Source organism: Paenibacillus sp. ACRRY (assembly GCF_022346995.1).
Classification (GTDB): domain Bacteria; phylum Bacillota; class Bacilli; order Paenibacillales; family Paenibacillaceae; genus Paenibacillus.
This window is the reverse complement of record NZ_JAKRNM010000007.1, coordinates 114,816-230,158: the sequence shown is the minus strand read 5'-3', so window position 1 is coordinate 230,158 and position 115,343 is coordinate 114,816. Positions and strand designations below refer to the sequence as shown.

The following is a 115,343-nucleotide window of genomic DNA, read 5'->3' as shown; positions in this document are numbered from 1 at the left end:
TGCCTCCATTCGGACCTTTGTCAAATAATCAATAAAGTTCATGCCCGATACTTGCTTGAAGGCTTTGCTGAGCGCATAGGGTGTCATCTGTTCTGCATCTGCGCAGCCTTCCAGGGAGATTTCATTACGATAATGCTCGTCCATATACAGCATTGTCCGTTCCACCACCTGTTTCAGCGGCTCCTGCGCTCGCATCTCGATTTCCTGTATATAGGGCACCAGTACCTTACTCATCATCCACTGCTTCATCTGTGCAGGTTCGCGGATCGCTGACAATCGTTCGTACATATTGCAGCCTCCGAACAGCTTATACGGTGTTACCCCCGTCTGCAGCATCATATGCTGCACACTTCCGAGCAGCTGCAGCATCATCTGCTGTACCTGAAATTCGGTACTGCCCGTCCGGGCGATTTCGCCCATAAACTGTTCCAGCACCCGATCCGCTTCCTCCTGCTTGCCGAGTCTGATCGCCTGAATCATCTCGCGTTCCAAGCCCAGCGGATAAGCTGCTTCCTCCGCTCTCCGAAAACACTGCTCATCTTCCAGATCGAGTATCTGACTCCCTTCCTCTATGCTGCGATAAGCAACCGCCTGTTCCATCTCAACAAAGATGCCGGGCAGCTCATGCAGGGAATCAGCGGAGTGACTAATCATGACTGTGACATTCATTTTAAGCGTCCGCCCAATAACCTCAATCAGTTCCTGACCCCAGAGCAATGCTTGCGACTTGAGCTGTTCATCCTTCGGTGCAATGACAAGCATGGCTGAAGAGAGGTCATGAAAATTCATCATACTGACTTGGCTAAAATAGCTTTTGGCCACCTCTTCAATGATGTTTACGGCTGCAAAGGTCACCAGGCCGGTATCCTGACTTCCAAATCGTCCCTGCAGCCGGGCATAGCCCGTAAAATACATTTGCAGCAGCAAAAATTGCTGGCCCTCCACTTCGAATCCAAGATTCTTCATGCGCTTCTGGAGGTCTTCCTCGTTGTAGGCATATAAGTGTCCTTGAACCAGCTGCAGTACAAAGCTGTCACGCAAATGCGGAAGCTGCTCCTGCAATTGACGGTGTGCAGTAAGACTTCGGGAAGTCAGCTCATTCCACTGCTGTTCCAGCAGCTGGAATTCGTCCAGCCTCGGATTGGCCTGAGCCTCATGTTTGCCTGGTGTCAGAAGATGAAGCATTCTCGCCACAGGGGAATAAATCCGTCGTGAAGCAAGCCAGGATAACATGAGTCCCAGCAGCAGGCTGCCTGCGCTCGCAATGACAATAATTTTGGATACCAGCTTCACCGGTGATGTCACAGATGTCAGCGGTGCAGCGGAGACATAGGTCCAGTCGGAATCAATTCGGCTTAAGGAGCCGTATGATACGGAGTAGGTCTGATCTTCATATTTGAACAAAAAAGACGTACTGTCCGCATGCTGTGCAATCTCTTCCTTAAGCTGCTGTTCAAAGGCTGAATTCTGCTGGCCCCCTCCCGGATTACCGGTGACCAACGTATTGCCTTCCTGATCCATAAGAAAGGTCAAGCCTTCGTCATAAGGAGTAAGCGTTTTCAACAAACTGGCGACTTTCACATTGTCCAGGGTAATAATGAGTGCGCCGAACGGGTTATTATTCTCACCCGGGATTTTATGTACCAGAACCAGCGCGTTGCCTGCATCGGTATGCAGTAAGCTGCCCTTCATGGTAGCTGCTGGTTCAATGCTTGCGCTGGATACCCAGTCTGTCCAGTACACATGATTGCCCATGGATAGGTAACGGTCATAAGCTTTTATTTTCGCATCATCTAATAATTCGTTATACTCCCGGTTGAATAGGATTGGCTTCGGCTCCTGCAAATACAGCTGTGCAGACTTAATCAGGGGATGTGACCCTTCCAGTACATATAATGTGGTGACGATCTCCTGCGTTTCATTAAAATAATAGACAAAATCCAGGGTTCGCAGTGCATTGCCAAACCTTGGTTCAAAGGCCCAATGCGACAGGGTCATCTCCAGATAGGCCAGCTGGTCGTCCACATTGCGTGCCCGATTCTCGATCTGGTTTTGATGCATGCGATTGAATTCATTTTCCATTCTGCCAACAACCAGCTGGTACATCACGATACCTGTAATCAATCCGGGGATGCTGGCAATGAGCAAAATAATCATCAGACTATTCCGGTAAAAACGTCCTTTATGGCGTCCAGGAGTGAACCCGGGCAAACGCGCCAATCGACCTGGCGGCCTCTCTCTTTTAGTCGTTTCCATCATCATTCACCTGCCTGCTTGCATGTGGTCTGACTATCATGGGAACTCCCCCAACTCCTCTGCTGAGAAAATATGGATGAAATCCGTTTCCTGTATTATACTCACAATTTCCGGCGGAATGGAACGGTACGCAGCCGATCATTTTTTTAACCAATGTTTTATTAAGACGCTAAAATGGATTACAATAGGATAAAGCAAAACATGAAGGAGGCTTTTTTAATGAAAGAACAGACTTATTTTCAAGAGAATAGAGAAAAACATCTGGCAGAACTGAATGAATGGCTGTCCATTCCCAGCATTTCGGCCATTTCAGCTCATAAAGAGGATATTAACCGTGCAGCACAATGGGCAGCAGACGCACTGACACGTGCAGGCATGGAAAATGTAGAGGTTATTCAAACCGCTGGACATCCCATTGTTTATGCAGACCACCTGCATGCTCCTGGAAAACCAACAGCACTGATCTATGGGCACTATGACGTACAACCTGTCGATCCGCTTAACCTGTGGGAAACGCCTCCCTTCGAACCTACTGTTCGGGACGGAAAACTGTTCGCACGTGGGGCGACAGATGACAAAGGACAGATCTTCTTACATATCAAAGCAGTAGAAGCCCTGCTCGCTGAAAACAAGGAACTTCCAGTTAACGTGAAGTTCTGTATCGAAGGCGAAGAGGAAATCTCCAGCCCGAACCTGCCGATCTATCTGAATGACAATACGGACAAGCTTCGTGCAGACATGGTATTGATCTCCGATACTTCCCTGCTCGAAAAAGGAAAACCGGCAATCTCCACAGGCCTGCGCGGCCTTTGCTCGCTCGAGGTAGATCTGAATACGGCCAACACCGACCTGCACTCCGGCTCCTTCGGCGGTGGTGTACCTAACGCACTGCATGCGCTCGTATCCCTGCTCGCTTCGCTGCATGATGAGCAAGGCCGCGTGAGTGTGGATGGTTTCTATGATGGCGTTCTCCCCCTCTCTCCGGAAATGAGAGAAGAGTTCGTGAAGCAAGGCTTCAATGAAGAGCAGCTTCGCCAGGATCTTGGACTGGAGCAATTGTATGGTGAGGAAGGATACTCGTTCGTGGAACGTGTTGGCGCACGTCCAACGCTGGAACTGAACGGTGTATGGGGTGGCTTCCAGGGTGAAGGTACCAAAACCGTCATTCCAAAAGAGGCTCATGCCAAAATCACATGCCGCCTTGTTGCCAACCAAGACCCGCAACAGGTGCTGGACCGCATTGAAGCACATCTGCGTGCACACGTACAGCCAGGTGCCACGCTGCATGTGAAACAAATCGAGAAAGCCTTTGCGTTCAATACCGATCCGACCGATCCGATCCTGCAAAAAGCGGCTGACGCTTACGAGCAGGTGTATGGCGTTCGTGCCCTGTTTACCAAAGACGGCGGTTCCATCCCGATCGTTGAAAAGCTCTCCCGTGTACTCGGCGTACCTGCCGTGATGATGGGCTTTGGTTTGCCGGACGAGAACCTGCACGCACCGAATGAACACTTCAACCTGGAGAACTTTGATAAAGGGTTGTTGACGATCGTACAATTTTTGAAGAGCTTGTAAAGTTAAAAAACTCGTTACACGAGGACACTCCGCAGGGAGAACAAGCTTCCGATCGCTGTTATCCCCGGATTTCTTTGATCCTCTTTTTCAAAGGGAGAAATTCCGGTGATAAACGCGAACGCTCCGCTTCTTCAGCCTTTTTCTCCCCGCTCCGTTAATCGTGTAAATAGTTACCCAACTTAACTTAGATAGTTTCAGCATTTCCCAAAACTCATTTTACGATTGAGGCTATCTTTAGATGTGAATAGAGGTTAAGTGCAATCAAAAAGAGTGTTCCGTTTTATTTATGACGGGACACTCTTTTTGTCGTTAGACTGTTGCAATACAAAAGAGAGACTCCCCTCGGGGGAAGTCTCTCTTGGTTTACATCACTTATGTTCTAAACGTCGTAAATCTTAGCATGTGCACCATCTGCGTCAGATGGGTAATCTCCTGCTGAACATTGGATGTATCCGTACCCGCCATCGCCTGATTGGCCCGCAGCGTTCTACGGGTATTCAGCATGCCATCAATCAATTTCATGACGGTGTTTCGTCCACGATGGTCGACAATCATATATTTTTTGCGTGCATCCAGCTCTACCCATACGATATTGCGGAATGAGTTAAACAGGTGTCTGCGGTACTGCTCCATATCGGCTTCATTATAATGCTCACCATAAAAGGCATAATATCCGTGCACGTGCAGTTTTTCCGCCAGCTCTGTGAGGAATGGATCGAACTCGAGCATAGCGTTACGTTCCATGTTTCACGCCTCCGTTATGCGTGATCCGCAGATCCCGTCTTTTTTTGAGACTATTTTAACATATTACTCACCCGATTGCCTCCCCAGCGGAAAACAGTCATGCTCCCGATATTACTCCTGATGATAAAGCTCTGTTCCTTCTGCATCATAAAAGCTCAGCTCAAACTGCAGAGAAGGATTCCATATGCGTTCATCGGCGATGACCAGATACTTCTCACCACCATAATTATACTTGCGGGTCGTCCCGTCTATCGTAAGTGTATACAGGTTAGCCTGCTTCATAATCTCCGGATCGTTAATCACAAGCCCAACCGACCCCTTGATTATCCCACCAAACACGACGTCATCCTTATGATCATATCCCGATTTGGAAAAATGCTGTTTGCCTTTGAACGCATAAATGACATTCTCACCGAAGATATAATATAAGGATGTATCGACCTGTTGAATAAGGACATGATCCAGATTTTGATCCTGAATAAATGCCTCTACATCTGCATTATTAATCGATCTGTTGGCGTTGATCCAGTACCCGATGCTAACTATTAAAGCAGCAGCAACGGCAATAATTATCACGATGTCCGTCTTTCTGAATTTACGATTCATTGGTTAACCAAAACCTCTCCACCTGCTGCCTAACCGCCAATCATTCTGCCTTTAACCCATACACCCTCAATACCCAATTCCTGGTTAAGCAAAACGATATCTGCCTGTTTCCCTGCAGCCAGGGAACCTGTGCGATGGTCGATTCCGAGCAGGCGTGCCGGTGTGAGACTGGCTGCACGAGATGCAGCGTTCAGGCACATACCCACTTCCTGTACCAAATAGCGGAAGCCACGAATCATCGTCAGTGTGCTTCCAGCCAGGGCGCCGCCGTCCTTCAATCTGGCTACGCCCTCCTTCACAATCACGGGCAGGTCGCCGATTTTGTATTCCCCGTCTTCCAGTCCGGCAGCTGACATGGCATCTGTGATCAGCACGAACTGATCGGCAGACTGCTTGAGCTGGGCCAGGATGGAGATCGCCGCAGGGTGTACATGAATGCCATCAGCAATCACTTCAGCGCTGATTCTTGGATCACTCAGCACGGCTCCGGCAGCTCCTGGATTACGATGATGCAGCGGAGTCATTGCATTGTACGTATGTACTGCGTGATGAAGCCCAGCTTCAACGGCTCGCTCCACCTCTTCGTACGTCGCATCCGTGTGACCGAGCGCTGCTGTAATCCGCTGCTGACGCAGCCATGCAATGACTTCAAGCGCCCCTTCCCGTTCCGGTGCCAGTGTGACTTGACGAATCAGGCCGGGATACTCTTTTTCCCACTCTGCGAGCCATGATACATCGGGCAGTACAATATGCTCCGGATTCTGCGCACCAGGCCATTTTGGACTGAAGAACGGTCCTTCCAGATGCACACCCTCAAGCTGGGCGTATGGCATGGGTTCGGAACGATAACGTTCCACTTCAGCGAGCACCTGATCCAATCTGTCCTTCGGAGCAGTCATGGAAGTTGCAAGCATGGCAGTGGTACCCTGCGTACTGTGAAATGAAGTAATCTTGTCCAATACTTCTTGGCTTGCATCCATGAAATCCTCGCCATGGCCACCGTGGACATGGATATCAATGAACCCGGGGACGATAACGCCCCCATCGGGTACAGGCAGGGAGATCGCCTTATCACGAATAGATGCCGGGAGACCTTCAGCTGACCCGGCGTAGATGATCTTCCCTTCGGTCCAGGCGAGCAGACTATCCTGCGCCAGACCTTCAGGCAGTACCATTTTACCGCGAAGAAGATAAATGGGGCTGCCGCTCTCTTTTCTCAAATGGGCTATGCCTGTATCGTTCATTTTACCAACCTCCCAGCTGCACGATCCAACAGTACAACCACATTCGGATGGCATTGCAGCAAGGACGCAGGACACTGGGTCGTGATAGGCCCCATGAAGGCTTCGCGAATGATTTCAGCCTTTTCCTCACCGCGGGCGATCAGCAAAATTTGTTTGGCTTTCAGAATCGTACCTACGCCCATCGTTATGGCCTGAGCTGGGACTTCATCAATACTTGCAAAAAAACGGGCATTGGCCTTGCGGGTCTCTTCTTTCAGATCCACCACATGCGTGCGTCCGGTTAGTTCATCCCCCGGCTCGTTGAAGCCAATGTGACCATTGTGTCCGATACCCAGCAGTTGAAGGTCTACAGGTCCGCGATCATCCAGCCGCTGTTCATACATGGCACATTCCTGATCCAGGTCGGTTGCCTGACCATCCGGTACATGCGTTTTCGCCAGATCGATATCAATATGATGAAAGAGCTGCTCATTCATGAAGCTGCGATAGCTCTCCTGATGCTCCACCGGAAGCCCGACGTACTCATCCAGATTGAAGGAAGAAGCCTGCGCGAAGCTCACCAGACCCTTCCGGTACAAGCTAATGAGCTGTTTATAAATGCCCACCGGAGAACTTCCTGTTGCGAGTCCGAGCACAGCCCGTGGTTTCGTTTGCAGTAAGCTGGCAATCAGGCCAGCACCCGTAGCATTAAGATCTTCTTCATTTTCAAAAATACGAATGTTCATCTCACGCACCTCCATGTTGTTGAACTCGATAGGTCTGCACATTGTGATACGATTGTTCCAGTTTGGGGATAAAGCAGTCGAAATCGGCACTCATCATGCCTGTGAACAAAATATCAATGACATGCAGCAGCGCAATCCGGGAAGCCATATCTCCCCGTCTCATGCCTTCTTCCAGTGAAGACGTAAATAGCGGAATATCGGATACTCCGGCGAGCTTGTTGTTACCGTAAGAAGTAAGTGAGATCGTTGCAGCTCCCGCTTGTTTGGCGCAATGCAGGGCATCGATGGTCTCGGGTGTTTCTCCCGAATAGGACACGGCCATGGCCACATCTCCTTCACTTAGCGAGGAAGCTGACGTAATCTGCATATGTGAATCCGAAAAGGCCGTACAGCTTTTGCCGATTCGCACGAGTTTCTGATAGAAGTCCTGCGTCACGATAGATGAGGTCGCAACACCATACAGGTCAATGCGACGGGCATGGCATAATAGCTGAACCGCATGCTCCAATCTGCCCAAATCCAGCAGCCGGGTGGTATCCGCAATGGAGGCAAGGTGGTTGGCTTCTATGGCTTCCACAATCTTGGACAACGGATTGCCTGCCACGATATCCTGATAAGCCGTTTTGTTCGTTGAATGAGACAGCTCTGCGGCGAGCTTCATTTTGAAATCCGGAAAGCCCTTGAAGTGAAAGGACTTACAGAAACGGGTGACCGTTGCCGGACTGGTACCGCTTTGTTCAGCAAGATAATTAATCGTCCAGCCGGGGATATCCGACGGAGATTGCAAAATAACCTCTGCAATTCGCCGTTCCTGTGATGGAAGTCCATTCAGCTCTTGCTGTAAGGCATGTATGATGGCTGCCATGAGCATACTCCTCTGAAAATAATTTTTATATTTTTATAATAAATTAAGAAAATAATTTTTATAACTTCATTTTAATCAAGCTCGATCTGCAAATCAAGGGAATTTACTCCATGTTTAAAAAGAAGTTTACATAGACGCTTCTTGAAGCAGACAAGACGTAAGGCTTATAGTAAAGATGAAAGCAGTCTATGGATCAACGAAGGAGCACCTCCAAGTGAATCAACGACAACAACAAAAGATCATCCCTTCCTCCTGGGTTATTGCTGTCAAGCAAAGCGGTGGTCGGGACTATTATGCCCTGTATGCAATCGACTGGAAACGTGGCGGAAGAATGAGCTGGGAAGGCTGGGAGCGCCTGGAGGAATTGTTGCAGTTTCATATTCCGGTCAGGCGAAAAGCGGGAAGTCGGAAGTCTGCCTCGCAAGCAGCTGCCAAAATCGCCAAAAAGGCGCTCTATCTGCATCTGGATGAGGCCCGGTACGAGGCTTTGGAGCAGCTCTTTTATCAGCCTTTTTCGAGGAGGTCATGGAGATTGTTTATTCGAGAAAACAGCGTTATGTAGGGAGTTCATTTCTTTTCAGGATATAACAAAAAAAGCCTCTCCCTAATCCGATTCTGGAACAGGGAAAGACTTTGAAATGAACTCAATTATATTAAATTTCATTCCGTTAATAAACTACTCCAGACCATCATATCGCTTCAAAAACTCACTGGCCAGGCTGCCTTCTGTCATCAATACAACGGATTGATTTTCGAGTTCTTCTGCCTCATCATCATCGGTCATGGATATGAAGAACGTAATGTCTGCCTTGGATTGTCCGTAACGGGCAAAAACTTCATTCGGTGTTTCACTCACAACCTTGGCAATCATTTGTATCATCTCGTCCTTATAATTCTGAACATCTTCCGTTGCATACAACAATCGGCTGATATCATTAAAATGAGTATCTTCGCCGTACTGATATTCTGAGCAGCCCCATCGATAGTAGATTTCGTCCTGCTCACTGTCACACAGGCCTTCTTCTTTCATCCTGGCAATATGCCTCGCAAGCGATTCCTCCGTATTTGCCGCCATAAACAGGGTGATCCAATCACTGTCTGTTCCCAATGCACAAGCATATACTTTTTCATGCTGCATCCCTTGCAGCGTTTGCTCCAGATCGGGAAGAAAGCCGGCTCTAAACTTGTCCTCAAATTCCTTTAAAAAGTGGTTCATCTTTCTTTCCTCTCGTTTCCTATGTAATGTGTTCTATAAACTGATTATGGTTGATTTTAACTATGGGGGCAACCGCTATCACTTGATTTTGACTTGTCACTTTTATAATGGGCCACCCCGTCTAAAAAGCAAAAAAGCCTTGCCCCATTCTTCATCATTTAAAGAATAGAGAAAGGCTTTCATGCTGCTTCAACTTCCTAACTGTTATTCGCGTCAGATCTTCAGTTCTCCGAGCTTAATCAGCTCTACAACTGCTTGCGAACGACCCTTAACATTGAGTTTCTGCATCACATTCGAAATATGGTTACGCACCGTTTTCTCGCTGATGAATAACTGCCCTGCGATGTCACGCGTCGTTTTGTCCTGAACCAGCAATTCGAATACTTCGCGTTCACGGTGGGTCAACAAAAATTTGCTTTTATGATCGATACCCTTCAATGTTCACCCCTCCTTGCTCGGGTTGTGTTGGTGTAACAAGGTTAAGGGGATACAGTCAACTCATCTTATGTCAGGTCAAGGGCGATGGTTCAGTTTTATGAAAAAAATGGGCAGTCATTTGTTGCTCCTTCGTAATGGATGATACACACCGTTATGTAGTTCTGTATTTTCTTAGATTGATTACTATATAAAAATATGCCTTTGCCACTGATGTCCCCATCCGCGCAAAGGCATATTTGTTCAGCTGTATTCTACCGACGATTAGGATTCATAATGCCATCATTATTATTGTTGTTTCGGTTTAACACGCCATCACCGAGAATACCATCACGGCGCTGATTCATGGCATTGGTCGGGAAGATGCGCTCAACCATCGACTGGAACGTGTCGATCATGCCGCTAACCGGCTTGCCGTTCCGAATATCCTTCGCATAGGACTCCACATGCTCTACAAATTCCGGATTGGCTGATACATAGACATTCTCCACATTTGGTGCAAATTGCTTGATTTTCGCTGCAACTTTGCCTTTGATCTCTTCAGACGTGTTGTCATCCGAGCTATCTAAGCGCTGTCCTACACCTTGCCCTTCGCTTTTCATACCATAATGACCATCACTCATCGTACGTTCTCTGCCCGTGTTCGTGAGCCCACGCATCATGCCGAATGATCCGGTACCCATCGTTCCGTAAATGCTGCGGTCATTCCCCATATGACTGCGATCTGTAGCCGAACCGGTGTTCAACCCTGGTGCAATACCGCTGGTCGTGTACGGAGACATCGTTCCATCGCCCGCATGCACACGCATACCACCCAGATCCTGATCCATGCTCTCAGTCCGCATGGTTCCACTCGCATGATTCCGCAACGTACCGTTCATCGTGGTGTTGCGACCACCATTACCGTTAAGATTCGTTTGACTATCCATCTTGCCGGCATGACCATCTGTCAAACGGACAGCAACATAAGCGTTACGGTCGGTTAACAGCACATTGGCCGACTTGATCTCTTTCATTTCGGTAATACGTTTTGCCAGTTCGTCACTGGATTTCAGGTCAGTGACATTATGCATGCGATAACTCTTGGCACGAATGCCATCCATTCCATTGGTCTCCACACCATAACGGTTCAGCCCTCGAACTTCCTGGCCCGCATTATTGGTTTGCATATTGTTGTTATCCCGGCCATCACCACAACCTGTCAGTCCGGCCATTACAAAAATTGCAGTAGACAATGATAAGCTGATTGCTTTCGCCTTTTTGGCTGCTGGCATGTCTCATCCTCCAATGTGTATGGTTTAGGTCACAACGATAGGATGTGCTTCTGGTGTACCCGATATGCTGAAAGGATATGGAACCTGTCCTGTACAAAAAAACCAAAAGAGCGGCGCCAGCACGTTATGTGCGGCACCGCTCTTTTCCGAATCAACATATGGGTTTGGTTTATCTAACTGCGTATATCCACAATCCAGGACTACTCAGCGGAGGAGGTTGAATCTTCACTTGCAGCTTCCGTCGATGCATCAGCTGCCTTCACCGTATCGGGAAAATTCTCCGCATCCTGCAAGGCATCTGTCTGAAGGGAATATGCCCACTGACCATCCGGTGTAATCACGTAGATGATACCAGGTTCCGATGCAACGGTAAGCCCCCGGTATACGTCTGTTACATTCTCTTCATTTATTTTCTGCTCAACGGAAAGGGTGAATCGTGGTACAGCATCCTTGAGCTCGGAAGCTTTACGTACGTCGTCCGCTGTGGAGAGATTTTTAATTTTGCTGATGAGGGATACGGCATCCGTGGATTCAACCGTCTCACCATTTAATGTCCATGTCCGCTCGGCCGCACCCTCTTCCGAAGCCGATTTCAGTACCCAGGTCGCTGCTTCTCCTTCCCAGTCCAGGGAAGCCACATTCGTATCATCGAGATTAAAAGGTGTCGTATCGAGCAGATCTTGCCTTGTCAGCTCCATATTGCCGATCGACTCCGACTGTACAGCAACAACGGGCCCGGAATTCACCTGTACATAACGGGCGTCATCTGCCGGAAGCTGTCCACCGATTTTTAATGTGATGTCACGGCTGTCCTTGGTTTTGATATCCAGACGGGAAGCAGTCGAACCCAATCCATACTTCTCCAGATCGGTCGGCGTCTCTTCCACAACCAACGCCTGTTCTGCTCCGCTTAGCGCATCAAGCCAGCTGCTGATGGTATAACCGTTAAGCGGGTACGCCTTGGGTTCCACCATGCTCCATACGCCGTCTTTCAGCTCCAATTGGGCAGATGAAGAGGAGGAAGCCTCCGCATCCGTCTGGTCTGCACTAGGATCATAAATGGTGATCGACTGGATATCATCAGACTGAATGCCAAGCAACTGGACTTTAACCGCTTCTTCTTCGCGAAAATAATTCTGATTGGCAGCATAGATCCAGCCCACAATCAGTACCAACACGACCAGAATGGTCGGAATCCATTTTTTCATACGCGTCTGCGCCTCCACCATAAGAGTACTCCTATGATAACAAAGATAAGCGGGAAACCAACAATGGCAACGAAGAAAATCGTTCTGGCCTGCTCACCATTCAGGTAAGCCACTTCATAACCAGCCTGCACCCGCGGGCGAATGGTTAACCCGTCCTCTTTTTCACTTAGATAATTAACGGTATTCAAAATGAAGTCACGGTTGCCGCCATTCCCGATTTCCGAATCCTGCATGAAGATGGAAGATCCCAGGATCACGGCTTTAGGTTTGCCATCGGTCGTATCTGCTGCATATCCGAGCTCAACAGGTCCCTGGATATCCTGATCCGGATCATTTGCTGTTTCGTTTTGCAGCAAGCCCTCAATATTCGTCTCGCCGTAACTATCATCCGAAGATTGAATTAGAGGCGAGAGTGTATATTTCTCCTGTTCCTTGCTCGTCAGGGCAATCGACAGGGATAACATCGGATACAACTGACTAGCCGACAGTTTATCTGTAATGGCATGTGTACCGTATTCCGGTACAACCCATAACGGCCCCATCGTGCTGGCCTGCTGGTTGTCCACCATTACGGCATGCTCATCAACCACACCATAATCCGCCATGAGCGTGTCAATATTTTTCCAGCTCGATTTCATATCCTCGACAAAACCGAGGGACAACATTAATTTTCCACCATTGCTCAGATAGGTTCGAATGGCTTTTAATTCAGTGTCGCTGAGATCACGCTGCGGGCCAATGATCGCAAGTACGTCCGCATCTTCGGGAACCATTCCCGCCTGATTCAGCTGCAGTTCTTCTGTTGTAATGTTGTTTTGCTCCAGGGACGAACGAAGCGTGGTCAACTGATCCAGACCCAGTTCCTCATGCCCTGTCAGGAATACCATTTTCTTCATTTCGGTGGAGGACAGATTCATCAGAGCCTGTGTCAATTTTTCCTCCCCCGTGAACTGATATGACCCATCACTGCCATCCCCCACTGCTGTAAACAGACTGGCGATATCAATGACTTTATATTGATCCCCCTGCTCCAGGACGATGGAACTGCCTGTGATGCCGTATTTCGAAGCCAGCGTCGGTTCCTGTGTCAGATTATACTGTTCCATCTTCAGCTTGCTGTTCCGCTTGGTATACTCCTGAACCATGTCCGTCACTTCGCGATTCAAGACGGTATTATTGGCGTTCTCTACCGTTAATACCTTAATGCTGACGTCATCCTTTACATTGTTGATTGCGGTCAGAGACTGGTCCGATAAGGTGTATTGTTTATTTGCCGTCAGATCCAGCTGGAATCCGCCAAGCGAATTCAGAAAAAGCGTAAGCAAAATAAAAATGCCGATGACCGCTACAGACAGCACCGTACTATTCGTATGACTTAACCATTTTTTCATCTTCTCACCTCCACCGCTTCCGTTCCACGATTTGAATGCTCAGTAGCAGAAATACGCCTGAGAGCGTCACATAATACAAGATATCCGGTCCACTGAGCACACCCTTCGTGAAGCTGTCAAAACGATTCGTCAGCGCAAATGGATCAAGCCATTTCTGCAGGGCAGAACCGGTATTGCCTGCGAATGAATCAAGCATCCACAATACGAGCAAAATAATAAAACCGGCCACCGCAGACACCATCTGATGCTGGGATAACGTAGAGGCAAATAATCCGATCGCCATCATGCTGCCTCCCAAGAAGAAGAGTCCCAGCGCTGATAGCCAAACGGAAGTCAGATCCAACGTTCCAAAGAACGACATGATGAACGGATAGACCAGACTGCACAGAATAAGCACGATCAGAATGGCCAGAGAGGCCAGATACTTACCAAATATGACTTCCGTTACCCGAGCCGGGGAGGTCAGCAGCAGCTCATCTGTTCCCTGCCTGAATTCCTCAGCAACCAATCTCATGGTCAATAAAGGCACCACAAACAGCAGCATGGATAACGTATCACCGAGGACAAGACGATAATCCACAATACTGGGCTGGTAATATACGAAACTGGAGTAAAATAATAAACTTGTCATCAGCACATAAACCGCGAACGCGAAATAGGATGTGGGTGACAAAAAATATGCCTGAAGTTCCTTATTGCAAATAGCCATCATTCGTCTCATTTGGACTCCTCCTCTGTAGGAGAATCCGCAGATTCTTCTATCACCAGGTCATGTGTACCGTTATCAGGTAACTCATTGTCTAGTTCCGTTGTAGTCAGCTTCAGGAAGATCTGCTCCAGGCTGAGATTCTCCTTCTTCATTTCAAGGATCGGCAGTCCCGCTCCGGATAAAAGATAAAACAGCTCTTCCCGGAAATCTTCAGGTGACTCTCCGGTAAGCAGCATTTTGACCGTTTCCTGCTGCTCTGTGTCGCGGTTTACATCCGAAGGTTGAATGACTTCACTCCTCACCTTCTCCCAAGGTGTCAGCAAGTTATGTAGTTGCTGCTCCGTTGCCTTCACTTCAATGGATACCTTAAACTGATCCCCCATTGAAGAACCAAAGTGTTGTGGTGAACCGTCGAGTACGAGCTGTCCCTGGTTAATAATCAACATCCGATTACATAGCGTGCTGACTTCGGGCAAAATATGCGTACTGAGCAGCACCGTATGATTTTCGCCGAGTTCCCGGATGAGATCACGAATCTCAATAATCTGATTCGGGTCCAGCCCCGATGTAGGTTCATCAAGTACGAGCAGATCAGGCTTGTGGATAATGGCTCCTGCCAGTCCCAAGCGCTGTTTATAACCTTTGGATAGTCCACGCACCAGTTGTTTTTCCCGTTCCTGAAGACCCAGCCTGCTGACCATCTCACTGATCCGCAGCTTAATCTCGCGTGCCGGAACATCCCTCAGGTTCGCAACGAATTTCAAATAGGACTGCACCGTCATATCCGGATATAGCGGCGGTGTTTCCGGAAGATAACCGATCTTGGAACGAACAGCCCTGCCCTGATCATGCACAGATTGTCCATCTACCACAATCGAACCGGCGGTGGGTTGCAAGTAACCGGTGATCATACGCATCGTTGTGGTTTTGCCGGCACCATTGGGTCCCAGAAAACCAACAATCTCACCGCGCTCCATTGTGAAATCCAGTTGATGCACGCCGCGCCGTCCATCATATACTTTGCTGACCTGTTTCACTTCGAGCACATTATTCATCCTTTCCCGTTAAAATACCCGTGTGCCATCAAGCAATCCAGATGGTCTACACGGGAAGTTCCTTGTATCTTACGGGTTGTATCCTAAACCCAGCTTAATGACACTTAAAAGAAAGATTAAAAATATATGTCCAAAATGTGAACAACATAGGTTTCACCCACACGCTGTGCATTGGGGTAACGTACCATACAGTACAGGAGTCAGCATTTTGCATAATTCGATTCCACTCGCTCCAAGGGACAATATTATAGATCGAATAGGACCATTTCGATCTATAAATTGAGGATTGGAAGTCGCTTATTGGATTTATGCAAAATGCTCAGGAGTATGAGTTCCTGCACAAAAGTCAGAGGGTGAACCGTGTGAAAGTATTATTCACGTTTTTTGTACCAAGCGGTGGCGTGGATACCTTGAACCGATTGCGGACAGCCGTTCTGCAACGTCATGGCATTGAAGCGCATTTATTGTACCTTTATACAGGATCGGGTTTGCAGAACAGCACCGGCACTCCGGTCTTCACCGCGTCCAATGATGAAGAAATACGTTTTTTGATTCACAGCCAGCGTTATGACGCCATTATTGTGACTTCGGATATTTCCATGCCTGGTAGATTGAGAGGACTCGGCTATACTGGACGAATTATATTTGAAGCCCAGGGTCTCGGAACGAGAGATCAGGCACTGGAAACGATCCAGATGGCGATTCCTTACCTCCAGGCCCATTGTGACGCTGCTGTTCTGCCGCCTACCGATCACTTGCTAGATATGTTTATTCATATCTGTCCTTGGCTGCACCGGTTTGTTATCCCCAATATGCTGGACACCGATACATTTGCTCCAATTCCCGTAGACACTCCACCCTACCCCGTTCTGGCTTGGGTCGGGCGGCTGGAACATAACAAAAACTGGCGAGAATACTTGAGCATATCCAGCAAGATCATCAAAAAAATTCCCAAAGCCAGACTATGGCTGTTTCATGATCCCAGCTTGGCCAATCCCGAAGACGAAGTGATGTTCCGTCATATGCTGGCTGAATATGGTTTGGAGGATCGCATCGGAATCTTTGTCAATGTTCCTCACTCCCAGATGCCCACGTTCTATTCCATGATTGCAGCTTCTGGAGGAATCATGCTCTCGACGTCCCTTCTTGAAGGCTTTGGTTACGCGGTTGCTGAAGCCGTCAGCTGCGGCTGCCCGGTGCTCAGCACCGATTCGGATGGTGTACGTTCGTTCATTACTCATAACAAGACAGGCAAATTCTATCCTCTGGGCAATGTAAATGCAGCAGTAGATGAAGCGGTCGAACTCATGCGTAACCAAAATTTGCGTAAATCTATCCGTGAACAGGGCAGAGAGCATATGACTGCCTCTTTCTCTCCGGATCGGTACGCTATTTCCTTCCGGGAAATGATGACCGCCCTGAGCATCTTCTCATGAGCATCACAAAAAGGCAGTTCAGAACATATCTGAACTGCCTCAGATTAAAGAGATTAAGCACCTATCCATTAAATAGGATGATCCATTAGTGCCCCATCATCATGGCCGGATCCGGTTCATCCCCGGTCTGGAGCGTTTCTTCCTGCATTCGTTTTGGTTTACGCAGGATAAGACTTAGTAAACAACCGAACAATGCAATGCACGCGGCCAGGAAAAACGTGTCGTTGAAACCAGACACGAGACCCTTAATGACAGATGCAACGTCCGTACCACTTGTATTGGTCGCAATTCGGGAAGTCAGGAAACCGGTCAAACCAGCAACCGCAAAAGATACAACCACTTGTTGCGCAGCAGCGGTAAGCGGTGTGACCCGACCAACCAATTTGCGCGGAGCAGCGTTTAGCACATGCGTATTCAGTGGCATCATGGATAGACCCATACCGAGTCCCATCATCACAAGACTAAGAATAATTAGCCCCAGACCCGTCTCGGATGTAATGGAAGACAGGATAAAGAGTGCCCCCGAGATGATACCCAGACCCACGAATGCAAGGGGTCTCGCCCCGATTTTATCAAACAAACGGCCACCAAGCGGCATGCCTACACCGGATGCCAAAGCTTGTGGTAGTAGGATTAACCCTGTTTCCAAAGCTGTATAGCCTTTGATCTGCTGCAGGTAGAGCGGAATCAAGATCATGGCCCCAAACAAAGCAACTTGTGACACCCACGCAAGGATAATACCACGTGTAAAATCGGAGGATTTGAAGACCCGTAGTTCCAGCAATGGATTTTGGTGACGCAGCTCAACAATGATGAAAAGGATCAACGCTACTCCTCCAACGATTACACCTGTCAGTGTTGAAGTGGAGGTCCAGCTAGTGCCTCCCTCACTTACTCCATAGGCGAGCATAGAGAAGGCGATCGGCGCGAAAATCATGCCTAACAGGTCCAGCGCGGGTGTTCTTCCACGGTCCGTATCAGGCAGAAATTTGATACATAGAATAAAAGCAGCAATACCGATGGGCAGATTGATCAGAAAGATCCAGTGCCAGCTGAGGGACTGAATGAACCAGCCAGACAATACCGGTCCAAGTGCAGGAGCCAGCAGCATTGGAATCCCAAGCATGCCCATGATGGAGCCCCTTCTCTCAGGTGGAGCTAGACGAAAAACCATAGCCATCCCAATAGGAGCCACCATTCCTCCGCCAAGACCCTGGATAATCCGATACACAATCAATTGCTCGGGAGACTGTGCAATCGAGCATAATACCGATCCGAGGGTAAACATGGCTATGGTGAACAGAAATACTCTTTTGGCACCGAAACGATCCGTGAGCCATCCGGCTAATGGGATAACTGCCGATAAAGCCAAGGTATAGCCCGTTACGGTCCATTGGATTGTCTTCAGATCCGTCTCGAAATACTGTACCAGATTCGGAATGGCGACGTTCACGACCGTACTGTCCAGAATGACCATGATCATACCAACGATGATGGCCAAGAGCGGAAGAATAATCGTTTTGATCGAGAACTCCTCCGTATTCTGGTTAACTGCTGTTTGTTGTTTCATTGACCACGCTCTTTTCCGGCTTGGAGGAATTTCCCCTCAAGTACAGCCTTATAATCATGACTGATTCAAACATTTGTTTTAAACTGTCGTTTTAAACTTTTGTTTTAACCATGGTTTTATTTTAATGAAAATACCTTTGCTGTCAAGCTATTTTCTTATGTAAAATTCAGTATAAGCAAACACAAAAAAAGGAACAGGCTCTCTCCTGCTCCGCCAATTTGGCTAGATTTCCATCATGCGTTTTGCCTAACTAATCAGCCAGCTTAATCATCTGGTGTTCAGAGAGCACACCCAACGTCTGTCCACAAGCACTTCTGCAATACACCCTAATCTCCAGATGATAGGGCCTGCTCTTATTGCTGATAATTCGCAGTTGCCACATATGGGGTGAAACGTTCAGGTCATGAATGATGTGGTTACGGCTGCTACCCGTCGACTCTGCTCCAATATGAAAGATATGCCGATACACTTCTCCATTGGTTGGGCTGATCCCGCCGACATATAGATCCGCTCCGTCGTCCCCTGCGAATGCAACCTCCACGTCAATATACTTAATCGGAACAGCCGTTTGAAGCATGCCCTCATGGATTTCCATTATATATGCACCCACACTTGTGCCTCCTTCTGCTTTGTACGACCTGTTAATAGTTTATGCTGCCCTACATCCTATGCCAGTTGTATTCACCCATTTTTGACAGATGTACCTTCCTGCCCGGCCTTTGGCACAGCTTCTCTCATAGAATAGAAGGATAGCAGAACCGCCTGTGCAGGCCGTGACAAGGAGGTACTTATGAAAGTTCTGCTCGTTACCTACTGGGAGCTTACACAGATGGGAGGCATCTGGACCTATGTGAAACAGCTCGCTGACAGGTTGATGGCACTTGGCGTCGAGGTCGATATCATGGGAACGAACGGCGCCAAGAATGAAGTTTATATCCGCAACCTGAATCGGAACTTCTCCAAAGAGAACGTATGGCCTATGCTGCAAGCCAAGCTCAATCCGACAGATCTTCCGCAATTTACAGCCGATCCTCTCCTCGCGTATTACGAACTGAACCGATATGCATTTGAAATGGCTGCCGCCTGTCTGGGTGTAGAACACTATGACATGATTCATGCACAAGATCCCGTGGCAGCCGTGGCGATGAAGCGTATTTTGAAGAACAACACCCCCATGGTAACCAGTTATCACGGGGCACTTGCACGCGAAACCTTTTATGATGAGCAAAAATCCAAACCGCATCTTACGCTTCCAGCCTATTTGCAATCCAGACGCGGACGCTATTTCCTCTCATTGGAGCAGCGTAGCGCCGCTCAGTCCGAGCTGATTCTGGTCTCCAGCCGCTGGATCAAGAGTACACTGACATCACTGCAGGTTCCTGAAGATAAGTTCCGCCTTATTCCCTATGCGGTGGACCTTCCCGCTTACCATTCCCAGGCATCCGTCCGATTCCGTCAGCGGCCCCCTGCAGGCAAGAAGGTCATTGCCTTCACAGGCAGACTGGAATTTATCAAAGGCGTTCATGTCCTAATCAAGGCTCTAGCCAGCCTGAAGCAACTTCGCTCTGATTGGGTCTGCTGGATTGCTGGAGAAGGGAATTTGATGGAAGACCTGCGTTCCCAGGCTAATGATCTAGGTGTTGGAGGAGATATCGTATTTTGGGGCAAATTGGACAACATCCCTTCGTTCCTGCGCCGTGCCGATATTTACGTGCAGCCCAGCCTGCAGGACACACAGCCCTTCTCGGTTACGGAAGCCCAGCTTGCCGGACTTCCTGTCATCGTAAGCGGCACGGCAGGCATGCCGGAGATGGTTGAGCCTGCTCATACCGGTTGGGTCGTTCCTCCGCAGGATGTGGATTCCCTGAGCGCACTATTGAACGCCCTTTTACAGGATGACGCCACCCGTCTGCGGGTAGGGGAACAGGCTAAGGCCTGGGCGGAAAAATACCGCTCTCTGGAGGAAATGGGCATGCGCACACTACAGGTGTATCAAGAAGCGATTCAAAAAGGAGGGCACCCGATATGACCCTGCTCGTACCGAGTGATTTATATAATGGCTGGTTTTCCGTCCCTGTCTCTACACCCCACATTGAAGTCAATTATGAGATTATGAATGCCTTGGTAGAAATACTCCCCAAGGAGTATACCCTGCCTGATCCGGAAGCAATGGCTATTATGTGTTCTAATGATTAATCATATTGGGGATGCTGACCCTCTTGCTATAAGAGGGTTATTTTCATTGAACGACGATCTATATAATGAAAAAAAAAAGAGCATCCTCACTGGCCCCACAACTCAGGAGAACCAGAAGAATTGCCCTCTACTTTTACTTGTTTTATGTTTCACACGTCGGATTGTACGCATGGTTACTGCCAATAACCGCCGATCTGAAGCAAATTCAGCAAAATTGGTCGATGTTTGGCCTGAACCATTTCCATCTCGGCTTTTAATGCTTCAAAGTGTTTTTTGGTACCCATTGAATCATGAACTCGGTAACACATCAAAGGCTCGTTGAAATAGAACAGCTCGTAGACCGGAAATAATCTCAGCCACATCTCATAGTCATGGGTATAGCGGAACTCGGTGTCAAACATGCCGAACTTCCGAAATGCATCCATCTCCAGCATCACGGTACAGCCGTTAATGGGACAGCCTTCGAGCAGCACTTGCAGCATCTCCAAACGACTGCCGACCTCTGGCTGTACCGTATCCATCCATTCACTGTTTTCATTGACATAATGATAGGCTCCATGGCAGAAGGAAGCTTTTACCTTAAGCATGAATTCCAGTTGTTTCTCCACACGATCCAGCAGCATTACGTCATCCGAGCTGAGCCAGACGAAATAGTCCCCCGATGCACGCTTGATCCCTTCATTTAGGGCTGTTGCCGTCCCCCCATTCTCCTTTCGAACATAAGTAATTCGATCCATAAATGGTTTCAGCTTCTCCACATGATTCGTAGAGCCGTCATCCACCACGATAACCTCGATATGAGGATATGTCTGGTTCAGAGCACTGTGAACAGCCTGCTCAATATAAGCACAGTTGTAAAACGGGATGACAATTGAAACTTTGGGTTCCATTCGGGCCTCCCCTTTCCTCGCCTGTCTCTGTTAAACATCTATCCTTATCATATGATGGAACTGTCTTCGGTTCGCGGGCATCTGTATGGGAAAGATCAAGAATTACGCATGAGCGGATACATAGAAAAGAGGGTATTATGGCGCCTCGCTCCCATAACCCCTCAATCCCTTCATACGGTTCAACCACCCATGGCTGCAATTCGCTGCAGCAAAGGTTCACGATATCTGGACCAGACCATGGAGGCTTCCTTGCCAATCGTCTCCGCATGACGCACCGAACCCATCCCGCCGTGCCAACGATATGCCGTAAGGGGTTCATTCAGGTATGGAAAACGATATCCATTCAGCAGAATACGCAGCCAGAGATCCAGATCATGCGTATATGGAAGCAGCTCATCGAAGAGACCTACAGCTCCGAACAGATCCTTGCGGATCATGACGGTACAACCATTGACGGGATTGCCGCTCACGAAGCGGCGCAGCCAGTCAACGTCGGACATCGGTTCTGCTCCGCCATGCAGCTTGGTAACCGCCGAATGTTCATTGATGTAATGAAAGTTGGTATGTGAGGCAAGCACATGCTCCCGTTGCATGAACTCGACCTGATAACGTATTTTATCCGGATAGAGAACATCATCCGAGCTTAGCCAGACCACATAATCACCCGAAGCATGACGAATGCCGTGATTAAGAGCCGAGGCTGTGCCGCCGTTGCTTTTACCGAGAACATAGATCTGAGGCAGATAGGGCTGAAGAAGCTCCGCATGCCTTGTGGAGCCGTCGTCCACCACAATGATCTCCACGTTGGAATACGTCTGGTTTATCGCGCTTTGGACCGCCTGCGGCACGTAAGGGCAATTGTAAAATGGAATGACAACGGACACTTTTGGATTCATTTGGCCCCTCCCCCTTGCTTCCGAACATCGCTCAGAATATCCTGAAGGGATTGGGCAAATGGAATCTGAGGCTGCCATCCCAGTTTGCGCAGCAGCGATAACTCCTCCTCCTTGCCAGCCCCATCCGGTCCTGAAGAGGCTCCGTCCCAGCGGACAGGCACTTCTGCCTCTGACATGGAGAGCAGGGTATCCGCGATCTCGCCCAGACTGCGCTCCGTCCCGGAAACCACCGGATAGACAGTCCCCGTAGTTCCATGTACAAGAAGTGTGGCATAGGCTCTGACTGCATCCCGTACATCCAGGAAATCCCGTGTATTATCCCGCCCGGATAGACGAAAAGCTTCACGCTTGCCCTCTTGCTCACAGGCAACCACATGCCGTGCGAGCAGCGAACAGATACCTGTAGAGGGGCCGGCACCGATCAAATTGCCGGGCTCAGCCAGCATGATCTGCTGCCCAAACAGGGACATCCAAGACAGAGACACCATTTCTTCCAGCGCTTTGCTGAGACTGTACGGATGAGGAGGCTCTGGTTTACGGCCTGGTTCGACCGTGTATTTCAACCGGGATCCCACGATGACCGTCCGTGCTGATGGACAGCTGCGAAGAGCATCCAGTAAATACAGGACGGCCATAACATTCGTTTCCAGTACAAGCAGCGGGTCCGACCAGGAGTCGGGGACTGAGTTTTTCCCTGCGAGATGCAGCGCGTAATCCGGCTTCACCTCATCAATCAGTTGACGCACTTGCTGTTTATCATTAAGGTCACAGACATGTACAGCTACGCCTTCGCCAAACGAATGCACGCCTGCTCGCCGCACCACGGCGACAACCCTAGCACCGACGCTCTTAAAATATGCTACAGCATGCCGTCCGGTAAAACCGGAGGCACCCGTAATCAGTACGTTCTTGCCCGTTAGCTCTGCTCCATCCATAATGCCAGCTCCTTCAGCATCGTAGAATAATCCGGAAGGTCTGTCTTCACATCCTCGCGTGTGGAAACGAGGGTACGATCCTGCACAAGACTGTCATCAGGCACAATATTCACATCTTGCTTGTTCCAGGTCTGCTGGAAAAGAAGCAGCAGATCGTGCTTGCTAACAGGTTCAGGATGCGCCAGATGAATCAGGCCACTGACGGGTGACGCCAGATAATGATCCACCCATTTTGCCAGCTCAAGTGTAGTTACACCGTTCCAGAACACACGCGTATATCCACCCACTTCACCCGTGCGGGACATAAACCAATGCATCAGGCCAATTCCGCCCTTCCGGATTTCCGGTCCAATGATGGAGGTCCGAATCGTGAGGTGACCTGGATCGAGAACCTCACCCAGCGCCTTGGTAATGGCATAGGATGACGTCCCATCCGTGACATCATTCTCCGTATAGGAGCCACGGTCCCCGCTGAAGACACAATCCGTACTGATATGAATCAAACGGGCACCAATGGTGTCAGCCACCCTCCGCAAACGATGCGGAAGGAAGCCGTTAATGTGATAAGCGGTAATTTTATCTTCATCTGCGAAGCTGTTCAGCACGCCAACAGCATTAACGATAACGTCCGGGTGCACAGCCTCCACCAGACGATCCACCATATAGCTGTCATTTACATCTAGCAGCAGACCGTTCGGGTCAGACACGTCCCGGGTGGTGTAGAAGACACTGTGCAGACCTTGACGGCGGAAATAGTCGACCATAACATGGCCGGCCATTCCGTTTCCCCCAAGTATCAGGAGCTTCATGACAGGAATCCTCCGCGTTTCAGAATGTCGCGAATCTCCTCTTTCGTCATCAACTGATGTTCTGAACTGAAGCTGCTGAAGGAGACAGGAGGGCAGTTCGTGTAATGCTCACGCAATCCCGGTATGCCGAGTGTAGGGAGAATGACCAGATATTGTTCGTCGTAAACAACCGTTGTCATGCTCTCGAATTCACTCATCAGAATTTCATGAATTTTCTCACCAGGCCGGGTACCGCGCTCCACAATCGCCACGTTCTCCACGCCAGAATCCTCTATCAGCACTTCTGCAAGGTCCACAATTTTGCACGTAGGCATCGTCATGACGAAAATCTCACCGCCTACACTCTCCACGGAAGCCTTGAACAGCAACGTGATGGCATCCTTCAGTGTGAGGAAGAAACGGGTCATATTCATATCCGTGATGGACACTTGACCTTTCTGACGAATCTGGTTTTTGAAGAGATGCACAACGCTGCCGTTAGTACCAAGTACATTGCCCCCACGTACAGTCACAAATCGGGTATTGCTGTGCAGCAAATTCGCATATACGATTAATTTCTCGCCGATCGCCTTGGTCATCCCGTAGAAATTGGATGGGTTGGCCGCCTTGTCAGTCGAGATATAAATGACCTTTTCAACATGATTTTCGATGGCAGCCTCAATCACGTTTTGAGTACCAATGACGTTGGTTTTGAGCGCTTCATAAGGCTGATCTTCACATACCGGCACATGTTTGAGCGCTGCCAGATGGAATACATAGTCCACTTGCTGGCAAGCCGCCGTTAATGCTTCCTTGTCACGAATATCCCCAATTCGAAAGTGAAGACGTGGATCCTCGAACTCGCGGCTCATGGCCACCTGGCTTGATTCATTACGGGAATAAACGATTATTTCCTTTGGATTTTGGGGCAGCAGTTGGGCCACAAGCTCATACCCCCATGATCCAGTACCGCCTGTCACGAGTATACGTTTATTTTCAAACATGTATTTTCCCTCCAAGCAGAAATTTGACCACTTTACCGGATACATCTGTTGCCTTGTAGCCTTGCGGGCATTCCCAGTCACTTGCAATCTCCGTCATGACCTTCACACATCCCGCAATGCGGGCTGCATCCAGACCGGAGACTACGTTGCTGCCGCAGTCCACCGTTTCCGGACGTTCGGTTGTCCGTCGCATGGTTACTGTGGGCACACCCATGATGCAGCATTCTTCCTGAACGGTACCGCTATCCGTCAGCGCACAGCGCGCATGACGTTCCAGCATGACGAAGTCAAAAAATCCGAACGGTTCGTGAAATTCCACAAGCGGATTCATCTCCAGCTGCAAATGTTCTGCGATACGGATGGCCGTTCGGGGATGGATGCTGCAGATCACCCGCAGGCCGTGTTCTTCCGCAACCTGGTTCAGACCTTTCATAATCTCCAGCAGATGAGGCGGATGATCTACATTTTCTGCCCGGTGGGCGGTTACCAAAAAGTACTGCCCGGACTTCAGCTTTAGCTTTTTCAGTATTTTGCTGGCGTTCACCTGGGCGTCATAATGACGCATGACTTCATATATCGGATTACCCGTGAGCACAATTCGCCGACTGGGCACACCTTCATTAACCAAGTGCTTCTTGCTCTGTTCGGTATAAGGCATATTAATGGTCGATATGGCATCAATGACCTTTCGATTTTTCTCTTCAGGTACATCCAGATCGAAGCATCGATTGCCTGCCTCCATATGAACGACCGGAATCCCCATGCGTTCAGCCAGCACGGCACAGAGTGCACTGTTGGTATCACCCAGCAGCAGCACTTTATCCGGCTTTTCCTGAAGCAGCAGATCTTCCATTTGAGTAAACATGGAGGATAGCTGACGGCCCAGCGAGGCAGCTTCGTCCTGAAGGACGTAATCCGGCGCACGCAGGCCCATTTCCTTGAAAAACTGACCGCTGAGACTTTCCGTGAAGTTCTGTCCTGTGTGCACAAGAATATGCTTGGACGCGTACTGGTCCAGCTTGGAAATGATCAGGCTAAGCCGGATAATCTCTGGTCTCGTGCCCAGCACCGTCATGATCTTCATCGTTATCCCGCCTTCATCGTGTATTGGAACCTTTCCGGCGCGCCCGGCGTCTTGACCTGGCAGTCGTGCGCTTGCGAGCCGTTGGTTTCGCCCTGTACAGATGCTTTCTCTTTTGCTGAGTTGCCTTCCGGGTTCGCTTTTTTGCTCTCGTTTTTCGTTTGCTGACCTTGCTCGCGGGACGCTTTTCAACCACATCAGCGGGAACAGGATGACCTACGGCAATCGGCGGAAGTGGAGAAAGTGGCAATGCCTGAATAACCGACAGCGGGAACAGAAGTGCTCTGACTGCCCCCGGATCTATAGCAAGCACTGTACGCAACCCGCCTTCTCCCCAGGTGTACACCGGGCCGTTTGGCGCCTGAATGTAAGGGAACCAGCCGGGATACCTTAGCAACCACTGTGTCACCATCGTATGCATGCCGGCTCTGTAGGTTTCAATTCCATACAATCGTTCCGCTTCTGCCCGGCCTCGCCAGGCAATATCGGACGCCATCTCCGTGTCGTTCAGCAGGGTCGTTGCCAAGACGGCAAGTGCATTGCTGTCTCCCGGAGGAGCAAGAAATTGGCCGCTGCCCACCCCTTCCAGCAACTCCGATAAACCACCCTGGGCAAAAGCGATAACCGGTTTGGCAAAATAAACGCCCTCCAGCGCAGTCATGCCAAAGCCTTCCTTGACCATGCTTGGAATAACCACCATATCCATCGCTGTATAGGCAAGAGATACATTTTCTTCAAATGTCGTAAAGGTAAATCTTCGGGCATATCCAGACTTCTTCACCCGTGCTACGCATTCGTCATAGTACTTTTTGTCTGCTGGCGCACCAATGATCCAGTACCTGGCTTTCGAGTGGGTTTCGCAAAGCTGCAGAGCCATGTCAATAAAAGGCCTCAGCCCTTTGGCATCATATATAAAAGAAGAGATATATCCGATACAGACATGCGAGTTCCTGAAACCGAGCTCCTTGCGCTTGCGTTCACGCAAATGAAGCCAGCGGTCCGGGGCAGGCAGTGCCGGGTCCCAGGTTGGTGGAAGAACCGACAGCTTCCCGCTCATGCCCGCATGTTTGAACGGGGCCGAAGCTGTCTCGGATATGCCGATAATCCAGTCCGAATATCGGTCTATCATCTGCACGGCCTCGTCTGTATGAGCGTTGATCTGAATAATCTCCGTAATCTTCCAGATGACCGGAATCTGCAGCGATTTGGCTGCCACGGCAGGCAACACATTCACACAGGTATTCGTCAATACCAGCGCAGGAGAAGTTTCCCTGATGAGGGAAACCACGTCCTGATAAGCTGGTGTATGGCGAAGCTGTTCTGCATCATTTGCAATGCCCTGGTAGGGTGTGTACACACCGTGAAGCATGGGCAGCGAGCATATCTTGACCTGAATGTCGAACCTCCGCGCAAGTCCGGCGAGCTTGCCTTCCTGTGGGGCAACAAGCACGCAGTCGAAGATGGAGCCCATTTCCCTCATAAAATGGAGCAATAGTTTCTCTGCCCCCGTAATACTCCGGGTATTGCACACATGGGAAAACAACATGAGTTTCGGTTTAGTCGCCATGGCTGCACGGACTACTGCATGAATATCGCATGCAGGTCTGTGCACACCTCCTCCCGACCGGAAATTAAGGGAATATGATTGTCAGCATTTCATTAATCCTTCTGCCATACGTGTGTTCCTTGAGCGTCCGTTCCAATCCGCGGAGGGCGATTTCACGGCGCTCTTTCTCGTGAGTAAGATAGTATTCAACCTTGTCGAGCAGCTCTTGGGGAGAAGAATAGGTTTCGATCTCCACGCCTGGCTTATAGAACCGCGCCAGGTCATCACGCGCATCCGTCAGCTGCAGTGTCGCGGAAGCCGAGATCTCAAATGTTCTTGGATTCGGCGAAGCTGGTGGTATTTTGAGATGGTTGTTATTGACAGAATCGTCTTCGTGGGAACGGTGAAGGTTGATCACAATTTTGGTGCCGTTATACACGTCATTGGTTTCCTGCGGACTCATCCAGCGTCCATGCTCGATCTTCTCACCATAGGCTTCATAGTCAGGCAGTCGGTCCCACCAGATACCATTAAATACCGTATTGTGTGACATGATCTGTGCCATGATTGGATTGAAGAAGTAGACCCGGTTCCAGTAGGCAGATCCGATAAAACTGACGTCCCGGTGCAAGGCAGATGGCGTCGTGATCGGGAAGTAATGATTGGTGAATGCAGCAAACGGCAGGTAGTGTACAGACGCACAGCCGCTCTGACGGTACAGCTCTACGCAGTTCAATTCCAGTGTGAAGATATGATCGAAGTGATGGACACGTTCCATCGTCATATCCGTGTAGTACGGATCATCCGTCAGCCAGATTGCTGTTGGAATGCCAGCCTGGCGAATCGCATCAATATGCTCGAGCGGAATGTCCATGCCATCCAGGACAAGAACCAGATCGGGGCGATTTTGCAGTGCAATTTCAGAAACCGGCTGCCGCGGATCAGTCAGCGTCACCTGAGCAACCATGCCTTGCAGGGTGGCCATAATCGCCTCATCCAGCGGTGAATAGGGAAATCCTTTACCCGAAGAGACATACAGGACGTGGATCTGCCGAAAAGGCAGCGGTTCCTGTGCACAATTGACTATATAGTTGGCACGCCCGCGCAGATACCCTTCTTCCTTGCCTGCATCATAACCGGCATGCTGCCCGTTTTTGCGGGCCTGCTCAGCCAGGCTGAGCACTGGTGTATGAAAATTCCTCTTTTTACGGTGTTTGATAGACATACCGCCACTCCTTCTGTTTGAAATAACGTTCGTTGTATTGCGGGCTTGCTGTTCTACAGATGTTCCAGCAGCAGGGCGATTCGGCGGGCAAATGTATGCTGGTTCAACGTGGTCAACAGCCCCCGCCAAGCCATAGCCTGCCGTTCTTGCTCATGCTTCAGGTAATATTTGATTTTGCTCTCCAGTTCGGCTGCTGTCGTAAACGTCTCAATGTCATAACCCGGTTGGTAAAAGCGGGGCAAGTCACCGCGTGCATCCGTAATCTGCATCGTGCCGCAGGCACTGATCTCATACGTTCTTGGATTGATAGACCGCCCTTCCAGATGATGCGTATTGCGATTGTCCTCGCCATTCTCGCAAGTCCGGTGAACATTAATGACAATCTTGGCGCCGTTGTAATAATTAACAGTTGAGCTTGGATCGATCCATCCCTCATGAATAAAAGGACCGAGTACATCCGACCGTGTCAGCCGGTGCCACTGCCCGCCGGCAATGAATACTTTTTTGTTCGCCAGAAAAGGGGCCAGTTCATCGAACAAGGCGATCCGGTTCCAGAAGCCTGTGCCGATAAAACAAATATCGTATTGGTGTTGAGGCTCGATACGACGAGGCTGGAACATGCCGGGATTAACCGCGAGTGGCATGTAGATGACTCTGCTCGCTCCGTTTCCTCCGTAAAATGGAACCGCAGCTTCTTCATGCGTGAACACCACATCGTAATGCCTGCAGATGGTCGCCGTATCTTCGGTGAAATACGGATCATCTACAAACCATACCGCTGTCCGAATACCGAGGGCCCGTATCCCGTCTACCTGCTCCAGGTGATCCGCAGGAAATACGTGCAATCCGTTCATGACCAATACGACATCCGGCCTGTGCTGACTTGCATCCTGCAGCATGGTTGCCGGCGACCCAACAACACATTCACGCACAGACTGCTGCAGTGCTAAGATGACACCTTCATCGATGGCATCAAACCCTTGCGGAATGTACAGTACTTTCATATCCCGCATGGTCGGCTCAAACATCTGAACTCGCTCCATCATGGCCTGACAGCCGCCGAATCTGCGGCCTTCAGCATATCCGCTGCGGTAAGCTACCTTCGCTTCCGGAAGCGATCGGTGTCGTTTTTTTGCCACATCCTTCACCCTGTCTTCCTTTCAGGAGATCCCGTTTCAGTTTCTCCCCGAGATTGGTCTTCCCTCTAAAGGATATGCCCCGGGGTCAGATGCATCATGGACGGGTGTCCTGCAAGGCGCAAAATTGGCGTCTGCCCTCCACATTGGCCTGTACGGGCATGTCCGCTTCTGCGGCCATGCAAATCACCCGGAGGGAAATATCCCCCCGGGTGATCCTATATGCTGGAGCTGCAGCGATCCCTCTGCCGCTAACCAGGCCTATTCGGTTATTGTGCCTTGTATGCCAACTGATGTCCGTCCTCGAAACCCTTGGCGAAACCCGCGTTGAATCCCTCGTTGTACGCCTCGTTGTAGCCCTGACTGTACGCGTTGTCCGGGTTCGGATCGGTAGGGGTAGCCGGGACGACTGGTTGTACGGGCTTCGGACTCCGGTGCCGCCGTACCGAACGTTTCTTTTTTTTGAGCCACGCACTACGTCCTTTAAGCGTGCGTTTGTGCAGTACACGTTTGCCTTTGATGGCACGCAGCTTACGGATTTTGCGCAGACGGGCACCACGTGCAAGCAAAGCTCTTTTCGTTCTAAGCTTCAACTTTTTCTTTCTCAACATATCAACATTCCTCCTGTATGTCCCGAACGATACGCACCGCATATTCAGGTTCTTTGAGCCACGGCAAGCCGGGCTCCCCTTGCTGGATTCGAGCCAGCCTGATTCCCGTAACCATACGGGACATTTCTTCCTGATACCTGCTCAGCAGACGAATGTTCTCGGCGAGATTGCGGGCAGATACTTCCGAATGAGCGGTTACACTGGCTACACTGTCCAGGATGCGAGCCAGGGCCTGCTGGCTGTGTGCAATGGATTCAATGAGGGCCAGTTTAACTTCCTGCTCACGCTGCAGCAGACTCATTTTCCCAAGTCCCCAAGATCCATGCCGCCAAACATGCCTCCGTCCATCCCGCCTTCTTCAGCACTGTTATCAACCATGACAGCTTTCAAGTTGTTGCAGAGTCCTGTTTCCATCCGGGTTAATCCTTCCAGCATCTCAACCAGTTGATCATGCATTTTCAGCGGTTCTGCCACCTGGTCACCGTGGGTTAGAAATGATTCGCCGTTCAGATGATTCAGCGCCCAATTCCGAACTTTCTCAGCTTCAATCGCCTTGGCTTCCAAGATCAGTGCAATGTTCCATTGCATCTTGGCTGCAGCATCAAGCATCAGAATGAGACTTTGTTCTCTGCTCATGTTCTCTCACCCGCCTTCCGGGCTTATTCTTCCTCTTGACCCGCTATCTCCCGCATGACCTGGGTCAGCGTTTCGGCAACAGCTTCTTCCAGATCCGCAAGGCCACCCAAATAGGAGATAATGCTTTTGTTGATTTGTCCAGAGCTATCCAGCAGACCCTCTACGCCATCCAGCTCCGGTTCGATATCCGGCAAATGATTAATAATTTCAGACATCCGCACAGCGACTTGACGTTTGGCATCCAATACTCGTGCAAGCTGCTGGTGTGAGTGTGCAATATGTGTGAGTATTTCATCAACTTTGCTCTGCATGGTCCTCCTCCTTACCGTCACGGCCTGCTTCACCCATAGAAAAACCCGGCCTATCAGCATTTGCCTGCTACAGCATATGCCGGGCCGGGATCGTCAGTTACTCCAGCTTGCGCCTATATCGTCAAATAACATAACTCCAATCGGAGGAGTATCGGCTCAGGAATTGGCGGGTTCGTTCCTGTTTGGGCCGTAGAAAGATCTCCTCAGGTGTTCCTTGCTCCACGACATGCCCCCCATCCATGAAGATAACCCGATTCGCCACTTCACGGGCAAAACCCATTTCATGGGTAACAACGATCATGGTGATGCCCTCCTGGGCAATCGAACGAATGACCGATAATACCTCTCCGACAAGCTCTGGATCGAGGGCTGAAGTTGGTTCATCGAACAGAATGACCTCTGGATTCAGAGCCAGTGCGCGGGCAATGCCGACCCGCTGCTGCTGTCCGCCGGACAGCATGCTTGGATACTCGTTGATTTTGGCAGAAAGCCCTACTTGTTCAAGAACACGCAGGGCACGTGCACGGGCATCCGCCTTGGTCATCTTCTGTGCCACGATTAGCCCTTCCGTGACGTTATCCAGCACCGTTTTGTGTTTGAACAAATTGTAATGCTGGAAAACCATGGCCGTTTTCCGTCTGATCTGCACGATATCGTGTTTGCGCGCATGTTTGCAGTCCACTCCCAATCCGCTGATTTGGACCTTACCTTCATCCGCACGTTCCAGAAAATTCACACAGCGCAGCAATGTTGTTTTGCCCGACCCGCTGGGTCCAAGGATGGCGACCACATCCCCCTGCTCTACCGTAAGATCAATACCTTTCAGCACTTCCTGCTTGCCAAAAGACTTGTGTATATTGCTTAGTGTAATCATGAAACCCCTCCTTTGCTATACAAGGCAACCCGGCGTTCGAGCAGCGCAGTGATCCGTTCGGCGATGATTGTCAGACCCCAATAGATAACTGCCGCTGCAATGAAGGCCTCCAGAAACTTCAAACTGACTGATGCAACGACATCTGCCTTTCCGAGAATATCCATCTGTGAAACCGTGAAGGCCAGGGTCGATCCATGGAGAAATCCGACAAACATGCTGCACAGATTGGGCAATACAGCACCGATGGCCTGAGGGAGAATGATGCGCCGCAAAGCCTGTGAGGTACTCATGCCTACGGCATGCGCAGCCTCCATCTGTCCACGGTCCACAGCCAGAATACCTGAACGGATAATCTCGGACATATACGCTCCAGCTGTCAGCGAGAAGGCAATCAATACAAACACCAGAATAGGTATGGAAGCCGATTGAAAAGCCCATCCGTACCGTGCAGAGAGTTTATCAATAATCATCGGTATACCGTAATAGATCAGAAACAGATGCATGAGCATCGGCGTACCTCGCAGAAAGGAAACGTAGAAGGCGGCTACCCGGTGAATCCATGGCACCTGATAGATTCGAATCAGCGCAGTGGCAAGACCGATCCCAAAACCTGCAATCAGCGGCACAATCGTTATCACGAGTGTCAGTGGCAATGCCGTCAGAATTTTGAAGAAGGACGTATAAATAAACTGGAGATCAATGGACATATGCTCACCCCGCTATTCGTTTCAGGCGCTCAGCTCTGACCGCTGACTTAGGTATCGTGCTTTTGCGTTCATGACGCTGCAGTCTACGTTCAGCAAGAGCAAACCCTTTTTCAAGGACAATAACAATGACATAATAAACAACCGACAAGCTGATATACACCTCAAGCGCATGTGACGTTGCCGAGATCAGCGTCTGCCCTCTGCCCACCATATCCATGACACCGATGGAAAAAGCAAGGGACGTGTCCTTGAGCGAGCCGATCAGCGTATTCGCCATATTGGGGAAAGCCACAATAAGCGCTTGGGGGACTACGATCCGCCGAAAGGACTGAAACGTAGTCATCCCTGCTGCATATGCCGCCTCGGTCTGGCCCTTGTCAACACTGCGAACGGCTCCGCGGAAGATCTCCGCAAAGGATGCAGCATCGCTAAGTGCATAGGTCACGATGACAAATACCAGCGGATCGGTTCTCGACAGGTCAATGCCAATCGGCTTAAGCAGTTCGGGCAGACCGTAATAGACCAGAAACAGCTTGATGAGAATCGGTGTGCCGCGCATGAAAGATACATACAGGGTGGCGAGCTGACTCAGTACCGGAATTCGGTAGAGTCTAGGAACTGCCAGCAGCACACCGCCTACCAGACCAAGCACAATCGACCCGCCCAGTACGATCAAAGTTATATGCAGATACCTTAACAGTTCCGGGATGAAATCCAGAACCAAGGATATATCGAATGCTTTTCCCATTACCGCTTGCACACCTTTCTCAGGCTACTCTTCAACCGTATAATCCGCCCCAAGCCACTCTGTGCTCAGCTTGCTTAATGTTCCGTCTTCCTTGATTGATTTGAGAGCTTCATCCACCTTGGCTTTGAGTTCCTGCTCATCCTTGTTGAGGATAAAATATACTTTGGAATTTGATAAAGCTTCTCCCACCGTTTTTAATTGGGCATCCACAGCCTTATTCTGATAGTCGATGGCGAACGGTGTACTAATCGTTGCATCCACCCGGCCTGATTTAATCTGGGTAATCGTGTCTTCACCGGCTCCCGAGTATACGATATCAATGCTGTTGCCATTGTCCGCATTCCACTTCTCAGCCAGCACAGCTGCATTGCTCGTTGCACCCACAATCAGTTTTTTCCCTTTCAGATCGTCAATGGAATTCACATCCTGGTTTTTCTGGCTCACGACCACTTTGTTCGGGAAAATATTATAAGCTTCATCATTAAACAGGAACTTTGCCTGTCTCTCTTCATTCACTTCCATTTGGTGAGCGATCAGATCAATTTTTTTCGTCTCCAGGCTAAGCAGCAGGTTTTTGAACTCCATGGTGCTGAACTCAAACTCATACTCGGGCAGCCGTTTATCAATCTCGCGAATCAATTCCACATCGTATCCAGTCAATTTGCCATTCTCATCAATGAAGCACACATTCGGAAATTGCGTACCTGTACCTACGATAATCTTCTTCACTGTATCTTGACCGGACGCAGATGTGGTCTCCGCTTCATTTGAAGCATTGCCTGTGCTGCATCCTGCCAGCACCGCGAGCATAGTTACGAACAGCAGCGCTGTCCGAAATTGATGAATCCCCCATTTTTTAGCCATTCCCGATCTCCTCCACAGGCTGTGTTACACAGCCAATATAATGTGCACTCCCATTTCTCCGATTCTTAACTAACCATTCTTACTTGTATAGTCGGAATTAGGTTGATCAAAGAATATCACCCTGAGTTATCCTGAGGCAATAGAAGCCTAATAGGACATCCTGATAATGTTATAGAACTTCTCTATCCGGACATTTCTTATGAATTCATAAACCTAAAAAAGCCCTTCCCCGACCGGTCTGGTTGAGAAAAGGCTTCTTCGATTCATGATGTTATCTATCTGCGACTGGCCCATGTAATTTTACGTGCGACTTCCAGCCGCTGGGATTGCAGGAGGCCAATTCGTTCTTTACATTTGTCGCGTTCATCCTGGGTGTGTGCTGCATGCAACTGGTTGCACAGCCCCGTCAGCTTACTATTGATATAATCCAGCCGTGTCCATAATTCCTCTTCTGGTGTCCGCTGCTGCTCCGCTGCCGGCTGAAATATCTTGAGCTGGTGGATAAGGGACTGCTGCCATTCCTGATCCTGAATTTGGATGGCAAAATGCAAAAGATCCAGATAATCGTCGATTTGCAACGCTACGCCGCAATCAGGTTTAGTATTCATTGTCGTCTCTCTCCTTATTTCAGTGCTTGGCTGGAATCAGTTACTTCTATTTTACAGGAAAAGGACTGCTTTAGGCGAGGGTTGAAAGTACGAAATTTGGAAATTTTTTTGGTTTTTTTGTGCATAGAAGTTTTCTATCTACATATAGATCGTTTGAATTGGAGCGCACTATTCCTCAAGTCCGTTATACGATAAAATGACTCCAAAATAAGATCTCTCAAAAAAAATAATCAACCTTTACAACATAAAACCCGCTTCAAGGTGTAGTCCTTGGCGGGTCCTCGTCATTTAAATCTTCCGTATCTACCTTGCATCTGTTCAAGCCTTTTCCTGGTTTGGCTGCCTCGTTAGAAGCAGCATAACAAATGAGATGATAATGATGGAACCTGTCCATGCCCATGCCATGGTCTGATTACCGGAATCCACTGCAACATAGATGGCAGTAGGTACCGTTTGGGTTTTGCCAGGAATATTTCCCGCAATCATCAGTGTCGCCCCGAATTCCCCCAGTGCACGAGCGAATCCCAATATAAAAGCAGTCATCAATGCACGTCCTGCAAGCGGCAGCGAAATGTAGCGAAACACCTGCCACTCATTCGCCCCAATCGACCTGCCCGCATCCTCCAGATCCTTATCAATACCGCTGAAACCGGACTTCATGGTCTGATAAATCAGCGGGAAGGCTACAACCACCGAGGCAATCACTGCCGCCCACCAGGAGAAGATCACCGGCGCCGAGAAGATGGCTTCAATCCATTGTCCCAGCAAACTTTTGCGGCCCAGCAAAACGAGCAGCAGAAAGCCAACGACGGTCGGTGGAAGCACCAGCGGCAGCATAAACACGGTTTCTAGCACAATTTTGCCACGAAAAGAGCGGCGTGACATCTGCCAGGCTACCGCAATGCCGAGCAATGCTGCAATGATGCTGGACAACAGAGCAACCTGAAGTGACAGGCGGACAGGTGACCAGAACGCTGACCAGTCTATCTCCGTACCGATCATTCCGGAACTGAGAATCCGTATTTCGCAAATACATCCAGCACTTCAGGGGTTTGCAAATACGAGTAAAATTGTTCTGCTTCTGTCCGGTGTTTCGTGCCCTCAATAATGCCTACCGGATAATTGGCCGGTGTATAACTGTTCTTGTCCACCTCAAATGCAATTTTCACCTGATCCGAGGTCAGTGCATCCGTTTTGTACACAAATCCCGCGTCTGCGTTCCCAGTCTCCACATATTGGAGAACCTGTCTGACATCCTTGCCCTGTACAAGCTTGTTTTCGAGCTGATCCCACATTTTTGCATTCGTCAGTGCTTCCTTCGCATAGGTTCCGGCTGGGACACTTTCTGGAATCCCGATGGCTACAGTTTTAACGGAATCAGCTGTCAGATCCTGCTCGCTCGATACTGCATTTTCACTATCTGCTGGAATGATCGCAACAAGTGAGTTTTGCAGCAAATTTTTCTGATCAGCAGCTGCAATCAGGTTCTCGTCTACCAGAGTATTCATGTTTTTCGTTGCCGCTGATACAAAAATATCAGCAGGTGCACCCTGCTCAATCTGCTGCTGCAGTGCCCCCGATGCCCCGAAGTTAAAGTTGAGTTCAATAGAAGGATGAGCAAGCTCATAGTCTGTTTCAATTTCTTTCATCGCATCGGTCAGACTAGCTGCCGCGGAGATCGTTAATTCTACGGTTTCCTGCGGCTCTGTATTCTCTGCTGAATTGGCATCTCCCGATGTCGCAGGTGCCGAGGACACCGGCTCAACTGCCGTAGATGAATCCGCACTGTCCGCACCAGCACCACAACCCGCCAATACAAGTGCCATTCCGAGAGACATGCTCCCCAGTATGTATCCTATTCTTTTTCTCATTTCTTCTCCCCCTGATCCTTCTACATGTTATATTTAGTTATAACTAGTTATAATTAATTATATTTCATTATACATAAGATCGATCAAATGGGAAGGTCTAGTTTATACACTCCTGCAGTTAATGGTATAGTACAAGAGACTGTATCAAACCTTTTAGCAAACTACACATGATGTTGATGAACTTAATCATATATGCTTTTGCCACCTGAAGGAGGATCTTCACACATGACAGAGGAGCAATCCTATACGACCGAAGAAATATCCAAGCTGCTCAAAATATCCAAACTAACCGTGTATGACCTGATTAAAAAAGGAGACCTTGTCGCTTATCGCGTCGGCAAACAAATGAGAATTGATGCCACCGACCTGGAAGCATATAAGCGGCGTTCCAAGCAGCTGCAATCTCCAACCGGACAGCGCTCCACTTCGATTCATCCCTTGGGCTCAGTGCCTGTGACCGAAAGCATTGATTCGAGTAAACCTTTGACTGCACCTCTAGACGACCATTCTAATGCCTCATCCAGGCTAACATCCGATGCTCCCAGCCTGATACGGGGAGACTCTTCTGTCTCCCATGCTGCCCGGCATGTCGTCATTACCGGGCAGGACGTGAGCCTGGATATTCTTATGCGCCATATGGAGAAACACTCACGGGACATTCGGCCACTGCGTTCTTTCATGGGCAGCCTGGACGGGCTCATCTCCATGTACCGCGGTGAGTCTGACCTGGTCAGCACTCATCTGCTCGATGGGGATACGGGCGAATACAATTTGCCTTACATCCGAAAAATTCTGATTGGCTGGTCCTACGTCGTTGTAAACCTGCTCTCAAGACCAGCAGGATTGTATGTACATCGCGGTAACCCGTTCGGCTTACAGGGCTGGGCAGACCTGGATCAGCCTGACCTGCGGCTCGCTAACCGCGAGAAAGGCTCCGGAGCGCGTGTCTTGCTTGATGAGCAGCTGCGTTTGCACGGGATTCCTTCCTCCCGCCTGATCGGTTATAACCTGGAAGAGACCAGCCATATGGGTGTTGCCGCCAAAATCAGTTCCGGTGAAGCGGATGTCGGCATTGGCATTGAAAAGGCTGCACGTCTTGTCGGTCAGGTTGATTTCATTCCACTCACTCAGGAGCGCTATGATCTGGTTATGTTAAAGAAACCGGGCAATGAGATGTGGACCGATTCGGTCCTGCGCATTCTTCAATCTTCGGAGTTCAGACAGGAACTGCAGTCCTTCGAAGGCTATGACGTTTCCCGTACAGGTGAGATTTTGTACGAAGTATAGCTTGATTCAAACAAACCACAGCCAAACGCAAAAGACGCCGTGCATCTCGCGGCGTCTTTTCCTTTTTGCTTCATATATAAGGTTCTCCTCAAACATCATTTCAGGGAGTTCTGGACTTGTCATATACAATGCGTGCAACTGCATCGTGCTGATGAATGGATTCCTCATTTCGGCAATCGACCCGGAATTTGCGTATCCAGTGCTTCTCATACAGATCGGCTGCGACCAAACGAACCATATCTTCAACAAACCGCGGGTTCTCATAAGCATGTTCCGTTACCCTTTTCTCATCCGGCCTCTTGAGTACGGGGTACAGACAGCTGCTCGCATTGGACTCTGCTGCATTCAACAATTCTTCCTTCCAATAACCCGGAAGCAGTTCTCCTCGTTTCCCATCAATATGTATGCGCAGCATTCCACGCTGGTTGTGCGCACTATATTCACTAATTTCCTTGGAACACGGGCATAACGTAGTAATTTGTATATCCAAGCCCGCACCGATCACCGGAGACTTGCCTGCTTCCCAGCCCACGGTGATGGAGGCCAGTGAATGATTCAATCCGGGCAAACCCGTAACAGGTGCCGCACGTTCGTAAAACCAGGGATACGTCACCTTCAGCTCTGCTTTTGGCTGATTCATCTGCTCCGCAAGCTGCCGTGTCAAGACAACCAAGTCCGGCAATCGATCACTCAGACCCCCCTGGTAGCTGGAATGAAGCTGTTCCATCAACCGGCTCATGTTAACACCTTTGGACTCGCGATCCAAGGATGTGGTGAGCCGGAAGGTTCCCATGGTGGACCACTTTTCCGGGTCTTTGGCTGAAATAACATTCAGAGGATACTTCACATTACTGATTCCCACCTGCTGCAGCTCAAAGAGAAAATCATTTTTGCTATTCTGCAAATCCTGCATGTCTTCCTTACGAAGGGGCTTGTCTCCTTGCACGGGATCTACCGAGCCAAACAACCGCAGCCGCTCAGCCTTGCCTGGCAGCACCATCCTACTGGGCTTGACACTCACATCCGTGTTATTTTGCACCTTGTCAAACACTAACTTCAGCTCCCATCCCCTCTTGTGTTTCTTTCATCCGAAAATGCACATACCTGACAAAATTATTGCCTTATTTCATTACTCTTGCCAATTACTGCTTCAGCGCCAGAATATCCCTGTCTCATCCTGTTCAACCTGCTCAAGCAAATCCTCGAAATGAGGAGCGGGTTCAATGGTATTCACTACATTCCATCCGCTGCCATGCTCATCTTTTGCATAGACTTTCCATTGGTTCCCTTCCCAATGAAACTGGGCAATATCCATCTTGTCCCACTGATAGCGTTCCTGGGCTGGCCTTTCTTCTGTCAAAATCAGTCCGCTTGCATTCATCTGATATGTCAGTTTCACCATCGTACGCAGTGGAGCGGGCACTTTCTCATGGATATAACCGTTCATCACCGACTGAATTCTTCGGATCGTAAAAGAGTCCAGCATGGCATCTCACTCCTTTTTAGCATTTACATCAATAGATAGTCATTAGAATTCCCTGCCAAAACCAGGTCAACAGCAAGGCACTCCCAATCGAAGTTAAAAGCTGTTTGGATGCCATTGTTAAGGCAAAGAATGCTCCTAGTTCCTTGCGTACCGTCCACAGCGTAACCAAACAAGCCGTTAATGTGGAGGCAAGATATACCAGAATGAATAACTGTTCTCCGCTCAAACCTGTAATGAAAGAACCTTGATCCTGGTTTAACACCAGCAGGCCGTCTTTTCGCAAAATGGAAAATAAAATACCTCCTGCAGCCTCAGCTGGCAGATGAACAAGTGTAAGTGCGGGTGCCAATGCACGGGTCAGCACAGACAAGATACCCGTCTGTTCCAAAAGTGTGGCCACGATGCATATGCCGATAAATATAGGCATCGCCTGTGTAAGAAACTGCTTCATTATGGACTTCACACGCCAGCTTATGGAACGCCATGAGGGCTTTTGCAGAAATGTACGGTTAGCAAGCAAAGGCCCCGTCGGCTCCAACTGCTTTCGATTCCACAGCCGGGTATGAAGGGCACCAACAAGCACAAGTACAAGCATATAAGGGAAGAACAACCACGGTTTTCCACCCGAGCTGAATATCGACAGTGATGCACCGATCTGATAGCTGCATGCCGAACCAAAGGCGATCATGGAAACACAGGTTCTGCGCGTGCATGAACTACAAGTGCGGCTCTGAAACACAGCGACCACATTACATCCAAAACCGCTGAGTACCGGAATCAAGTCCTTTCCATTCAAGCCGATTTTTCGCATCCATCCGTCCAGTGAATCGGTAATTCGGTCTTTCAGTCCGCTTTCCTCTGTAACTGCCACACTAACTCCAATCAGAAACACCACTGGAAAGGCCCAAATAAACGAATATAATCCCAAACTGAATATGCCGTAATCTCCTAAAAATATGGATTGAAATGGACTCCATAAGCCGGATATGGCCCCGCGAAGAGGTTCAACAATCCAATCCTCCGCATAAGGTTGCATCCAGTTGGAGAACAGGTAAGCTACATAGACCGGTACAGCAAACAATAATACAAGTGCAGCCAGAGCCCAGAGTCTACCCCAAATTGAATGCTCAAAGACAGTCACTGCCGGTTCAATTACAGCAGATGGTGGCGGGGATTGAATTTCAGGAGTTCTCTTCATCGGCCTGGCAGCTGCAATCGCTCTGAATAATAGCTCGCGTGAGTCATCCTGTATAAGCTTTGCGTTCACCGGCAATACAGAAACGCCAAGACCTTTACGGTAATAGCTGACTTGATCCATTAATCCAGGACCGCATTTATCGACAAAAGTGAGCACCAAAACGACATTAATACCTGCAATGTCCAACATGTCGAGTAGTAAAGGTAGATCCGTCTTGACCGAAGGTGCACGTATAACCAGCACAATCGTATCTGCTTCTGCCAGTTGACGTAATGCAAGCATCGTGGTGACACTGTCATCCTTCAGCCGGATTCCCGGTGTATCAATCAGTTCATGCTCATATTCAGGCAATACTGTTCTCCGAACGGTAACAGTCGATCCGCGAAAATTGGCCTCTTCCCCGGTATCCCTACCTGAAAGTCCCCGAAAGAGCGCTGATTTCCCTGCGGATTCCAAGCCGACCAGTACTACTTTGCTGGGTTCATCAATTTGCTGCAAGACAGAATTCAACATGTGCAATCTTCACCACAGCAAGACAGGTCGTCGAGAAACATTCCTTCCTGCCGATAGATATCCAGAGGTGTCAGATCCAGGCCAAGCCGTTCTCCAATCGCCTTGGCCACAACGGCGAAGCGCTGTCTGAATTTATATATAAAACAAAATTGGAGGTGGTCATGCAGGACTTGCGGTCCGGTGACGAACAGTCCCGAAGTAATCGTCGACTCATCGGCTGCTCCCAATTGGAGCTGACCTTCCTTGTTACGCTCGATTAGATGCTCGATGAGGTGTAGACTGCCTTGGAATCCTGTCGCAAGAACCGGAGCCTGCGCTGTCTTAATTAAATGCGAATCACCGAATTCATTTTCACAGTATAAGGCATAACCTTCTGTTTCTTCTGGCTCTAGCCACTTAACCTCGTACCCCTGTATCAGGTGTATTCGCTCGTGCACCATTTCCGTTCGGAGGCGATCTTTGGTATAGGGACTGAGTTCCACACTTGGATCACTGCTCCCCTTGGACAAACCACGACTGTTTCGATCAATCACCGTTACTTTTTTTCCTAATTTGCTCAGGTGAATAGCTGCATCCACCCCGCTCTCATATCCACCAATGATGACACATTCATCTCCCTGGACTGCTGTCCAGCTCGAGAACAAGCTGCTATGTACACCATATTCGGCCCCTGAAAAGGAATCCAGCTTAGGATACTGGAATTCACCAGCCGCCCAGATCACATACCTTGAACGTAATTCTCCACCCGAGTGAATCAGACGAAAACCGTCATTCTCTGGGATTACCTCTGACACGTCCACTCCCGTTTGCACAGGTAATTTCCTATACTGGCTCACTACCTGCAGATACTGTGCATACTCCAATCCTGTTGGATGTTCTGTGCCCAGCGTATACGCAGGCGATGTCTTCAACGCGACCGCATTCAGATCCATCATGCCGTAGGCATTGCTTGTAAAGGAAGGCGTGATCAGTCGCATTTCCTCAGGTCATGCTAGAAAAGTCGCCCCAACTTCATGGCGTTCCAGAACAGTGAATCGAGTCATACCCAGATCCTGCAGAACAGAGGCCATACCGATACCGGCTGGCCCCCCTCCTACGATGACACAATCATAATCAAATGAATGGCTCATCCATTTTACCAGCTGGACTTGGTCACACCCGGAACCTGTCCCTGATGGGCCAGTTCGCGGAAGACAATACGTGAAACCTTGAATTTGCGCAAATATCCTCTTGGACGTCCCGTCAGTTCGCAGCGATTTTTCAATCTCGTTGGAGAGGCGTTACGCGGCAACTTCTGCAGTGCTTCGTAATCTCCTTTTTCCTTCAGCTCCCGGCGCAACTCTGCGTACTTGGCTACCGTTGCCTGACGCTGTTTTTCACGAACGACTTTTGATTTTTTGGCCATCATTTACAGCTCCTCTACGATTTTTTTGAACATGTTACACCTTACAATTCCGATTACAGAACCTTCTTCCGATCAGACAGTTTCAACAGGCCACGGCAGGGGATTATCAAACCCTCCCCAATCGGCTTGCATCTCCTCATCACTAAGCAGACACTGGTCCAGCTCATCCTCAATCATGTCACGCTCCATCTCGATCCCGATCATCACCAGCTCGGTCTGACGGTCTCCCCACTGGGCATCCCATTTTTCCAGGACATCCGGCTCGGTGCGAAAAATCAATTCCTTGTCCGCTTCCGGCAAGGCCGCGACCCAGTGTCCTGCAGGTCCAAACTGAATGGAAGGCCCCGCCTGGCTCAGGCTTGCTGCAACGTCTCCTTCAGCCGCCAGCCAAACCAGGCCTTTGGCGCGAACGACCTCTTCCGGCCAGTAGCTCATGAACTCAGCCAGACGTGAGGGATGGAATGGCTTTCTGCGACGGTACACGAAGGAGCCAATTCCGTACTCTTCCGTCTCGGGGGTGTGTGATTCTTTTTCCAGCTCCTGAATCCATCCGGCTGACATGCTCGCTTTTTCAAAATCAAAGAGACCGGTATTCAAAATCTCAGCAGGATTCACCTGCCCCTTCACTGTCCGAATAATCTTGGCATGGGGCTGAAGTTTACGGATGATACCTTCAAGCTTGTTCAGCTCCACTTCATCGACCAGATCACATTTGTTCAGCAGCAGGACATCACACGTCTCAATCTGGTCAATCAACAAATCCACCACGTCACGGGTATCTTCCTCTCCTGCTGCCTGATGCCGATCCAGAAGGCTCTGTCCTGAGGCAAAATCATGCCAGAACCGGTTGGCGTCCACCACCGTTACCAGGCAGTCCAGCTTCGCCAGACTTGTCAGATCAATACCCGATTCTTCATCGGCGTATGTAAAGGTCTGCGCTACCGGAACTGGCTCACTGATGCCCGTGGATTCAATCAGGATATAATCGAACCGGCCTTCGTTCACCAGTTTCTCGATTTCCTGCATCAGATCATCCCGCAGCGTGCAGCAGATGCAGCCATTGGATAGCTCAACCAGCTTCTCTTCCGTTCTTGACAACGTGGCTTCCCCCTTGACCAGCGCTGCATCAATGTTCACCTCACTCATGTCATTCACAATGACGGCTACCTTAAGCCCCTGCCGATTGTGCAATACATGATTAAGCACCGTCGTTTTACCTGAACCAAGGTAACCGCTGAGGACCGTTACCGGAACTTGCTTTTGTATCATTTATATCTGCTCCTTATAGCGACAGCCAATAGGTTATCAGCCTTATTAGTAATTATTACGATTAACAACAATGACTATAATCCTGTTGGCTTCTCTTGTCAAATCATTTCTGTAAAAAAAAGACCTACGATCTGGTTCCGGTAGTTCGCATCATCATGATGCCTCCCGAAAATTAGTCCGTAAGCCTTTTAACTTTTGCATCCAAATAGCAGTCTAAGGTCAGCCAGTACGAGTCGTTAAACCAGCACATAACAAAGCATTGCCTGTCCAGAGAGTTTTCTCAGTTTGCAGTAGAGAGCCTTTCTCCATTTCCTGATTCCATCCGTTTTCTAAATATGACGACCAGCATCATGGCAACCAAGGAAAGTAACGTACAGATCGTAAACATCGTGGAATAGGAGCTGTTCTGAACAATCAAGCCCATGGCGAGTCCGCCCAAGGAGAAACCCAGATCGTAGGAGGACATGAACATGCCCATCAATACATACCTGGAATCGGCAGGGAGCACGAAAGACAGGTATGTCGTTAATGTGGGATACATGAGTGCCAGGGCAAAACCACTAAACACCGCGGACAAGTACACCAGGGGACCAATGAGCTCCAGCAGTGCGAGCATCTGGGTTCCCAGAGCTGCACACAGCAGTAATCCGGCAATTAGCCAGGTATTCCAGCTGCCGTCGGAAGGTATTTTTTTGCGCAGCATAAATCGGCATAGAATAACAACCAGTCCCTGGATCGTTAAAAACACCCCGGCACTCGCAAGTCCCGTCGATACCATATACAGCGGAAGAAACGTCGCCGTTGCTCCAAATACGCAGGAAGCACACAGCATGACTACGCTGCTGATCAACAGTGGTGTACTGCGCCAAATACCACGAAAGGAGCGGATCATGTCCCTTAGCGTATATGACTGATTTTGCACCGTACGCCTGGGCAGATCTACACGGTATCCGATTAGCAGTGGCAGTACAGCCAAACCAATCATGAGGACCGTAAACCATATCTCGCGGGCACTTTCCCAGATTTGTATCGCCAGAATCGGAACGATAAGAGAGGGAACCATCGTAAAGAGTGTATACATCGATAACCCCTGTGCCCGGTCCCTATCTTCGAGCTTTTCCACAATGCCAGCCTGCATGGTCATGGAGAAAAACGCAGTCGCCACGCCTTGCAATGCCCGAAGCCAGAGGTAAGCATCCACATCACCAATCATGAAAAGCACCAGTGTTACGGCATGCAAAAGCAGCAGCCATTGCATGACCCGGAGGGGACCATGTTTCCCCAGAAGCTGTGCAGCCAGTGGCCTCAAAAGCATACAAGTGAACATGTAAGCTCCCATCATGAGGCCAATTTCGGCCTGACTTAACCCTGCTGCCTCACTTCTCAGTGGAAGAATAATCGTTAAGGCCGAATTTGCGGCAAAAAATAAAAAAGCCAGCATATAAAACCGGATAAAGGAAAACGAGACCGGATTTAATTTGCCATGATTGTTTGCAGTAGCATCCAATAGTTTGTCCCCACTTTCTCACTATGGCCGGAACATCTGTACCAAATAATCGTAATCATTATGATTAAAAGGACAATTTATCGTATACTGCTTGTCTTGTCAATGAAATTGTATGCTTACTTCGTATGCTTACACTGAAACAACAGAAAAAAGCCGACGCATTCCGCATCAGCCTTCCTTCGATCTCATTGCTGACAATAGTCCCCTACGGTCATACGCAAAAATAATCATCAGCGCTCCAAGTACTGCACATATCAAATACATTCCGGAAAAAGAAGACAGGTCAGCGACTGGTCCCATAACGACACCCCCAAGCGAAACGCCCAAGTCCGCCGTTGCAATGAATAAACCAATGAGCACGTTGCGGTTCGTCTGTGGCAGGACAAAGGACAGATAGGTTGTCAGCGTTGGATATACGATTGCCTGCGCAATTCCCATGAGTCCCGCGCCCAGATAAAATAGGATTCCTCCTGCCTGCATGGACAGTCCTACGCACGCAGCAGCGAGTGTCAGAAGCAGCATCGTTCCCATCATAAATGAAGAGTGCCATGTTCCGTCCGAGGGGATTTTTTTTCTAAGCGCAATACGGGCAACCACAACGACTGCGGCCTGAATCATCAGAAACACGCCGGCATTTCCGTGATTCAATTGTGGAGCGTAAAGCGGAATAAACGCGGTTATGGCACCGAACACAATCGACGAGATGAGCATAATGACACTGCATTTGAACAAAAACGGATTTTGGATCAGCTCCCCGAAGGAAGCCAGCATACCCGTTTTCTGTCCAGTCTTGTCCTGTGCTGCGTCAATCCCTGGTTCCTTCGTCTTGTCCATCCTGATACTGTAACCAAACAGTCCCGTTATCATGGCAATCACGATCATGAAGATTGAGAAATAATCCATTCCGCCCGCATTCCACAGTCCCAGAGCAAGCACCGGCCCGGCAATGCCCGGAATATAGGAAAAGAGGGAGTAGTATGAAATCCCCTGTGAACGATCCTTCTCGGGCAATGCATCGATGATGCCGATCTGGAGCGCCATGGAGAAAAAGGCGGTAGACACACCTTGCAGGGCACGGGCTACAAAATAGCCCCCCAATCCGGTAAAGGTATACAGGATCAGCGCCAGCCCATTCAGAATCAGAATGATTCGAAGAATTCTGATCGGGCCATGCTTTTGGATAATCTGACCTGCCCATGGCCTGAAAAACATCGTTGTGAACATGTACGCTCCCATGACGAGACCAATGACAGTGCTGCTTGCCCCTAATGATTCACCTCTTAAAGGGATGATGACATTGAGGATGGCGTTAGCGCTAAAGTATAAGAGCGTCAATAGATATAAACGCAGAAAAGGCCATGACAATGCTCCACTCACGGTGTGTTCTCCTTTAGAAAGTAATTAAATGATCCAGCAGCTTTCTCGCATACTCGGACTTCACGGTTCTCAGCTGCTCGATGGGCACCATTTCTTCTATGCGACCCTCCCTGAAAATGACCACTCTGTCACAAATATAAGCAGCTGCCTGTATATCATGGGTGATAAAAATATAAGTCAACTGATAGATCTCCTTCAGCTCTTTCAGCACATGGAGCACCTGAGTCTGAACCGATACGTCCAATGAACTGATTGCTTCGTCCAGCACAATGCACTGAGGCTCTGTTGAGATGGCCCTGGCGATACAAACCCGCTGAACTTCTCCTCCTGACAATTCATGTGGGTACCTGGATCGGTATGAGTTGTCCAGCCCCACCTGGCTAAGCAGCACATCGATTTTGAGCGAATGGGCATTGCCTTCCGGATTCTTTTTTTGTAGGCGTAATGGTTCCATAATGGCTTCCTCGACCGTAAAAAACGGATTGATCGACGACTTGTAATCCTGAAAAACAGCACTGATCCGGCCCCTTCTCGCCTTTCTGTCCAGCACAGATCTGCCTTCGAGCGAAATCTTCCCTTGCTCCGGGCGTTCCATCCCCAAAATCAGTCTGCCCAAGGTGGATTTTCCGCTCCCGCTCTCCCCGATGATACCCAGGCATTCTCCGCGCGAGCATTCAAAACTGACATCATGCAGAACGGATTTCCGGCCTCCGGAAAACAAGCCGCCTAGTGGATAGGATTTATGAACATGATCAACGTTTAGCAATATGCTGTTCCTCCTGCATCAGTTGCCTGAAATGATGGCTTAGCTCCCGGCGGGTGGATACCAAAAACTGTGTATACGGGTGCTGCGGTTTCGAAAAGACGGAGTGAATGCTGCCCGACTCCACAATATGTCCATCCTTCATGATCAGAACCTCATCCGCGATCTTCCGTACGACTCCCAGATCATGCGAAATAAAGATCATGGAGCATCCCATCCGTTCCCGCAATTGGATCAGCTGCTCGATCACTTCGTATTGGGAAATCGTATCCAGAGCCGTTGTAGGTTCATCCGCTATGATCACATCCGGTTCCAGCACGAGTGCCAGCGCAATCATGATTCGCTGCAGCATGCCTCCTGACAACTGGTGAGGATATTGATTCATGATGTGCACCGGATTTCTCAGCATGACGCGTTCCATGGCCAATTTCATGTTCTGCTCCACTTCCTTGGCATTCCATCCGTAATGCGCCTGAAGGGTCTCTCTCAGATGAACACCGATCACGCAGGAGGGGTCAAATGCACCCATTCCGTTCTGGAGAATCATGCACAGATTCCGGCCCCTTTTTTTGCGCATTTCCTGCTCGGTGAGCTGGTTCAAATCTACCCCTTGGAACAGAATCCGGCCGGACTGCCGGATGGCTGGTTTATTCAGGCGCATGATGGACCTGCATGTCATCGACTTGCCACTCCCACTTTCCCCTACAATGGCGAGGCACTGACCTTGCTTCAACTGGAATGAGCTATTGGGCACGATGACTTCTTCCGTATGGGCATCCCATATCCGCAGTTGCTCAACTTCCAATATATTCATAAGACACCTGTTCACCTCTCTTCCTTCCGCGAAGCTTGCCGCCCGGTTTGGACGTCATCAATTTGGGGTCAAGCGCCACTTGCAGCGCATCGGACAGAAAATTGAATGCCGATACGACCAAAACAATTGCCAGACCTGGCGCAAGCATCAGCTCTGGCCTGGAGAACATGACTTCTCTGGCCTCATTCAGCATCATGCCCCACTCGGCTTGCGGTGCCTGAACACCCAATCCGAGAAACGACAGCCCGGAAATTTGCAGGATCATGGAGCAAATGGAGCTGCTCGAAATGACAGCAATGTCGGAAAAGGTAACGGGCAAAATGTGCTTGTGAATGATGCGCAGGTGGCTGATACCCGAAGCCCGGGCGAATCTCACATAATCCATCTCGGAATATTGCATGACCGATGTACGAATAACCCGGGCAAACCATGCCCATTTCATGACCACAAAGGCGATCAGAATATTTTCAAGACCTGCACCCAAAATGCCAACTACCGCAAGCGTCATCACGTATCCCGGAAAAGAAAGCATAATATCACAGATCCTCATGAGGATGGCATCGGTTCTTCCTTTGAAGTAACCAGAGATGAACCCCACGAGGGCCCCCAAAAGAACAGAGGCCAGCAGAGCAACCAATACCCACAGTACACTTGGCCGAATGCCATAGATCAGCCTCGACAACACACATCTGCCCAGATGATCATTGCCAAGGAGATACGACCACGATGCTGATGCGTATCTGAGCTTCATGTTCACCTCTTCGGGATCATGCGGTGCAAACAAGGGAGCACAAATGCCAGCGACAATCATCACAACGATAAAGGCAAGAGACGCCATGGCGAGCTTATCCTGGCTTAAATTGCGAAGGTTTCTCATTAGAATTCCTTTCTAAGCTTGGGATTCAGTGCCGCGTTCACGATATCGGAAAGCGTATTAAACAGCACAAAAGTGACAGCCAGAATAAGCACGTACGCCTGGATAATCGGAAAATCCCGGCTCAGGATGGATCTGACGCTTAATCGGCCCAGACCTGGCCAGGCGAACACATTTTCAATCACAACCGTGCTTCCAAGCACAATAGGGATGGCCATACAAAAGATGGAAACGGACACCTGCAGCGAATTCCGCAAGATATGCCGTGTTACCTTTCTCTCGGGGATTCCGCTGGCTCGCGCGTATAGAACATAATCTTCGTTTAAATTATTAAGCATGGAACTTCTGACGCTCCTGAAGTAGATACCTACATAACTTACCGTAATGACAATGACCGGAAGAATATAGCTCTGCGGTGAATCCATTCCGCTGGTGGGCAGCAGATCAAGCTTGACGGAGAAGTACCAGATCAGCATAGCTGCAAGCCAGTAGGAAGGTATCGCCGTGAGCAGGAAGGAGAAGCCACGTACAGACTTATCCATCATCTTCCCTTCCCTCATCGCACAGATCACACCTAACAGGATCGAGAAGAGAATAATGAAGACAGAAGATATCAGCGTTAATTTGAGCGTGTTCACAAATGCCGGGCCAATCATGGACCAGACGGAATTTCCGGTTACATAGGAATCGCCAAAGTCCAGCTGAAGACAGGCCAGCAGCCAGTTTCCATATTGAATCATAAACGGCCGATCCATGCCGAGCTCCGCCTTGGTTTGGGCAATCAGCTCATCCGTAATCTGCGGAACTTCCTGCGCCTGGAGTACAACAACGGCAGGATCCAGCGGTGACAGATTAATCAGAACAAAGGTTAGAAACGAAATAATCAGCAGCAGGGGTATTGCGAGCAGAATCCGTTTGACGATAAAACTCCCCATATCCATCTCCTTTTTCACATAAAATCCAATGGAACCTATTGAAATTTCATACGCTCAAATGGCAGCTCAAACTGGGTCTGCTTAAACGCAATGCCATCCAAATTTTTGGGTGCCACGATTGTCATGCTTCCGTTGGTAAGAGGGATAAACACAGCTTCCTCGTGAACCATATTCATGATGTCAGCATACAGTGCTTTCCTTGCACTCTCATCGGTGGACACCATCACGTCTTCAATCTTGGCGTACAGTTCCTCGGCATCAGGCATTCCGCTTGTTGTATGCAGATAGGCTGAGCTTGAGGCAAAGGCAGAAATGGTGCTCTGTGGATCATAAGCCAGCCCCCACGTTTGATTAAACAGCAGATCATACTCGCCCGTTGATCTTCGGTTAGCGATGGATGAGGATTCTTCGCCGATGATCGATAGCTGGATACCGATGTTTTTCAATTCATTCTGAATGTATTCAGCCTGTGTTTTCTGCGTAGAGGAGTTGCTGTCATAATATAAATCCATCTTCAGCTCTTGCCCTTCCTTGGTTCGTACAGCAGCACCACTGCCTAAAGTCCAGCCCGCTTCGTCCAGCAGCTTCTCTGCTGAACTTACATCATAAGGCCGTGTCTTCAATTCCACGTCGGCGTAGTTCACATTGGAAGAGAATAAAGTCTGGGCAGGTGTCTGTGTTCCCTCAAAGATGTCGTTGCTGATGGTATCCCGATCAATGGCATGCCAAATGGCTTCCCGAACGGCTGTTTCACTGACCGGGTTATGCTTTTTGCTGCTGTTGGCCGCAATGATGCTTGTGTTCATCGGTTCACTTCGTATGACCTGATACTCCCCTGATTCCGCCAGTTGATTCATGGCATGAACATCAATACTGTCCGCACCCCGGTCATCGGTGAACACGAAGTCAATTTCGCCTTTTTGCAGGGCCAGAAAGGTTGTCTCTCCTGCCGGGAGAACTTTGGCTACGATTTTTTGAATCTCGGGTTTGCCTCCCCAATAACTTTCGTTCGCCTCAAACGTCGCATTCTCGTCTACATTATGCTCCGTAAGCATGTATGGCCCTGTTCCATGGTAACCATTCACACCATCTTTGGTCCCGCCATTGATCATGTCTTTGGGAGAAATGAACACATAGGGCCGGGTCATGGACAATTCAACCAATGTCGGATAATAGGTGCTGGACAGCACCAGTTCAACCGTATGTTCATCAATGACATTTGTACTCACAATTTTGGTGGACAGCTTAATCCACGCATGTTTCTCACTATTGGCCTGGACCGCGTCAAAATTAGCTTTGACCGCCTCGGCGTTGAAAGGTTCTCCGTCCTGGAACTTTACGTCTTTTCGCAAATGAAAGGTATAGACCTTTCCGTCCTCGGAAATATCCCATGATTCCGCAAGCAAGGGCTGAATGCCTTCTGCCGTGTTCTCTACCAATGACTCATATACCATACCTTGAGCAGGCATGGAGCCTGTGTACAAATGGGGATTCATATCATTAATATCCTTGGCAGAAGCATAGATCAGATCCGTCTTCTTCTCTCCCTCGGCTACTCCCGTCTGTGCAGTTCCCTTCTCGCCGCAACCGGCCAATACGACCAACACCAGCGCGAATATAATACTTAAGCCCATACTGGATCTTCCCTTTTTCACAACGTTTCCTCCTGATGATCGATTTCAAGCCCTTCACAGATCATGTTCAGATCACCAGCAAACGTCCGGATCTGAAATGCACTGGATAAAGGTAACTCTCTCTGTTCCTGTGCCACTTGCACCAGTTTGTTCTCATAGGTTGCGATGAATTTGTCTATGGTAGGGCAATCCACCCGGAGATGCCTTGCAATGCCCTGAATGATTTTGATGCGGTAATAATCTTCCTGGGGCATCCTTGGGATCTCAAGCTGTCCTTCGTGATTGATGAACATCTTCCGGAATGGCACGGCCGAAAAGTCAAAATATTTCCCTTGTTCGTTCGGCTGCGAGAAAGGGTCAATCAGTAACGAGGTATACCGTATGTACAGCAAATACTCCTGATGTATGTCCTGCAAACCGACAAATTCTTCGATATCAGAGCGCGATAAACTCTGCAAATGAACCGGGTAGTTATCGTCCGTCATGAATTGAAGCAGGTTGAGCGGCCTTATGCGCAGCAGGTCTGTAATCCTCATGATTTCTTTCCATCCTGCGAGCATATCCCGAATGAGCTGTTGGTTGATGGGCCCTTCCGGGTAGAGCTTGTAGACATACGTCTGGACGTCAGCATTTCCAAAGATCGCGTTCAAAGAAAAATCATTCATGAATAACGCCGGATGCACATACAGCGAGATGTTTCGCGTCTCCGCCTCAAACGGGGAGGCCATCACTTCCATCACCACTCCGAGCTGATCAACCATAATGCATAATTCGTTCACTGCTTCTGAAGGGGTCCGAGTGGAACCGATATACAGTTTTTTCTTCACTCCGGTTGTCACGACATGATTGGAGGGCTGACGATCCGCCCATCGCGTATCTCCGCAATAGGTCGAGAAACTGATCACCTCGGGTGTGTACCCTAACTCGCTTACATACTGATGAACAAGGCGGTTCGATCCAAATGTGGGAGATACCAGCACGATGCACTGGACCTGCTTCAGAACGTCCGGATTCACCTGTCTTAATACCTGAACATAAGCATCTGTCGTGACAGCCAGAATCAGCGTATCCCAGCTGCCTTCAATTCGGCTGTACCCCGTAAAAATCCGATCCACTCTACACTCGCCTGCCATGCTCCGATGCTTCTCATTCTGAACGCTTACGCGAATGTGCTGATCGTGCCGGTCCAATGCACCGAAGAATTCATTGGATCTAATCGATTCCCTTCCTGCCACACCAATGGTGGAGCCTCGTTGTTTCTTGAATAATACAGCTAGTTGAACGGATGCAGGCCCAGTTCCCATGATTAAGACTCGTTCAAAACCAATCATATGTGCCTCCTTCTCCTTATCCGACATGCGAAGGTTTCTGATACAGTGCAATGTCAAACACATCGTGTGGTCGCAAAATGTTATCGACCAATCGCCATTTCAGCGGGTCCGTCTCCTGCTGAGGGTAATTGAACAAGGACTTCAATCCATTGCCATATCGCATCGCAACAACAACGTGCTCATTGGTGAGCGAATGAAGCTGATCCAGGATGTCATACTTCATGGCGACCGTGGAACTGAAAATGATATGCGTGGCTTCTTTCGTAAAATCGAGCTCCTGAACAGATGCCTTCCGCAAATGGATGCGGAGACCGGCCCCCAATGAATTCACAACAGTCTGCCCTAACCCGATCGCCTCTTCATCAATATCAATGCCTACCACCTGTGCCCCCGTCCTTCTGGCGATAAGCAGGGGAGTCATTGGAAATGCTCCCGATCCGATCAGAAGCACCTTGGAGTCTGAAGTCACATGGAAACTGCCGAATTCCTTCTCGATGCATTCCTCAATATTTTTGAAATAATCCGCAATCTCCATTTCTCCTTGCTGCAGCTTCAATGCCCGATATTTCTCCATGATCGCTACGCAGCGGGAGGATTGATGCCTTAAATCCAGTACAAGCTGTTTGAAGCCGGTGTCCTCTTCATGCTCCTTCTCTGCCCAGAACGGCTCATGACGTTTATCGGTGATCCAGTGGGAATAGGCATTGATGGCCAGCTCCATCTGTTCCGCATGATGAATGGAATGATCATATTTCCGGGCAAGTTGTTCAAAGGTATTCAAGAAATCATTCAACTGTCTGGTAAAATCCACGACCGTATTCATGTGCTTCCCCCTTATTCATGTCCATCTGTTGTACATCAATAAAAGCTGTCCCCTGTGCCACAATACCGACAGAACCTTCAATGTGAATACTGCCCAGCCCATGTTCAGCAAACAGGGCTACGACGTTGATCGAACCTCCGGGCTGTTTAATTCGGGCGGTAATCTCTCCTCCTGTCTTCCACGCAAGGTAAGCGCCAAGCGAAGCTGTACCTGAACCGCAGCCTCTCTCCCATATCAGGCTATCCAGTCCCGGAACATAAATTAGTGGATCCAACTCTTCCGAACGTGGATTGAACAACAAAATGCCAATCAGTTTATCTCCCAGAGTTAGTCCCAGCAGACGCGCGAGGTTCTGTGCTCTTGTTCGGATCCCATCATCGAACCCGTCCACCTCCACCACGATATGAATGAATTCCTCATACCGGACAATAATCATATCCAGATCGAATCCTTCGTACGTTATGGTCTGCCGTTCAATCTGTCTGGGAATCGGCATGGTCACCTGACAAAAGTATTCATTCAGCTGCTTCTTCACTTGGCAGGTGATCAACTGCTCTGTACCCGAGACCTCAAGCAGCAATTCAGTATAATCTTGAGAATCCATCTTCTGTTCAGATGCAAGGTAGGCTGCCAGAGCCATACAGGCATTACCACAAAACTCCCCTCCGGCCATCTGCAACCGTGCTGCAGCTCCGTGCTGAAGGGCCGGCACAATAAATCCGACCTGCTCCGCATATACATGATCGTAGGACATGATGCTTGAAGCGATATGTTGGTATTCCTCTGCTGGATGACTTGTTTTCACCAAAACCGTCATATTCTGTGTTGGATTAAACTTGATAAATTCGATCTCCTGTTTCATCCCAGCTACCTCTATTCCTGTTCATTCAGATTCGGATGAGTTTGACTTGTACGCTGTCCGCTTCCCCTTAATAGTAATTTTTACTATTAATAATCGAGAAAAATATAGCATACAAAATTGAGGTCGTCAACAATATTTTTCCATTTCAAGAAGCTTCTTTGTTTTGAATCCATCTCTTTGTTGTGCATACATTTCTCTGCCTACCAGACAAAAAAAACGGTCACCCCATAAGGGTAACCGTCTCTTCAAAGCACACTGTTTGCTTCTTACGTAGATCTCATCAATCATTCTGCACCTGCAGGTTTTGGAGCGCTTGCTCTGCCAGAGCAGCGAGCAGATGTGCTCCCAGCGGCAGCGCCCGTTCATCCAGATCAAATGCAGGATGATGCCACTCATGTGGTCCGGATGTACCCAGGAAAAGGAACAGGCCCGGAACCTCCTTCTGATAAAAGGAAAAATCCTCTCCTGCCGGAGAAGGCAGTGGTCTGACACTGTTCAGCCCCACTTCCCCCGCCACCTGTTCCGCCGCGGAAGCCAGCGAAGCATCGTTAACCACCGCAGGAGGTCCCTGAATCCAGCGAACCGTCGCCCGTGTACCGTATGCAGCCGCCACACCAGCCACAACCTGGTTGAATCGTTCGCGAATACGTGCACGGACTTTCTCGTCAAAGGTACGCACCGTGCCATCCAATATGGCCTGATCGGGAATGACATTCCAGGCTGTACCGCTATGAATCTTGGTCACACTGATCACGGCGCTCTCCTGTGCACCGACATTGCGGCTCACAATCGCCTGCAAAGCCGTTACAATATGCGAGGCAACAACAATCGGATCGATTCCCGCTTCCGGTACTGCTGCATGTGTGCCCACCCCTTCGACGTTTACTACGAAACCATCCGCCGCTGCCAGCAGTGCTCCTTCCCGGATGCCGACCGTACCGACCTGAAGATCCGGTTTGTTATGCAGACCAAACACGGCTCGGACCTCAGACAGGGCTCCGCTCTGAATAACCTGCCGTGCGCCCGTTGCTTTTTCCTCAGAAGGTTGGAACAGGAGCCTTACTTTTCCAGGCAGCCCGAACTCCCGCTGTTTCAACAATCGTGCAGCACCAATCAATATGGCCGTATGTGCATCATGCCCGCAAGCATGCATCTTGCCTGCGGCCTGGGAAGCAAACTCAAGCTTTGTCTCTTCCTGGATCGGCAGAGCATCTATATCAGCTCTAAGGGCAACGACAGGTCCGTCTCCTTGACCGATTTCGGCGACAAGACCCGTACGCAGTGAATATTCATCTGCGATACGTACCCCTTCCTCTTCCAGCCAGCCTCGAATGGCATCCGTTGTTTCCCTTTCCTCGCCTGACAATTCCGGATGGCGATGCAGATGCCGCCGAATCTCGATTAACCGCTCCGCAAATGCTTCATCGGTTTCAGCAGGGATGCGCTGCTTGCCTCTTTCCTCTTGCCCTGCCTGCTGCTTGGGCTGTTCCAGCTCACTCTTCATAACGCCGCCTCCTTCATCGTCAAATCATGTACAGAATACACAGAATACATGCAGGTCTGAATCCTTACCTAACCAATAGCCGCTTGCACAGGTTCGGATTCACTCCAGAATTCGCCCAGTCCCTGTTCATCCAGTGCCTCACGCAGCAATTCAAAAGAGCGAATGCGTTTCGCGAAATCACGCGTGGCTGTTGTGACAATCAATTCATCCACGGCAAATTTATCCTGAAACTTTTGCAGAGCCTGACCTACCGTTTCCTTCGTTCCTCGGGTTACACTTGGCTCCAGAACCTCAATGCGATATTTTTCGTTTGATTGCCGTCCGAATTCTTCTGCCTGCTCCACCGAACCAACCGTCAGTACTTTGCCATTCTCCAGGTGGATCTTGACCAGCATGTGTTCACTTGCCAGCCCTTCAGCCTCTTCCTCACTCTCTGCCACAATTAAGGAGATCGCAAGAACGGCGTAAGGCTCACGGCCTTCTGAACGGTTGAATTGCTCGCGGTAGACACGGAGGGCTTCTTGTGCCACTTCAATATTGCTATTGATAAACAAGGAGAACACATAAGGGAGCCCTAGTTCCGCAGCCATGCCAGCGCTATCGACACTTGCTCCAAGCACATACAGCTCGGCAGGTAGCTCGGACACAGGTGCAGCACTTAAACCGGCAAGTGGATGATCTTCATCTGCATGCGGTTCATTATGAATATACTGCTTCACTTGACGTATTTTCTCCTTCAGTGAAGCTGCCTCCTGAATGCCCTGCTGCAGAGCCTGCGTAGAACGGGGCAATCCTCCTGGCGCACGTCCTATGCCCAGATCGATCCTTCCCGGTCCAAGCGCTGCGAGCACATTAAAATTCTCGGCAACTTTGTAAGGACTGTAATGCTGAAGCATGACCCCGCCGGAACCCAAACGAATTCGCTCTGTATGTGCCAGCAAATGAGAGATCAGCACTTCTGGCGAAGAACCTGCCACATGTCCTGAATCGTGATGCTCCGATACCCAGAACCGGTGAAATCCAAGCTGCTCTGCACGCTGCACCAGCTCAATGGTATGCCGGAATGCATCCACCGGCGTCTCCCCTTCATAGATTGGGGTCTGATCCAATATGCCAAGACGAATCCCCATACGTTTCTCCTCCTCCAATTGTGCTGCCGTATTCGGCTGCCAAGCCTGTTCTTGCTTCTATAACTGCCGCAGCAGCTCCCCAAAGGGCTCTGCAAACGGTGAATGTTCTTCTTTTAACGTCACGACACTAATCTGCAATGATACACCAGCAACTTCATGGACCTGAATGGGAAACAGCTCCTGGTCCTGCACTTCCTTCTGCACCGTCAGTCCCGGCAGGAAGGCAATACCCGCTCCCTGAAGAACCAGTTTCTTCGCCGTTTCCGAATGGTCCACATGATATGTAATATCCGGCGGGTGGTCCAGGGAGTCGAACGCACGGTGAATACGCAGCCAGTCCAGGGAACCGCATTCGAAGAAAACCAGCCGCTCATTGCGAATCGCCTCCATGCTGACGTGTCCGCGTTCAATAAATGGATGTCCCTTATAAACATACAGCTGGATCGGATCCTCATAAAAGGCAATGGTACGTATGGCAGGGTGCATGACCTTGCGTACAAACGCCAGATCAATCTCCTGATTAAGCAGCTTTGCGATCAACTGATCTGTTGTAGCCGTTGTGAGCTTGATGTTGACCTCAGGATAGGCTTCCTTGATTTTGGGGAGGAAGTCCGGAATGACATAGTTGGATACCGATACGGTACTGCCTAGACGCAGCGCGTCTGGGGTCGTCCGGCGCTGCTGAATCTTCTGCCTGCCCTTTTGGATAACCTGCAGCACCTGCTGAGCGTACGGAAGAAACTTTCTCCCTTCATCCGTGAGCACGATCTGTTTGCCAAGCCGATCAAACAGCTTGCAGCCAAGCTCACGTTCCAGCGATTGAATTCGAGCCGTTACAGATGGCTGGGACAAAAAGAGTACTTCGGCAGCCTTATTGAAGCTTCCGTAATGATTGATATATACAAACGCTTCAATGTTCTCAATATTCATAAGCGCCTCCGCATCCAGGTCCACAGACATTTGACCTTATATCAATTTAACCAATCAGCTTACTTGGTTTTAAGTAATCGTAATACCATCCTTTTCCAGTGTCAATATCAATTCATCCAGCGAACGGTCCAATCGGGTTGTAATGTCGGCCGAAAGCGCATATTTCTCGTCATCCAGACGCTCTACGCCTTGATCAACTGCGTAAACACCACCCAAAATATGTCTTCCCCCAAGAGCGGCCAGTACAGGCTTCAATGCATAATCGATAGCCAGCAGATGGGCGATAGAGCCGCCAATAACAAGCGGAAGTGACACTTTACCGCGAAGCCCCTCCTGTGGAATCAGATCCAGGAACAGCTTCAGTACACCGGAGTAAGACGCTTTATAGACAGGCGTAGCCACAATGACTGCGTCTGCTGCTTCGACCACGGCAAGCGCGTCTCGCACATGCGAACTGTCGAACCGGGCCTGCACAAGATCTTCAGCCGGCAGATCCGCTACATGTATCACCTCAACAGTAATACCTGCTTCGTTCAATTTATTGCTGCTGTAATCGGTTAGGCCAGTCAAACGTGAACGTTTGGAAGGTGCTCCGGCAATAATAACGACATGAGACATCATTAATCTCCTCCTTGGAATAGCGGTCAAGCCGCTCCTTTTACTCTTGGATCAAGCCGGTCACGGATATCGTCTCCAATCAGATTCACTGCGAGTACAAACATGGTAATGGCGAGTCCAGGGAAAGTACATATCCACCAGGCTACGGTCAGGTATCCGCGTCCCTGCGAGAGCAGTGCTCCCCAATCCGGAATTTCCTTCAACACCCCAAGTCCAAGAAAACTGAGACCGGAACCCGTCAGGATGGAAGTACCCACCCCCAATGTTGCCATCACAAGCAAAGGAGACAGGGAATGCGGCAGGACATGCCGCCAGAAAATACGTCCATTCGAGCCGCCAAGCGATCGTGTCGCTGTGATAAATGGCAGGCTTTTGACAGACATCACCTGTCCGCGCATGACCCGTGCATATCCCGGAATGGAAGCTACCGCAACGGCCAGTGCAATGTTAAGCAGTCCAGGACCCAGTGCCGCAGCTACGGACAAGGCCAGCAGTACTCCCGGGACAGCCATCAGAATATCGACCGTACGCATAATCGCCGTATCCAGCATTCCACCTGCATACCCTGAGATAATACCCAATGCACTTCCCACCAGGCCACCGACAAGCACCGAAGCGAATCCGATCAGCAGTGAATCCCTGCTGCCATGCACAACGACGCTGAAGATATCCCTTCCGAAGTAATCCGTTCCAAACCAATGCGCAGCAGAAGGTGCCTGCAGGATTGCATCCGTCATCATCTGAGTTGGATCATAAGGAGCAATCCAGCTCGGAACGATGGCACAGGTAACGGTGAATACCACGACCAGCAGCGCTGCATAAAAGAATAACCGGGAAACCGCGAACGAGAAGCGGTGACTTCCCAAACGGCGATTCCATAGGCGTACACGCCCTTTGCTGCCGGTCCATGCCTTTTTGTCACCCACCAATGGTTTCATGCTCATAAGAATCCTCCTTCCTCATCACAGATGGTCCTCGCCAATCATGTGCGGACTGCACGTCTGACCCTTGGATCGATGTAGGCATACGATATATCCACCAGCAGATTCAGCACAACGTAGATGATTGCGGTAAAGAAGACAACGCCCTGTACAACAGGCAGGTCTTTTGCCATCAAGGCATCGGCAATAATCCGTCCGATTCCCTGTCTGGAGAATACCGTTTCGACCACGACGGTTCCTGCGAGCAGATCCCCAATCAGCATGCCAATGACCGTTACGGCCGGAATCAGTGCATTGCGGAGTGCGTGAACGTACATAATCGTTCGCTCCGTAAGCCCTTTGGCACGCAAAGCGACGATAAACGGTTCATTAATGATTTCGAGCATACTGTTACGTACCATTCGTACGATGAAACCTGCACCAACCAGTCCCAGGGTGGCTGCTGGAAGAACCAATGAGCCAAAGCCCTCCGAACCCATGGCCGGGAACCAGCCGAGCTGAACCGAGAACAGCAGGATCAACAGAATGCCGGTCCAGAACGTTGGCATGGAGATGCCAAACAGTCCAACAAGACGGGCAATAAAATCTATCACGCCATTTCGGTGGATGGCGGACAGCACGCCAAGCGTGATGCCGATGGTAATCGCAATAATGGAACTCAGTGCCGTCAGTGCCAGAGTAGCCGGGAAATGCTCCAGAATTTTGGGAAGCACTGGATCCGAATTAATCATGGACTTGCCAAAATCACCGCGCAGCATGTCTCCGAAATAGTTCGCAAATTGAATGTAAAACGGCTGATCCAGGCCAAGCTGCGCCCGCAAATTCTCGATCATCTCCGGCGTAGCCGAGGATGGATCCAGCATGAGCAGGACCGGATCACCCGGCAGAAGATACATGATGCAGTACACCAGCACCGAAGCTCCGAATATAACAAATAGTGATGTTGCAAGCCGAGTCAGTATCGTTTGAACCATACCGGGTCGTCTCCTTCCTGAATGCGTGATGGTCTGCTCATGTTATGGCTGGATTCGCACGTCGTTGAACAATGGGTACCCAAGTGAATCAAACTTGACTCCCTGCACGGATTTGGATGCTGCTACCGTATAAGGGAATACATAGATCGGTAGAATGACCGCCTGATCAATCAGAAATTGCTGAATCTCGTTATAGATCTTCACGCGTTGTTCGGGATCCGTTTCCACCGCTCCCTGTTCCAGCAGCTCGTCGATCTTTGGATCGGACAACCCGGACAACGTCGGACGCTCCCCTTCTGCGCTTGCATGATAGAAGGCGTATAGGGCATTCGGGTCGGAATTGACCTGGCTGTTGCCATACAGATCATAGTCCCAGTTCTGATAAATGACAGTGGCAATGTCTTTTGTAATTTCAACTTCAACGGCGATGCCAACCTGTTTCAGCTGCTGCTGAATGATGGCGGCGATATCATTGCGCTTTTCTCGGTTTGGTGAACCATCCACATAACGCAGCGTCAGTTTCTGGCCATCCTTTTCACGTATGCCATCCGCACCCTTCACCCAGCCCTGCTCATCCAGTAGCTGATTGGCTTTGTTGATGTCCGGGTTGATGCTTCCTTCCAGCGAGGCATCGTAACCCAAAATGCCAGGAGACAATGCAGACCATGCTCGTTCGTAGTTGCCCAGATACAACGTTTTGACGATAGATTCCACGTCTACAGCGGATTGTACCGCCTGTCTGACCTTCACATCATCCCAAGGGGCTTTGCGCAGATTGAAGAAGAGTGTATACGGCAGTCCCACCGTATTGGCCTGCAGCAATTGTTGGTTCGGGTCATTCTTCAGAGCTGCTACATTTTGCGGTGGAACGGTCTCTGCAGCGAGTACCTGACCGCTTTGTACGCTTCCGATTCGTGTCGCTTCCTCTGGTACAATTTTGAACGTGATTGTATCCAGATGAGGTGCAGCTTTGTTTTCAACTGTCTCTGGGGCCCAGCTATAATCCTTGTTTTTGGCGACAACGATATCCGCATTTTCATCCCATTTCACGAAGGTATACGGTCCGGTGCCCACCGGGTTTTTGCCCAATTGATCGCCATATTTCTTGGCAGCTGTAGGGGACACGATACCCAGCAGAGCCTGGCTTAAGTTGCCCAGGAAGGCCTGTGAAGGTGTTTCCAGATTCACCTTGATGGTGTATTCATCAATGACCTCGGAAGATTGATAGGGTCTGATCAGCGCAAGGGAATTGGCAGCTTTGGTGGCAGGATCGATCACGCGATCCAGATTGTACTTCACGGCTTCTGCATTAAACGGCGTGCCATCATGGAACTTCACGTCTTCACGCAGCTTGAACGTGTAACTCTTGCCATCCTCTGATACGCTCCATTCCGTGGCGAGCCATGGTTTAATGGAACCATCCGGCAGCTGCACCACCAGATTGTCGTAAATGGTCCGGATGGCACGTACCGTAACGGCAAGCCCGCTTCGGTGAGGGTCCAGCGTATCTGGTGAAGTTGCGAGAGCGAAAGTCAGATTCCCGCCCTCCGCTTGACTCGCCTGGTCACCACCAGATGCCTGAGCCGCATTGCTGGAGCTGCTGCCCGCTCCGCAGCCGGACAATACCATTACCAATACTGCTGCCAGTGCCAACAATTTCATCCATGCGATAGACCTGTTCATATCATTTCCCCCTCTGTGTATACAGGTGTCATTTTTATTTTATATATAACCTATGAGATAAGTCGGTTTTAAAACACGAAATATTGCTTTTAAGGATTCATATGGCCGTAGCGCTGTAGCGCACATCTCGAGTACAGTTCATCTTATGCCTGCTGCACTTGCTCCCGGGCTGCTGTATAACGATTCACCGGAATTTGCACACCGAGATTGCCGCGGAGTGTATCGTGCTCGTACTCCGTACGATAAATGCCGCGATCCTGCAGGATCGGAACGACCAGTTCCACGAAATCAGACAGACCACTTGGCAATTCCGAATGGATAATGAATCCGTCAGCAGCCTCTGCTTCGAACCACTCCTGGATTTTGTCGGCTACCTGTTCCGGTGTACCCAGGAATTTGCTCTTCGGCGTAGCCGCACGCAATGCCACTTCGCGGAGCGTCAATCCCTGCTCTTTGGCATCCTTCTTGATTTTGTCCGTACCGCTGCGGAAGCTGTTGCTGCCAATGCCGTTCAGTTCAGGGAATGGTTCATCCAGCGCATATTGGGAGAAGTCATGGTGCTCGAAGAAACGTCCCAGATAATCCAGCGCTTTGTCGATCGTAACCAGACTGGCAATCTCCTCGTATTTACGTTCGGCTTCTTCTTCCGTCCGTCCTACGATCGGGCTGATGCCTGGCAGAATGACGATATCCTGTGAGGAACGTCCATAGGAAGCGGCACGCGTTTTGACATCCTTGTAAAAAGCCTGTGCATCCTCGATCGTATCATGTCCGGTAAACACCGCATCGGCTTCTTTCGCTGCAAGGGTCTTGCCATCATCGGAGGAGCCTGCCTGGAAGATCACCGGCTGACCTTGGCGTGAACGGGCAATGTTCAGTGGTCCCTGTACGGAGAAGAACTCCCCTTCGTGATTGAGTGTATGCAGTTTGGATGGATCGAAGAAAACACCGCTCTCCTTGTCTCGGACAAACGCATCATCTTCCCATGAATCCCACAGGCCCTTGGTTACTTGCAGATATTCTGTTGCAATTCGGTATCGTTCTGGATGGGTAGGGTGATTGCTTTTACTATAGTTTTTGGCTGATCCTTCAAGCGGGGAGGTAACCACATTCCAGCCAGCGCGGCCGTCACTGATCAGGTCAAGCGAACCAAACTGTCTGGCAACCGTAAACGGATCGCTATAGGACGTGGAGAGGGTTCCCACCAGACCAATCCGCGAAGTGATGGCGGCCAAGGCGGACAACAGGCTGATCGGTTCAAACCGATTCAGGAAGTGGGGAATGGATTTTTCGGTGATGTACAGACCATCAGCAATAAAAACGAGATCGAACTTACCTTCTTCCGCTTTCAGCGTCTGGCGCTTGTAGAACTCAAAATTCACACTCGCATCCGGTTGAATCTCCGGGTGTCTCCATGTGGTCATACTGCCTCCGACACCGTGAACAATGGCTCCAAATTTCAAACTGCGTTTTGCCGTCATATACATTCCGCCTTCCCTCATATTGGATTTAGGATGATGCATCAGGGTCCAGACATGACTTTTTACATTTTCGAAACTCAAAAGTAACTATTCCTATGAGTTTGATCAGTTTTATAATTTCACAAATCTTATCACTGCCCTGTGAAAGGGTCAACGGGGTGACTAATAGAACTTTTCTATATATAAATCAGAGATCTGTATAAGACAGGTTCATTCGTACGCTCCCGGCTACAATCCACTGCCCCAGCAGCTTTCTATAGCCGAAAACGACGAATTCAATCCGATTGTGCAAGAGACGATCAGACAGTTGCCGCTTCGTCCGGCTGGGCCAAAAGCGCGGCAAGCTTCTCCAGATCCGGTTCCAGCAACGCCTCAAACTTGCCATCCCCTCCAACTTCAATAACAGGAACATGCCGAATGCCGTATTTCGCTTCAAGCACATCCCTCAGCACATCATTGCCTTCCACTTCAATGTTCTCAAAAGGCTGATTCCGCGACGTCAAAAACGCTTTTACCTCTCCACAGAAATGACAGCCTGTTTTGCTCCATAGCACTACTTTTTTGGGTGACGTAGGCATCGATAACCCTCCTGATTGTATTCAAGGATAAGATCGAGGCATGCCTCAGACCTTTAATTCCTACCTGTTAAATAAGAATTATGGCTATAAATGTACTCTTCGTATCCTTAAGCGTCAATGGAGCTGCTAATAGAATAAACCTATAGCAGCATAGAAAGATTAAATTTAATTTTTTTGAAAAAGCGATTACATCGATCCGTCTCTGCTTGTTTCTTTGACTAGAGTAAGGACTTTCCGGGCCATCCCGGCATAAAAATCAACCTCATCCGGACTTTGATCGATAGCCCATCTAAGCGTATCAAAGGTCTTCAAGACCATGACATGTCTCATCTGATCCAGCTCATAGTCATTCAGCCCGTAACTCTCCATAAAGGCTTCTAACTCTATCCTATTGGGTCCTTCTCCATGGATCTGGCATCGTATCATATGTATGATATCGCCATACGGTACCACAGTGACTTCTGCATTTCCCCAATCCAATAGTGTAATTTGGCCTGTTAAATCAACCATCGTGTTCTTCAATGAGAGATCACCATGGCACAGTCCAAAACGAAACGTTTCCATTTTCAAACGCTCGAACCACTGTCTTACCCTTTTCGATTCTGCTTGAGTTAGTACACCAAGTTCAATTAAGGGGTCATGCTCCGTCAAGCTATTGATATTGTACTGTATGTATCCCTGCCAGCTGCCATCTGATCCCGCATGCGGCGGGGAATAAAATGTACTCGAGACAGGGTCCATCCGTTCTCCGAAACCTGCCACCGGAATGGAATGAATCCGTTTTGCGTACTCGCCGAGTTTCCTCCAAATTTCAATCGTGTCAATCGTTGCATCCAGTCCGTTATCTCCCTGGACAACCGTTTGAATCATATAAGCTGTTTCTTCCATGATTCCAACGGATAACGTCTCTGGACCCGGAATCCCAACGGCTGCTGCTTGCTCAAGACACCATCGTTCCTTCAAAAAAATCGGATATTGGTCTTTATCGTTCATGCGTACAATAACGTTGTGTTCCTCCGTCTCGACTACGCATACCTGATTGACGAAACCCTTCCCAACAATCTGATGTGCTGCCTTGACTTTTTCCTGCAAAAAATGACTGGCTATTCGTCCAGCCAGTACGATGCTTTCACTCTTCATCATCGTGCACCATCCCCCTACCGCATGCTTAAGTTAGCTATGCGATGATTCAATTGGTCATAGTGTAAAATGAAATCGCTTACTTTTCAATCATCTATAAACATAAGATTGCCTTGTATGTAACGCATGGAAAGCCTGGATGCGAAATGAAATGGAGCCGTACGCTGCACATTACATCTCGCATCGTGCCGAACCGGTTTACAGCGAGCCTCATTTTTACAGATCTTCGTTTAAGAGCTGCGGCGGGGCGATGATGGGCAAGCCTTCCTGAATTGCATGCAGCTGTTCCGGAGACACGCTCAATACATGACCGGAATGTACGCCCCATTGTTCTGCTGCATACACCGTTGCGAACTTTCTCCGTCTGCCCTCGCTGATCTGATACCGAACCTCCGGCGCATCAGCTGCCGCAAGAATACAGCCTTCCGTCCAACCCGTGTCCGAGTCATGAATCGATGAAACATGCACATGCCTCACTTCAAGCGGCCAGCCCCGAATTTCACTTGCTGACACTACAGCATCTCCGGCAGGGATCCCAAGCAGATCCGGTTTGGCTACCTGAACAGGGGATATGCCTCGCGGTACAGGAATGTTCAGCTTGCGCTTCAGGCCTCCCGCCAGACGATATACATCGCCTTTCACATCGGAAACGAAGCAGCCTTCCGGATAAAAGTCGCTGCTGCGTCTTGTCTTCGGTCCCCGGTCCTGACTGCCCTTCGTGGACAATTGCTGGCGCGGGTTGGCATGCCCCAAATGGGCGGAATCCGGCGCTGCCGATGAATTTTCCTGTTCCATATATTGTGCCAGCTGCAATGTTTTCGCGACCAGAGCGTGAGGATCTCCCCACTTCCTGGAATGAAACTGTTCGTTCCCCTTGTTCACAGCTGCAAAATCCGGTTCGCCCAGCGCCTTCATGCTGACGCTGCCAAAGTGATGAATGAAGGCATCTCCTGCGACCGCAAGCTTATATCCTGCCAGCTTCACCCGAATCATCCAGTCATCATCTTCAAAGTTGCCCACCGCATATCCTTCATCCAGATATCCCACCCGCTCCAGCAGGTCTTGTGAGAACAGCCAGCAAAAGCCGACAAGCCGTTCAGTTACCCGGTGTTTACCAGGGTCAGGCCGGTTGTGTCTGGCGGCAAAGGACCACATATCCTGCACCTCGGTATACGGAACATCGATCTGCTGATCGCCTCCTATATAGTTGGTGACTGGGCCGACCAGACCAATCTCCGGATCACTGTCCAGGCAGGCCATCATGTTATCAAGCCAGCCTGGCGTGACCAGCGTATCGTTATTCAGCACTACGATATGACGGCCTCTTGCCATCATCAGTCCCTGATTGACACCACCGGCAAATCCGCGATTGACATCCAGTGCAGCCACTCTCACCATGCCGCCTTTACGCAGCATCGCTTCTGCCGTCCCATCCTTCGAACCATTATCCACCACAATGATTTCGTAGGGAGCAGGCGTATGTTTCTCGATACTGGATACACATTTAAGGGCATACTCCCGCTGATTATAGGTCGGAATAATGATGCTGACCCCTTCAAATAACAGTCCAAATGAACTCTGACCCTGTCTTACCCCTTCATCGTATCCCCTGCTGTACCCTTGTTTGTACAGTTTGACAGCTCTGGCCCCCCGCTTGCCTTTCCCTCTACGTCCCGATTTCCGCACTGGGCTATTTCCAGCGGAATGCAGAACTACTTTGGCGGGTCCGGAAGCACCCCGATGCTTGGATATGATACCTGGTTTGCTCATGTTGCTTCCCCCATTTCCCCTCGTCCGGATGCGTCGCGTCGTGTCAACCATCCGCCAGACTCCATTAGAGATGAAGCTCTCCTGTAACCAACTTATCAGCCAAATGCCCAAAATCCAGAGCAACCCTGCCGAGTTCGCCAGCAATGCGCCGACACAGGATTACGGCCGGAACTCCTGCAGCAACCAGAGCAATATCGAAGGAATGCGCTGCCGTTTCCTGCACCACCCTTGGCACATCCATAACCCCGGCAACGGAACCAATCATGCCCGTTACATGTATTCCGTGACTGTGAAGCAGTGCACCGAGCCCACACGCCTGGCTGCCGATCACCAGCACGCGGCGGCCTTGCAGGATAGGCAGCAGCAGCCCCGCCTGATGCAGACTATAGTTGATTGTTGAACTGGTCAGCTTCAACCGGGACCAGTCAATCCCGAAATGGCGCATCACCGGGAATAACAAGCCTTGAAACGTGGGCGCCCGCGAGATCGGAACGCCTACCCAATCCGCACCCTGTATCGCTTCGGCAAGCGCAGCCCGAATCTCGGGAACAGAGCGCGGCACCCCTGCGTAAGGCAGGAACGGTGCCAGCTCCTGCACCTGCTCGCCGGGCAGCACCGTATCGGCTGCCAGCGTTAGCAGTTCGCCATCTCCGAGGCGAACGACCGACAGGGGGCGCTGTGCATCCAGCGCCCCCCGAATCTGGTCAGCCACCTCGTGGGGGCTGGCCAGACGGGTGAGGCTGGGCACATATTGGCGGAAACCCGCCGCGATCAGATCTGCCGCCGCTACGGCAGGCAGAATGTGGTCTGGCGGGATGTGCTGCGCCACCAGCGCCTCCCCGCCCGCGAATACGCCGTCGCGGTAGCCCTCGGCGTAGCCGCCGGGTGCGCCTGCCGGCTCTGCAGGCGGCAGGGCCTTGGCGCTGCCCGCAGAGCCGGCAGCAGCAGCGCCAGCTTGCCCCGCAGGGGAGACACCACCGTGCGGGTGGTGTGTCGCCTGGAGCGGGGCCGTGCCAGCACCGCGGGCAGGCACCGCCTTCGGCGTGCTGGCTTGCGGTGCTGGCACAGGCGCACGGCGCGCAGCCGGACGCGGTGTGCGCCGGGCTGCTGCGCGGCGGCCGTGAGCCGCGGCATGCCCGCGCCTGCCGGCGGAGCGACGGCGTGCAGCGGCCTTCCTGCCGGCAGGCTTACGCGGCACAGCAGTACGTGCGCCCGCCTGGGCCCGCGCAGTGCGATGCCCGGGCTTGACGGCAGCCCGCCGGATACCGGCCTCTGGGGTTCCCGTCACCATCAGAACGCCTTGCCCTTGAAATGCTGCCGGGCGAGTACCCCGCGGCTTAGCTGTCGCCTTGGCTTCCGTGTGCCCGGTCCGTTTCGCTACTCTCATGGCATTCCCTCCCTCGGCATGCACGGGAGCGCCGCTGCACAAAGCGCCGGAGCCTCCTTCCAGCTCCGGCGCAGGTTATTCGGGTCCCATGGGGCACCGCACAGCGGCAGCATCAGGCGCATGATGTTATGGCAGTTGTCCCTTCATGCGGACTGCAGCTTCCTGCAGCGATTCGAAGGTACCTGCATCGCTCCAGTATTTTTGCAAGATGTCATACTCCAGGCCTCCAGCAGAGGCATAGTGGTTATTGACATCCGTAATCTCCAGCTCCCCGCGTGCAGAAGGCGTAATGCCATCAATCAGATGAAATACATGATCATCGTACATGTAAATCCCTGTTACGCAGTAAGAGGTCTTCGGCTGGCTTGGTTTTTCCTCAATGTACGATATGCGCTCCGGGTGGTTCGCGTCAAAGACAGGTACACCGTAACGTCTGGCATCATCCACCTCTTTCAGCAGCACACGTGCTGTTCCCGCAGGCTGCTGCACATAACGGTCAACATAAGGTTTCAGATCATCACTAAACAGATTGTCACCCAGCAGTACGACAAACTTTTCGCTAGGAAGAATAAACGACTTTGCCAGATCAAGTGCTTCAGCAATGCCTCCCGCCTGCTCCTGAATCCGGTAGGTCAACCGAACCCCAAGCTCGGCTCCGCCGCCCAGATACTCCGTATACAGTCCCGCCGAATGTTTGCCCATCACAATCAGAATATCTTCAATCCCCGCCTGACGGAGTCTGTCGATGCCATATACAATCATCGGATGTTTACCGACCGGAAGCAGATGTTTGTTAATCAGCCGCGTCAGAGGATACAGCCGTGTTCCCGTTCCTCCTGCAAGAATTACACCTTTCATTCCACATTCCCTCCCTCATCGGATGTCTCAATATATTCAAGCGGATCAACATGCCATTTATGGATAAATATTGAGCGATTACGTTCAAGCAATTGCTTCCATGCAGCCGGGTCCGTCTTCTGAAAACTCGCGCTGCCGCGATGATGCACAAGCACATCCCTGCATACAAGCAGTCGATACCCTTGCATGCGAGCCCGATAACAATAATCATCATCCTCATAATGTCCAGGCGAATAGGCCTCGTCAAGCAAGCCGATGGACGCCATGACCTCTCGGCGAAACAACATGCACAGTCCAACGATACGGCTGACTTCCTTCCACCTGGTTGGGTCGGAGACATTGTTGGCTGCCGCTAATTGCTGGAACTGTTCCATGCTCCCAAAGTCCAGGTCAACCTGCTGAATCCCGCTTGCATAATTGGTTACCGGACCGGTGATTCCGATGTTTGCTTCACTGTAGAGTCCGAACCGAAGATTTTCGAGCCACCGCGGGGTCACCGTGACATCGTTGTTGAGCAGCAGCAGCTCATCACCGCAAGCCGCACGAAGTCCTGCATTACAGGCTGCAGGGAAACCCCGGTTCTCCGGTAATCGAACAAATCGGACTCGTTCACGGGCACAATAGGCTGCCGTACCATCGACGGAACCGTTATCCACAACCACAATCTCGTAAGGGGTGCCTGCTCCGGTATACTCCCGAATGGCATCAATACACGGCTTCAACAGATCCAGTCCGTTATACGTTGGAATCACGATACTCGTCAGTGTCATCGGGCGTTCCTCCTGTAAGCCACTTCGGCTCGGGATAACATCCGCGAATCCGATCCATGCTCTGCTGCTGCCATCCAGGCTGCAATGGCCTCCAGGTGGTCGCCAATGATCAATCCCGCGACTTCATTGCCACTGCCTGTATTCGTGGTACGCAGACGATTGGAGCGAATGACGTCCACCTGGCAAGGCGCCGTGACGCTCAGACCGTGCCGGATCGCCATGGCTTGTGCCTTCGGCGGGACAGCCAGAGATTCAGGCTTAACGGTTAGAACCATTTTGCGGGAAAGGGCGTGCGGGACGGCAGTCAGAGAATTGGACCCCAGATCCGCTCTCCCGAGAGTGCGGTTGAGATACGCCTTGATCCGGCTCACATCATCCTGCCGGGCAAACGGTGGCAGCAATGAATTCAGATCATTCAAGGCCACATCGCTTCCACGGTCCACTGCATACAGAAAAGGAGCCAGCTGTTCTGCCGGAAGCACCATGTCCCCATCCACAAAAAGAATCGCTTCCGCTTCGGTCATTTTCGCTCCAAGTGCGCGGCCTACATCATGTCCTGCCCGGTCCGGTTCATACACAAGGGTTATATCGGACTCGGCCAGCGCCAGATTCAGACTGTCGTCCGTTGTCCCATTCAACACAACAATGATGTCCTTCAGCGGCAGCCGCTTTAACTGTGCCATTACTTTTCCGAGTGTCCGTTCTTCATTGCACGCACAGACAACAGCGGCAGCAGAATGATGGAGGGGGAGCGGAATGATATCCACCGGATATCCTGCACCCTGCACGTATCCTTGCATATATGCTTTCCCTGCCTGCATGGCAGCTTCATAGCTTCCGAAATTTCCCGAGATGTACTGCCAGTGCTCACGCCAGGCAAGACGTGCATGTTGGGCAGCCAGCGCCCTATCTTCAGGTGCACTGCGTCCTGACTGATGACCCGACTTCCATACTGCATTCAGACTGGGTTCCGGAGCTTTGGCTGTCGGACCCTTCGTCCGTCTTCTCCCGGGAATGTTCCGTCTGGACGCCAGTTGTCTTTTCATCGTCCGGCGATGGCGGACAACTCTCGAACGTTCCTTCATCTTCTCACCTCGTCAGACAGCGAACACGCTGCAGGTCGGAATACCCTCCGCGTGGACCGAGTTCGTCGGTGATCCACCTGATCGCTGTCAGATGATCATTCAGCACCACTTGGCTCAGCGGATCTGGCCCGCTTCGCCGTTTCACCCGAACCGCATTCATTTTACCTACAGGTACATGATGAACGGCGCGTACCTCTAATCCACTCGACACGGCTTTGGCTAATGCAAGCGGAGGAACCTCCAGCGAAGGAACGCCTATAACATCAAGTGCCCTGCGGCTTAACGCATGCGGAATGGCTGTCATTGAAGCTCCCTGCAGGTCCGGCCTGGCCAGGATGCTGTTCAGGACATGCTTGGCCTCCACCACAGGATGTACAGGAATTCGTTTAACGGGCCCGTCATAATCGTTAAGCGCAACATCGGTCCCATCCAATATGGCCTGCACATAGGGAGCGAGCTGCTCTGCAGGTATGGGGATATCTGCATCCGTAAATAGGAGGATTCTCCCTCGGGCAGCCGCTGCTCCCATTCGTCTTCCTGCATCGTGACCCAAGGCCTCCGTATACAAAAGCACTTTTGCACCTGCTGCCTGTGCCGCTGCTGCCGTGCCGTCCGTTGAGCCGTTGACAACGGCAATCACTTCAGAATCCCTGCAGATGCGAAGCGCCTGCCTAATGACTCTGCCAATCGTCTTTTCTTCATTCATAGCCGGTATAATCACCGAAAGCATGGGTATGTTTGGATTGATCTCCTCCCGTGTTGGGGGGATGACGTATCTGGGGGTTCTCGCACCCTTCTTACGCACAGGTTTTACACGTCTTTTGTTCAACTGCTTCCTCTTTCGGCTCACTAGTTTGGCGGCTGAATGAACAGTACGACGACGATGCTGCAATACAGTCACCTCCCACCCTCAAAAATACTCAACATGCAAGGGAGTACACATTATTCTATGTAATCAGGGATTAGTGGAAACGGCGTTTGTCCTTGATTTCCATAAGCTTCTTTTTAGAAGACCGGCTAATATAGGAACAAAAGCGGTGTCCCGGATAACTCCAGGAACCGCTTTTGTTCAGGTACTCCATGACTTGGTCGTATCTTTAATTCGCAGGACCTGCTGCAATCCAGGACAACAAACCATAGGTGTGTTTGCATCCAGGCGTACGGAACACTTCCAATACCGCTTCATCCTCACTCTGGGACAGCAGTGACACCTGGAATCCGCGATCATTACTCATTCCTACAATCACATAATGTTCGGATGCAAAAGATTGCTCAAATGCTACGGTTACCTCAACGCATTCTTCATTTTCAGGCAGGATGAAGGCTTCCATGCCAAACTGCTGAACGACCGGCTGACGACTGACACTGCGAACCGGCTGGAATGACAGGTGTTCAGGTCCAACTGCTCCATGCTGCAGCTGACCACTTCCAACAGCACCTTCACTCAGATGCTCCTGTTTAACCGCCTGCTCACTCAGTTCAAACTCCGTAATTTTATCGATCTCCTGCGGAAGTTCAGGTTGCTGCTGAACCAGTGGCTGAATTACATCAGCTGTCGTCAAGGAATCCGCCAACGTTTCTCCAACATCATTGGTTAGTGATGGCTGTTCCTGTAATTGTTGTTCCTCTACTTGTTGGTCTGTTACTTGTTGGTTGAGCTCTTGACCCGGAGTCTGTAACGTCGGGGTTTCCCCCAGATCAGTACTCGGCAGTTCCGTGAGGATTGCAGACTGTAATGGCTGAACAGCCTCATGTTCTCCCTGAAGCAGCGCTTCCTGACGTTTGATCGCTGCCAGCTTCTCCAGCGTTTCTCCACTGAACTGTCGAATCGCATTCCAGATCTCTTCGCTCAAATGCGCTGGACCTACAATGCCCGCGTTCAAGTGATTGGAAGTAATACTTTGTTCGGCCAGTTTGCTGGCATTTACGCTGCCGTCAGCCAATTTGGCACTCGTGACGGACCCATTTTGCAGGTGAATCCCGCTGACCAATTCTTCTTCCAAATGAGCTGTGCGGATACTACGTTCTTGAATGTGATCACCCAGGATCGTTCCATCCTGAATATGCCGGGATTGCACACTTTTGTCTGTCAGGTGGATAGCGGATACTGCACCTTCAAGCAATTTGTTGCTATTCACACTGCCATCGGCGAGTTTCGCACTTGTGATGGAACCGTTGTGCAGATGAATCGCACTTACCGACTCCGCCTTCAGATGGGAGATTCCAATGCTGCGTTCCTGAATATGATCGGCATGAATGGCTTTCACCTGAATATGCCGGGATTGCACACTGCCATTCGCAATATGGACATCAGATATGGCATTTTCAAGTATTTTGCTGCTGCTTACGCTGCCATCAGCCAGTTTGGCACTCGTTACCACCCCATCTTGCAGATGGTCAGCACTTACGGCTTCCTCTTCCAAGTGAACCGTGCCGATGCTGTTCTCCTGGATATGGCCAGCCAGGATGGCTCCTTCCTGAATGTGGCGGGACTGCACGCTTTCCGATGCAAGATGAACTCCCGTTACAGTATCTTCAAGTATTTTGCTACTGCTCACACTGCCATCGGCCAGTTTGGCACTCGTGACGGACCCATTTTGCAGGTGAACCGCACTTACGGCTTCCTCTTCCAGATGGTTTGTGCCGATGCTGCGCTCCTGGATGTGATCTGCATGGATGGCACCTGCCTCAATATGTCCGGATTGCACACTATCATCTGCAATGTGAATTCCGGATATTGTTCCATCCAGCAGCTTGCTGCCGCTCACGCTGTTGTCGGCCAGTTTGGCACTGGTTACAGATCCATTTTGCAAATGGATTGCACTCACCGACTCCTCTTCCAGATGGGTTGTGCCAATGCTGCACTCTTGAATATGGCCAGCATGGATCGCCCCATCTTGGATATGCCGGGATTGCACACTGTGATCTGCAATGTGGATATCCGATACGGCTCCTTCAAGCAGCTTGCTTCCGTTTACACTGCCGTCGGCCAGTTTGGCGCTGATTACAGATCCATTTTGCAAATGGATCGCACTTACCGCTTCCTCTTCCAGATGAGGTGTTCCAATGCTGCGCTCCTGAATATGGTCAGCAAGGATTGCTCCTTCCTGAATATGACGGGATTGCACACTTTCGGAGGCAATATGAATACCGGAAACCGCACCTTCGAGCAGCTTACTTCCACTCACACTGTCGTCGGCCAGTTTGGTACTCGTTACAGATCCATTTTGCAGGTGAATTGCACTTACCGCTTCTTCTTCCAGATGAACTGTACCGATGCTCCGCTCCTGAATATGATCTGCATGGATCGCATCTGCCTGTATATGCTCCGATTGCACACTTTCCGTTGCAATATGAGCTGCGGATATCGTTCCTTCGAGCAATTTGCTGCCGCTGATGCTGCCTTCCGCCAGCTTCGCACTCGTTACCGCCCCATCTTGCAAATGAACCTCACTTACCGACTCCTCTTCCAGATGAGCTTCACCAATACTGCCCTCTTGAATATGATTCGCGAGGATGGCTCCCTCCTGGATATGACGGGACTGCACACTTTCATCTCCAATGTGGGCGGCCTCGATCGTTCCTGCGGCCAATTTGCTGCCATCGACACTGCCACTTGCCAGCTTGGAGCCTGTTACGGCTCCTTCCTGCAGTATAATTGTACTTACCGCTTCTTCCTCCAGGTGAACTGTTCCGATGCTGCGTTCATGGATATGATGCGGAAGAATTTCACCATCTTGAATATGGCGGGAATGTACAGCGCCCTGCTGCAGGTGCACCGCACTTGTTGACTCTGCCTGAAGGTGCAGCCCGCTGATCAAGCCGGGTTGAAGGTGAGCCGCTGTGATGGATAAAGGTGCCAGATGGTCTGTTTCAACAGACCCCGGAGCCAGGTGATGGGAGGTAATGACCTGTTCAGCAATATGCTCGGCATGAATAATGTCTGGCTTCAGATGCTGTGAGTTTACGACATGATCATCCAGATGGTCCGACTTCACACTGCCGTCTGCCAGATGCTCCGTTTGCACAACGGATGCCTGCAGATGCTTACTGCTTATGGCACCCTCTTGTAATTCTGTCCCCGATACCGAGTCTGCTGTTAAGTGGTCTGCAGTTACGGATCCATGGCGCAGTTTGTTGCCTGTGATACTGCCATCGGCGAATAATTCCGGTGAACGTATTTCCTCCGATAAATGTTCCAGTGAGACAGCATGCTGCTTCAGATGATACCCACGTATGGTTCCGGCAGGGATATGCTTGGCGTTAATGCTTTCTGCCATGATCTTGGAAGAAGTCACGCTGCCGTCTGCCAGTTTGGCTGATGTGACAGCAAAATCCGCCAGTTTATCCGTAGCAACACTCTCTGGTGAGAGCTTCGGGGAGGTAACCGAATGATCTGTCAGATGCGGCGGAAAAATGGACCCTCCAGCCAGCTGGGCCGAAGTTATGCTGCCAGGAGCCAATTTGTCCGTTGTAACTGCCGCACGTGCAATGGCATCCGTTTCAACACTACCCGGTTGAAGGTGCGGGACACCTACGGCGTGTTCTGTCAGATGCTCCGATTTCACGGCATATGGTCTCAGGGCCTCGGATCCCACGCTGCCTGGAGCCAGATGTGTACCCGTAACACCACCGCTTGCAAGATGCGAGGATGCGACACTTCCCGGAGCGAGCGCTCTGCTGCTAACCGATGCCGTTCCCAGTTTTTCTGATGTCACACTTCCGTCTGCAAGCTTCACGTCTGTCACTGCCGCATCCTGTAATTCATACGTACCCACCGCAGCTTCAGCCAGATGCCGCTCGGATACCACGCCATCTGCAAGCGCTTCTCCGGACACACTTCCGGTAGACAGATGAGGTGCCTCAATGCTTCCACTTGCAATGTGAATCGAGTGAATCGCAGCATTATCCACATGTACCGGTGTAATTCCCCGATTGACGATATGTTCCGCTCGAATGGAGCCTTTGGCAAGATGTTTGCCCTGTATCGCTTCATCCGCAATTTTGGAAGCAATGACACTTTGGTCCGAGATCTTGGAAGCTGTAATGGATTGCTCCAACAATTTTGCCGTTCCAACCGATTGGTCTGCCAGTTTGCTGCTGGTTACGGCTCCCTCTGCCAAGTGATCACTACCGACTTCCCCTTTGCCCAGTTGATCCTTGCCCACCGCCTGAGCACGAATCTGGTTTGAACCGATGGAACCATCCAGCAAATGTTTTCCACTGAGTGATCCCTCAGCCAAATGTCTGGTTTGTATGGATCCATCCTCGATCTGATCACTCCCAATGCTGCCAATAGATAATTGTGAACGACCGACCGCTCCTTCTGCCAGATGTGATTGTTTCACTGCTCCGTCCTGAATATGGTGAGACTCTACGGATTTTTCTTCGATCTTGCTGCTTGTGACAGCACCTTCACGAATTTTGGAAGTGGTCACTGCATCGTCAGCCAATTTGGACGTATGCACGGCGCCTCCCGTGAGATGCCGAGTATCCACACCACTTATGGCGATCTTATCTCCGGTTACGGCGTGATTCTTGATTAAATCTTCCGTAACCAGCATGCGGCTAAGATGTCTTGTGCCGATGGAGCCATCGGCAATTTTGGCCGAATCGATAACCTGATTGCCGAGCTTCTGTGACGTAATGCTGCCGTCTTTGATTTTCTCGCCAGCAATCGACGCATTGCGTATTTTGTGACCGGACACAGAGCCATCAATCAGGTGTTCCTCGGATACCGAAGCCTCTGCCAGTTTGGCGGAGACAATCGCCCCATCTGCAATGTGAATGCTGGTCACCGCATAATCCTGCAATGCTTCACTGCCGACTGCACCCGGTTTCAGCTTGGAGTCATCCACAGAGAATGGAGCCAGTTTGCTCTCCGTAACCGCAAAATCACTCAGATCATCCGTGTAGATATAGTGTCCGGTATGACCCGGCATCTGGTTCTGATTCAGAATCTCCAATCGATCTCTACCTGTGGTCTCCTGCTGGATAATAGTTTGCTCTTCCAGAGCAAGCGAAGCGACACTGCTTACCTGAATCTGCTTCTCCGGGCTATCTTGCGTCTGGACATCCTCGTTATCCGATGCTGCCGGTTCCGGATCATTCGTTTCGGCTGCGATCACCAGGTCTTCCAGCTCGTTCGTAGAGGCAGGGAGTTCCGTTGATTCGTCTAAGAATTCTTCGGATGCCTGATTTGCTCTCGAATCCGGTTTATTTGTATTCAAGCGCTCTTCCCTATTCTGGGTTAGACCTGAATTCATGGTGCCTGCACGGCGTTCGGTCAGTTCCAGTTCCTTAAATTTGGGGCTCACATGCCGCAGTTTCGGCGTCGGAACCTTCTTATTGCCTTTTTTACTCATGCAGCTTGCTCCTTCCTCTAACGTTCATCTCCGGCATCATATGCTTCAATATGGGCATCTGCCACTTCATATCACGACTTTTGAAGGCAAGATTGGATGAATGAGCGGGTCAAACTGCAAAAAATCACCCTGTCCATGGTGAAATAGGCTGTGCCCGGCTATAGATGTAAGGCGGCTGTCCACGCCCCTGCCGGAAAAATGTCATACGATACTTCATAAGCCTTACGTATACATCCGTAAAACGGCTTACAATGCGCTTATTAGTTTCACCCTTACCTGAGTTCAATGGATGTGTGGAGCTATGAATAACACGCCGGTGCATGAAGGTGCATCATGATTCCGGTCTGCGTGATCGTGATGTCCAATCATGCGTTGACAGACCGGCATCCCATATATGGACGATCCATGTCGCGATAATATTGAAGGAGGAACGGTCATGCCCCCAGAAACGATCGGCATCATGTTCGATTCACGCATGTACCGGGGGATACCGGCCGGAAGGACCGGTCAGGAATCGCTCGCGAATTATGAGCAGGCAGCGGCCTGTTATGGATTAACTCCTTGCTTTTTGCGGCTTGAAGATGTGGATTCGGAGACGAAGACCTGTCTGGCATATGTCAAAAAGGATGGCGTTTATGTTCGTCAAAAAATGCCTCTGCCTCCCGTTATCCATAATCGGGCTCTCCAGCTTCGCCGGGCAGATCAGCATGAGGTGACCAAGCTGCTGCTGCAGGGCATACAGGTGTTTAACGTTCGGAATCGGTATCGCAAGGATCATATTCATGACATGCTCTACCAGGATCCTGCACTGAAGAAACATCTCCCTTATGCGACCAAAGCAACGCCAGAATCTCTGGCTTATATGATGGAACATTATAATGATCTGATCATCAAACCGTGCAGCGGCAGTATCGGACACGGTATCATGCGTTTGTATAAACGAGACGGGAGCTGGAAATTGACGTGCCAGACCAGGGCTTCCCGCAAAGGATGGGCAACCTTCCGGCTCAGCAGGGGACAACTGCCCTCCGCCACCTTAAGACGTATTTTTCGCCATGCATATCTCATTGAGGAACGGATTCCACTGGTTCGTTACGAAGGAAGACCCGTAGATCTGCGTGTATCTGTACAGCGGGGGATTGACGGCCTATGGGGCATTACAGGCATCTTCGCCAAGGCAGCACCAACCCACACCTTTGTCACCAATATTGCTCAAGGGGGCAAGGTGATGACCTTGGCAGAAGCTTTGGATGAAGAACTGGGACTCAGCATTCCAGAGCTCGAAGCCCGGATCAGTTCAGTTGGACTCCGAATCGCACGCACACTGGCTTCCAGCCTGCCGCATCTGGCCGACCTGGGTCTTGATCTCGGGATTGCCAGAGACGGACAGATTTACTTCATAGAATGTAATGGACGGGACCAGCGCTACGGTTTTCGCAAGGCGGGAATGCCCGAACACTGGAAGGCCAGCTACCGTGAGCCCATGGCGTATGGACGTCTGCTGATAGAGCAAAATTCGCAGATTCCGCGTCAACCGCAAACCTACCGTAAGTACCCATATTGATTTCGCTGGCATTCTGTGTCAATATTATGCAGAACGGCCGGTCCTGCCGGCCTTGAAGTTCGCACTAACCCTAAGGGGGATATTCATGGCAAAAACGCTGTTGCGGTTAATGACCGAGCTTTCTTCTCGCAAATGGATCTCCCGGACCGTGGGAGCCTTTTCCAAGAGCAGGGGAAGCAAGGCATTTATCCCTTATTTTGTCCGGACCTACAACATCCCTGTTCAGGAAGCCGAGAAAGACTGGAAGGAATATCATTCCCTGAATGATTTTTTCACCCGCAAATTAAAGCCGGGCATGCGCCCGCTGGATCTTTCGGAACATGCACTCATCAGCCCAGTCGATGCCAAAATTACGGCAGCCGGGCCGGTATCTGCTGGCACACTCCTGAATGTTAAGGGACAAAATTATACACTTGCTGAATTATTAAACCACTCACCACATCTGGAGAAGTACAAGCACGGTTATGCATTCGTCCTGTACCTCAGCCCTCGCGACTATCACCGGATCCATGCACCCGTTAGCGGGCGCAGAATTGAAAGTGAGCATATCAAGGGGAAGGTTTACCCTGTAAATGATTTTGGTTTGACGCATATGAAGTCGGTACTAAGTCGAAACGAACGTCTGATTACGTATATCGGCCATGCTTATGGAGAAGTGGCTGTCGTCAAAGTCGGCGCCATGAATGTAAGCAGCATTCAGTACGCGGATACAGCCGCAAGTACATGGGCACAAGGCGATGATCTGGCTTATTTTGAATTCGGTTCCACCGTGGTACTGCTGACACAGAGCGGAACATTTGAGCCTGTCCCCAGCCTGCAGCCGGGTGATTCCGTCAAAATGGGGACCCTGCTGGGCCGCCTGAAGCCAAATCGCTGAATACTCCGGATCCAAATAAAGAGGATGGCGCAAGACCTGATTGCAGGTGCTTGCGCCATCCTCTTTAGGATTGAAACATGATCGTTCCACGGTAGTCACTGGAGATTGCTTATATACATTCAATACGAATCATCGCTCCGTATGTATAGGCCCTCTGACTTTTCTTCAAAACCACACGTCCTGCAGCTCCTCCGCCGGTTTGAAGCGACGCAGACGGTTCCGGAAAATAGTGCATCCCTTCATAGAGCATCCCCGGTTGCGGATCCGCCGTTTTCCGTTCATCACAAGTTCCCCCTTTCGTTTCGTCTGGAATGCTACTTACTTACCCCTGGCCCCCAAACTTGAAACGTTACCCTGATCTCCGACTCCGTACCTACCGAATCTCGGAAGGACTTTTGCCGGTATATTGCTTGAACTGACGACTAAAGAAAAAGATATCCCGGTACCCGAGGGCATCCGCGACCTCGGTTACATTCATGCCCGTATGCACCAGCAAATGTTCTGCGCGCTCAATGCGCATACGAATGATATACGACTGGACAGAAGAACCGATTAATTCCTTGAATTTGATGGAGAAGTATCGGGGTGATAAGCCCGCACGTGCAGCCAGATCCTCTACCCGATGGGTAATCCCCGGATGCTGGCGTACATAATTCGCCACTTCCTGAATGACATCCGACAATTGGTTACTGACCCTTTTCTCCACAGGTGATTCCGTATCCGCACGTAGCAAATGAATCATCAGCTGTTTCAAAATAAGCCGACTCTCTTCGTCCCGCCCATATACATCGGATAGGAATAGTCTTACATACCGGGCCAGCAAATGTTCGAATTCCACCGTCTCCAGTACCTCACGATAAGACTGGGGCACATCATTCACGGGTATATCTACATCAAAATGAATATACGTAAGTACCAACGGTTTTTGCTTATTATGTGTCGCAGTAGGATGGTCGCCTGGTCTGAACAGGAAACAGCTACCCTTGCCGACCTCATACGACCGGTCATTCAGCACTACGGTCCCTTCCCCACTCCATACATAAAATAAATCATAGTTCTGCATCGGTTTTTCCCGCTTCTGCCACTTCCATCCCGGTTCGCAGACAATTTTGGCGACGGCGGGCAAAATAACAAAAGATGACGGCGATGCCTGCAGCATGTCGCCACTCCCCCTTGAAAGTTAATCTCTCCACATGTTGCATCATTGAATTCCAATCGCTTATCGATAAACAGGCGTACCACCAATACAATCCTTTCGGTTCAACCTGTCCCTAAACTCAGTACGTTCCTGGAATCTGATGCAAAGTGCTTGTATGTGATTTCTGCTCCTCCCGGAGCGAAATGTCTCCATCCATTATACAGCGAATTTCAGTGAAACGAAAATGTACTCTTCTCCCATGCCAGCCGCAGTCTTCTAATGCCTTCCGTGATCTCCTCTTTCTCCAGATGCGCAAAGCCAAAACAAACAGCAGGAGGACCGGGGATCAGTTGATAACGCTTGGCATCCCGAAATAACACGCCTTCTTCCTTGGCTATCGTTTTGAATTTCAGGAAGCTGTCCGGACTGCCATTCCAGGTCGCATAGATGTGAAGTCCTGCATCTCCTGGCTGCATGGTGAACGCCTCTGGTAACTGATGTACCATCTCCTGGACAAAAAAAGCATGCCGTTCTCCGTATAGCCGGGTTAACCGTCTCAAATGCCGCAGATATCCACCCCTGCTCATGAATTTGGCCAAGGCTCGCTGTTCCAATAACGCTGGGGGTACCGGCTCATACAGGGCTTTCGCTGCAAGGAGTGGCTGTACCAGACTTGATGGCAGGACCGCATAGCCCAGCCGGAAGGAAGCAATCATTGTCTGTGAGAAGGATCCGACATAGATCACCCGCTGCTCGCGATCCAATACTTTAAGCGGTTCAATCGGTCTGCCTCCCCAGCGAAATTCACTGTCGTAGTCATCTTCAATAATGACAGCGTTGCGCTTTGAGGCCCAGGCAAGCAGCGTTTTGCGTCTATCGAGTCCTAACACCGCACCTGTCGGGAACTGCCGGGTTGGGGTGACGAAAACCGTCTGGGCGTTCCAATCTTCAGGGATGATGCCCTGCGAATCAACAGCTGCCGGGACAGCTATGCCCCCACACGCGTTCACCGCATGCGCGATTCCCTGATACCCCGGATTTTCCAAAATGACCTGAGCCCCTTCCGGGATCAGCAGCTGTGCCAGCAATGTAATGCCTTGCATCGAACCACTGAACAGTACAATCTGGGATGCATCCGCCTGAATCCCCCGTGTCCATCTCAGATGTGAAGCGATGGCCTCACGCAGCTCGGGGTCTCCAGCTGCACCACTTTGCTCCCGCCAATCGCTTCGGTGTACGGCGGCGAGTGCACTTTTCCATTCCGATGTGGGAAAGTGGCCTGCGGGCATGCGATGAACATGAAAATCGATAATATGCTGATCCTGAACAGAGACAGATTCCCCTTTTTGAGTATCCAGTCTGCTCACACGTTCTCCCCATGGGGATAGGTGAATGACCGCTTCCTGTTCCCCATGCTCCTCTGTCGTAAATGTGCCTTTAACGAACGTACCTCTGCCCCGATGTGCCTCAACGTAACCATCCGCGAGCAGCATGTCGTATACCTGAGCCACAGAACCGCGCGACATGTCATACTGGCTCGCGAGTTCTCGCGTGGAAGGAAGACGTGTCCCTTCCACAAGGGTTCCCGCATGAATGGCATCACGCAAGGCATGATACAGTGCCGTGTATTTATAACGATGCTGGTGCTCATAGGAATCCAAGGGCAGCCACAGCTCCATGACTCTCGCTCCCCCTTCTTTATTATTTTCGAATCATAAGGCGTTGCCTCTTACTCCAAGTTAATTGAATTCCTCCATCGTTCACTTCAGTAATTGGCCTATAAAATTGAATGTAAATTGGATCTATTTTTATGTCAATGCATGTTTTATCGTTAGAGCAACATTCCGATTGCCATTCAAGTTCATTCCAATTACAGCCAAGGGGGAAAACCATATGAGACGCAAAGAATTTACAGTGGATGAAGAGAAAGAAATTACTGCATTTCTGGATCAGTGCTCCTTCGGATTTCTGGGAACCGTCAGTCCGGATGGGCAACCACGGGTAACACCACTCAATTTCGTATATATGGATGGATGCTTTTACTTCCATGGCAGTCTTGCCGGGGAGAAAATGAAACAGATCAAGCATGATTCCTCGGTCAGCTTTACGGTGGCTGAAGAGTTCTCCCTGATTCCCTCCTATTTCAGTGATCCCGAACTGGCTTGTCCCGCAACCTCCTTTTTCAAAAGCGTCATGGCATCCGGGCAGGCAGAACCTGTTCAGGATCTGGAAATCAAGGGCAAGGTGCTGCAGCGGTTTATGGAGAAACTTCAGCCGCAGGGTGGACATGTCCCCATTGATGCTGCCGATTCCCGGTATACAGGTAGATTAAAGGCTGTTGCTGTGGTTCGCATCTTACCAGAGTACATCACTGCCAAGTTCAAATTCGGTCAGAATCTCTCCACCGAGCGGTTCGAACATATCAGTGGGCAGCTGGAACAGCGCAATGAGGGAAGAGATGCCGAAACAGCCGAGATGATGCGGAAATATTGTCCTTTTCATCAGCAATAAAATGGTATTCTTCTTATCACACCATAGGGCAGAACGTGCCTAAATCCCACCTTCCGACCTCCTGCAACAACGCGGTGAAGTGATATAACTGTCATATTGCGTAATTTCCGTGACGGGGGGATGTCAAGGTGATATAATGTTAGGCAGTTGAATCTCAAAGACTTGGAAGGATGAAAAGAATGAATCCACTGGCTGAACAGTTGAACGAAAGTATTCAGGCAGGCAGCAGTCACGTCTACTCCATGCTGTCGCAGCTCGGCAAAGAGATCTATTTCCCAAAAGAAGGTATCCTGAGTCAGTCTGCTGAAGCAGCAAGCCTGGCCAAGACCTATAATGCTACGATTGGTATTGCTCTGGAGGGCGGTGTGCCGATGCATCTTCCGGTTATTCAGGAGAAGCTGTCTGCATTCCAACCGAAGGACCTCTATCCTTACGCTCCGCCTGCGGGTAAGCCTGAGCTGCGGACGGTATGGAGAGACAAGATGCTGAAGGAGACCCCTTCACTTGAAGGCAAAACGTTTGGCAACCCCATTGTAACTAATGCATTAACTCATGGACTCAGTATTGTGGCCGACCTCTTCGTTGAAGAAGGGGACGCTGTTATATATCCGGATAAAAACTGGGAAAATTACGAGCTGACTTTCGGAATTCGTCGTCATGGCCAGCTGGTTCATTATCCTCTGTTCGATGACCAACTGAACTTTAATAGTCAAGGACTGCTTGAAGCACTGCTTGCACAGAAGGGCAAAGGCAAAGCCATCGTGCTGCTCAACTTCCCGAACAATCCGACAGGCTACACACCTGGAGGCCAAGAAGCCGATGCCATCGTGGACACGATTCGTCAGGCTGCGGAAGCAGGCGTAGACGTGGTTGCCGTGACAGATGATGCCTACTTTGGGCTGTTCTTCGAGGATTCCATTCACGAATCGTTGTTTGGCAAATTGGCCAACATTCATCCACGCGTACTCACTGTCAAAGTGGATGGTGCAACGAAGGAAGAGTTCGTATGGGGCTTCCGCGTTGGTTTCATCACTTATGGGCATGAAAATGCTGCAGTTCTGCATGCACTGGAGCAAAAAACACTTGGCATTATCCGGGCAACCATCTCGAGTGGTCCGCATCCATCACAGACGTTTGTTCTGGATGCACTGAAAGCACCGGAATTCGAAGCACAGAAACAGGAGAAGTTTGAGATCATGAAAGGCCGTGCGAACAATGTGAAAGCCATTCTCGATAGCGGCAAATACGGAGATGTCTGGGATTACTATCCGTTCAACTCCGGTTACTTCATGTGTCTGAAGCTAAAAGACGTTGATGCAGAGACACTTCGTTCCCACTTGCTGCACAAGTACGGTGTAGGTACCATTGCACTGGGTGAAGCTGATCTGCGCATTGCCTTCTCCTGTATTGAAGAGTCCGGACTGGAAGATCTGTTTGATACCATCTACCGTGGCATCACCGATCTGAAGACGAACTGATTCCAATCAGGCTTTGCTCTTGTATAAAATGAATAACTCAGGACGTTCCCAGGCTTCTGGGCATGTCCTGCAATATAAACAGCCCTCTATGGGTGGTGGTGCACATTTCACCTCCCATAGAGGGCTGTTTGGCATGTTTTCTTTTCAGCGGCAGAAGCTGTGCTTCCCTCAAATATATATATTTCTAAATGATCCCGGGCAGTGGCCCAATCAGCAGATACCCAAGGCACATAATATACGGTGTACGCAAGGGCGTGCCAAACACCACTCGAAAGGGGAATGACCATGTCTGGAGTTGAAGATACAAGAGGCGGTTATGGATGCGGCGGTTTCGGAGGATTTACGAATACAGGTGCGATTCTCGTCCTGTTCATCTTGCTCGTAATCATCACTAAATCGTTCCTCTGTTAGTTCCACCCTTCTCTATGTGGGAGAGCCAGATAGGCTAACCGCAACCAAAAAAGACGGTTATTTGGGGACTCAGCCCCAACATAACCGTCTTTTTCGTTATTGACTATATTCGTAACACTCTCGCTGCTGGAGTTCATCTTCCCCAGTCCACGTTTGTATCCATAAGGTCAGGTCACTCGTCTTCTTCTTCCTTCAACCATTTGTTGCCTTGTGAACGCCGCATGAGGTAGATCACCAGTGCACCGAGTACCAGTGCAATTCCTGTAACGCTCAAGCCACTCATTCCCGCTGCCCACATGGGAAGCCACATCAATAGAGCAGCAATGGCATGCAGATTGAAGATGAACCCCAGCACCTGAGAACGGCGGCTCTCTGCAGAGATGGGATAGATCATGATCCAGAAGGATTCACCATGACTGCGGCGTAATGCGCCAAGTTGAACACCAACCAGCAGAAGGAAGAACAGATATACACCCACGCCAAAGTAACTTCCCGCGGTCCACCAGCTAAGCAGCATGCCCAATACAATCAATCGCAAAACAATGGTGAACACTTCGGTTCGAATGAATGTTTTGGTTATGAGATAGCGATAGGCTTTTCCTGCGTTCCAGGGTAGTCCGCTTCCCCATTTACTGAGCCAGCGGCGAGCACTTACTTTCTGGCCGGATGATGGCACATCCACGAACCAGCCTAATGTCCGCATGACCCGGCCGGCCTGGCCCTGCTCCACCTGAATCAGACGTTCCCATGCAATCCGGTGCTTCACCGGGAAGCGCAGTGCGACCACATAGAGGGCCGCCAGCAACAACAGGAACCAGACACTACGCAGTGGAGGCTGCCACAACCATGCGGCAATCGCCAGTATAGTCAGTGCCCAGCGCAGCAAACGATAACCTCTGGCCGCCCCGGTCTGAACCATCCGCAGCTCCTGCCAGGCGCCGTAGCTCGCCAGTCCTTTCCATAGGAGCAAAAGCACAATAAACCAGCCAAATGGCCGTGCATCCTGATCTGCCCGCACATAGAGAGGCCACAGCGTAACAAATACGAGCAGCATGCCCAGACTTTTGTAGATGATTCCCCGGGCAAAACTGTTCTTCAGGTACTCCTGCATCCGGTACTCCTGGGGTCTCAGAAATACGATATCGGCAGGATGCAGATATGTACGATAACTGCTGAACAGGACTAGCGGTGCCAGCAGCAGTAATGCAATCCAGCGAATTGGAAATCCTGCAGGAATGTTTTGTACAAATGAGGTGTACCAGGCAGAGAATGCAATGACGAGAAATAGAAAGACCATGGCCACACCACTCTGTATGACATAGCCCAGATAAGGAAGAATTCCGTTCCAGAATCCCGTGCGTCTTTGCTTCCATAACAGCTTGAGATCCATGCTTAATCCCTGCCCTGCACAAGAGAATAGAACATGTGCTCCAGCGCCGCATCCGAATCTCCGAACTGGGTACGCAGTTCATTCAATGTTCCATGAGCGATAACCTGACCCCGATGCAATACAATAAAGCGATCGCAGTAGTTTTCAATCGTGGACAGAATGTGCGAACTCAACAAAATGGATGAACCGGATGCCTTCATTTCCAACATGAAATCCAGCAAAGAACGAATTCCGAGCGGGTCCAGCCCGAGGAACGGTTCATCAATAATGTAGAGCGGCGGTCCTGCAACAAAAGCGCACATGATCATCACCTTCTGCCGCATGCCTTTGGACAGATGGGTCGACAGGCTTGTGCTTTTCTCCCTCATGCGGAACAGGTCCAGCAATTTCTCCGTACGGTGTTTAAAATCCGCCTCGGATACACCATATGCTCTGGCAGTGAACTCCAGATGCTCCATGACGGTCATCTCGTCATACAATTCGGGTGACTCCGGTACAAATGCCATCGCCGATTGATAGATCTGCGCGTCTTCGTCCCGCTTCTTGCCCATGACCCGAACCTCCCCTTGCTGGGGAGTCATCAAGCCTAAAATATGTTTCATTGTGGTACTTTTCCCGGCACCGTTTAATCCGATCAGTCCGACCATCTCTCCGCGTCCAACTTCGAGATCGATACCGTGGAGAACCGGCCGTTTGGCACTATATCCTCCGCTTAACCCGCTGATTTTAAGTACGGGCGTTTGTCCGTTATCCATCAATCCCTGCACCTCTTTCGTCAGGTTTTATTCTTCGGAACGCGGTGTGTTTCCCTTGCTCCATTTGGGTGCACCCTTATTTTTACGATCCTGATCCCGCTCTGTTCTTCCAGCATTCCGGGCAGGCTTGCTGTCTGCTGTACGCTGATTCGAAACAGCAGCTCTTGCTCCGCCATTACGGCCTGCCTGACCTGGTTTGCGGTCTCGGGACGATCCCGGTTTTCTTGAGAAAGAATGACCTTCAGGCCGGGTGTCCGGACGTGGATCAGCTTCAAGCACTTTGCCGCCGAACAAAACGCGTTCCGTCAATTCAATGCCAAGTTCACGCGCGAATTTGCGCATGATGAAGATTTGCGTTTCATCCACGATGGACAGCACAATTCCGCTGCGTCCCATTCGTCCTGTGCGTCCCGCACGGTGAACATAGTACTCCGAGTCAAAAGCGGGGTCATAATTGATAACCATTGGCAAACCTTCAATATCCAATCCTCTTGCCGCGACTTCACTGGCAATCAGCAATTTGATTTTGCCATTGCGAAACGCAGAAAGTACGTTGCTCCGCGTTACCTTGTCCGCATCACCGTACAATGCAGCCGCAGACAGGCCCAGATGGTTCATTTTGGCCTCTACCTCACCGATGTCTTCCGTAGCGTTCACAAACACGATGGCACGATCAGGGTTATACTGTCTGACCAGACGGCGCAGCATATCGATTTTGTTGCGGGTCTCTTCCACAAAATAATAGTGTTCCAGTCCTGCGGCCGTTGCCCGGTCCGGTTCAATTCCGATCTGAACAGGTTCCTTCATCTCACGCTTGGCAAGTCCGGAGGTATGCTCATCAATGGTTGCTGACAGGAAGATCAGCTGACGGTCCCGAAGCGCGCTGCGCAGCACAAAATCTACATCACTCACACCACCAAGCTGAAATACCTGGTCAGCTTCATCAATGACAATCGTGGAAACGTTGTGCATTTTCAGTTTTTTCAGCGTAATCAGTTCTTTCAGTCGTCCAGGCGTGCCCACAACCAGTTCAGGATGCTCACGCAATTTCTCAATCTGGCGTTTGACAGCTGCGCCTCCAATGAGGCCAAGTACGCCGATGCTGCGTCCTTCTCCATAGCGCTGTGCTTCGCGCACGATCTGCATGGCCAGTTCTTGGGTAGGCGCTATAATTAGCTTTTGTGTACCTTTGACATCACTTTTGATGGATTGCAGCAATGGCAGAAGATAAGCAAGCGTTTTGCCTGTACCCGTCTGGGATTTCGCAACCACATCGCGGCCTTCCAAAATAATGGGTATGGTCTGAGCCTGTACCGGAGAAGGTTCGTTAATCCCGTGCGAAGCGAGCAGAGCCTCCAGATCCTGTGCCACACCAATTGAAGCAAATGTTTGATTCGTCATGTATGTCCATCCTTTAAATTTATTCTTACGATGCTATTTCCTGCTTGTACTTCTGGAGCATAAGCCTGTCATCACATTATCTTTCATTATATGCGAAAAAAGGCTGTGGACCAAATCTTATTCGGTAATCCTGTGCTTGCGCGCAAAAAAAGAAAAGCCCCTCGGCGGAGCTTTTCTCTTATTCCCTATATGATGCTCAGGTTGCTGCATTTCTACTTCTGGTTCATGACTCCATGCGACAGCCGGTCAGCGAGCCGCGGAAACAGCTGATACAGCCATATGCCAGCCGAAGCGAGTCGTGGCAGATTCACTTCTTCCTTGCGTCTCTTCATCGCCCGGATCATATGCCCTGCAACGTCTTCCGGTTTCAGCATCATCCAGCGCACATTGTTAACGTAGTTTCCGGAAGGATCGGCACGATGAAAAAACGGCGTATCAATGGGACCCGGGTTAATAGTAGTAACTGTCACTCCGGTCTTGCGCAGCTCCTGACGCAAGGCATTGCTGAATCCAAGTACGGCATGCTTGGTTGCTGTATAGGAAGCCGATTTTGCAGTCCCGATTTTGCCCGCCATGGAGGCCACATTCACGATCTGTCCCTTGCCACGCTCCAGCATATGCGGCAGCACTGCCTTGGTACAGCGCACAATTCCCATATAATTGACGTCCATCATATCTTCGAATTCCTGCACCGTCATCTCCGACATAGCGGCAAATGTGCCGTAACCTGCATTGTTCAGCAAAATATCAATTCGCCCATACTTCTCCAGCATCATGTTAAACGCTGCCTGTACCTGCTCATCATCGGTTACATCCAGCGTAAGCAGCTCATGCGGTCCTTTTAATGAAGCACCAATCTGTTCAAGCTTGTCCCGAGATCGGGCAGCAAGAATGGGAATAGCTCCTTCTTCAATCAACATCTGTGCACAGAGCGCACCAATTCCGCTCGACGCACCTGTGATGAATACAACCTGATCTTTCAGCATACCCGAAGTTCCTCCCGTATTGAACACACTCGCCTGTTCAGGCTATGGTTCTATTCTACGAGATCATTACCTGAATATCCATCTCACCAATTCCGTCCATCAGCAGAGGAATGCTCAATGCCTTCGTTGCATTAAATTCAGTCAAATGTTCGGACTTCAACACTTGCGGAGGCGTGATGTCCACCACGACACCCTGGTTGGACAGGATCGTGCTCGCATTGCCGCTAATCATGTTGCCCAGTTCCGAGATGGCGCTTTTACTCATTTCATCCATTTCGGTAATTACAAAACCGCCCATCATGGCGGAGACAATTCGCAGTGCAACTTGTTCCTGAATTCCGAAAACAATGTTTCCGCTCAGCTGGCCGGTCATTCCGATCACGATCCAAACATGGTCTGCTATGTACTCTACGTTCTTCACGCCAAGACTCCCGGTGGAAGGCGAAACCTGGATGAGTTGTTCGAATACGTTGCGTGCGGATTCCAGGAAAGGATTAATCACTTCCGCTTTCACTGTCTAATGTCCCCCTTACACTGGGTTATTGGTCACATACCAAAAGTCCCATATTCAATAATTTTATTATACTTTATCACGTACAAGAATTCACCATGAATTCGGTAAGACATGTGTACTATAATTTATCGTCATGCGCGGGGCAATAGTTTATAGCTGTTTTTGACGAAATAACAGTGCTCTGCACTCCTTTTGTAGGAAGACTTTTGATTCAATTAAGAGAGCATTGAGATTTAGGACTTTTTTACTGAGTTTTAACAAATGTAATTTTTATAAAAATCTTGATATTAAGTTTAATTGACGCTCATGTATTCTCCTTAAACTCCACGTGTGCCCTTCATTGCCCTGCCGTCTCGAATCACCTATAATTTAAAATAACAAACCCAAAAAAAGTTACGGGATTCCATTCCTTACAGGAACACTCCATGACACGACATCTTACCCGCAAGGAGGCCATACATGAATATCAGCCAACTGGAGACGCTGATTACGATCTCTAAAACGATGAGTTTCCGCAAAGCGGGAGAACTTCTGAACCTAACCCAGCCTGCCGTTTCCGCCCAGATTAAAAGTCTGGAGGATGAATTCAACACCGTTCTTGTAGATCGCAACCAACCTGTTACTTTAACCGATCGCGGACAAGTGTTTTTGGAGCATGCCGAGCGCATGCTAGATATCGTAGACGAATTGAAACAGAAGCTGTCCGATCTCGATGAAACGCCTCAAGGCCATATCGTACTGGGCACGACAACCTCCATTGCGATTCAGATTCTCCCCCGGGTGCTATCCTACTTCCAGGATCAGTTCCCATTGATCAAAACCAGCATTCAGTCCCTGCCTTCCTCACAGATCTACACGCAGGTCGAAAATGGGCTGATTGACGTTGGTATCGGGTATCTCACCGAGCGCAATCCCAATCTGAACACCTCTGTTCTGTATTACGACACGTTTGAACTTGTTGTGTCTCCTGCTCATCCCCTTGCGAAGCAGAAGCATGCCGCGGTGGATGTGCTGCGCAGTACCCCTCTGATTATGCTGTCGCCCGATACGGTCGGCAGACGGTTTACGGAAGGCATTTTCAAAAAACATGGCATTGAGCCCAATATTGTGATGGAATTGTCGAGCAGTGAGGAAGTCAAACGGATGGTCGAGATCAACCTCGGAGCGGCCGTGATATCCAAGCAATCCGTCGCACATGAACTGCGTCAGGGCACTCTTCGGATGATTCCGCTAAGTGAACTTGAGGTTAGTCATCCGGTAGGCGTCATTTACAAATCCAGTCGTTATCTTAATTCGGCCATGCATCAATTCCTGAGTGACCTGAAAGGCATGCCGGAAACTCAATTTATCAGTTCGGAATGACAAACAAGGCAGGAGAAAGGAAGGATCTTTCATGAAATTCGATCTTCATACGCATCATTTCCGCTGTGGTCATGCGGATGGCAACATTCGGGAATACATCGAAGCTGGCATTCAGGCTGGTCTTCAGGCTATTGGAATCTCCGATCACACACCCTATTTCGCCAGTAAGGAAGAGCAAGCATTCCCCCGCATTGCGATGGCCAAGTCCGAATTGCGCCATTATGTGGAAGAGGTGCTTGCACTGAAAGAGGAATACGCAGGGAAAATTGACGTGCTGCTTGGCATCGAATCCGATTATTTCCCTCTCCATGCCGAGTTGTATCGCAGTACGCTGGCACAGCATCCTTTTGACTATATTATTGGTTCGGTTCACCACACGGAGGATGTCAGCATTTTCAATAAAACCCGGTGGAAGGGACTCAGCGAAGCACGGAAAATCGAAGTGAAGGAACGCTACTATTCATTGATTTCACAGTCTGCCCGGAGTGGCATGTTCCAGATTCTTGGACATATTGATGCCATGAAAGGTAATTATCCTGCATTCTCCGAGATTGTTGCCGATCATGCCATTGATGAAACCCTGCAGGTTATTGCGGAGGCGGGCGTAGCTATTGAGATCAACACCTCCGGCAAAACGAAGCTAAGCGGCGGCTGGTACCCCTCTGATGCCATTTTGGAGAGAGCCAATCATTATGGAGTGAAGGTGACCTTCGGATCCGATGCGCACAAGCCTTCTCGCGTAGCGGACGAGTTGGAAGACGTTCAGACTCGCCTGAAAGAGATCGGCTTTACGGAATGGGTTTATTTTAAACAGAAACAGATGCAGATTGTTCCCCTGTAACGACAACAGAATAACAAGCTTGAAACCCTCTGTATACGGGATCATCCCTATCGTAGGGTTTTTCTTTATGGTCAAAAAAAATGAACCCGCTCGCGGGCGGGTCCCAACAGCATATCTATTTATCAAAAAGGGGGTCATGAGATAAGTTTACCCGCTGTCTGTTAGAGTTCAATTGCAGCTATATTTCAATTGTGTAACAAATGATTGAAGTTCGATTCAACTGGTTTTGCTATTTTATTCTATGTTATTTTTGCTTGTTGGATACCTAGGTTTGCAGGGTTTTATGCTCTTGTAATCGTACATGCTCTTCCCGATATAAAGCATAGACTTTGACGTCGAGTAGAGTGTCTTGTGTTTGGCCATCCTCCTGACTCCATCCAAATGAAGGAAGAGTACGTTCGTAAGACATCCCGCTTTTGCGAAGCACCCGTTCGGATGATAGATTGGCTTCATAGCAGCGCGCTTCCACTTTTTGAAGATTCAGCTCCGTAAAACCAAAGTGCAGCAGTCGCTGTACCGCTTCGGTCGCTACGCCCATGCCCCAGCAGGATCTGTTCAGAATATAGCCAATCTGGGCCGTGCCACTCTGCTCATTCCAATGCTGAAAAGACGTGATGCCGATGATCGGCTCCCTGCCTTTCCAGCAGATGCCGTAATGCAGCGAATCCAGCTTCGAACTGCTGCTCCGGATCTGATTCAGGAGTCGCCGGGCACGAATTGGCGTTGGCTGGCCTCCCCTATTCACATATTGAATGACTTGCGGATCGGAAAACAGTTCCGATAATGTGCTGAAATCACTCTGACGCAAAGATCGAAGCAGCAGTCGGTCTGTCCATAACAGAGGAAGTCCTTGGCCCAGCATTTTTCGGGTCAGCATGGCAATCGCTCCTTTTGTCTATCGGGTTCTGGTCCGGTAAGACAAGCAAGCTCTGGGATGATCCGGCTCATGTGAAATTGATGGATAACACTCCGGTATTGGTATTTAAACGTTAGTATGTCGATTCATTGTCATTATTTATTCCTCGGTCGGGCTCTGTTCCTGCAGTCCGCGATAGATCCCCGTACGTATCTCCCGGATGTAAAAATCCAATGAAGGTACTTTGGCTTGCTGTGCAGCCAGCACTTCACGCTCGATATCATAGGGAACCCGGACAAATTGAAGGTTGAAGGCCTTGTTTCGATCACGGCCACTCTCTCCCTCAAGGATGCAGTAAGAAGCTTGGGTCATATCGAGAGGATTACCTACACTTCCGGCATTAAACAACATTTTCCCGTTAAAATGCTGCAAGTAAGCATTATGCACATCTCCATATCCCACGATATCTGCTTCACCAAGAGCCGGATGATCTGCCGGAGCATCAAACATGGCTATTCTCTTCTCCATCTCGTCCCATGGCTGCACCCGGTGATAGACACTCTGCGGCGAGGCGTGCACCAAACGAATGGTGCGCCCACTAAGTTCAAATTGATGGCTGAAGGGAAGGCTCTTTAAGTATGCGAGCCGTTCTGCTCCCAATCGTGCCGCCTGCCAAGTAAAATTCTCATTATCCTGATTCACCGCAACCAGCTCATCCCAATTGCCACGGATCACGTATTCACACGTCTCTCTCACCTGATCCACCACCTGCACCGGATCCGGACCTTTGCCCACGAGGTCGCCCAGACAAAAGATACGCTCAATCCCGCGACTCCGGATATCTCTGAGTACAGCTTCCCAAGCTGTCATGTTGCCATGAATATCGGATACAATCGCAATTCGTTCCATCTGGCCAACCTCCTCGTTCGCTATGTTCGTGTTCCCTTTAATTCAAAAACGGTCAATTCCGGTCTGCACAGAAAACGAATCGGCAGCTGGGTCATGCCAAAACCGCGATTCACATAGACAGGCATACGTGCCTTGCCTGCATAATATAACCCTTGAATATACTTGCGTGAACCTCGCGGCGTCGTGACTGCTCCAATCCAAGGGAAACGAACCTGCCCGCCATGGCTATGACCGGATAACTGTAGTCCAAATCCAAACTGTTCCGCCATATCGGCATAATCCGGCTCGTGCATCAGCAGTAGTTTCCATGTATCGGTGTCCAAACCTTCGATTGCTTCCAAGGGATTCGGCTGGCTTGTAAGAGCATCATCCAGACCGGTCACCGCGATTTGCTCGTTTCCTTGGTTAATGACAGCATGACTGTTGCGAAGTAGCGTGAAGCCGGCTTCCTTGAACATGGCCTCCACTTGCTTCTGCTGTCTGCCCCGGTAATCATGATTCCCCAATACGGCGAATTTGCCATACTTGGCCTTCATGGATGCCAGCACGGGTATACACTCCCGCATCGGTTCGGCTTCCCGTTCCACCATATCTCCGGTAAAACAGATCAGATCCGGTGTTTGCTCCTGTATGGTCTCGGCCAGCTTCTCCATTTCCTTCAAACCGGTATGAAAGCCGAGGTGTGCATCGCTAAACTGTACAACACGCAGCCCATCGAATGCCTGCGGGAATCCGGGCAGTTCCAAGGGTACTTGCTTCACTTCCAGACGGCGCGGCTCCCAGAGCCATGCATATCCCCCTGTGAACAGGGCTGCACCTGCCGTCATCACAATCATCCGTAACAGGAAACTGCGCCGGGAGGGATCGTGATCCTTCTCCTCACCGGGAAAAATGGACCCTTGCTCGGGTCCAGCGTCTGAGCGCCGGGACGGTGGCCATGAGCTGCCCTTCCGCGGTGTCTCTGCCATGTCTTCCCCTCCTTCTCCGCTCTACATGCATCTCTATAGTATACCATATTCTGCATGACGAGCCCGGTTCCTTCGCAGCCTAAGAAAAAGAAGCCGTGATCTTCGGCAGCATGCTGCTGAAGGTCACGACTTCTTCTAATTTTGCAGATTCCACATCTGCAAGAGATATCCTCGATACTATACGCCCAACCAGCGTTTGAACATATGCTTGGTTGTTTGTTTGTTCATTTCCGCGATGGAAGTTGTCAGCGGAATGCCTTTAGGACAAGAGCGCACACAGTTCTGCGAGTTACCGCAGCCCTCGATTCCTCCATCTTCCATCAGGGCTTCCAAACGATCCTCAGCGTTCATCTCCCCTGTTGGGTGAGCATTGAACAGGCGGACTTGGGAAATTGCTGCCGGGCCGATAAAGTCTGTTTTTTCATTCACGTTAGGACAAGCTTCCAGACACACACCACATGTCATGCACTTGGAGAGCTCGTAAGCCCATTGACGTTTCTTCTCCGGCATCCGTGGACCTGGACCGAGGTCATAGGTACCATCAATCGGAATCCAGGCTTTAACCCGTTTCAGGGCATTAAACATCCGGTTACGGTCGATGACCAGGTCACGAACAACCGGGAATGTTTTCATCGGTTCGATTCGAACCGGCTGTTCCAGCTTATCGATCAGGGCAGCACAAGCTTGACGTGGCTTACCGTTGATCACCATGGAGCATGCTCCACAGACTTCTTCGAGACAGTTCGATTCCCAGCAGACAGGGGCAATGGACTTGCCGTCTTTGTTGACCGGGTTCCGCTGAATCTCCATCAGGGCACTAATAACGTTCATGCCGGGACGGTACGGAAGTTCAAATTCTTCGTTGTACGAAGACGACTCCGGACTGTCCTGACGGGTGATGATAAACTTGACGGTTTTGTTCGCTGTAGCTTGTTCCGCCATATCGTTGTCCCCTCCTTTGGTGACGATGATTGATTGCTGATGCGTAAAGAGATGTTGTATGCACGGTGACGCTCCGTCAGCGGAATGTCCTTCCGACCGCTGTTGCTCCTCCATTTTAGTGAATGAATTATTTATCGGATAAAATGGAGTTTCAAAGGCGGACGCTACGCTTCTTCAGGTCATTTCCGCTTCCTCTGCTACGTCGTGCTGCTGAGTCTCTTTACTGAAAATAGCAATAATTCATTCTGGGTTGCTTTAGTCAACCTATAAAGCTTAGCGAGTGCTTCGCTTCTTCAGTATCTTTCGGGCTATCCTTATAGACATTTAACTTTAAACTTATAAATTGAAATCTATCCCACTTAACTTAATCCTTCGAATAGTCCCGGATCCGTGGCGGGATCAGAGATACGTCAACAGGCTCGTACGAGATTTGCGGGCCTTCCTTCGACCAGCTGGCGATGGTCGTTTTCAGGAACTCCTCATCGTTACGCTCCGTAAATTCCGGTTTGTAGTGTGCCCCGCGGCTTTCGTTACGCAGCAGTGCGCCGAGTGTCATCGCTTCAGCAAGTTCAAGCATGTTCCACAGCTGACGTGTGAAGGCTGCACCCGGGTTATTCCAGCCGGATGTATCGTACATGTTGATTTTGCCGTAACGCTCTTTCAATTCCTTGATTTTGCCGATGGTGGCTTCAAGTTTATCGTTATAGCGTACAACCGTCATGTTCGCTGTCATCCACTCGCCAAGCTCTTTGTGAATGACATAGGCATTTTCACTGCCTTGCATTTTCATGATGCTTTCGTATTTATCGCTTTGGCGTTTGGTGTAGCCATCAAATACGGAAGAATTAATATCTGCGGACGATTTTTTGAGTCCCTTGATGTATTCCACCGCTTTTGGACCAGCCACCATACCGCCATAAATGGCCGATACCAGTGAGTTCGCACCCAGACGGTTTGCACCGTGGTATTGATATTCACATTCACCAGCGGCGAACAGGCCGGGAATGTTGGTCATTTGATTGTAATCCACCCACATGCCGCCCATGGAATAGTGAACAGCCGGGAAGATTTTCATCGGGATTTTACGTGGGTCATCACCCATGAACTTCTCATAAATTTCAATGATACCGCCGAGCTTAACATCCAGCTCCTTCGGATCCTTGTGAGACAGGTCGAGGTAAACCATGTTCTCACCGTTAACCCCAAGTCCCATATCCACACAAACGCTGAAGATTTCACGCGTTGCGATATCACGAGGAACGAGGTTACCGTAGGAAGGATACTTCTCTTCAAGGAAGTACCATGGCTTACCGTCTTTGTAAGTCCAGATCCGGCCGCCTTCACCACGTGCCGATTCGGACATCAGACGAAGCTTGTCATCTCCTGGAATGGCTGTCGGGTGAATCTGAATGAATTCCCCGTTGGCGTAGTTAACGCCTTGCTGGTACACCGCACTTGCAGCTGTACCTGTATTGATAACGGAGTTTGTTGTTTTACCGAAAATGATACCAGGGCCGCCGCTGGCGAGAATAACTGCTTCAGCAGGGAACGTCTGCACCTTCATCGTTTTCAGGTCCTGTGCCACGATTCCGCGGCAGATACCTTCATCATCTACAACTGCCTGCAGGAACTCCCAGTTCTCATATTTCGTAACGAGACCCGCTGCTTCCCAGCGACGAACCTGCTCATCCAATGCATAGAGCAATTGTTGTCCTGTCGTTGCTCCGGCAAATGCCGTACGGTGATGCTTTGTGCCCCCGAAACGGCGGAAATCAAGCAAACCTTCCGGTGTTCGGTTGAACATAACGCCCATCCGGTCCATCAGGTGGATAATACCAGGTGCTGCTTCACACATGGCTTTAACTGGTGGCTGGTTCGCAAGGAAGTCGCCGCCATACACGGTATCGTCAAAGTGAACCCATGGGGAGTCACCCTCCCCCTTGGTGTTTACCGCTCCGTTAATACCGCCCTGGGCGCATACGGAGTGGGATCTTTTGACGGGAACCAATGAAAATAAATGAACATGGACTCCGGCCTCAGCCGATTTGATCGCCGCCATCAAGCCCGCGAGACCTCCGCCCACAATAATTACATTAGATGATGCCATTGCTGTTCACTCCCTTATAAGTCAGCATTTATCACAAATGCTTAAATCAGAACTGTCTTAATCGTATCAAGCATCGTTGTTGCCGTCTGGAAATCAATGCTCCGGAAAGCAAACAACGAAGCGATGAACATAATAGCCACAATACCGAACAGACTCATGCACACATAAGAAGATACACGCTGCGCACGCGGTCCAACGGTAATCCCCCAGCTAACCAGGAACGACCATAAGCCGTTAGCAAAGTGGTAGGAGGCTGCAACCACACTGATCAGATATAAAATAAACGTTACCGGGTTCATCACGACGTCATGAATGACACCGCCAAGTTCTTCGTGCGTTACATTACCCAATGCAACCTGCACGCGAGTCTCCCAAACGTGCCAAATTACGAAAACAAACGTAATGACACCACTGATCCGCTGCAATGTGTAGCGCCAGTTGCGTTCATTGCCGTAACGTCCCACATTAGGCTTGGCCTGGTAGGCAATGTACAGACCGTATACACCGTGATAGAACAACGGCAACCAGATGAGAAGCGTTTCCAAAACAATAACGAGAGGCAGACTGTTCAGGAATGCAACAGCACCGTCAAAAGCTTCTTTGCCGCCTTCAACTGCCGAGAAGTTCGTCACCAGGTGCTCAAGAAAAAACAAACTGAGCGGGATGACGCCAAGCAAGGAGTGCAGCTTTCTGGAGTAAAACCCTTTCATAAAATGTCGTTCCCCTTTCGCTAAATACAACGTTTTCATAAAATAATTCACTTATCATGACACAAACCTTTCCCATGGAAAGGTTCGACAAATTGTTCCGTTTTCATCAGGTGTGAACAACTTGTGTCACAATTCATGTTACTCCTTTTTTTCTTATAATGGAATTGCAATATAATTATTAAATGTTATAACCTATAGGTATAAGAGCTGAAACATCGGACAGGCAGGCATATCGCATTGAAAACGATTTATCAAGGACAACAATCACACCCCATGGAAAAGAGGTTAGTGTTTATGTTCGAGGATTTAAATGCATTTGCGGCAGTCGTGGAGCAATCGAGTCTGAATCGTGCATCCAAATTGCTGAATCTGTCTCAGCCTGCCCTCTCGCGCAAAATTGCGAAACTGGAGGATGAACTGGGGGTATCGCTTTTTCACCGCCGAGGCAAACGTCTTGAATTGACCAGTGTCGGCCAACTTGCCTACACGTTCGCTGTGGAACAAAAGCAGCAGCAGCAGAAGTTTCTGACCATGCTTGCCCAGTATAAGGACGAGGAACAAAGCACCATTACGCTTGGAGCGTCCCTGACTACACTTCAGACCACGCTCCCCCCATTGGTCAATGCTTTCATGGAGAAACACCCCAATGCCGAGATCAAGCTCGTGACTGGGAAAACACATGAGATCGTTTCCTTCGTCCGGGACAAAAAGGCGGACGTCGGCATTGTTGCCTCTTCCATTAATGAAGCCGGGCTGAACTGTGTCCCTCTCTTCGATGATCACCTGGAGCTGGTTGTGCCGCTTACGCACCCTTTGTCCGGCAAAGAGGCCGGGATGGAGCACTTGCAGGATCTGCCCATGATCACCTTTTCCAAAGGCACCTGGTATCGTAAGCTGACAGACGATCTGTTTCAGCGCTGTGCCGTCATGCCGGATATTCGCATGGAGATTGATTCGTTTGAAGCCATCGTCCGCCTCCTGCCCACCTGCAAGGCTGCTGCGCTGCTGCCCAAGTCCTATCTCCGACCCCAGCTGCTTGCAGACAATGACCTGGTCTCCGTGTATCTGCCCCAGCTGCAGCAGACCCGCCGGACCACCTGCATGATCTACGGGGACAAGGAAGATCTCAGCGAAACGTCCAGACAGTGGGTCAAAGAAACTGCAGCGCTCTTTACAGCAAAGGCGCCGCTGCCCTCCAGAAGGACTACGACGCCTTAATAAATACAAATGAACTTTATCTTCGCCTACCCTTGGCTGAACGCCAGGATTGGATTAGCCCTCCTGGCTGATTACCTCTTGTTCGAACCGGTCGATATCATCATTCATTCCGATAATGACCATGATGTCGCCCATCTGAAGCGAGTCCAGTGCAGTCGGAGCGATAATGACTCCGGTCTCCTTCTGCAGCGCCACAATACTGCAGCCGAAGCGTACACGGGCGTTCAGACTGGACAGCGTTGTATTATGCAGACATGCCGGTACTTTCATTTCCACAATGCTGTAATCATTGGAAAGTTCAATGTAGTCCAGCAGATTCGGGGTGACGAGCTGATGGGCCACCCGAATGCCCATGTCCCGTTCCGGATAAACGACGCGATCAATGCCCAGCTTATCCAGAGCTCGCCCATGCAAGACGGATATTGCCTTGGCAACGACCGTTTTCACGCCCAGTTCCTTCAACAGGATTGCGGTAAGAATGCTGGTCTGAATATCGTCACCGATGGCCACAATGCCGCAGTCGAAATTACGGATTCCCAGTGAGCGCAGCACTTCCTCATCCGTAGCATCCGCCACAACCGCGTGAGTGACCAGTTCGCTCATGTCTTCGACGACCTCTTCATTTTTATCAATACCAAGCACCTCGTAGCCAAGTTCCATTAATTCCTGTGCCAGACTCGAGCCGAAGCGCCCCAACCCAATTACCGCAAACTGCTGTCTTTTCATTGTTCTTCACGAACCCCTATCCAATAATCATTTTTCCTTCAGGATACTTATACAGTTCTTTACCCTTTTTCTGTCCAAGTGCATACGCTAGCGTAATTGGTCCAAGCCGCCCCGCAAACATCATGAAACAGATCATGAGCTTTCCGAATGTGGTCAGCTTCAACGTCAATCCCATCGACAATCCAACGGTAGAAAAGGCCGATGTCGTTTCAAATAAAATCATGAGAAAACCGCTATCTTCCGTCATGGTGAGCAGCATGGTGACTGCAATGATCAACAGCAGCGCAAGAAGCGTAACCGTTAATGCCTTGAAGATACGTTCCTGTTCCAGCCGATATCTGAAAAAAACAATATCTTCTCTGCCGCGCATCATCGCGATGACAGCTCCAACCATGATGATAAACGTTGTCGTTTTGATCCCGCCTCCGGTGGAACCTGGAGAAGCCCCGATAAACATTAAAATAATGATGAAAAACTGCGTTGCCTGTCTGAGACCGGCAATATCCAGGGTGTTAGCTCCTGCCGTTCGCGGGGTTACCGACTGAAAGAACGAACCGAGAATCTTACCTCCCCAGTTCAAGCTGCCCAATGTCTGTGGATTGCTGTATTCAAACACAAAAATGACCAGCGCACCGAATCCAATCAGCAAGCCTGTGGTTAGCAGCACTACCTTGGAATGAAGCGAAAGTTTGCGCGTTTTACGATAATCCACCAGATCGGATAAAACCACAAAGCCAATGCCTCCAGCCACAATCAAAAACATGGCCGTAAAATTCACAAGCGGATCATAGACATACCCGGTCAAACTCCGGAAATCACCAAACATATCAAATCCTGCGTTATTAAACATGGAGATGGCATGCCAGTATCCATAATATATGGCCTGTCCGACTGGCATATCGAATGACCAGCGGATAGCAAAAAGCGTGCCGCATACGGCTTCCAAAATGAGAGAGTAGGCCACGACCTTTCGGATTAGCCGCACAATACCTTCCATCGTGTTCTGGTTCATCGCTTCCTGCAAAATCAATCGTTCCCGCAGGGAGATCCGCCGCTTGAACGCAATGGCCACCAGCGTGGACATGGTCATGAAGCCAAGACCACCAATCTGAATCAGAATAGCAATGATCACCTGACCCAGTACGGAAAAGTGAGTCCCTGTATCCACAACAACCAAACCGGTAACACAGACCGCCGATGTAGCGGTAAATAATGCATCAATAAAGGGAAGACTGTCCCCGCTGCGGCTGGAAACCGGAAGCATGAGAAGCAATGTTCCGAGCAGGATGATTCCCGCAAATCCCAGTACAAGAATACGTGGGGGCGATAGCCGCACCCATTGATTATTCAGTTTCACTTGTGTATCATCCACCTCTGCCAAAAAGAAAATGACCCCACGATGTGGAGCCTTTCTCCGAATCACTTATCCTTGGCACAAGGGCCAACGCACTAAATCTTGGATAAGTCTCCGATCGGAGCATATAAACATGTATGATTGTAGTCATAACCACATATGCATTAAGGTTGGAATCCTCTTATTCGTTCCCTTGCAAGGCTAAAGACATGCAAATATTGCACATTTGTTTCAAAATTATAAGCGCTGCGGCTTTTGCAGACAAAACGATTTTTGTGTAAATAGGATCGAATTCCGGCAAAAAGGGAAAAACTCAGATATATCAATGAACGGATCAGATTCATTCGATCATTTTCATTCATTTTCAGGGATTTGCACGCCTTTTCGTTTCATCATTGGCATTCAGGGTTCGGCCTGTGCTATCTTTACTTTAATATCCAAATTAATAAAGGAGGAACACCATTACATGAACCCCTTAGGGCAGCCTTTGGTACTCAAAGCTAACTTCAAGCGTTTAGGGTTGCTGGCGGCGATTGGCCTGATTTTGTTTTTTGTCTTTCAGATCTTCCCTGCTACTTCATCACAAACCACGGATATTCAGTCTACACCTTTTATAAGCAAGGAACAGGCAACCCAATCCGCAAGATCATTTGCAGCCTCCTTGGCCGACTACACCCTTCCTTCGGATAACGGTAAGACACTGGTCACCTATCAGACCCATTCCGATATCTATGGATACATGGCCAAAACCAAACAGCTCGATTCGTATAATCAAAAATGGGAAGCAACCTATCCCTACGATGTGTTTCGCGTTCGTTTACCTGATGAGGACAACAGCGGTTATTTGAATGTGGACGTACATATGAGAACTGGTAAAGTTGTTGGTTTCAAACGGGAACTCCCTTCTTCCCTGTATGCATCTGCTGAGGTTGAGCAGGACAAGAGCAAACGCAATGCCACGATTCAGCTCGCCGAGGGCAATATCCCATTGGATGAAAAGGAACAGCTAGCCTCCGGAATTCTTGCTGAATTCGGCTATGACGCCCCAAACCTTCAGCTGGATACCCGAGAAGGTGAAGGTGGATTAACCTACACGGATGCCGATAAGCAGATCGGCGATTCCAAGCTGGAGCTGAATTTCACCTTTGAAAACGGAACGGTCCGCTCCTTCGAATCTGTCTTCTCCGTTCCAGACGAGCATATCAATTATGTACAGGATCAAACTCGCCAAGCCAACTGGATGACTTATGGAGGATATGCATTTCTGACATTCGTGCTTGGTGTGCTGGCGATTATCTACAGTATTCTCACCCGGGCCCATACTTCATTTAAACGTGGGATTATTCTGTCACTAGTGTACTTCGCTGCATCCGTAATTGGTACGCTAAACATGATTCCACTGTTTCAGGCACAGGGCCTGTCCAGCTTCATGCTGGCCTTCCTGATGCTCATGCAGACCGGGATTACGTTGGTCATGAGTGCCACGATCTACCTCTCACTCGTTGCAGGTGACGGCATGTGGCGCAAAATCGGACTGAATCCTTGGCCGCGCGCGAAAGAGCCCGGATACGGCAAATATGTCCTTCACAGCATGTATGCAGGGTACCTGTGGGCGTTCATCTTGCTAGGCGTTCAATCCATCCTGTTCTTCATTCTGGAACGAAGCATAGGAAGTTGGTCTACCACCTCGGCAGACCAGTCGACTTACAACATGTCATACGCATGGATCTTTCCCATCATGGCCTGGATGGCCGGCATTGGTGAGGAAACGGTGTATCGGCTGTTCGGGATCCGCATGATGCAAAAAATCGTACGCAATACCTTCATTGCCTGTCTGATTCCAACACTGATCTGGGCACTTGGACATACACTTTATCCAATCTATCCGGTCATCACACGTCCCATAGAGCTCATGGTCATCGGTTTGCTGTTCAGTCTGGTTATGCTGCGCCACGGCTTTATCGCCGTTGTGTTCAGCCATGTCATCTTCGACAGCCTGCTGATGGGACTCAGCCTGATCTTTATGGGTGACGCGCTGAATATCTCCGCAGGGATCTTCTGGATTGTGCTTCCAGCCATCGTTGGGTATGTGATTTACAAATGGAATCCGCAAAAAAAAGAGAAGTCGTATGTTACGACTCCTCATCCCGAAGTGCTGCAATAATTTGATTAGCTAGTTTATCACCGATAGATAGAGGCCGGAAGTCTTCGACGCTGGCCTCTTTTATTTTGCGTAAAGAACCAAAATGCTTCAGCAGCAGTTTTCGACGCTTCTCGCCAATGCCAGGAATGGAATCCAGACGTGAAGTGACCATGGACTTACCGCGCTGTTCCCGGTGAAACGAAATGGCAAAGCGGTGAACCTCTTCCTGAATACGTTGAAGCAGATAAAACTCCTGGCTGTCCCGCGGCAGTGAAATGACTTCCGGCGGATTGCCAATCATGAGCTGAGAAGTTTTGTGTTTGGCGTCTTTCACCAGACCACACACGGGGATAAACAATCCCAGTTCATTCTCCAATATATCCACAGCGGCCGAAATCTGCCCTTTCCCGCCATCCACAACGATCAGGTCAGGCTGAGTCAGGTTTTCCTTCAATACCCGCTCGTAGCGTCTGCGGATGACTTCCCGCATCGTTTCGTAATCATCCGGTCCTTCTACTGAACGAACCTTATATTTACGATATTCTTTCTTGTCCGGCTTGCCATCGGTAAATACAATCATCGCCGATACCGGGTTGGTTCCCTGAATGTTGGAGTTATCAAATGCCTCGATCCGGCGCAGTTGATCCAGACCGATCCAGCGACCAAGACCCTCAGATGCTTTGGACGTACGTTCTTCGTTACGCTCAATCAGACGGAATTTCTCTTCCAAGGCCACACGTGCGTTATCCACAGCCATGGTGATCATTTGGCGTTTCAACCCGCGCTGCGGGATGTGGACCTTGATCTCCAGCCACTCCTGCAGAGCCGCTGCAGCCTGGAACGGGTCTTCCAATCCAGGACGGTTCGTATCCTCAGTAGCATTCTCCTGTGGATCGGACACATCCTGAGCCATTGCCGTTTCTGCTTTAGCCTCTTCAGGAGCATCGTTTTCCCCATAAGCTGCACGGGATTCCGCAACTTGTGGTTCAGTAGACACATCATTCAATGCTGATGACAATGGATCCGATTCCAATGCCACAGCCGCCGGCACATCCGTAGCGGGAACTTCAGCATTGTCCGACTGTTCTCCAGCGACCAGTTCTTTCGGAATTTCAGGCAGCAAGATCTCCTGCGGCAGCGCCGGATTATCGCTATAATACTGTGTCACGTAGGACATAAAGTCACTGTACGCTTCGCCATAAAACGGAAACGTCGAGACATGGCGCTCGATCATTTTCCCCTGACGCATATATAGAATCTGGACGCACATCCAGCCCTTATCAATGGCGAATCCAAACACATCACGGTCTCTGGCATCCGCCATCGTAATTTTCTGTTTCTCCATCATGGCATCAATGGCTATGACCTGGTCCCGCAGTTCCTTGGCACGTTCGAAATACAGATCCTCTGCGGCTTCCTGCATTTTGCGCTGGAGATCCTTCTTGATTTCTTCGTGACCTCCGCTCAGGAATGAACCGATTTCTTGGGAAATCTGGTCATATTGCTCCTTGCCTACTTCCTTCACACAGGGAGCGAGACACTGTCCCATGTGGTAATACAGGCAAACTTCCTTCGGCATCACGCCGCATTTACGCAGCGGATACATGCGATCGAGCAGCTTTTTCGTTTGGTGTGCCGCGTACGAGTTCGGATAGGGTCCGAAGTACTTGGCTTTATCTTTCAGCACACGCCGGGTCACTTCGAGCCGGGGATGCTTTTCATTCGTAATTTTAAGATAAGGAAAGGTTTTGTCGTCCTTGAGCAAGACGTTATAACGCGGCATGTGTTTTTTGATCAGGTTACACTCCAGGATGAGTGCTTCCATATTGCTGCCCGTCACAATGTATTCAAAATCGCGGATTTCGGATACCAGACGCTGCGTCTTCCCGTTATGACTACCAATAAAATAAGAGCGTACACGGTTTTTCAGCACTTTGGCCTTACCTACATAGATAATGGTACCTTCACTGTTTTTCATCAAATAACAGCCAGGCATATCGGGCAGCAACGCAAGCTTATGCCGTATCTGCTCCAGGGCCTGCTCCTGTTCTTGCAGAACATTTATGAATTCATCCATAATTCGGTGGGTCCTCCCTTCCGAAAAAAGTAATAATCAACGGTTACACTAGACCATTCCGATTACAGTACCGTTCTCCGATCGCCGTTATCCCCAGATTTCTTTGATTCCATTAGCATGGGGAAATCCGGTGATAAATGCGAGCGCTTCGCTTCTTCGAATCGGTTCTGTACTCTACATTATAAGTGAAAATAATGATTACTTTTATATTGTCCTATAAAAAGATATTCGACGCAAAACGCCCCCGGCGCATAAACCGGAGGCGTATCTGTTAGCCTAGTGAATTATTGGTGTTTCTCAATGATTCCTTTGAGTGCTTCTTTCGAGTTCAATCCAACCACTTTATCAACCGGTTGGCCGTCTTTGAAGAAGATCAATGTCGGAATGCTCATTACGCCGAAGCGGGAAGCGGATTCCGGATTTTCGTCAACGTTGACTTTGGCAATTTTCACTGCATCGCCAACTTCGGTGGACAGCTCTTCCAGGATTGGAGCGAGCATTTTGCAAGGACCGCACCAAGGCGCCCAGAAATCAACAAGAACCGTTCCTTCTCCTTCGACTTCAGTGTTAAAGGATTGATCGGATACGTTAACAATAGCCATGAAATTGTCCTCCTTATATATACTTACGGTTTATTTTAACCTGTAACGTCGTGAACGACACTTCCAGTATAACACAGGATATCTAAACTTGTGAAATGAACGTGTAATGTTCATCTCTCCACCATCAAATCTTCACAATTGGTCATCTTGACACGATTGCTGCTAAATCTTTACAAACGCTTTCTTTTCCAAGTATACTAAAATTACTCCGGGCTTCAGCTCCCTGGAAGGGCAAGCTGTTGATCCACATAAGGAGGCAATACCATGGACGCAAATGTGCGGATCAGCGACCCGCGTGAACATGTCAACGAGGAGCCCCGTAACGATCTATTCGATCTGATTGCGGGTGTTGCCGGCATGGGTGGCCTGATGACAGTCATCTTCTTCGGCATGGTCATCTTCAAATTCCTGACCGAATAGGATGTCAGGCCCGCGCAGGACCAAAAAAGCCCGGTTTCCGCGACCACCGCGAAAACCAGGCTTTTTTGTGGACTACTTACCATGTAAATATACGGATTATCGCTTACCTCGCTGATTCTCTCCACGAACAGAAACGACGTCGACAAACGGACGAATGCGGTCCATCAGACGCTGCCCCTTGTTCATCTCCTCGCCATCTCTGCTCGTAAAGCTGAGATGCTTCTCCAGCCCATCCAGATTGTAGTTGGACGTGTAGAACGTCGGTTTCCGATTCATGCGGTAGTTCAAAATGGAACCCATCACATGATCCCGAACCCAAGGATTCAGATTCTCTGCGCCAATATCATCGAAAATGAGCAGGTCACAGCTTTTGAGTATATCTGTCGTTTCCTTCAGCTTCTGCCCATCCGTGATCATGGATTTCAGATCCTCCACAAAGTCAGGCATGTAGATAATGACCCCTGTGTATCCCGCGACGGCTAATTCGTGTAATAGATAGCACATCAGAAACGTCTTGCCTGTTCCAAATGATCCCTCGAGAAACAGTCCTTGCGGAGATAGCCCATTCTCCTTCGTGTCACTAATATAACGCAGAACCTGGTTTACCGCCGGAGCCCGCATCCGGTCCTTGCCCATAATTTCCACATCGTTATACCCTGCACTAAGCGCACGCTCGTCCACATAGAAGCTGCGGATTCTCTTCTTGATCACATGCTCATTTTGCCTGGCAATATGTTTGGAACACGGAGCTTTTTTATCTATAATTTCGGGTTTACCGTTAAAATGCTCTACTTCCAGTTTGCAAAAGTGACCCTGGAAATCGTTAGGACAGTTATCCAGCCCCGGACAATTCGCACAGTTTTTCGAATCTCGGGCATACTGATACAGCTTGCTCAGATCGGTCATGAGCTGTGCATCTTTCAGTTCCGGGTGACCTGCTCGGAATTCGCGTACGTACGGATCATCCATTAACTCCGCCGCAATTCGCCGCGACTGCTCACGAAAGGAAGGATTAAGCTGCTGAAGCAGTCCTCCCAAGGATTCCATGGCTTCAAGCCCCCTTAATGTATTCAATATAGAATGAACCACCTGAATTTCACCAATGACCATGATGATGGCAAAGGTTCCTTCGATCGATTGCAATTCTATTGTTCATTCTATAGAAACTTGGGGCATAACTCAACATATTCCGGCTGGAAATAACGATCTCCTTCGTGACACATCGTATCACGAATGGTATGGATGACAGTGCCTGCCTGCTCTCAGGATGATCCCTTTAACGACGGAGCCCCACAGTAACAATCTCGCAAGGTCCTGCCGGGATGGACCATGCTTTGCCGCTGGATAGATTAGAGGAAACACCTGAAGAGGATGCGAGTTTCTCGCCCTTCTCCTCCAGAATATTGCTCTTGTATGCTTCTTCATTCGTATTCAATTCGGTCGCAGCCAGACTCAGCAGAGATGTGTCCGGCTTCATATTATACCAGCGCATCATCAGATCACCTGATTCCTCATTCACTTTCAGTGAGGAGAATGCCATACCTTCTCCTTGCCATGCAAATGGCGTATGCGTTGATGACAGCGTACCTGAGTGAACATCCGTTTGAACCAGCGTCCATGGAACCTGGAACTGGTAAGCCTCGATGTATGCATCTGATGATGCGCCGCTTCCATCATGCGGAATGATCTCCATCTGGAACGAATGCTCTCCCAGACATTGTGCTTCCGGTGTCGGGAACAACCCCCAGTCCCCAAGCTCTCCTACCGCACGGAGCAGCGTTACGGCTATCGTATTGCGCCCATCCTGAAGGACTTCATATTCATTCAGTCCCAGATTGGCTACGACCAGTCCAGCGTGTTCTTCACTCACATCCACAAAACTTTGCTGATGCTGTGTATTGCTTGGATTTTGCCACTCTGGTGCGGGCACATTATCACGAGTAGCAATCTCAAACATGGAATCCACACGGTGAACAGCAGTCGCCAGATCGGTTGGGAACAGGGCACGTACACGGTGATCCTTCGCCTGATTGTTAAAGGTGGTTTGTACTTGAACTCCTTTTCCGCTGCGGCTTAACGACAGAATCGTACGAATACGCAGTGTAGTGGTCTGTTTGGAACGCTGTGCCTTGCGATACGGGTAATAGATGAGCTCACGTTGTTCACGATCCAGCATCTCATCCGCCGAAGCAGGAATTTCCCAATCATGTACGATTTCGTAGGAAGCACGGTACGGCGTATCTTCAATGATCCGTATGTCGGCTGTTGATTCTTTCGTAGTCAAGGCTACTTCGTTCTCCGGCTGCTTGAACATATACTCGTTACCGATATCCCCAACATTTTCGTACACGCCAAGGTCTTGGTACGTACGTCCTGTGCGTTTATCCTTCAGTGTAAAGGAGCCATTATCTGCGATTGTAACGGCAACATATTCATTTTCCATGCCGCGTTCCCCACTGCGCAATGCCAAGCCATTCGAGACAGAATCATCCTGAGCTTCACTGCGAACCCAGCCATATGCCTTCAATCCAAGCGCTGGCACGTTCTCCGCTTCAAATGTAATTTTGACCCGGCGGCAGCTGTACGGCTGACGGAATCGGTCATCCGGCAGATCATACCCGAACTGCAGGCCCAGATCTTCTACTGTACACGGAACGTTCGCTCCTTTTTCATCAACGAGGACACGACCGGACAGGTCTACGTTGTTCATTTGGGCAGCCATATCCTCTAATGACATTCCATCACGGAAGTAGATACGAGCTGCGTCCAGTTCGATCTGAACAACGCCGCTGCGCTCCCAGCCTGTCGTATTGAACGTGATTAGTGGCCGCGCATCTTCACCATAGCTGGCAAAGATTGATGTATCCACCGAAGCAGCAATCTGACTTGTGCTCTCTTCAATCATCGCTTCAGCGACGTGACGGCTCTTCTCGAATCGTGTGACCATCTCACGGTGAACCTCATCCACACTGCAGCCGCAAATGCTGTCATGCGGATGGTTCTGCATCAGCGTTTTCCAGGCATATGTCAGTTGATCATGCGGATAAGCATGTCCAAGGAGATGGGCGTAGGACGCCAGTGGCTCAGCCACCTTTTCAAGCATGGCTTGACCAAGCTGGTTCATCTGTTTCAGATAAACCCGTGCCGAAGCGGTGTTCACCAGGGTCCCCCAGCCATCGGTACGCTGGCTGCGCAGCTCTCCTTTTACCGTGGACAACTCATGTTCTGCCGATTCTTTCAGGGCCGTCAGATAATCCGGAAAGTTGGAGTGAACGAATTCAATGTCAGGATGTAATTGCTCCGCCATTCGGATCGCCTCAGGCAAATCCCGTTGAATAGGCTGGTGATCACATCCGTTCATGTACAACAGCTCATTGGTCGAGGCATATTTCTCGGCATCTGCCAGTTTGGTTTTCCAGAACTTGCGGGCTGAAGCCTCATCTACCGGAATTTCGTTACCATTGGAGTACCAGTTGGCAAATAGCACCCCCAGCACTTTCGATCCATCCGGCCCTTCCCACATGAGCTCTGAGAAGCTGGATTCGTATCCTGCATCCGATACAGTATTATTGAAGCCTGTAGGTTTCACGCCTCTTCCAAAAAAGACGTTATCGATGCCAGATTGCAGCATGAGCTGCGGCGTCTGTCCAACCAGCCCGAACGTATCGGGAAAATAACCGATCTTGGATGGTGTGCCGTAACGCTTCGCATCCCGATGCCCAACCTGCATATTGCGCACATTGGCTTCACCACTGGTAAGAAATGCATCCTGCAGTATATACCAAGGCCCAATCACGATCCGGCCATTTCGGATATGCTTCTCCAGCCGCTCCTTTTGCTCCGGGCGAACCTGAAGATAATCGTCGATGATGATCGTTTGTCCATCCAGGTAAAAGCTTTTGTAGTCCGCTCCCTCGTCGAGCTCATCTAGCAGTGAATCCACCAGTTGAACGAGCCGCATATGATGCTTCTCATAAGGCAGGTACCATTCCCGATCCCAGTGGGTATGCGAAATGATATGGGCTCTTTTGGTTTTCTGTTTATCCTTTTGTTCCGTCATGAGTTAGCCCACCTCTCCATCTTGTTTTACAATCTCAACTTCTTCCGGGCGATACACCGTATGCAGCTTTCCTGCAGCATCTGTGGCGAACAGCACGGACCGATTTTTCTCCAATTGGAATTCATAGGATACACCAGTGCGAGTATCTCTTACTTGAACCTTATGGTTGAGTGAGGATTCTGACACAAATACATATAGATTTCCTTTTGGAAAACTCAGCTTCCGGCCATAGATTCCTGCGATTTTTCCGCCAGATATCCATTCCAGCTCCTGATGGATGCCAGCCGTTTCGGCCGCATACCGATACAGGTCCGCCAGCGGCTCATCCCTTCCGTTAAGCTCAAGCGGCAGTGGGGTCCACATGATCTTCCCTTTCCCCCATGGCAGAACAGTCACTTCATCTGGAGTGTCATGATCTTGATGAAGCAACGTCTCTTTGGCCACCTCAGCAATGCGACGCCGGCCATACGTTACCCGGTGATTCACCCCATTGATATTCAGCAGTTCTTCACGCTGCACGTTACCCAAACTGCGTTTACCCAAGATGTGATCTGCCCGGTCACTTGCCTTCCAGTAGGCGTCCAGTCCCAGCGGTCCAGTGATCAGCAGGCATGCGCCTTCCTTCTCCGTGAATGCAAGCAGCTGAAGCAGTGCATCATTATCCATATTATGCGGACTCGGTACAATAATCAGCTTCGGCGGCTGCTGTTCCAGTGCTTCCAAGTGATATTCGGATACGGCACGGAACGGCAGTTTCAGATCATAGGACATCACACGCGTAAGTTTGGTTGTTGCATCATAAGCAAGGGAACGGTTGGAGAAGTCATTGGAATACGGAAACACAACCGCAATCTCCTCCAGCTCGCGATCCTCGAAGAGATCACGCACCTTGTTGATGAAGCGACCAAAGTCGTAGGATACATCCGCTTCCGGCTTCTCGGTACCATCTGCACGAAGGGCCCCAATATGAGACTCATTGGCATTATCCATATAGAAGTTTGTATTCCAGATCCATTGCACCGCTCCGGCACCACCTGTGGAGAACGCATAGGCATACTTCCGTTCAAGAATGCTTCGAAGCTCTTCTTCCGTGCGCTTGGCACGTCCATCAGGGGTCTCCACATACATGATACCCGTCTCCTGAATGAGATTCGGTTTATGCGGAGTTTTGGTGAAAATGCCGTCCCAGATCAGATCATCGTTCAACCACCAGGAATGCACAGTGGTATAATCCACTTCACGTTCATAGAAAAACGGTGAAGGACGCTGTGCACCCAGAGCTTCGTCCTGTCCTACGGTAACCAGATGACCCGGCACCAGATCCTTGATCGTACCTACGAGCTCTCTTGCCCAAACATTGTGCATCTCCATGGAGAACAGACAATAATCGAGCCAGCGGGTTCCTTTTTTCGCCTTGTGCATGTCCTGTACATCAAAGTTAATCTCTTCCGGTTCTGGTATAACCGCTGCTGCAAAGTCCGGAAGCTGCTTCGGTGACATGTTCCATGCTTCCTGCAGTGCTTCAATGGTTTCATGCCGCTGCTGAAGCCAACCGATAAATGCCTGCTGTTCGTGCGAATCCCTGGCTGAGCTTGGGCCAGCCGAGAAGATGCGAACCGGATCAAACATCGATGGCTCGTTAATCAGATCCCAATCCACATGGGTGGTATGCGTGTGCCGGCTGACGATGCTGCGGATGAAACGCTTCTGTGCCTCGACGCTTTGCGGATCCAGATACGGATTCGTTCCTTCCCACGTTTCAGGGGTAAAAGAAAAGAACGTAAACGTGACTTGCAGCCCGTGGCGCTTCGCCGTTAACAGGAAGGCATCAATCGCACGAAGCACATCCTCTGCCATGTGTCCATCCACCTGCATCATATTGCGATATGCCGTCCAGATTCCGGTCCGAATCCAGTTAATGCCCGCTTTCGCCATCTGTGCCATGTCCCGATCCCACACATCTGCATTCGGCAGAAACAGAAATTTCCGGGCTACGTCGGAGGTCATGTACGTCATGCCCACAACTGGGAGAGGTCGTCCTTCTTTTACAAAATAGTCTCTGCTGCGGGTGATAACTTCACCTTCTGCAAGCAATGCGTCATCCTGGCCCCAGAAACCTTGGCGCAGATTACGAACTTCACCGTCAGGTGCTTGCGCACGACATACGATTCGGTACAGCCCGCTTTCTACTGAAACCGGAAGAGGGAGGCGTACAAACTGCTGCTCTCCGGAAAGCTCCATCTGCAGCCTGTGGCTCCATACCTTCTCAGCTGTGCCGCTTGTCCGATCCTCCCGTTCAACGGTCAGATCAAATGTCCACAACTCGGAAGCTGTACGTCTGTCACCCGCGCGCTGTAAGATCTGTCCTTGAAGGGTAAGTACAGCCCGTTCACCTGGTTCGTACGTGGCATAGTTAGGCTTGAGTGACAATTCAGTTACCCCTTTGGCACAGAATTGTGCCCACTTCACAATCTCGTTAGCACCGTCTTGCTCCC

General features: G+C 50.0%; 103 protein-coding genes and 1 pseudogene (2 of these 104 cut by a window edge). 16 read left to right on the top strand and 88 right to left on the bottom strand.

Going from position 1 to position 115,343, the window contains the following annotated elements; translation table 11 throughout:
• A protein-coding gene (locus MH144_RS22670; protein ID WP_239304354.1) for an AraC family transcriptional regulator crosses the window boundary here: on the bottom strand, positions 1-2,256 show its 5' portion. Its footprint begins 147 nt before the window's first position; 2,256 of the gene's 2,403 nt are visible here — the first part of the coding sequence; its start codon is at positions 2,254-2,256; its stop codon lies off the left edge, out of view.
• A 219-nt stretch (positions 2,257-2,475) separates the two neighbouring features.
• Here MH144_RS22670 and MH144_RS22665 point away from each other — a divergent pair, with 219 nt between their 5' ends.
• Positions 2,476-3,831 carry a dipeptidase gene (locus tag MH144_RS22665; RefSeq protein WP_239304352.1) on the top strand — a complete coding sequence of 452 codons (1,356 nt, stop codon included), beginning with the start codon at positions 2,476-2,478 and terminating at the stop codon, positions 3,829-3,831.
• A gap of 372 nt (positions 3,832-4,203) precedes the next feature.
• Here the strand turns inward: MH144_RS22665 and MH144_RS22660 are convergent, their stop codons facing one another.
• From MH144_RS22660 to MH144_RS22640, 5 genes are all read right to left on the bottom strand, one after another.
• Positions 4,204-4,575: a hypothetical protein gene (locus tag MH144_RS22660; RefSeq protein WP_127539013.1), complete on the bottom strand. Its 372-nt coding sequence runs from the start codon at positions 4,573-4,575 to the stop codon at positions 4,204-4,206.
• Positions 4,576-4,686: 111 nt separating this feature from the next.
• On the bottom strand, positions 4,687-5,181 hold the full coding sequence (locus MH144_RS22655) for a hypothetical protein (RefSeq protein WP_239304350.1): 495 nt from the start codon (positions 5,179-5,181) through the stop codon (positions 4,687-4,689).
• A gap of 29 nt (positions 5,182-5,210) precedes the next feature.
• Positions 5,211-6,425, bottom strand: a complete 1,215-nt coding sequence (gene nagA / locus MH144_RS22650; protein ID WP_239304348.1) for an N-acetylglucosamine-6-phosphate deacetylase — start codon at positions 6,423-6,425, stop codon at positions 5,211-5,213.
• A complete protein-coding gene (gene nagB, locus MH144_RS22645; protein ID WP_239304346.1) occupies positions 6,422-7,150 on the bottom strand; it encodes a glucosamine-6-phosphate deaminase in 729 nt (242 codons plus the stop codon). The genes nagA and nagB overlap by 4 nt, the downstream gene beginning before the upstream one ends.
• Before the next feature lies 1 nt (position 7,151).
• On the bottom strand, positions 7,152-8,015 hold the full coding sequence (locus MH144_RS22640) for a MurR/RpiR family transcriptional regulator (protein ID WP_239304344.1): 864 nt from the start codon (positions 8,013-8,015) through the stop codon (positions 7,152-7,154).
• Between the two features lie 214 nt (positions 8,016-8,229).
• On the opposite strand from MH144_RS22640, the gene MH144_RS22635 reads away from it, so the two are divergent.
• Positions 8,230-8,577, top strand: a complete 348-nt coding sequence (locus tag MH144_RS22635) for a hypothetical protein (RefSeq protein ID WP_239304342.1) — start codon at positions 8,230-8,232, stop codon at positions 8,575-8,577.
• Positions 8,578-8,691: 114 nt separating this feature from the next.
• Here the strand turns inward: MH144_RS22635 and MH144_RS22630 are convergent, their stop codons facing one another.
• The 7 genes from MH144_RS22630 to MH144_RS22600 form a co-directional block, all read right to left on the bottom strand.
• The gene (locus MH144_RS22630; protein WP_239304340.1) at positions 8,692-9,231 is read right to left on the bottom strand and encodes a DUF4303 domain-containing protein; all 540 of its coding nucleotides are present in this window, start codon (positions 9,229-9,231) and stop codon (positions 8,692-8,694) included.
• 213 nt (positions 9,232-9,444) lie between these two features.
• Positions 9,445-9,669 (bottom strand): helix-turn-helix domain-containing protein, encoded by a 225-nt coding sequence (locus MH144_RS22625; RefSeq protein WP_017692532.1) that lies wholly within the window; start codon positions 9,667-9,669, stop codon positions 9,445-9,447.
• Between the two features lie 251 nt (positions 9,670-9,920).
• Positions 9,921-10,940 (bottom strand): YhcN/YlaJ family sporulation lipoprotein, encoded by a 1,020-nt coding sequence (locus tag MH144_RS22620; protein WP_239304338.1) that lies wholly within the window; start codon positions 10,938-10,940, stop codon positions 9,921-9,923.
• 200 nt (positions 10,941-11,140) lie between these two features.
• Complete coding sequence (locus tag MH144_RS22615; RefSeq protein ID WP_239304336.1) at positions 11,141-12,148, bottom strand: DUF4340 domain-containing protein; 1,008 nt, start codon at positions 12,146-12,148, stop codon at positions 11,141-11,143.
• Positions 12,145-13,539, bottom strand: a complete 1,395-nt coding sequence (locus MH144_RS22610; protein WP_239304334.1) for a GldG family protein — start codon at positions 13,537-13,539, stop codon at positions 12,145-12,147. Before MH144_RS22610 ends, MH144_RS22615 begins: the two co-directional genes overlap by 4 nt.
• A 4-nt stretch (positions 13,540-13,543) precedes the next feature.
• Positions 13,544-14,260, bottom strand: a complete 717-nt coding sequence (locus tag MH144_RS22605) for an ABC transporter permease subunit (protein WP_221807677.1) — start codon at positions 14,258-14,260, stop codon at positions 13,544-13,546.
• The gene (locus tag MH144_RS22600; RefSeq protein WP_239304332.1) at positions 14,257-15,294 is read right to left on the bottom strand and encodes an ABC transporter ATP-binding protein; all 1,038 of its coding nucleotides are present in this window, start codon (positions 15,292-15,294) and stop codon (positions 14,257-14,259) included. The genes MH144_RS22605 and MH144_RS22600 overlap by 4 nt, the downstream gene beginning before the upstream one ends.
• A gap of 317 nt (positions 15,295-15,611) precedes the next feature.
• Here MH144_RS22600 and MH144_RS22595 point away from each other — a divergent pair, with 317 nt between their 5' ends.
• Positions 15,612-16,739, top strand: a complete 1,128-nt coding sequence (locus MH144_RS22595; protein ID WP_239304330.1) for a glycosyltransferase family 4 protein — start codon at positions 15,612-15,614, stop codon at positions 16,737-16,739.
• Between the two features lie 85 nt (positions 16,740-16,824).
• Here MH144_RS22595 and MH144_RS22590 read toward each other — a convergent pair whose 3' ends face one another.
• Entirely contained in the window at positions 16,825-18,309 is a 1,485-nt protein-coding gene (locus tag MH144_RS22590) for a DHA2 family efflux MFS transporter permease subunit (RefSeq protein ID WP_239304328.1), read from the bottom strand.
• 250 nt (positions 18,310-18,559) lie between these two features.
• Positions 18,560-18,919, bottom strand: coding sequence for a hypothetical protein (locus tag MH144_RS22585; RefSeq protein ID WP_239304326.1), 360 nt, complete (start codon positions 18,917-18,919; stop codon positions 18,560-18,562).
• 180 nt (positions 18,920-19,099) lie between these two features.
• Between MH144_RS22585 and MH144_RS22580 the strand changes: the two genes are divergently transcribed.
• Together MH144_RS22580 and MH144_RS22575 are read left to right on the top strand one after the other, a co-directional pair.
• Positions 19,100-20,338, top strand: coding sequence for a glycosyltransferase family 4 protein (locus tag MH144_RS22580; protein WP_239304324.1), 1,239 nt, complete (start codon positions 19,100-19,102; stop codon positions 20,336-20,338).
• A complete protein-coding gene (locus MH144_RS22575) occupies positions 20,335-20,505 on the top strand; it encodes a hypothetical protein (protein WP_239304322.1) in 171 nt (56 codons plus the stop codon). The genes MH144_RS22580 and MH144_RS22575 overlap by 4 nt, the downstream gene beginning before the upstream one ends.
• A gap of 173 nt (positions 20,506-20,678) precedes the next feature.
• Here the strand turns inward: MH144_RS22575 and MH144_RS22570 are convergent, their stop codons facing one another.
• The 20 genes from MH144_RS22570 to modA form a co-directional block, all read right to left on the bottom strand.
• Positions 20,679-21,395 (bottom strand): glycosyltransferase, encoded by a 717-nt coding sequence (locus MH144_RS22570; protein WP_239304320.1) that lies wholly within the window; start codon positions 21,393-21,395, stop codon positions 20,679-20,681.
• A 179-nt stretch (positions 21,396-21,574) separates the two neighbouring features.
• Positions 21,575-22,291: a glycosyltransferase gene (locus tag MH144_RS22565; protein WP_239304318.1), complete on the bottom strand. Its 717-nt coding sequence runs from the start codon at positions 22,289-22,291 to the stop codon at positions 21,575-21,577.
• Entirely contained in the window at positions 22,288-23,226 is a 939-nt protein-coding gene (locus MH144_RS22560) for an NAD-dependent epimerase/dehydratase family protein (protein WP_239304316.1), read from the bottom strand. Before MH144_RS22560 ends, MH144_RS22565 begins: the two co-directional genes overlap by 4 nt.
• On the bottom strand, positions 23,208-24,035 hold the full coding sequence (locus tag MH144_RS22555; RefSeq protein WP_239304314.1) for a dTDP-4-dehydrorhamnose reductase family protein: 828 nt from the start codon (positions 24,033-24,035) through the stop codon (positions 23,208-23,210). The genes MH144_RS22560 and MH144_RS22555 overlap by 19 nt, the downstream gene beginning before the upstream one ends.
• The gene (locus tag MH144_RS22550) at positions 24,032-25,018 is read right to left on the bottom strand and encodes a polysaccharide biosynthesis protein (protein WP_095361348.1); all 987 of its coding nucleotides are present in this window, start codon (positions 25,016-25,018) and stop codon (positions 24,032-24,034) included. The genes MH144_RS22555 and MH144_RS22550 overlap by 4 nt, the downstream gene beginning before the upstream one ends.
• Positions 25,011-26,102 (bottom strand): non-hydrolyzing UDP-N-acetylglucosamine 2-epimerase, encoded by a 1,092-nt coding sequence (gene wecB, locus MH144_RS22545; protein ID WP_239304312.1) that lies wholly within the window; start codon positions 26,100-26,102, stop codon positions 25,011-25,013. Before wecB ends, MH144_RS22550 begins: the two co-directional genes overlap by 8 nt.
• 13 nt (positions 26,103-26,115) lie before the next feature.
• Positions 26,116-27,711 (bottom strand): glycosyltransferase, encoded by a 1,596-nt coding sequence (locus tag MH144_RS22540; protein ID WP_239304310.1) that lies wholly within the window; start codon positions 27,709-27,711, stop codon positions 26,116-26,118.
• 19 nt (positions 27,712-27,730) lie between these two features.
• Positions 27,731-28,870: a CgeB family protein gene (locus MH144_RS22535; protein WP_239304308.1), complete on the bottom strand. Its 1,140-nt coding sequence runs from the start codon at positions 28,868-28,870 to the stop codon at positions 27,731-27,733.
• 53 nt (positions 28,871-28,923) lie between these two features.
• Positions 28,924-30,018: a CgeB family protein gene (locus MH144_RS22530; RefSeq protein ID WP_239304306.1), complete on the bottom strand. Its 1,095-nt coding sequence runs from the start codon at positions 30,016-30,018 to the stop codon at positions 28,924-28,926.
• Between the two features lie 257 nt (positions 30,019-30,275).
• Complete coding sequence (locus tag MH144_RS22525) at positions 30,276-30,617, bottom strand: FliH/SctL family protein (RefSeq protein WP_095291948.1); 342 nt, start codon at positions 30,615-30,617, stop codon at positions 30,276-30,278.
• Position 30,618: 1 nt separating this feature from the next.
• Complete coding sequence (locus MH144_RS22520; protein WP_095291950.1) at positions 30,619-30,918, bottom strand: hypothetical protein; 300 nt, start codon at positions 30,916-30,918, stop codon at positions 30,619-30,621.
• Positions 30,915-31,253, bottom strand: coding sequence for an alpha-helical endospore appendage domain-containing protein (locus MH144_RS22515; RefSeq protein WP_239304304.1), 339 nt, complete (start codon positions 31,251-31,253; stop codon positions 30,915-30,917). The genes MH144_RS22520 and MH144_RS22515 overlap by 4 nt, the downstream gene beginning before the upstream one ends.
• 23 nt (positions 31,254-31,276) lie before the next feature.
• Entirely contained in the window at positions 31,277-31,564 is a 288-nt protein-coding gene (locus tag MH144_RS22510; RefSeq protein ID WP_239304302.1) for a nucleoside-diphosphate sugar epimerase, read from the bottom strand.
• A gap of 121 nt (positions 31,565-31,685) precedes the next feature.
• Positions 31,686-32,438, bottom strand: coding sequence for an amino acid ABC transporter ATP-binding protein (locus tag MH144_RS22505; RefSeq protein ID WP_221807669.1), 753 nt, complete (start codon positions 32,436-32,438; stop codon positions 31,686-31,688).
• Positions 32,435-33,145 (bottom strand): amino acid ABC transporter permease, encoded by a 711-nt coding sequence (locus MH144_RS22500; RefSeq protein ID WP_239304300.1) that lies wholly within the window; start codon positions 33,143-33,145, stop codon positions 32,435-32,437. The genes MH144_RS22505 and MH144_RS22500 overlap by 4 nt, the downstream gene beginning before the upstream one ends.
• A 4-nt stretch (positions 33,146-33,149) precedes the next feature.
• Positions 33,150-33,893, bottom strand: coding sequence for an amino acid ABC transporter permease (locus tag MH144_RS22495; RefSeq protein WP_239304298.1), 744 nt, complete (start codon positions 33,891-33,893; stop codon positions 33,150-33,152).
• Between the two features lie 24 nt (positions 33,894-33,917).
• The gene (locus MH144_RS22490) at positions 33,918-34,757 is read right to left on the bottom strand and encodes a transporter substrate-binding domain-containing protein (protein WP_239304296.1); all 840 of its coding nucleotides are present in this window, start codon (positions 34,755-34,757) and stop codon (positions 33,918-33,920) included.
• Positions 34,758-35,032: 275 nt separating this feature from the next.
• Positions 35,033-35,365, bottom strand: a complete 333-nt coding sequence (locus MH144_RS22485; protein ID WP_239304294.1) for a hypothetical protein — start codon at positions 35,363-35,365, stop codon at positions 35,033-35,035.
• Positions 35,366-35,683: 318 nt separating this feature from the next.
• Positions 35,684-36,367 carry a molybdate ABC transporter permease subunit gene (gene modB / locus MH144_RS22480; protein ID WP_239304292.1) on the bottom strand — a complete coding sequence of 228 codons (684 nt, stop codon included), beginning with the start codon at positions 36,365-36,367 and terminating at the stop codon, positions 35,684-35,686.
• On the bottom strand, positions 36,364-37,236 hold the full coding sequence (gene modA / locus MH144_RS22475) for a molybdate ABC transporter substrate-binding protein (protein WP_239304290.1): 873 nt from the start codon (positions 37,234-37,236) through the stop codon (positions 36,364-36,366). Before modA ends, modB begins: the two co-directional genes overlap by 4 nt.
• A 225-nt stretch (positions 37,237-37,461) precedes the next feature.
• On the opposite strand from modA, the gene MH144_RS22470 reads away from it, so the two are divergent.
• Complete coding sequence (locus MH144_RS22470) at positions 37,462-38,523, top strand: substrate-binding domain-containing protein (protein ID WP_239304288.1); 1,062 nt, start codon at positions 37,462-37,464, stop codon at positions 38,521-38,523.
• A 100-nt stretch (positions 38,524-38,623) separates the two neighbouring features.
• Here the strand turns inward: MH144_RS22470 and folE2 are convergent, their stop codons facing one another.
• From folE2 to MH144_RS22305, 33 genes and pseudogenes are all read right to left on the bottom strand, one after another.
• Complete coding sequence (gene folE2, locus MH144_RS22465) at positions 38,624-39,523, bottom strand: GTP cyclohydrolase FolE2 (RefSeq protein ID WP_239304379.1); 900 nt, start codon at positions 39,521-39,523, stop codon at positions 38,624-38,626.
• A 150-nt stretch (positions 39,524-39,673) separates the two neighbouring features.
• Positions 39,674-40,009, bottom strand: a complete 336-nt coding sequence (locus MH144_RS22460; RefSeq protein WP_239304286.1) for a DUF3024 domain-containing protein — start codon at positions 40,007-40,009, stop codon at positions 39,674-39,676.
• Positions 40,010-40,037: 28 nt separating this feature from the next.
• Positions 40,038-41,720, bottom strand: a complete 1,683-nt coding sequence (locus MH144_RS22455) for a nucleoside recognition domain-containing protein (protein ID WP_239304284.1) — start codon at positions 41,718-41,720, stop codon at positions 40,038-40,040.
• A pseudogene (locus tag MH144_RS22450) lies at positions 41,714-42,850 on the bottom strand (NAD(P)/FAD-dependent oxidoreductase). Before MH144_RS22450 ends, MH144_RS22455 begins: the two are co-directional and overlap by 7 nt.
• A 5-nt stretch (positions 42,851-42,855) precedes the next feature.
• Positions 42,856-43,125, bottom strand: coding sequence for a 30S ribosomal protein S14 (gene rpsN / locus MH144_RS22445; protein WP_239304282.1), 270 nt, complete (start codon positions 43,123-43,125; stop codon positions 42,856-42,858).
• Between the two features lie 72 nt (positions 43,126-43,197).
• Complete coding sequence (locus tag MH144_RS22440) at positions 43,198-44,394, bottom strand: GTP-binding protein (protein ID WP_239304280.1); 1,197 nt, start codon at positions 44,392-44,394, stop codon at positions 43,198-43,200.
• Between the two features lie 280 nt (positions 44,395-44,674).
• Entirely contained in the window at positions 44,675-45,901 is a 1,227-nt protein-coding gene (gene cntE / locus MH144_RS22435) for a staphylopine family metallophore export MFS transporter CntE (protein ID WP_239304278.1), read from the bottom strand.
• 168 nt (positions 45,902-46,069) lie between these two features.
• A complete protein-coding gene (cntE, locus tag MH144_RS22430) occupies positions 46,070-47,278 on the bottom strand; it encodes a staphylopine family metallophore export MFS transporter CntE (RefSeq protein WP_239304276.1) in 1,209 nt (402 codons plus the stop codon).
• A gap of 13 nt (positions 47,279-47,291) precedes the next feature.
• Entirely contained in the window at positions 47,292-48,044 is a 753-nt protein-coding gene (locus MH144_RS22425) for an ABC transporter ATP-binding protein (protein ID WP_239304274.1), read from the bottom strand.
• The gene (cntD, locus tag MH144_RS22420; protein ID WP_239304272.1) at positions 48,031-48,855 is read right to left on the bottom strand and encodes a staphylopine uptake ABC transporter ATP-binding protein CntD; all 825 of its coding nucleotides are present in this window, start codon (positions 48,853-48,855) and stop codon (positions 48,031-48,033) included. Before cntD ends, MH144_RS22425 begins: the two co-directional genes overlap by 14 nt.
• Positions 48,836-49,732 carry a staphylopine uptake ABC transporter permease subunit CntC gene (gene cntC / locus MH144_RS22415; protein ID WP_239304270.1) on the bottom strand — a complete coding sequence of 299 codons (897 nt, stop codon included), beginning with the start codon at positions 49,730-49,732 and terminating at the stop codon, positions 48,836-48,838. The genes cntD and cntC overlap by 20 nt, the downstream gene beginning before the upstream one ends.
• Complete coding sequence (opp1B, locus tag MH144_RS22410; protein WP_239304268.1) at positions 49,732-50,664, bottom strand: nickel/cobalt ABC transporter permease; 933 nt, start codon at positions 50,662-50,664, stop codon at positions 49,732-49,734. Before opp1B ends, cntC begins: the two co-directional genes overlap by 1 nt.
• A gap of 35 nt (positions 50,665-50,699) precedes the next feature.
• Positions 50,700-52,298 carry a staphylopine-dependent metal ABC transporter substrate-binding lipoprotein gene (cntA, locus tag MH144_RS22405; RefSeq protein ID WP_239304377.1) on the bottom strand — a complete coding sequence of 533 codons (1,599 nt, stop codon included), beginning with the start codon at positions 52,296-52,298 and terminating at the stop codon, positions 50,700-50,702.
• Between the two features lie 17 nt (positions 52,299-52,315).
• Positions 52,316-53,629, bottom strand: coding sequence for an opine metallophore biosynthesis dehydrogenase (locus MH144_RS22400; protein ID WP_239304266.1), 1,314 nt, complete (start codon positions 53,627-53,629; stop codon positions 52,316-52,318).
• 16 nt (positions 53,630-53,645) lie between these two features.
• The gene (locus MH144_RS22395; RefSeq protein ID WP_239304264.1) at positions 53,646-54,452 is read right to left on the bottom strand and encodes a nicotianamine synthase family protein; all 807 of its coding nucleotides are present in this window, start codon (positions 54,450-54,452) and stop codon (positions 53,646-53,648) included.
• Positions 54,415-55,314: a histidine racemase CntK family protein gene (locus MH144_RS22390; protein WP_239304263.1), complete on the bottom strand. Its 900-nt coding sequence runs from the start codon at positions 55,312-55,314 to the stop codon at positions 54,415-54,417. The genes MH144_RS22395 and MH144_RS22390 overlap by 38 nt, the downstream gene beginning before the upstream one ends.
• Before the next feature lie 280 nt (positions 55,315-55,594).
• A complete protein-coding gene (locus tag MH144_RS22385; protein WP_239304261.1) occupies positions 55,595-56,818 on the bottom strand; it encodes an amidohydrolase in 1,224 nt (407 codons plus the stop codon).
• Positions 56,819-56,886: 68 nt separating this feature from the next.
• The gene (locus MH144_RS22380; protein WP_239304259.1) at positions 56,887-57,948 is read right to left on the bottom strand and encodes an LLM class flavin-dependent oxidoreductase; all 1,062 of its coding nucleotides are present in this window, start codon (positions 57,946-57,948) and stop codon (positions 56,887-56,889) included.
• Between the two features lie 57 nt (positions 57,949-58,005).
• Entirely contained in the window at positions 58,006-58,878 is an 873-nt protein-coding gene (locus tag MH144_RS22375; RefSeq protein ID WP_095292004.1) for a LysR family transcriptional regulator, read from the bottom strand.
• A 69-nt stretch (positions 58,879-58,947) separates the two neighbouring features.
• On the bottom strand, positions 58,948-59,496 hold the full coding sequence (ssuE, locus tag MH144_RS22370) for an NADPH-dependent FMN reductase (RefSeq protein WP_239304257.1): 549 nt from the start codon (positions 59,494-59,496) through the stop codon (positions 58,948-58,950).
• 26 nt (positions 59,497-59,522) lie between these two features.
• Complete coding sequence (locus tag MH144_RS22365; RefSeq protein WP_239304255.1) at positions 59,523-60,440, bottom strand: ABC transporter permease; 918 nt, start codon at positions 60,438-60,440, stop codon at positions 59,523-59,525.
• Positions 60,441-60,478: 38 nt separating this feature from the next.
• Positions 60,479-61,411, bottom strand: a complete 933-nt coding sequence (locus MH144_RS22360; RefSeq protein ID WP_127538969.1) for an ABC transporter permease — start codon at positions 61,409-61,411, stop codon at positions 60,479-60,481.
• Between the two features lie 42 nt (positions 61,412-61,453).
• Positions 61,454-63,094, bottom strand: coding sequence for an ABC transporter substrate-binding protein (locus MH144_RS22355; RefSeq protein ID WP_239304253.1), 1,641 nt, complete (start codon positions 63,092-63,094; stop codon positions 61,454-61,456).
• Positions 63,095-63,237: 143 nt separating this feature from the next.
• Positions 63,238-64,575: an LLM class flavin-dependent oxidoreductase gene (locus MH144_RS22350; protein WP_239304252.1), complete on the bottom strand. Its 1,338-nt coding sequence runs from the start codon at positions 64,573-64,575 to the stop codon at positions 63,238-63,240.
• A 299-nt stretch (positions 64,576-64,874) separates the two neighbouring features.
• Positions 64,875-65,153: a glutaredoxin family protein gene (locus tag MH144_RS22345; protein WP_239304250.1), complete on the bottom strand. Its 279-nt coding sequence runs from the start codon at positions 65,151-65,153 to the stop codon at positions 64,875-64,877.
• Between the two features lie 186 nt (positions 65,154-65,339).
• A complete protein-coding gene (locus MH144_RS22340; RefSeq protein WP_239304248.1) occupies positions 65,340-66,296 on the bottom strand; it encodes an aminoglycoside phosphotransferase family protein in 957 nt (318 codons plus the stop codon).
• Positions 66,297-66,509: 213 nt separating this feature from the next.
• Entirely contained in the window at positions 66,510-68,063 is a 1,554-nt protein-coding gene (locus MH144_RS22335) for a glycosyltransferase family 2 protein (protein WP_239304246.1), read from the bottom strand.
• A 64-nt stretch (positions 68,064-68,127) separates the two neighbouring features.
• Positions 68,128-68,811, bottom strand: a complete 684-nt coding sequence (locus MH144_RS22330; protein ID WP_239304244.1) for a GT-D fold domain-containing protein — start codon at positions 68,809-68,811, stop codon at positions 68,128-68,130.
• A 765-nt stretch (positions 68,812-69,576) separates the two neighbouring features.
• Positions 69,577-70,308, bottom strand: a complete 732-nt coding sequence (locus tag MH144_RS22325) for a sugar phosphate nucleotidyltransferase (RefSeq protein WP_239304242.1) — start codon at positions 70,306-70,308, stop codon at positions 69,577-69,579.
• Positions 70,305-71,078 carry a glycosyltransferase family 2 protein gene (locus tag MH144_RS22320; protein ID WP_127538962.1) on the bottom strand — a complete coding sequence of 258 codons (774 nt, stop codon included), beginning with the start codon at positions 71,076-71,078 and terminating at the stop codon, positions 70,305-70,307. Before MH144_RS22320 ends, MH144_RS22325 begins: the two co-directional genes overlap by 4 nt.
• Positions 71,075-72,163, bottom strand: coding sequence for a glycosyltransferase family A protein (locus MH144_RS22315; RefSeq protein ID WP_239304240.1), 1,089 nt, complete (start codon positions 72,161-72,163; stop codon positions 71,075-71,077). The genes MH144_RS22320 and MH144_RS22315 overlap by 4 nt, the downstream gene beginning before the upstream one ends.
• 4 nt (positions 72,164-72,167) lie before the next feature.
• A complete protein-coding gene (locus MH144_RS22310; RefSeq protein ID WP_239304238.1) occupies positions 72,168-72,893 on the bottom strand; it encodes a glycosyltransferase family 2 protein in 726 nt (241 codons plus the stop codon).
• A 367-nt stretch (positions 72,894-73,260) separates the two neighbouring features.
• Positions 73,261-78,528: a WIAG-tail domain gene (locus tag MH144_RS22305; RefSeq protein WP_239304236.1), complete on the bottom strand. Its 5,268-nt coding sequence runs from the start codon at positions 78,526-78,528 to the stop codon at positions 73,261-73,263.
• A gap of 436 nt (positions 78,529-78,964) precedes the next feature.
• On the opposite strand from MH144_RS22305, the gene MH144_RS22300 reads away from it, so the two are divergent.
• Both MH144_RS22300 and asd read left to right on the top strand, forming a co-directional pair.
• Positions 78,965-80,092 (top strand): YheC/YheD family endospore coat-associated protein, encoded by a 1,128-nt coding sequence (locus MH144_RS22300; RefSeq protein WP_239304234.1) that lies wholly within the window; start codon positions 78,965-78,967, stop codon positions 80,090-80,092.
• An 85-nt stretch (positions 80,093-80,177) separates the two neighbouring features.
• On the top strand, positions 80,178-80,969 hold the full coding sequence (asd, locus tag MH144_RS22295) for an archaetidylserine decarboxylase (RefSeq protein WP_239304232.1): 792 nt from the start codon (positions 80,178-80,180) through the stop codon (positions 80,967-80,969).
• Between the two features lie 373 nt (positions 80,970-81,342).
• On the opposite strand, the gene MH144_RS22290 is transcribed toward asd, so the two are convergent.
• Positions 81,343-82,128, bottom strand: a complete 786-nt coding sequence (locus tag MH144_RS22290) for a helix-turn-helix domain-containing protein (RefSeq protein ID WP_095361311.1) — start codon at positions 82,126-82,128, stop codon at positions 81,343-81,345.
• Positions 82,129-82,337: 209 nt separating this feature from the next.
• Positions 82,338-83,786, bottom strand: a complete 1,449-nt coding sequence (gene pdxR, locus MH144_RS22285; protein WP_239304230.1) for a MocR-like pyridoxine biosynthesis transcription factor PdxR — start codon at positions 83,784-83,786, stop codon at positions 82,338-82,340.
• Positions 83,787-84,000: 214 nt separating this feature from the next.
• Between pdxR and MH144_RS22280 the strand changes: the two genes are divergently transcribed.
• The 3 genes from MH144_RS22280 (at position 84,001) to MH144_RS22270 (ending at position 86,507) form a co-directional block, all read left to right on the top strand.
• A complete protein-coding gene (locus MH144_RS22280; RefSeq protein ID WP_239304228.1) occupies positions 84,001-84,618 on the top strand; it encodes a pyridoxamine 5'-phosphate oxidase family protein in 618 nt (205 codons plus the stop codon).
• A gap of 179 nt (positions 84,619-84,797) precedes the next feature.
• Complete coding sequence (locus MH144_RS22275; RefSeq protein ID WP_239304375.1) at positions 84,798-86,096, top strand: aminotransferase class I/II-fold pyridoxal phosphate-dependent enzyme; 1,299 nt, start codon at positions 84,798-84,800, stop codon at positions 86,094-86,096.
• A gap of 285 nt (positions 86,097-86,381) precedes the next feature.
• Positions 86,382-86,507 (top strand): YjcZ family sporulation protein, encoded by a 126-nt coding sequence (locus MH144_RS22270; RefSeq protein WP_212677025.1) that lies wholly within the window; start codon positions 86,382-86,384, stop codon positions 86,505-86,507.
• Between the two features lie 172 nt (positions 86,508-86,679).
• Here MH144_RS22270 and MH144_RS22265 read toward each other — a convergent pair whose 3' ends face one another.
• The 5 genes from MH144_RS22265 to MH144_RS22245 all read right to left on the bottom strand — a co-directional run bounded on the left by MH144_RS22265 (position 86,680) and on the right by MH144_RS22245 (position 91,553).
• On the bottom strand, positions 86,680-87,897 hold the full coding sequence (locus tag MH144_RS22265) for an ABC transporter permease (protein ID WP_239304226.1): 1,218 nt from the start codon (positions 87,895-87,897) through the stop codon (positions 86,680-86,682).
• A gap of 2 nt (positions 87,898-87,899) precedes the next feature.
• Positions 87,900-88,652, bottom strand: a complete 753-nt coding sequence (locus MH144_RS22260) for an ABC transporter ATP-binding protein (RefSeq protein WP_183525151.1) — start codon at positions 88,650-88,652, stop codon at positions 87,900-87,902.
• 27 nt (positions 88,653-88,679) lie between these two features.
• Positions 88,680-90,053: a DEAD/DEAH box helicase gene (locus MH144_RS22255; RefSeq protein ID WP_239304224.1), complete on the bottom strand. Its 1,374-nt coding sequence runs from the start codon at positions 90,051-90,053 to the stop codon at positions 88,680-88,682.
• Positions 90,054-90,265: 212 nt separating this feature from the next.
• Positions 90,266-91,039: an SDR family NAD(P)-dependent oxidoreductase gene (locus tag MH144_RS22250; RefSeq protein ID WP_239304222.1), complete on the bottom strand. Its 774-nt coding sequence runs from the start codon at positions 91,037-91,039 to the stop codon at positions 90,266-90,268.
• 55 nt (positions 91,040-91,094) lie between these two features.
• A complete protein-coding gene (locus MH144_RS22245) occupies positions 91,095-91,553 on the bottom strand; it encodes a chemotaxis protein CheX (protein ID WP_095292039.1) in 459 nt (152 codons plus the stop codon).
• A 459-nt stretch (positions 91,554-92,012) separates the two neighbouring features.
• On the opposite strand from MH144_RS22245, the gene MH144_RS22240 reads away from it, so the two are divergent.
• Positions 92,013-92,915, top strand: a complete 903-nt coding sequence (locus MH144_RS22240) for a LysR family transcriptional regulator (protein WP_127538953.1) — start codon at positions 92,013-92,015, stop codon at positions 92,913-92,915.
• Between the two features lie 31 nt (positions 92,916-92,946).
• Positions 92,947-93,756 carry a histidinol-phosphatase gene (locus MH144_RS22235; RefSeq protein ID WP_239304220.1) on the top strand — a complete coding sequence of 270 codons (810 nt, stop codon included), beginning with the start codon at positions 92,947-92,949 and terminating at the stop codon, positions 93,754-93,756.
• 265 nt (positions 93,757-94,021) lie between these two features.
• On the opposite strand, the gene MH144_RS22230 is transcribed toward MH144_RS22235, so the two are convergent.
• The 6 genes from MH144_RS22230 to MH144_RS22205 all read right to left on the bottom strand — a co-directional run bounded on the left by MH144_RS22230 (position 94,022) and on the right by MH144_RS22205 (position 100,248).
• Positions 94,022-94,633 (bottom strand): GNAT family N-acetyltransferase, encoded by a 612-nt coding sequence (locus MH144_RS22230; protein ID WP_239304218.1) that lies wholly within the window; start codon positions 94,631-94,633, stop codon positions 94,022-94,024.
• A gap of 138 nt (positions 94,634-94,771) precedes the next feature.
• Positions 94,772-95,521, bottom strand: coding sequence for a metallophosphoesterase family protein (locus MH144_RS22225; protein WP_239304216.1), 750 nt, complete (start codon positions 95,519-95,521; stop codon positions 94,772-94,774).
• 20 nt (positions 95,522-95,541) lie between these two features.
• Complete coding sequence (locus MH144_RS22220) at positions 95,542-96,489, bottom strand: metallophosphoesterase (RefSeq protein WP_239304215.1); 948 nt, start codon at positions 96,487-96,489, stop codon at positions 95,542-95,544.
• Between the two features lie 177 nt (positions 96,490-96,666).
• Positions 96,667-97,431: a succinate dehydrogenase iron-sulfur subunit gene (sdhB, locus tag MH144_RS22215; RefSeq protein WP_239304213.1), complete on the bottom strand. Its 765-nt coding sequence runs from the start codon at positions 97,429-97,431 to the stop codon at positions 96,667-96,669.
• Between the two features lie 364 nt (positions 97,432-97,795).
• A complete protein-coding gene (sdhA, locus tag MH144_RS22210) occupies positions 97,796-99,538 on the bottom strand; it encodes a succinate dehydrogenase flavoprotein subunit (protein ID WP_239304211.1) in 1,743 nt (580 codons plus the stop codon).
• A 41-nt stretch (positions 99,539-99,579) separates the two neighbouring features.
• Positions 99,580-100,248, bottom strand: a complete 669-nt coding sequence (locus MH144_RS22205; protein ID WP_239304373.1) for a succinate dehydrogenase cytochrome b558 subunit — start codon at positions 100,246-100,248, stop codon at positions 99,580-99,582.
• Between the two features lie 294 nt (positions 100,249-100,542).
• On the opposite strand from MH144_RS22205, the gene MH144_RS22200 reads away from it, so the two are divergent.
• Positions 100,543-101,466 carry a LysR family transcriptional regulator gene (locus tag MH144_RS22200; RefSeq protein WP_239304209.1) on the top strand — a complete coding sequence of 308 codons (924 nt, stop codon included), beginning with the start codon at positions 100,543-100,545 and terminating at the stop codon, positions 101,464-101,466.
• 54 nt (positions 101,467-101,520) lie between these two features.
• Here the strand turns inward: MH144_RS22200 and MH144_RS22195 are convergent, their stop codons facing one another.
• Together MH144_RS22195 and MH144_RS22190 are read right to left on the bottom strand one after the other, a co-directional pair.
• On the bottom strand, positions 101,521-102,192 hold the full coding sequence (locus MH144_RS22195) for a potassium channel family protein (RefSeq protein ID WP_095292055.1): 672 nt from the start codon (positions 102,190-102,192) through the stop codon (positions 101,521-101,523).
• 16 nt (positions 102,193-102,208) lie between these two features.
• Positions 102,209-103,549, bottom strand: coding sequence for a TrkH family potassium uptake protein (locus tag MH144_RS22190; protein WP_239304371.1), 1,341 nt, complete (start codon positions 103,547-103,549; stop codon positions 102,209-102,211).
• 463 nt (positions 103,550-104,012) lie between these two features.
• Between MH144_RS22190 and MH144_RS22185 the strand changes: the two genes are divergently transcribed.
• The gene (locus tag MH144_RS22185) at positions 104,013-105,710 is read left to right on the top strand and encodes a CPBP family intramembrane glutamic endopeptidase (protein ID WP_239304207.1); all 1,698 of its coding nucleotides are present in this window, start codon (positions 104,013-104,015) and stop codon (positions 105,708-105,710) included.
• On the opposite strand, the gene uvrC is transcribed toward MH144_RS22185, so the two are convergent.
• Both uvrC and trxA read right to left on the bottom strand, forming a co-directional pair.
• Entirely contained in the window at positions 105,679-107,766 is a 2,088-nt protein-coding gene (uvrC, locus tag MH144_RS22180) for an excinuclease ABC subunit UvrC (RefSeq protein ID WP_239304205.1), read from the bottom strand. The two genes, MH144_RS22185 and uvrC, sit on opposite strands and share 32 nt — an antisense overlap.
• A gap of 284 nt (positions 107,767-108,050) precedes the next feature.
• A complete protein-coding gene (gene trxA / locus MH144_RS22175; protein WP_183525180.1) occupies positions 108,051-108,368 on the bottom strand; it encodes a thioredoxin in 318 nt (105 codons plus the stop codon).
• Positions 108,369-108,632: 264 nt separating this feature from the next.
• Between trxA and MH144_RS22170 the strand changes: the two genes are divergently transcribed.
• Positions 108,633-108,788, top strand: coding sequence for a YqzM family protein (locus MH144_RS22170; protein ID WP_095292061.1), 156 nt, complete (start codon positions 108,633-108,635; stop codon positions 108,786-108,788).
• Between the two features lie 96 nt (positions 108,789-108,884).
• Here the strand turns inward: MH144_RS22170 and dnaI are convergent, their stop codons facing one another.
• The 3 genes from dnaI to MH144_RS22155 form a co-directional block, all read right to left on the bottom strand.
• Positions 108,885-109,835: a primosomal protein DnaI gene (dnaI, locus tag MH144_RS22165; protein ID WP_154896395.1), complete on the bottom strand. Its 951-nt coding sequence runs from the start codon at positions 109,833-109,835 to the stop codon at positions 108,885-108,887.
• Between the two features lie 229 nt (positions 109,836-110,064).
• Positions 110,065-112,848: an alpha-mannosidase gene (locus tag MH144_RS22160; protein ID WP_239304203.1), complete on the bottom strand. Its 2,784-nt coding sequence runs from the start codon at positions 112,846-112,848 to the stop codon at positions 110,065-110,067.
• Between the two features lie 3 nt (positions 112,849-112,851).
• Positions 112,852-115,343 carry the 3' portion of a beta-galactosidase gene (locus tag MH144_RS22155; protein WP_239304201.1) on the bottom strand. Its footprint extends 679 nt past the window's final position, so only the last 2,492 of its 3,171 coding nucleotides appear in the window; its start codon lies off the right edge, out of view — the gene reads right to left on this strand; its stop codon occupies positions 112,852-112,854.

Bases quoted from the DNA above. Each gene is read 5' to 3' on its own strand.
- MH144_RS22565 (WP_239304318.1), bottom strand. From the start codon at position 22,291: ATGAATCCAAAAGTGTCCGTTGTCATTCCATTTTACAATTGCCCTTAC.
- MH144_RS22350 (WP_239304252.1), bottom strand. From the start codon at position 64,575: ATGACGGCAAAACGCAGTTTGAAATTTGGAGCCATTGTTCACGGTGTC.
- sdhA (WP_239304211.1), bottom strand. From the start codon at position 99,538: ATGGCATCATCTAATGTAATTATTGTGGGCGGAGGTCTCGCGGGCTTG.
- MH144_RS22630 (WP_239304340.1), bottom strand. From the start codon at position 9,231: ATGAACCACTTTTTAAAGGAATTTGAGGACAAGTTTAGAGCCGGCTTT.
- modA (WP_239304290.1), bottom strand. From the start codon at position 37,236: ATGAGAAAAAGAATAGGATACATACTGGGGAGCATGTCTCTCGGAATG.
- MH144_RS22360 (WP_127538969.1), bottom strand. From the start codon at position 61,411: ATGGTTCAAACGATACTGACTCGGCTTGCAACATCACTATTTGTTATA.
- MH144_RS22510 (WP_239304302.1), bottom strand. From the start codon at position 31,564: ATGCAGAGCAAAGTTGATGAAATACTCACACATATTGCACACTCACAC.
- MH144_RS22605 (WP_221807677.1), bottom strand. From the start codon at position 14,260: ATGAGACGAATGATGGCTATTTGCAATAAGGAACTTCAGGCATATTTT.
- MH144_RS22270 (WP_212677025.1), top strand. From the start codon at position 86,382: ATGTCTGGAGTTGAAGATACAAGAGGCGGTTATGGATGCGGCGGTTTC.
- MH144_RS22315 (WP_239304240.1), bottom strand. From the start codon at position 72,163: ATGAAGGAACGTTCGAGAGTTGTCCGCCATCGCCGGACGATGAAAAGA.
- uvrC (WP_239304205.1), bottom strand. From the start codon at position 107,766: ATGGATGAATTCATAAATGTTCTGCAAGAACAGGAGCAGGCCCTGGAG.
- MH144_RS22515 (WP_239304304.1), bottom strand. From the start codon at position 31,253: ATGAGCAGAGAACAAAGTCTCATTCTGATGCTTGATGCTGCAGCCAAG.
- MH144_RS22195 (WP_095292055.1), bottom strand. From the start codon at position 102,192: ATGAAAAGACAGCAGTTTGCGGTAATTGGGTTGGGGCGCTTCGGCTCG.
- MH144_RS22200 (WP_239304209.1), top strand. From the start codon at position 100,543: ATGTTCGAGGATTTAAATGCATTTGCGGCAGTCGTGGAGCAATCGAGT.
- MH144_RS22235 (WP_239304220.1), top strand. From the start codon at position 92,947: ATGAAATTCGATCTTCATACGCATCATTTCCGCTGTGGTCATGCGGAT.
- MH144_RS22280 (WP_239304228.1), top strand. From the start codon at position 84,001: ATGAGACGCAAAGAATTTACAGTGGATGAAGAGAAAGAAATTACTGCA.
- MH144_RS22400 (WP_239304266.1), bottom strand. From the start codon at position 53,629: ATGATTGGTTTTGAACGAGTCTTAATCATGGGAACTGGGCCTGCATCC.
- MH144_RS22340 (WP_239304248.1), bottom strand. From the start codon at position 66,296: ATGATGAAGAGTGAAAGCATCGTACTGGCTGGACGAATAGCCAGTCAT.
- MH144_RS22580 (WP_239304324.1), top strand. From the start codon at position 19,100: ATGAAAGTTCTGCTCGTTACCTACTGGGAGCTTACACAGATGGGAGGC.
- MH144_RS22440 (WP_239304280.1), bottom strand. From the start codon at position 44,394: ATGATACAAAAGCAAGTTCCGGTAACGGTCCTCAGCGGTTACCTTGGT.
- sdhB (WP_239304213.1), bottom strand. From the start codon at position 97,431: ATGGCGGAACAAGCTACAGCGAACAAAACCGTCAAGTTTATCATCACC.
- MH144_RS22380 (WP_239304259.1), bottom strand. From the start codon at position 57,948: ATGGGGATTCGTCTTGGCATATTGGATCAGACCCCAATCTATGAAGGG.
- MH144_RS22300 (WP_239304234.1), top strand. From the start codon at position 78,965: ATGCCCCCAGAAACGATCGGCATCATGTTCGATTCACGCATGTACCGG.
- MH144_RS22660 (WP_127539013.1), bottom strand. From the start codon at position 4,575: ATGGAACGTAACGCTATGCTCGAGTTCGATCCATTCCTCACAGAGCTG.
- MH144_RS22520 (WP_095291950.1), bottom strand. From the start codon at position 30,918: ATGAGTCTGCTGCAGCGTGAGCAGGAAGTTAAACTGGCCCTCATTGAA.
- MH144_RS22275 (WP_239304375.1), top strand. From the start codon at position 84,798: ATGAATCCACTGGCTGAACAGTTGAACGAAAGTATTCAGGCAGGCAGC.
- MH144_RS22395 (WP_239304264.1), bottom strand. From the start codon at position 54,452: ATGAATACGGTCGTGGATTTTACCAGACAGTTGAATGATTTCTTGAAT.
- MH144_RS22490 (WP_239304296.1), bottom strand. From the start codon at position 34,757: ATGGCTAAAAAATGGGGGATTCATCAATTTCGGACAGCGCTGCTGTTC.
- MH144_RS22495 (WP_239304298.1), bottom strand. From the start codon at position 33,893: ATGGGAAAAGCATTCGATATATCCTTGGTTCTGGATTTCATCCCGGAA.
- MH144_RS22345 (WP_239304250.1), bottom strand. From the start codon at position 65,153: ATGCCTACGTCACCCAAAAAAGTAGTGCTATGGAGCAAAACAGGCTGT.
- MH144_RS22255 (WP_239304224.1), bottom strand. From the start codon at position 90,053: ATGACGAATCAAACATTTGCTTCAATTGGTGTGGCACAGGATCTGGAG.
- MH144_RS22620 (WP_239304338.1), bottom strand. From the start codon at position 10,940: ATGCCAGCAGCCAAAAAGGCGAAAGCAATCAGCTTATCATTGTCTACT.
- MH144_RS22250 (WP_239304222.1), bottom strand. From the start codon at position 91,039: ATGCTGAAAGATCAGGTTGTATTCATCACAGGTGCGTCGAGCGGAATT.
- cntA (WP_239304377.1), bottom strand. From the start codon at position 52,298: ATGGGCTTAAGTATTATATTCGCGCTGGTGTTGGTCGTATTGGCCGGT.
- modB (WP_239304292.1), bottom strand. From the start codon at position 36,367: ATGATCGGTACGGAGATAGACTGGTCAGCGTTCTGGTCACCTGTCCGC.
- MH144_RS22265 (WP_239304226.1), bottom strand. From the start codon at position 87,897: ATGGATCTCAAGCTGTTATGGAAGCAAAGACGCACGGGATTCTGGAAC.
- MH144_RS22550 (WP_095361348.1), bottom strand. From the start codon at position 25,018: ATGTTTGAAAATAAACGTATACTCGTGACAGGCGGTACTGGATCATGG.
- MH144_RS22470 (WP_239304288.1), top strand. From the start codon at position 37,462: ATGACAGAGGAGCAATCCTATACGACCGAAGAAATATCCAAGCTGCTC.
- MH144_RS22185 (WP_239304207.1), top strand. From the start codon at position 104,013: ATGAACCCCTTAGGGCAGCCTTTGGTACTCAAAGCTAACTTCAAGCGT.
- nagB (WP_239304346.1), bottom strand. From the start codon at position 7,150: ATGAACATTCGTATTTTTGAAAATGAAGAAGATCTTAATGCTACGGGT.
- ssuE (WP_239304257.1), bottom strand. From the start codon at position 59,496: ATGTCTCATGTCGTTATTATTGCCGGAGCACCTTCCAAACGTTCACGT.
- MH144_RS22560 (WP_239304316.1), bottom strand. From the start codon at position 23,226: ATGGATGGAGCAGAGCTAACGGGCAAGAACGTACTGATTACGGGTGCC.
- wecB (WP_239304312.1), bottom strand. From the start codon at position 26,102: ATGAAGATCATGACGGTGCTGGGCACGAGACCAGAGATTATCCGGCTT.
- MH144_RS22555 (WP_239304314.1), bottom strand. From the start codon at position 24,035: ATGAAGCTCCTGATACTTGGGGGAAACGGAATGGCCGGCCATGTTATG.
- MH144_RS22325 (WP_239304242.1), bottom strand. From the start codon at position 70,308: ATGAAAGGTGTAATTCTTGCAGGAGGAACGGGAACACGGCTGTATCCT.
- rpsN (WP_239304282.1), bottom strand. From the start codon at position 43,125: ATGGCCAAAAAATCAAAAGTCGTTCGTGAAAAACAGCGTCAGGCAACG.
- MH144_RS22460 (WP_239304286.1), bottom strand. From the start codon at position 40,009: ATGCTGGACTCTTTTACGATCCGAAGAATTCAGTCGGTGATGAACGGT.
- MH144_RS22170 (WP_095292061.1), top strand. From the start codon at position 108,633: ATGGACGCAAATGTGCGGATCAGCGACCCGCGTGAACATGTCAACGAG.
- MH144_RS22390 (WP_239304263.1), bottom strand. From the start codon at position 55,314: ATGAAACAGGAGATCGAATTTATCAAGTTTAATCCAACACAGAATATG.
- opp1B (WP_239304268.1), bottom strand. From the start codon at position 50,664: ATGGGGAGTTTTATCGTCAAACGGATTCTGCTCGCAATACCCCTGCTG.
- MH144_RS22385 (WP_239304261.1), bottom strand. From the start codon at position 56,818: ATGAAGAGTGAGCTGGAACAGCCCAAGCAGCAGGCAGGGCAAGAGGAA.
- MH144_RS22240 (WP_127538953.1), top strand. From the start codon at position 92,013: ATGAATATCAGCCAACTGGAGACGCTGATTACGATCTCTAAAACGATG.
- MH144_RS22505 (WP_221807669.1), bottom strand. From the start codon at position 32,438: ATGATTACACTAAGCAATATACACAAGTCTTTTGGCAAGCAGGAAGTG.
- MH144_RS22365 (WP_239304255.1), bottom strand. From the start codon at position 60,440: ATGAGCATGAAACCATTGGTGGGTGACAAAAAGGCATGGACCGGCAGC.
- MH144_RS22615 (WP_239304336.1), bottom strand. From the start codon at position 12,148: ATGAAAAAATGGATTCCGACCATTCTGGTCGTGTTGGTACTGATTGTG.
- MH144_RS22455 (WP_239304284.1), bottom strand. From the start codon at position 41,720: ATGTTGAATTCTGTCTTGCAGCAAATTGATGAACCCAGCAAAGTAGTA.
- MH144_RS22310 (WP_239304238.1), bottom strand. From the start codon at position 72,893: ATGCTTTCGGTGATTATACCGGCTATGAATGAAGAAAAGACGATTGGC.
- MH144_RS22225 (WP_239304216.1), bottom strand. From the start codon at position 95,521: ATGGAACGAATTGCGATTGTATCCGATATTCATGGCAACATGACAGCT.
- dnaI (WP_154896395.1), bottom strand. From the start codon at position 109,835: ATGGAATCCTTGGGAGGACTGCTTCAGCAGCTTAATCCTTCCTTTCGT.
- MH144_RS22500 (WP_239304300.1), bottom strand. From the start codon at position 33,145: ATGTCCATTGATCTCCAGTTTATTTATACGTCCTTCTTCAAAATTCTG.
- folE2 (WP_239304379.1), bottom strand. From the start codon at position 39,523: ATGGTGCTGCCAGGCAAGGCTGAGCGGCTGCGGTTGTTTGGCTCGGTA.
- cntD (WP_239304272.1), bottom strand. From the start codon at position 48,855: ATGAATATATTGGAAGTTGAGCAACTGCGGATATGGGATGCCCATACG.
- MH144_RS22160 (WP_239304203.1), bottom strand. From the start codon at position 112,848: ATGACGGAACAAAAGGATAAACAGAAAACCAAAAGAGCCCATATCATT.
- MH144_RS22230 (WP_239304218.1), bottom strand. From the start codon at position 94,633: ATGCTGACCCGAAAAATGCTGGGCCAAGGACTTCCTCTGTTATGGACA.
- MH144_RS22525 (WP_095291948.1), bottom strand. From the start codon at position 30,617: ATGTTGAGAAAGAAAAAGTTGAAGCTTAGAACGAAAAGAGCTTTGCTT.
- MH144_RS22575 (WP_239304322.1), top strand. From the start codon at position 20,335: ATGACCCTGCTCGTACCGAGTGATTTATATAATGGCTGGTTTTCCGTC.
- MH144_RS22335 (WP_239304246.1), bottom strand. From the start codon at position 68,063: ATGAGCAAACCAGGTATCATATCCAAGCATCGGGGTGCTTCCGGACCC.
- MH144_RS22665 (WP_239304352.1), top strand. From the start codon at position 2,476: ATGAAAGAACAGACTTATTTTCAAGAGAATAGAGAAAAACATCTGGCA.
- MH144_RS22535 (WP_239304308.1), bottom strand. From the start codon at position 28,870: ATGTCTATCAAACACCGTAAAAAGAGGAATTTTCATACACCAGTGCTC.
- MH144_RS22260 (WP_183525151.1), bottom strand. From the start codon at position 88,652: ATGGATAACGGACAAACGCCCGTACTTAAAATCAGCGGGTTAAGCGGA.
- nagA (WP_239304348.1), bottom strand. From the start codon at position 6,425: ATGAACGATACAGGCATAGCCCATTTGAGAAAAGAGAGCGGCAGCCCC.
- MH144_RS22220 (WP_239304215.1), bottom strand. From the start codon at position 96,489: ATGGCAGAGACACCGCGGAAGGGCAGCTCATGGCCACCGTCCCGGCGC.
- MH144_RS22355 (WP_239304253.1), bottom strand. From the start codon at position 63,094: ATGAACAGGTCTATCGCATGGATGAAATTGTTGGCACTGGCAGCAGTA.
- MH144_RS22290 (WP_095361311.1), bottom strand. From the start codon at position 82,128: ATGCTGCAGGCATCGCCGTCATCTTTTGTTATTTTGCCCGCCGTCGCC.
- pdxR (WP_239304230.1), bottom strand. From the start codon at position 83,786: ATGGAGCTGTGGCTGCCCTTGGATTCCTATGAGCACCAGCATCGTTAT.
- MH144_RS22610 (WP_239304334.1), bottom strand. From the start codon at position 13,539: ATGAAAAAATGGTTAAGTCATACGAATAGTACGGTGCTGTCTGTAGCG.
- MH144_RS22570 (WP_239304320.1), bottom strand. From the start codon at position 21,395: ATGGAACCCAAAGTTTCAATTGTCATCCCGTTTTACAACTGTGCTTAT.
- MH144_RS22590 (WP_239304328.1), bottom strand. From the start codon at position 18,309: ATGAAACAACAAACAGCAGTTAACCAGAATACGGAGGAGTTCTCGATC.
- MH144_RS22485 (WP_239304294.1), bottom strand. From the start codon at position 35,365: ATGAATACTAAACCTGATTGCGGCGTAGCGTTGCAAATCGACGATTAT.
- trxA (WP_183525180.1), bottom strand. From the start codon at position 108,368: ATGGCTATTGTTAACGTATCCGATCAATCCTTTAACACTGAAGTCGAA.
- MH144_RS22640 (WP_239304344.1), bottom strand. From the start codon at position 8,015: ATGGCAGCCATCATACATGCCTTACAGCAAGAGCTGAATGGACTTCCA.
- MH144_RS22305 (WP_239304236.1), bottom strand. From the start codon at position 78,528: ATGAGTAAAAAAGGCAATAAGAAGGTTCCGACGCCGAAACTGCGGCAT.
- MH144_RS22205 (WP_239304373.1), bottom strand. From the start codon at position 100,248: ATGAAAGGGTTTTACTCCAGAAAGCTGCACTCCTTGCTTGGCGTCATC.
- MH144_RS22655 (WP_239304350.1), bottom strand. From the start codon at position 5,181: ATGAATCGTAAATTCAGAAAGACGGACATCGTGATAATTATTGCCGTT.
- asd (WP_239304232.1), top strand. From the start codon at position 80,178: ATGGCAAAAACGCTGTTGCGGTTAATGACCGAGCTTTCTTCTCGCAAA.
- MH144_RS22375 (WP_095292004.1), bottom strand. From the start codon at position 58,878: ATGAATATTGAGAACATTGAAGCGTTTGTATATATCAATCATTACGGA.
- cntC (WP_239304270.1), bottom strand. From the start codon at position 49,732: ATGAGAAACCTTCGCAATTTAAGCCAGGATAAGCTCGCCATGGCGTCT.
- MH144_RS22595 (WP_239304330.1), top strand. From the start codon at position 15,612: ATGCAAAATGCTCAGGAGTATGAGTTCCTGCACAAAAGTCAGAGGGTG.
- MH144_RS22320 (WP_127538962.1), bottom strand. From the start codon at position 71,078: ATGACACTGACGAGTATCGTGATTCCAACGTATAACGGACTGGATCTG.